We start from the raw sequence: 115,343 nt of genomic DNA, 5'->3' as shown, positions 1-115,343 counted from the left end.
GCCACCATGGCCGAGAAGATCCCCGCCACCCTGCGCACCGAGTTCGGCAAGGGTGCGGCGCGCCGCATCCGCCGCGACAACAAGATCCCCGCCGTTCTCTACGGCCACGGTGAGGCGCCCACGCACCTCACCCTGCCGGGTCACGAGACCTTCCTGATCATCAAGGACAACATCAACGCACTGCTCGAACTGTCCTTCGAGGGCAAGAGCGAGCTCGCCCTGGTCAAGGACGTGCAGCGTGACGTGCTCTCCCAGGAGATCGAGCACCTCGACCTGCTGCTGGTGCGCCGCGGCGAGAAGGTCTCCGTCGAGGTCTATGTGGTGGTCGAGGGCGAGTCCGCTCCCGGCACGATCCACACGCTGGACCTGCAGACCCTGACGGTCGAGGCCGACGCGATGGCCATCCCGGAGTCCATCCACGTCTCCGTGGAGGGCCTGGAGGACGGCACGATCGTGCGCGTGGGCGACCTGGACCTGCCCGAGGGCAGCTCGACCGACGTCGACCCCGAGACCATCGTGGTCTCCGTCTCCACGCCGCGCGGCGAGGAGGAGTCCGAGGACGAGGACGAGGCCGGCGAGGGCGAGGCCGGCGAGGCCGGTTCTCAGGACTGACCTCCCGATGAGTGCCGACGGCGCCCCGTGCTCGCGCGGGGCGCCGTCGGCGTCTGTGGACGCGCCCGAGCATGGGCGAGGAGAGAGCGGAGAAGAGTGGTGAGCGACACCTGGCTGATCGTCGGGCTCGGTAATCCGGGCGCGAAGTACGCGGGGAATCGGCACAACGTCGGCGCGATGGCGCTGCAGCACCTCGCGGATCGCATCGGTGGCTCCCTGACCAACCACAAGGCGGGTGCGGGTGTGCTCGACGGCAGGCTCGGCATGCTGCCGGGTGGCGCACCGGGGCCGCGCGTGCTCCTGGCCCGGCCCGCTACCTACATGAACACCTCCGGGAAGCCGGTCGCCGCGCTGTGCCGGTTCTACGGCATCCCCGCCGAGCGCGTCCTGGTGCTGCACGATGAGCTCGACCTGCCGGCCCACACCCTGCGCCTGAAGCGCGGCGGCGGGGAGGGCGGGCACAACGGATTGCGGTCGATCTCCCAGGCGCTCGGCACCAAGGAGTACGCCCGGCTACGCATCGGCGTCGGCCGCCCGCCCGGCCGGCAGGAGGCGGCCGACTTCGTCCTGTCGGACTTCCCCTCCCGGGAACGGGAGGAATGGGCCATCACGGTGGCCGAGGCGGGCGACGCGGTCCAGGACGTCGTGCGGGAGGGTCTCTTCGCGGCGCAGAACACCTGGAACAGCCGAACCCCTTCCTGACTGATCCTTACCCACCCCTGTAGGGTCGGCACCGCGGTGATCGCACGGGGGAGAGGTTGGGTATGGGGGAGAATCACGCAGTCGATCTGCGGGTGACGCTCGCGGTGCTGACGCATCGGCGCCACGAGCAGATCGCGGCGCTCGTGCCGCTGCTCGAGGCGCAGGCGAGGCAGGCCCTCGCCGCATTCCCCGCCGAGGTCGGGGACATCGGCGTCCTCGTGGTGGACAACGAACCCGACGCGGCAGCCCGCGACGCCGTCCTGCGGGCCGCGGACCCCGAGGTGACACGCTACGTGTGTGAGCCTCGTCCGGGCATCGCCACGGCCCGCAACCGTGCCCTGCGCGAGAGCGCGGGCGAGGACCTCCTGGTGTTCATCGACGACGACGAGACCCCCGGGGAGGGCTGGCTCGTGGCGCTCCTGGGCACCTTCCTCAGGGCGGGCGCGGACCCGGTGGCAGCCGTGGCGGGAGCCGTGCGCACCGTACTCGTTGGCGAGCTCGACCCGTGGATCCGGGACGGCGGCTTCCTTGCGCGCTCCCATCGGGAGTCGACGCGAACGGGCGAGGCGGTCGCCACGGCGGCCACGAACAACCTCCTCCTGGACCTGCGGGTGGTGCGCGGCCTGGACCTGTGGTTCGAGGAGTCGCTCGGCCTCGCCGGCGGTGAGGACACCCTGTTCACGACGGCGCTGACGCGGGCCGGGGAGCGGATCGTGTGGTGCCGCGAGGCGTGGGTCCACGATGTGCGCCCGGTTGCCCGGCTCACCCGCCGCGCGGTGGTGCGGCGCGCATTCGGCCATGCGAACGCGTCCAGCGGTGCCTGGATCGCCCTTGCGCACGGACCACGCGAGGTGCTCCGCGCGCGAGCGGGTGCGGTGGCGGGAGGCGTGGCGCGGCTGTGCGCAGGCCTCGGGTCGCTCCTTCTCGGAGTCGTGCTGCGTTCGCGGCAGCGTCGCGCCGGCGGCGTGCGTGTCGCAGCCCGCGGTGTGGGGATGCTCACCTCGGGCGTGGGGTACCGGTTCGAGGAGTATGCCGACTCGTAGCGGCTCGGCAGTGCCTACTCGCGACTGATCGCTTCAAGTGCATTGGCAATTTCGGTTCGATACCGCGTCACGCTGAAGCGTTCCTTGGCGTCGCGTCGGCCGGCATCGGCGAGGCGCGCGGCGAACGCCGGATCCTCCAGGGCGCGGGCGATGGCGTGAGCGAGGTCCCCGGGGTCTCCGGGAGTGACCTGGAGCCCGGTGACGCCGTCCCGGACGATCTCCGCGAGGCCCTGGACACGGGAGGCGATGACCGGTCGCCCGGCGAGCATGGCCTCGACCGCCACGTTCCCGAACGGCTCGGTCCGCGAGGGCACGATCACCAGGGCACTGGCGGAGAGCGCGCTCCATATCGGTCTCACGTAGCCGTGGAAGGACACGGCGCCGGCCAGGTCGGGCTGCGCTGCCCTACGCCGCAACTGCTCCTCGAACCACTCGTAGCCCTCGAAGACCTCTCCGTACAGGTCGAGGTGCACCCTGCGGCCCGAGGACCGCAGTGCCGCGACCGCCTCGAGCGCGACGTCTGTGCCCTTGCGTGGGCTGAGCCGACCCAGGAGGGCGATCCGCGCTGCGCCGGGGTCCCCGTGCGCGCTCCTGGCGCCGCCCCGGGTCAGGTCGCGACTCTCGCGGGTGTGGGACCCGGGCCCGGGGACTCCGTTGTAGATGCGTTGCAGGCGCGAGTCCAGGCCGGGGAGGACCTCCGTGAGGGCCCTCGCGGCAGCCTCGCTGTTCACCACGACCCGGTCGGCCAGGAGAAGCTGGGAGGCCAGCGCCGTGCGCGCGAGCCGCCCGGCGTCCTGCTCCGCCTCGTGCACGTGGACCAGGCAGGGCACGCCTGTCAGCGCCGCGGCGAGCGGCCAGATCGGTTCGGTGAGCGTGTTGACGAGCACCGCCTCAGGTCGTAGGTGACGCAGGCCCCGAGTGATCGGCCCGAGGGCGCCGGCGGATCGGTAGGCGAACGCCGTGGCCGCGCGCGGGGCGAGGAGCGCGCGGTTGACCGTGGGGAACGGGACGATCCTGGTCTCGGCGCCCCGCGCCCGCGCGAGTGGACCGAAGACCCCCGAGGCCGGGAGCGCGACGACCGTGCGCCATCCCCGGGCGACCAGAGCGCTGATGGTCTCCAGCGCCTGGAGATCCGATCCGTACCGGTCCGGCGACGGGTGCGCCAGGACTGCCGTGCGCTGGTGGTGCATGTCCATCCCCCACAATTGTCGTATTCGCGTCACGAGTTATCCGATGTATCGCGACGAAAACGCGCCAGAAGCGTTTCGCCTTGGCGCGTACCGTGCGCGGTTCCATCATTCCCAATCCTTCGTGCGTCGGATACTGTCACATGGACATACGTCGACCGCTCGTGCCGCGGGTGGATTCGACGGTGGGGATTAGGCGGGGCTGCGGGGGCAGCGAGTCGCACCGTATGGAGCGAATCACGAGGGGGCTTTGTCATGGATCGGACTCATGCGGTCGTCGGGTATGTGCCCGGTGGATTCGACATGTTGCACATCGGGCATCTGAACATCCTGCGAGCGGCGTCCCAGCGCTGCGACCGGCTGGTGGTGGGGGTGGCCACGGACGAGTCACTGCACGCCATGAAGGGCAGGGCACCGGTGGTGCCCCACGCCGAGCGCATGGAGCTCGTGGCACACCTGCGGTTCGTCCACGAGGTGGTGCCGGACGTCTCCCAGGACAAGCGAGAGGCCTGGCGGCGGACCGCGTTCGACGTGCTCTTCAAGGGGGATGACTGGCAGGGCACGGCCAAGGGCGACCGACTCGAGGCCGAACTCGCCGAGGTCGGCTCACGCGTGGTGTACCTGCCCTACACCCCGTCCACCTCCTCCACCCTGCTGCGCAGTCTCCTGACCAGTGAGCTCGAGGTGCGCGGCGTGCGGGACGAGGCGGTGGCGTCATGAGCGGCGTCCTCGGCACGGGAGGACTCTCCATCGCCATGGTCGGCACACGCGGCGCACCGGCTCACTACGGCGGCTTCGAGACCGCGGTCGAGGAGGTGGGCGCCCGCCTGGCGGCTCGTGGCCACCGCGTGCGGGTGTACTGCCGCACCGGGAACGCCGAGCGGATGAGCCGCTACCGGGGGATGGACCTCGTGACGCTCCCGGCCCTGCGGATGCGCACCCTGGAGACACTCAGCCACACCGCCCTGTCCGCTGTGCACCTCGCGCTGCGGCGGATGGACGCCGCGTTCGTGTTCAACGCAGCGAACGCACCGTTCCTGCCCGTGCTGCGGGCGGCGCGGATCCCGGTCGCCACCCACGTGGACGGGCTGGAGTGGAAGCGAGCCAAGTGGGGCAAGGGCGGGAAGGCGTACTACCGGGCGGCTGAGACGGCAGCCGTGCGCATGTCCGACGCCCTGATCGCCGACGCCGAGGGCATCAGTTCCTACTACGACGCGGAGTACGGCGTCCCCACCGAGCTGATCTCCTACGGCGCCCCGATCCTCACGGACGTGCCCAGCACGGGGCTAGCCCCCCTCGGCCTGCGACCCGGTGGATTCCACCTCGTGGTCGCCAGGTTCGAGCCGGAGAACCACGTCGACGTGATCGTCGAGGGGTACGTCCGCAGTGGGGCGCGACTGCCGTTGGTGGTCGTCGGGTCGGCGCCGTACGCCGATGAGTACGTGGCGCGGGTGCGGGACATCGCCGGGGACGATCCGCGAGTCCACCTGCTCGGTGGGGTCTGGGACCAGGGGCTGCTCGACCAGCTCTACGCCCACGCCCTGACCTACCTGCACGGCCACTCCGTGGGCGGAACGAATCCGTCGTTGTTGCGCGCGATCGGCGCGGGCACCGCGACCATCTCGTGGGACGTTCAGTTCAATCGCGAGGTGACGCGCGAGGAGGGCCGCTACTTCGGTTCGGCCGCGGACATCGCACCATTGCTGCTGGACGCGGAGGTGCGCCCGGATCGGGCGCTCCAGCGCGGCGAGCGGCTGCGTGAGCGTGCCCGCGCATACGACTGGGACCGGGTGGCCGACGGGTACGAGGATCTCGCGCGTCGCCTGGCCCGAGGCGCGGTGGGAGGACCGCACCCTCGAGCGCGTCGGCTGCAGGCGAGGCAGGCGGTGAGGGGCGCCGTATGACGGAGAGTTACCGCGAGGTGCTCACCCGGCTCGGCTCGGCGCAGAAGGGGGCCGCCCGTAGCGCCCCGGCGTACTCGCGCTTCGTCAACCGACGACTCGGGCGCGTGCTGGCCGCCGCGGCGCACCGGGCGGGGCTGAGCCCGAACCAGGTGACCGCCGTCTCCGCCGTGCACACCTTCACCGCGATCGCGCTGCTGGCGCTGCTTGCGCCGAGTGGGTGGCTGGGGGTCCTCGTCAGTGTGCTGCTCGTGCTCGGCTACGCCTGGGACTCCGCCGATGGCCAGGTGGCGCGCCTGACCGCCACCGGATCGCCCGCGGGAGAGTGGCTCGACCACGTCGTCGACTCGGTCAAGGTCGTCGCGCTGCCCGTGGCCGTGGCCGTCGGCCTGCTGCGGGCCGGGGCGGACCACGTGCTGCTACTCATCCCGGTGGTCAGCGCCGTGGTCACCTCGGTGCTGTTCTTCGCGATGATCCTCACCGAACAACTCAGACGAGCGCACGGCGTGGTCTCGCGGGCACCCACGTCCGGGCGTGCTCCGTGGTTGCGCTCCGTGCTGGTGCTTCCCACCGACTACGGCGTGCTGTGCCTGTTGTTCCTCCTCTACGGCGCCACCGGGGTGTTCCTCGCCGGCTACGCGGCGGTCACGGCGGCGTCCGCGGTCTTCCTCGTCCTCGCGCTGCCGCGGTGGTTCCGGGAGGTCCGGTCGCTCGGTATCCCCGGCGCCTCGACGCGGTGAGGGCCATGATGACCGCGCCGAGGAGCGCCTCGAGCGCCGCGCGCACCGGCATCCTGGTGGTCAGCTACGGGTCCGCGGCGCTCCTGCGCACCACGCTGGCGAACTCGGTGCCACCGGAACCCGGTGGGCCGTCGCGCGCTCCGACGGCGGTCGTGGTGGTGGAGAACCACCGGGACCCGGCGCAGCAGGCCAGCACTCGTGCGCTGTGCGTGGCGCACGGCTGGGAGTACCTCGAGCCGGGAGCGAACCTGGGATTCGGGGGTGGCTGCAACCTCGCCGCAGACCGCGCTCTCGCGCTCGGCTGCGATGCGCTCGTGCTGCTCAACCCCGACCTGACCATTCCCCCCGACGGCGTGGCGCGCCTGGCGGCGCGGGTGCGATCGGAGCGGGATGTCGCGGTCGCACCGCTGATCCACAGGCCGGACGGATCGAGTTACTCGCGTGGACGCATCCTGCTGCGACTGGACCGCGGGGAGATGCTCAGCGAGCGTCGCCGCGAGGAGGTGCCGAACGGGGTCGCGGTGATGACCTGGTTGACCGCAGCCGCCCTCGCGCTCTCATCCGATCTGTGGCGGCGTTCCGGCGGGTTCGACCCGCGCTACTTCCTGTACTGGGAGGATGTGGATCTCTCACGCCGGATCCACCGCGCCGGGGGTCGGCTGGAGGTGGAGGAGTCGGTTGTCGCGATCCACGACGAGGGTGCCACCCACCGCGGCGCCACCGTGAGCCGCGCCAAGTCGGACACGTACTACTACTACTCGATCCGCAATCGGATGCTGTTCGCCGATCGGTGGCTCGCGCCGTCCTGGCGCAGGCGCTGGGCGCTGCTGGCGCCCCTGACGGGATGGGCGGTGCTGCTCCAGGGCGGGCGGCGTCAGTTGCTGGGTTCGACGGCGCCGTGGCTGGCCTACGCCAGAGGTATCCGCGACGGCGCACGTTCGCGGGTGGGCGAGCGAGGCCGACCATGACCCGCGGCACCCGCGGGGCTCGGTACGCCCCGCGCACGGGATCACGCCGCGGTGCGACCCCGCCGCACCCGACGGTGCCGACTGCGCAGCGCACGCAGATAGGCCCGGCGGTGTGCACGGCCGGCGAGATCCCAGTTCCTCGCGCTCAGATCGGGCGCGCCACCGGGTGCGGCCCGTACGGTGCGCAACGCGGCGAGCAGGTCCGCGCCGTCGATCTCCCCGGTGAACGTGTGCACCCATCGATCGCCGACCTCACGCTGCAACGCCAGCGTGGTGGGGTTGCGCGGCACGAGTACGGGCCGGTTCAGGGAGAGCGCCGTGAGCGCCACACCGGAGTTGTGCATGTGCCGGTAGGGGAGTACCAGGAGCTCGCAGCCGGTGACGGCGATCGCCAGTTCCTCCTCCGTCAGGAACCGCAGGTCGAGGTCCACGTTCTCCATGTCGCCGACAGCTCGGCGCAGGTCGCGCTCGAGGTCGGTGTTGGAGGCCTTGCCGCAGACCTGAAGGCTCAGCTCCCCGTCATCGGCCACCCGGTTGCCGGTGGCCTCGCGGAAGGCAGCGACGAGTCCGGTCACGTTCTTGTAGCCACGCACCAGGCCGACGAACCCGATCCGGCCGGGCGTCGCCGTCGAGGTCGGCATGCCGGCGAACCAGTCCCGGTAGTGGCCGTGCGGGACCATCTCCACGTCCTCGCCCGCGGCGCCGGTCTGCTCGTTCAGGTGCACCCGCACGGCGGTCAGCCGCTCCAAGCCGCGCAGGTAGGCGATCTGCGCGGGCCAGAGCCCGGAGGGCAGGTCGAGATTGTGCACCGTGCGGACCACGGCCACCCGCCCCAGCCGCAGGCGCAGCAGGTACAGGTGCGCCAGCAGAAGGCGAGCCAGGCGTCGCGGGGTGGTTCGGCCCTCCAGGAGCGTCTCGGGCCAGTGCAGGTGCACGACGTCGTAGCCTCCCAGGAACGCACGGCGGTAGGAGAAGGTCGCCACCCGGATCCCGGGGGTCTCGCGCAGCGCACGATCGAGCATCACGATGTACGGGTTGGTCGTCGGCCGGATCATCCGGAACGGCTGCAGCACACGGATCTCGCGGTGTCCTGCGAGGCGCGGCTCGCGCCGGCGCGGTGCGGTCATGGTGAGGTCCCCCCTGGTGCGACGCCCCCTGCGTCGACCGGGTCGAGCCTATCGAGGCAGCGGTGGGAGTGGGGATGGTGACCGATCGCGCGGCGCACTCCCCGCACGCCCCCACAGCGACCTCCGAGGCCCACCCCACCAGGCGGCAGTTGCGGGAGGAGCGTCGGCGTGGCTCGGCGGCGCGGCAGGTCTCCTCCACGGCGGCGGTGAAGGTCATCGGCATGGCGATCGCGGGGGTCGCCGGCATGGTGACCAGTCGCCTGATCATCCAGCACTACGGGATCGATGCGTACGCCCAGTACGGGGTTCTTGCCACACTGCCGTCGCTGATCCCGTTCGCCGACCTCGGGGTCGCCGCCGTCCTGGTGAACGTGATCGCGGAGTCCAGGCATCCGCGCCGAGACCCCCGCGTCGTGCGCACGATCACCTCGGCCTTCCGGATCCTGTTCACCTCGGCGGCCGTGATCGCCCTCGGCGCCATCGCCTGCGGGGTGTTCGGGTGGTGGCCTGCGCTTCTCGGTGACGGACTGATGCCCCAGGGCGGGGCGCTCGCGGCCACGCTGTGCGCGCTGGTCTTCGCGCTCGCGTTGCCGCTGGGTGTGGGCCAGCGGCTCCTGGTCAGCGCCGGGCGCACCGCGCTGCAGACCGGGTTCTCCGCGCTGGGGTCGCCGCTGGTGCTGCTCATGGTGGCGGCGTCGGTGGCCCTGGCGCTGCCCATGGGTCCGTACGTCGCGGTGTTCTCCTACCTGGCCAGCGCGGTGGTGGCGGTGGTGTGCCTGATCGCGGCCGGGCGTCTCCTGCACCCGATCGTGGGGGACGGCCTGCGTGACGTGCCGCGGATCCGCACGGCGCCCGGCGTGCGTGTGGTCGACGTGGCGTGGCCGATGCTCCTGCAGATGATGGCGTTGCCGGTCGCGATGCAGACCGGGCGCCTGATGCTCTCCCACCTGGCCACGCCCGAGGACATCGCGCAGTACAACCTGGCCTCACAACTGTTCGGACTGGTGGTGCAGAGCGTCGCCGCTGGGGGAATGGCTCTGTGGCCGCTGTACGCGCGCGCCCGGGCCGACGGCCGGGTCCGGTCCCCGCTGCCCGCGAGCCTGGTGTTCCTGGCCCTCGCCGGTGCGGCGGCGTGCCTCCTGTGGCTCCTGCTGGACTGGATGACGATGCTGATCTCGGACGGTCAGATCCAGATCGGCACATCGCTCGCCGGGGCGTTCGTGGTGTTCGTGGCGCTCCAGGCGGTGAAGTACCCGCTCGGCATGTACATGACCGACGCCCGCGGTCTTCGCTTCCAGGTGCTCCCGATCATCGCCATGGTTCCCATCAGCCTCGGGCTCGCCGCCCTGTTCATCCCAGCGATCGGCGCAGCCGGCCCCGTGTGGGCCACCAGCATCGCGGTTCTCCTGTGCCAGGTGCTCCCCAATGCCTGGTACGTGCGGCGTGACCTCGTGCGACGCGCTCGCGAGGGCGAGCGCGAATCTTGAGGGGCGGGTCGGTGCGGCCGTACCATCGGGGGGCGAATGCGCTGCAGGGGGCACGCGCATCGCACGGGGGGAAGCATGAGTGAGACATCGGTGGACCGGGTCGTTGCGCGTCGGCGCCGGTGGATCATCGCGTTGGTGGCCCTGCTCGTGGCGGTGAGCGCGGTTGTCCTGTTCGCGACGCGCGGCGGATCCGGCGAGGACGGCGAGGCGATGCCGGTGCAGTCGGCGGGGCCGACAGCGAGCGGGAGCCAGGACGAGGCGAGCCCACAGGAGGGCGACTCGTCGTCGAGCCCTGCGAGCACTGCGAGCGAGAACGTGCCGCAGGAGACCTCCTCGTCGCCCGAGGGCGGCGGCGAGGCCGATGTGCCGGCGGATGAGGACCCCACGCTCGAGCCGACCGTGATACCCACGGCGGATCCGGTCGCTCTGGACGAGCCGGCCGAGCTCGCCAGTGAGGTGACGGCGCGGCTGACGCAGATCAGCACCGTCGAGGGAACGGCGGCCGGCCCCGGTGAGGTCGCGGGCCCGGCGATCCGGGTGGTGGTCGAGGTGACCAACGAGACCGGCGCGAGCATCACGATGACAGGCTCCGCGGTCAACGTGTACTACGGATCCGACCGGATCCCCGCGTTGCCGCTCAGTGGCCCGGACATCGAGGCCTTCCCCACCCGGATCCCGGCGGGGGAGTCGGGGCTCGCGGCCCTGGTCTTCGGGGTTCCGGAGGGTGAGCGCGATGAGGTGGTCGTGGAAGTGAATTCCGCCGACCTCTCTCGCGTGGTGCTCTTCGAGGGGTCTCTCGCCTGAATTCCGGATGGTGCATTCCCGCGGGAGATTCCATCGCGCCGTCGTGTATCCGATCGGGGAGTCCATAGGCGTGCCAGGGCGCGGAGCGCGTCTCGCATTGTGCACAGCGCGCCGGGAGGGCTAGGCAGGGGCGGGAGATCGCCCTATTCTGTGTGGTGTCGCGCCGGGAGTTCCGCGTGGCAGGTTTCGTACGGCGCTACGGGTGTGACCGCACCGGGCGCCGGATTCGGGCCGTGGGGGCGTGCCATGGGTGCCGTCGCGCGGTGTGGGGGCTAGGGGGAGCAATGCGCGTGCGCAAGACATGGGTGGCACTGGCCACCGCCGTGGGCCTGGCCGTGCCCGCCGGGCTGGGCTCGGTGGCCGTGGCGGCCCCGTTGCCCGGGGCGATGATCGGTCAGGCGGCGCTCGAGGGCGCTGAAGCAGGCGAGGCCGGCGCGGCCGAAGCCGACATCCAGGCCGACATCGAGGCCGGAGTGGCCATGGACGCCGCGGACGCGCTCCCGCAGGCCGTCTCGGCCGACCCGCTGCCGACGGTCCAGGTCAACGGCGTGGTCTGGAACCAGCTCGTGGTGGGCGACGTCGTGTACGTGGTGGGGAACTTCACCTCTGCGCGCCCCGCGGGTGCCGCGCCCGGCACGAACGAGACGGCGCGAGCGAACATGCTCGCCTACGACCTCGAGAGCGGTGAACTGATCGAGGGCTTCGCCCCCTCGTTCAACGCACAGACCCGCGACGTGGCCATCTCCCAGGACGGCTCCACCCTGTACGTGGTGGGGAACTTCACGCAGGTGGACGGCCACAACCGCTACCGGATCGTGGGCCTGGACCCGGCCACCGGGCAGGTCACCGGGTTCTCGGCCGGCACCAACACCTATGCGACCGCGGTCGCGGTCAACGGGCCCACCGTCTACGTCGGAGGCGCTTTCAACAACGTCAACGGGGTGAACCGCAACCGGATCGTGGCGCTGGATGCCGCCTCCGGTGCCGTTCGCGCCGACTTCCAGGTCAGCATCGACGACTACCAGGTGCAGGACATCGCCGTCTCGCCTGACTCCGCATCGCTGGTGGTGGCGGGGAACTTCACCAGTGTGAACGGCTCCAGCAGCCTGGGCTACGGGCTGACCCGACTCGACGCGGTGACGGGCGCACCCTCGGCGCTCCCGGTCAACTCCGAGGTCCGCAACGCGGGCGCGCGATCGGCGATCGCCTCCCTCGCCTCCGACTCGACGTCCTTCTACGGGACCGGGTGGCACTTCGGCCGTAGCGGCAACGTGGAGGGCTCCTTCGCCGCGGACTGGCAGACCGGTGAACTGACCTGGTTGGAGGACTGCCACGGTGACAGTTATGGCATCCACCCCCAGGGCGAGGTGGTCTACATCGCGAGCCACAAGCACTACTGCGGCAACAGCGGTGGCTTCCCGCAGACGTCGCCGTGGACCTTCTACCACGGCACGGCGGTGGCCAACGGGGTCTACGGCGTGAACACGCCCGACATCTACAACTACCCCGACCACCCCGGCACACCGCGCCCGGAGTTCCTGGAGTGGTACCCCACATTCCAGCCGGGTACCGCGACAGGTCAGGACCAGGCAACCTGGACGGTGACCGGCAGCGGTGACTACATCCTGTTCGCGGGGGAGTTCCCCACCGTCAACGGCACCGGTCAGCAGGGTCTGGTGCGCTTCGCGACCCGGGACGTCGCGCCCAACGAGGTGGGCCCGAGCCACCAGGGAGGCGCCTGGCCGCTGGATGTGCGCTCGACCCTCGCCGGCCGGGTGCAGGTGGTCTGGGACGGCAACATCGACCGTGACGACGCCACGCTGACCTATCACGTGTACCGCGACTCGCGCGATTCCACGCCGCTGTACGAGGAGACCGTGACGGCTCCGTTCTGGGACCAGCCGACGATGAGCTTCACCGATACCGGGCTGACCCCCGGGACCACCCACCGCTACCTCGTGACGGTGACCGACCCGTGGGGGAACGAGACCCGCACGGACTGGGAGTCCGTGACCGTCGAGGGTGTGGCCAGCAGCGCGTATGCCACGACGGTGCTGGACGACGCCCCGACGTCGTTCTGGCGCCTCTCGGAGGCCTCGGGCGCGACGGTCGTCGACTGGGCGGGACTGCTGGACATGACGGCGGCGAACGGCGTGTCCCGCGGAGCGGTCGGCGCCATTGCCGCAGACCCGGATACCGCCAGCCGCTTCAGTGGCTCCACCTCCGGGTTGGCCTCGACCCGCGAGCCGGTGTCCGCGCCGCAGCAGTTCACCCTGGAGGCGTGGTTCCGCACGTCATCGGGTCAGGGCGGCAAGATCCTCGGATTCGGGAACAGGGCCACGGGGACGTCCTCGCGCTACGACCGTCACCTGTACCTGGACTCGGCCGGTCGCCTGGTCTTCGGGGTGGACCCGGACAACCGGCACACCCTCACCACGGCCCAGAGTTATGAGGACGGCGCGTGGCACCATGCGGTCGCCACCCTGCGCGATGGGCAGATGGCCCTGTACGTCGACGGCGTGAAGGTGGCCTCGCAGGGCGGAATCAGTGCCCAGGCGGTCTATCTCGGGTACTGGCGCCTCGGGGGCGACAACCTCAATGGGTGGTCCAGTCCGCAGCAGCGGTACTTCTCGGGGGACATCGACGAGGTCGCTGTCTACGACCACGCGCTGGACGCAGGTGAGGTCCGCAACCACTTCCTTGCCTCCGGCCGCAGCACGTCCACGCCCACGGCACCGGCGGATGCCTACGGTGCCGCGGTGTTCGACGCCGAACCCACGCTGTACTGGCGCTTCGAGGAGGCCGGTGGCCAGGCGGTCCTCGACCACGGCGAGAGTGGGAACGTCGGCACGCTGTCTGGTGCCTTCTCCCGTCAGGCGTCCTCGCCCCTGCTGACCGGAGGAACCTCGGTGCGGGTGGGTCCGCTGGAGGGCCTCGCCTACTCCTCGTTCGGCTTCCAAGCACCCGAGGTCGCGACGATGGAGGCATGGTTCGCCACGACGTCGACCACCGGGGGTTCGATCCTGGGCTTCGCTGATCGGCCCACGGGCACACCCGTGCTCGCGGACCGGCAGATCACGATGGCGCCCGACGGCACTGTCGGCTTCGGGGTGCTTGCCGGTGGGGAGCAACTCGTCAGTTCCACCCAGTCCTACAACGACGGCGAGTGGCACCACGTCATGGCCACGACCGGCCCGGACGGGGTGCGGTTGATGGTCGACGGCGAGCAGGTCGCCTCCGGCGACACGGGCGCGAGCCAGTCCTACTCGGGGTACTGGCGCGCGGGGGGTGCCCACACCTGGGGTGGTGGCGGGCACCTCGTCGGGTCGATCGACGAGGTCGCCGTGTACCACCGACAGCTCACGCAAGCGGACGCCCTGCGGCACTACGCGCTCGGCGCCACCGGGAGCGAGCCCGCCGCCGTCCCCACGGCGGTGGCGGATCTCTCGCTCGAGGGCCGGACGCTCAGCGCTGACGGCAGCGCGTCCACGGTGGCCGACTCCACGATCGAGTCCTGGGAGTGGTCCTTCGGTGACGGCGAGACGGCCTCGGGAGAATCGGTGGAGCACACCTACGCGTCCGCCGGCACCTATCAGGTGAGCCTGACGGTCACCAGCGCCGAGGGAGCCACCGGAACGACCTCGAGCGAGGTCACGATCGCGAACGAGCTCCCCGTGGCAGCCTTCGAGGTGGACCTCGCAGAGCTGGCGGTCACGGTGGACGGGACCGGCTCGAGCGACCCGGATGGCGCGGTAGCGGCCTACTCATGGGACTTCGGGGATGGCACCGGCGCCACGGGCGCCACCGCGCAGCACGTCTATACCGCCCCGGGGGAGTACACGATCACCCTCACGGTGACCGATGCGGACGGCGCGACAGCCACCGCATCGCGCGCGGTGAACGTTCGCGAGGCGGTGCCTCCCGAGGCGGTGTTCGTGGCCGAGGCCACGGCACTCACCCTCGCGGTGGACGGATCCGACTCCCACGCACCGGGCGGCGAGATCGTCTCATTCGCCTGGGAGTTCGGTGACGGCGCCACAGGTACGGGTGAGACGGCAGAGCACACCTACGCCGCGGCGGGGACCTACACCGTCACCCTCACCGTGACCGACGACCTCGGTTCGACCGCTACGACCTCGCGCGACATCACGATCCAGGCCCCTGCCTTCCTCGCGCTCGACGAGTTCGAGCGTACGACCGCGACCGGATGGGGGGATGCGGACATCGGGGGTGCGTGGACGAACCACGGCTCGGGATCGCAGTACTCGGTGGGTGACGGCGCGGGCGCGCTCCGCGTGGGTGCCGCGGGCTGGAACCCGCGGGTGATGCTCCCGGGCGTGGACCTCGAGGACGCCTCCATGATGACGACCTTCTCCCTGGACAAGCTCGCGGACGGCTCGGGGGCGCAGTACATCCTGGCGCACCGGACGGACTCCTGGTCCTCCGCGTACCGCGCCAAGATCCAGGTCCGGGCGAACGGCAGCGTCTACCTCGCGCTGACCAGGCTCGAGTCCGGGGAGAGCACTCTGGCTCAGGTCAACCTCGCCGGCGTGACGGTCGGTGCCCAGGACCGCCTGCACGCACGGTTCGAGGTCGAGGGCACCGATCCGACGCAGCTTCGGCTTCGGGTCTGGCCGGACGGCCAGGAGGAGCCCACCACGTGGGCGTTGCAGGCGAGCGATGCGACGCCCGCACTGCAGGATCCCGGGGCCATCGGCCAAGCGGCCTATCTCTTCGGGAGCGTGACCAACGCCCCCGTCGCGGTCCAGGTGCACCGGATCCGGGTGACGCCCATCGGCGTAATCGTCCCGGACCCCGACCCCGACCCGGACCCCGACCCGGAGCCGGACCCGGACCCGGAGCCGGACCCCGACCCGGACCCCGAGCCGGACCCCGAGCCCGACAACGTCGCCCCGGTGGCGCAGGTGGCACACACCGTGGACGGGCTCACGGTGACGCTGGACGGCTCCGGCTCCAGCGACGAGGACGGGTCGATCGTCTCCCACGCCTGGGACCTCGGTGACGGCACGACCCTGGACGGCGCGGTGGTGGAGCACGGTTACGCGGCGGCTGGCACCTACGACGTCACGTTGACGGTGACGGACGACGCAGGGGAGAGCGGGATCGCGACGATCCCCGTGACCGTTGCGGCGCCCGAGCCCGAGCCGGGCCAGGGTCTCCTCGTGGCGGCCGACGACTTCGAGCGCACCGAGACCGGTGGCTGGGGCGCCGCAGCGACCGGCGGTCAGTGGACCCGCAACGGGTCCGCCGGGCAGTACCAGGTCGACTCAGGAGCCGGCATGCTCGCCGTCCTCCAGGCCGGATGGAACCCTCGACTCCGCCTCGGTGACGTCTCCAGCCTCGACACGCAGGTGCGGGCCGCGGTCTCACTGGACCGGTTGGGCGACGGTCTCGGTACGTACGTCTCGCTCGCGGCGCGCGACGGCGGCTGGTCGAGCCAGTACCGCGGCAAGGCCTGGGTGAAGGCGGACGGGAGCGTCAACGCGTCAGTGTCTCGCCTGCAGGGTTCTGAGACCACGTTGGCCCAGGTGAATGTGCCGGGGCTCACCCTGGCACCGGGCGAGGAGTGGATGATGCTCGTGGAGACCTCGGGCACGGCCCCGACCACCGTGCGGATGAAGGTCTGGCCGGCATCGGCGCAGGAGCCTGAGCAGTGGACGGTCAGCGCCACGGATGACACGGCCGAGCTCCAGGACGCGGGCGCGGTCGGTGTCCACGCCACGCTGTCCGGGAGCGCGACCAACGCCCCGGTCTCCGTGCTGGTGCACTCCTTCGAGGCACGATCGTTTGACTAGAGGCGCAGGGGAGGGCGGGGCGCGGATCGCGGCAGGCCTGGCCGCGGCAGCGCCGCCAGCTCCGAGCCGCCCGCGTCTGGCACGGCCCGAGGCCACGGTGTGGACGCGGGCCGAGGGTCTGCTCGCCCTCGTGCTGGTGTTCGCGGTCGGCAGCCAGGTGAGCCTGCTCTACCACGCCCCGCTCGGCGCCCTCGCCTCCCTGGCACTCTTCCCGCTGTGGCAGCGCACGCTCGCGACCTCCGGCTGGGTGCGGCTGCTCATGGGTCTGCTCGCGGTGAGCGCGGCGTGCGGATTGCTGCTGAGTCTGCTGGCGAGGAGTACCCACGCGATCTCCACGTACTCGATCGTGGAGCGGTCGCTGATGCTGGCATGCCTCGTCGGTGGGCTGGGTGCGCTGCTGTACGCGCTCGCGAGGTTCACGCCCGCGACCGTCGCCCTCGTGTACGGACTGGGCATGGCCGCGGCTGTCCCGCTTGCGGGGATCAATCCCGCCAACCCGTGGAAGTTCAGCCTCTCGATGCCGGTGACGGTCGTCGTGCTCGCGCTCCTCATGCGTCGCGATCGAGCGAGCCTGCAGGTGGTGGCGCTGGTCGGACTCGGAGCGGTGGGGATGGTGAGCGACTCCCGGTCGTATGCCTCGATGATGTTCCTTGCCGCTGCGATCCTCGCGTGGAACCGCGTGCTCCCGCGCCTGGTCGGCGCCCGTCGACGGTGGGGGAATCTGTTCGGTCTGGCCGCCCTGGGCATCGCCCTGTTCTACTTCATGCAGTTCGCGCTCCTCCAGGGTTACTTCGGCGAGGTGACGCAGCAGCGCACCGCGGATCAGATCGAACGCAGTGGTTCCCTGCTGTTGGGTGGGAGGCCGGAGCTGGCAGCGTCTCTCGCCCTCCTGCGGGCTCATCCCGCGGGACTGGGCTCGGGCACCATCGCGAACGCCGGCGACGTCTATCGCGCGCAGGAAGGCATGGCGGGCATCGGCTACGACCCGAACAACGGGTACGTCCTGAACTACATGTTCGGCAGCGGTGTCGAGGTCCACTCGGTCGCTGCGGACTTCTGGCTCTGGTTCGGGCTGCCGGGGCTTGCGGCGGTCATCGTTGCAGGTGCGCTCGTGGCCTCGGGCGTGAACCGAGCACTCCGGGCCGGAGCCATGTCGGGTCTGCTCGCCTACGTCGGGATCCGCTTCTTCTGGGACCTGGCCTTCAGCCCCGCCAGTACGAGCATGAGGCTGGCGGTCCTGGCGATCGCCCTGGCTGTCGTGGCGCTGCGGCCTGGCAGGGTCGTGGGCGCGCGCGACTACCGGTCCCGGGGCTCATCGTCCGCGATGAGCCAGTCCTCGGCGACCTGACGGCCGTCGCGCACGGGCAGCGTGCGCAGCACGCGGTGCGGATCGGGGGGATGTGCGAGGGCCGATTCCAGGGCACGCGCCAGCGGTGACGGTCCGACGTCGGCGGGGAGCACCAGGTGCCCGTGGGTGCGCAGCCAGGGCGTGAGCCCGGTCTCCGCGGTGGTCACCACCCGGTTGCCGTGCGCGAGTGCCTCCACGATCGGTAGCCCGACCTGCTCGCGCCAGCGGGCGGTGCGTTGGGAGGGGAGCACCAGGACGGCGGCGCTGCGCAGCACCTGGTGGATCCGCTTGCGCGGTGGATCCTCCAGTACTCGCACCCGGGGATCGTGCGCGGCGAGAGCCTGCGCGTCGCGGAGGCCCGGACCCGATCCGATGATCGTCAGGCGCACGGCGGGATCGGGGATCTCGGCCCAGGCCCGCAGGAGGAGATCGAAGCCCTTGCGCGGTGTCAGAGACCCGAGGAACACGAGGTGGCGAGCCCTCGGGGCGGGCTGACCGCACCGGCACGGGGCGGGGAGCGCAGGGATGACGACGCGACGCTGACCACGCGGTGCCCGGCGGAAGACTCGCCGGTACTGCGTGCTGGCGGCACCGGTCCCGAATGCGATGCGGTCGCAGGAGCGCCAGACCAACCCCGCCAGCGCGTGGTTCACCGCGTACCCCAGGCGTTCGCGTGCCGTCACCGGTCGGAAGTCCTCTCGCGGGTCGCTGTTGCCGATCGCGTAGGTGACCACGCGAGGACGCGGGCGGCGATGCAGCAGGGCGGTGGCGCGCGCGGCGAGGACCACCGCGGCGGCGAGCCGGACACCCGGATAATAGGTCGGCTCGGTGATCTCCACCGTCCGAGGCGCACCCTGCAGGATCAGGCGAAACGCCTGTACCGCGCTGACCTGACGAACGTCGGCGCCGGCCGCGGCCTCGGGATGGAAGTCGTAGCGCGCGTGTTGGAACAGCAAGGTCGTTCCAGCGGCTCCGTGCAGGCGCTCCAGGTGCGCCGTGCGGGCCTGGTGATACACGAGGACCCTTCGGCCCACAGGGTTCTCGACCGAGTCGACGGGGCGCCTCATCGGCCGGGACGCAGGTTCGTGAGGGCGCGCGGGATCGTTCGCCGCGCGGGGTCCCCGTACTGCACCGTCTCGGTGCGCTTCGAGCCGGGACGGCCCATCGCGACCCAACCGAGGGCTCGTGCGCCGAGAGCTTCGATGTCCGCGACCGCGGCGGCTGCCTGGGCACGCCGCAGACGGCCGAGCCGTGCCACCAGGATGATGCCGTCGGAGCGTCGCGCGAGCACCGGGGTGTCGGAGAAGAGCAGGATCGGCGGTGAGTCGATGATGACCATGTCGTAGCGGGAACGAGCCTCCTGCAGCAGCGTGTCCATCGCGTCGGAGACGAGAAGCGCACTGGGGTGCACCGGTGCCTCGCCCGCGCCGAGCAGCATCACGTTGCGTCGGTAGCGCTGGGACTCCTGCCCCAGCGTGGAGGCGCCCTGCAGCACGCCGGTCAGGCCGACACCCTCGGGGAGCCCGAGGCGCTCAGTCAGCGCGGGGACGCGGACGTCGGCATCGATCAGGAGCACACGCAGGCCCTTCTCCGCGGCCGCGAGCGCCAGATTGGTGCACAGCGTCGTCTTGCCCTCGCCCTGGGTGGCGGAGGAGACCACGATCACGCGCGCGGGCGCGTCCTCGTCGAGGTACTCCAGGTTCGCCTGCAGCCGACGGAACCCCTCCGCCCGGGTGGTGTCAGGACTGGTGATCATCGTGGTGGCGCTGCGTTCCGGGTCCCGATCGCGGTCGATCGTGGCCAGGACGGGCAGCCCGCCGAGCGGGATGAGGTGACCGGAGTCGCGCACCCGGGAGTCGAATAGCCGCCTCAGCAGGGCGGCCAGGACGCCGAGAGCCAGACCGGCCGCGGCACCGAGCGCCGCATAGGAGCGTGGACCGCGACTGATCGAGTAGGTCGGCACGGGCGCCTCGGCCACGGGGGTCAGTTCCACGAACGAGCGCCCCGACTCGTCGGTGGAGGGCGAGAGGTCCGCCACGGTCACGGCCAGCTGCTCCACGATCGCGTTCGCGGCATCAGCGGCGAACTGCGGATCGCTGTCGGTCACGCTGACATCGATGAAGAACGTGTTGAGCGGGTTCTCCGCCGTGACCTGAGCCCCGAGCGCGCGTGCTGTCACCGGCAGGTCGAGGGCCTCGATCACAGGGTCGAGGACGATCGGTTGACCCGTGAGCTGGACGAAGCTCTGGATGGAGTTCTCCACGAAGGTGGATCCCTGCACGAGCTCACCGACGCTGTTGCCCGCGTTCACGGTCACGAACGTGCGCGCCGATGCGCGATAGGACTCCTGCTGAGTCGCTGCGTACCCGATTCCGGCGACCCCGCCCAGTGCCGTCAGGACGGCGATCAGCCACCAGTACTTGCGCAGTGTCCCCACATAGTCCTGGAGATCCATCTCGGCCCCCTGCCGTCCCCTGCGGCGCTCCGTAGTCTCCGCGCCGGCCCCCGACTCGCTAGCCTACCGGGGAGGATGGGGGGTATCCGTGAAACCGATACAGGTCTGCTTTCCGATCGAGCGCGACCTCGAGGAGTGGACGGCGCGCTTCGACGCCGGTGAGGCGCCGTCGCGTTGGCCCTATGGGCTCGAGGGACTGGCCTCCGGCGCGCCCGGGTTCCTCCGGCCGCTGTCCAGGACAGCAGCGCTGGCGGGATGGGCACGTTCCGCGCTGCCCCGCTCCTCGCGGGGCGCCGCGGCCCTGGTGTGGGACGAGAACACCGCCATGCGCCTCACACCGGCGGGAGGACGCCGCCGCTACGCGGGGGTGATCTGGTTGACGGATCGGGACCCGCACACCGTGGCCTCCCGCAAGCAGCGCGCCTGGCTCAGCCGGTTCGATGGGCTCTGGGTCCTCAGCGACGCCCAGGTCGAGCCGTTGCGGCGACTCCTGGGGCCACGTGCACCGCGGATCTCCTACGTGCGGTTCGGGATCGACACGGACTTCTTCCGGCCCGCGCCCTACCCGAGTGTGCCTCGCATCCTGAGCGTGGGCGGGGACCGCGACCGGGACGCCGCCACCCTCTTCGCGGCGCTGGAACGCGTTCTCGCTCGCCACCCCGGGCTGGAGGTCACGGTGCAGACCACCTCGGCGCTCTCGCCTCCCCGTGGCGTGCGGGTGGTGCCTCGACTGACCCATGCGGAGCTGCGTCGGGAGTACGAGGCGGCCGGCCTCGTGATGCTCGCCACTCGTCCCAACCTGCACGTCTCGGGCATGACGGTCAGCCTCGAGGCGATGGCGACGGCGCGCCCGGTGGTCGTGACCTCCTCGCCCGGGATGGCCGACTACGTCCGCGCGGGCACGGACGGGATCCTGGTACCGCAGGGCGACGCGGCGGCGCTCGCGGCCGGAGCGGAGCGATTGTTGGCGGCTCCGGAGCAGGCGGCCGCGTGGGGCCGACAGGCGCGCGAGCGCGTCGAGAGCGAGTTCACCACGCACGCGCTGTGCGCCCGACTGGCCCGCGTGGTGGGTGCCGACCCGGAGGTCGGCACCCACCAGTAGGACAGCGCAGGGTGCTCAGTCGGCTGTGCCGGGGGCGCCGACGCCACGCCAGGTGGTCGACACCTCGAGCGCCGCGGCGAGCGACGCCGGGAGAGCGACGGCGACACCGTTCGCCTCGTTCTGCGCCGCGCTGGTGAGGTGGTACTGCCCGTCCAACGCCGCGCTGCCCTCCAGCAGGGCGCCGTGCGACTCCCATCCGATGTCCTGGAGCGCCGCGAAGGTGCGGGTCGACTTGAGCGCTGAGGACCCGTAGGGCAGGCACGTCAGTCGTTCCGGCGCGGTCGCCGAACTGCGGTGCAGCAGGTTGTGGTCGACGTCCAGCGCGCGCGAGGTGTGCGAGACGCTGTCGGTCTGGTCGTCGAACAGGATCGGGCAGGTGGCGCTCGCAGAGAGACCGAGCACGTTGTTGCGCAGTTCCAGGTCGCTCAGGTGCCACGGGCTGGAGGTGCCGTGCCGACCGTCCTCCACGAGAGAGACCGTCTCGCGGCCGTTCTCAGCGATCGTGTTGTTCCACACCCGCACATCGCTGGAGTCGATGATCTTCAGGCCGGCGCCGCCGTTGTCCACCACGTAGTTCCCGGCGAGGAGGGCGTCCGCCCCGAGCTCCACCTGCAGACCGGTACCGGTGTTGCCGCGGAACGTGCTCCCGGTGACCTCCATGTCGGTGGCGTGCTCGTCGAACCAGAGACCGGCGTGCACGTTCTCGGTCACGAGGCTGTCCGAGACGACGACGCCCTGCGAGGAGGTCACCTTGATGCCGCCGGAGACCGGAGCGGGCTTGAAGTGCTCGAGGTTGTTGGCCCGCACGAGACTGTCGCTGATGGACAGGTCGGGTGCATCGCTCACGCTGATCCCGAGCATCCCGTTCTCCGAGACCGTGAGTGATCGGAACGTCTGGTTCGGGTTCCACGTCCCCAAGCCGACGGTGGCGTTCTGGGTGATCACCATGTTCTCCAGCGTGATGCCCTCGACCTCCGCGGAGACCGCGCCGATCAGCGCGAGGTGGTTCGCGTAGCGACGCACCCCGATCCCGCGGACCGTGGTCCCCTCGCCCTGGATCTGCAGGGCCTTCGCGAGGGTGCTGGCGTGGACGGTCGCGCTCGTGGGCCGCGTGCCCACGTACAACCGGTCGGCGCTCGTGTCGACGAAGAACGTGCCGGCTTCGAGGGCGCTTCGGGAACCGACCTGCGTCAGTGGCTCACCGTTCACCCACACCTGTTCGGGGTGCCCGGCCATCGGGTACTCGGGATCGATCATCCGGGAGGACTGGTCGGCCCCGGCGGTGTAGGAGACCCGGGAATCGAACTCGTGGTCCCACGAGGTGTACCAGGAGGACCCGGACGCGGTCCACTGGGTCAGCCGTTCGGAACCGTCCAGCCAGACCTGGGCGCCGGGAGCGTTCTGGATCGTGAGCTTCTTGTAGTGCGGGACCACCACGCTCTCGTGGTAGTTGCCCTCCCGGAGCACGATCGTGGACCCGCTCGCAGCGCGATTGACCGCGTGCTGGAGAGAACCGAAGGGGGAGCTCGAGGTGCCGTTCCCGGTGGCCTCGCCGCGGTTCTCCACCCAGATGGCCGACGACGGTACGGCGTACTCGGCCTCACCGATCGGCAGGGAGCCGACCTCGTCGGCATCGGCGACCGGAGCGGGTGTGGGGGTGGGCGACGGTGTCGGCGTGGGGGTGGGCGACGGTGTCGGCGTGGGGGTGGGCGACGGCGTGGGGGTAGGTGTCGGAGAGGGCGCCGCGGTGGGTGTGGGTGTGGGAGTGGGGGACGGTGTGGGCGTCGGGGTGGCCGTCGTGGTCGATGCGCCGTAGACGCCGATGGCCTCGTAACGCAGCGTGGTCTCCGGCGAGCCGGCGTGGACGCGCGAGTACACATCGACGCCGCCGGCCGCCGTCACGCGCGCGTCGGAGACGTCCCGGGCGGAGAGCTGCCAGTCGGGGCGCGGCGTGCCCTGGACCCAGGCGCGGGCCGCGACACTCACCACATCCTGGCCGGTGACCGCCAGGTCGAGGCCCCAGTTCTGCCCTGGCTGCGCCTTCGTGGTCAGGAGTGTCTCCTGGACGACGACCGCTCCGCGCGGTCCCGTCCGATCGATGCGCAACGTGACCTTCCCCCCCGTGGCGAAGCGCAGCGTGGCGCGATACGAACCAGCCTCGCTGGACCGCGCCTGGACGGCCGAGATGCTCCCCAGTCCGGCGGCGGCGCGCTGGTCCGCGGCGACGATCGTCGAGACCGTCATGTCCGTCGCCTCCACGTCGCGCAGGCTGGTCCAGACGTCCTCGCCGGCGCTCAGGGTCGCGGTCGCGGCACCCCCGCTCACCTCGAGAGCCGAGGTCCGGGTGGTGTTCCACGTCACACCGCCAGGAGTGGTGCCCCATCCACTCGCGGCCGTGCGGTTGAAGGAGTCCTGCGCAAGTTGTGGTGCAGCGTGGGCCGCGGGGGCGAGTCCGGGTGCGAGGACGAGAGCCGAGCACGTCGCGAGGGTGGCCAAGGGGGCCATCAGGGCGGGCCGTAATCGGGTGCGGGTCATGGAGGTGCTCCAGGGTGTCAGGGGTGCTGGGCTGCGGCCCGGATCCACGGAGCAGTCAGCTCGGGGATGCGTGGGCGGTCCGCGTCTGCTGCTCGATGGCGCAGGGTGTCGTCCGCGGACCCGATCACCGCGGTGCCGCAGGGGAGCGGTGAAGCCGTGCGGTAGGGCATGAGCGGGAGCGACACGTTCCTCCTGTGTCTCGAGCAGGCAGGGATCATTTGTCACGAAAGAGTAACGGCGCCCGGCGTGCGGTGGTGGTTTGGGGTTCGGGCGTCCATCCGGGACGCCTAGACTGGGCGGCCGGGAGGCCGCCACGCTCGGACCGGCGGCGCAGAACACGCCTATGAAGCTCACCGGACTGCTGTCCGCACTTGCCCACGACCCCTCGATCGACCCGACCCTGCGGGCTCTCGCCCAGCGGCGTGCGTGCGAGGTGATCGCCCCGGTCGGAGCGCGACCCGCACTGATCGCGCAACTCGCGCTCGCGCCGCAGGCCCCCCAGATCGTGGTGCTGACCGCCACGGGTCGGGAGGCGGAGAGCCTGGTGGCCGCTCTCGGGGCCTACCTCCCGGCGGAGTCGCTCGCAGCCCTGCCCGCATGGGAGACGCTGCCCCACGAGCGGCTCAGCCCGCGGGCGGACACTGTTGCCACCCGGCTGGCGGTGATGCGGCGTCTGACCCACCCGGACCCCGAGGGCACCGGCGGCTCGCACACCGGCCGTATCCGGGTACTCGTCGTGCCCGTGCGCGCGGCGATGCAGCCGGTCGTCACCGGACTCGGTGATCTGGAGCCGGTCGCCGCGCACGCGGGGCAGACCCGGCCGATGGAGGAGATCGTCGAGGCGTTGGCGGCCGCCGCCTACACCCGGACCGACATGGTGACGGCGCGGGGTGAGTTCGCCGTGCGCGGCGGGATCCTCGACGTCTTCCCTCCGACCCAGGACCATCCCATGCGGCTGGACTTCTGGGGGGATGAGATCGAGGAGATCAGGTGGTTCTCGGCCGCCGATCAACGCAGCCTCGAGGTGGCGCCCGAGGGCCTGTGGGCACCGCCGTGCCGTGAACTCCTGCTGACGGATGAGGTGCGGGAACGAGCCCTGCGGCTGCGGGACGCGCTCCCGGGTGCGGCCGAGATGCTCGAGAAGATGGCGCAGGGCATTGCGGTGGAAGGGATGGAGTCCCTCACCCCGGCACTCGTGGACGAGATGTCCCAGGTCCTCGACCTGGTCGAGGACGACGCGCTCCTGATGGCATGGGACCCGGAACGGATCCGGTCCCGGGCCGCCGATCTACAGGCCACGACCGAGGAGTTCCTGGCTGCGGCCTGGACATCCGCGGCGGCCGGTGGCTCGGTCCCTCTGGACCTGTCCGCGGCGAGTTTCGTGGCACTCGCGCAGGTGTACGAACGCGCCCAGGCGCGTGGGCTGCTGCGCTGGAGCCTGACCGTGCTGCCCAGCGACGCCGACCTGGTGGGCGCCGATGACACGGCGGGGGACGAAGAGAACCTGCGGCTGGCCGCGCGCGATGTCGAGGGCTACCGCGGGGACCTCGAGCGCGCCGTGAGCGACCTACGCGACCTGGTCCGCCAGGAGTGGCGTCTCGTCCTGGCCACCGATGCCGCCGGGCAGGCCCGTCGCATGGTCGAGCAACTGCGTGCCGCGCAGGTGCCGGCGCGCCTGGAGTCCGATCTCGAGACCGCACCCGAGCCCGGTGTCGTGCACGTCACGACGGCCACGATCGGGCGGGGCTTCGTTGCCCCCGACCTGCGGCTGGCACTGTTCACGGAGGCCGATCTCACCGGGCGGGCCACCGCGGGCGCCCGTGACGCGAAGCGGTTGGCCTCCCGGCGCCGCAACGTGGTGGACCCTCTCGCGCTGCGTCCGGGCGACTACGTGGTGCATGAACAGCACGGTGTGGGCAGGTTCGTGGAACTCGTGCAGCGCACGGTCGGCGGTGCGGCCGGGGCTCGCGGGAAGCCGGCCACCCGTGAGTACCTGGTGATCGAGTACGCCTCGCCCAAGCAGGGGAAGAACGCGGGATCGCAGGACCTGCTGTACGTCCCCACCGATGCCCTGGACCAGGTGACCAAGTACACGGGCGGCGAGGCGCCCACCCTCAGCCGGATGGGCGGCAGCGACTGGAAGAACACCAAGGCGCGTGCGCGCAAGGCCGTACGGGAGATCGCCGGGGAACTCATCCGTCTCTACTCCGCCCGCATGGCCACCCAGGGCCACGCCTTCGCACCCGACACCCCCTGGCAGCGTGAGCTCGAGGACGCGTTCGCCTACGTGGAGACACCCGACCAACTCGTCACGATCGAGGAGGTGAAGGCCGACATGGAGAAGTCCGTGCCGATGGACCGCCTCATCTGTGGCGACGTCGGCTACGGGAAGACCGAGGTCGCGGTGCGGGCCGCGTTCAAGGCGGTCCAGGACGGCAAGCAGGTCGCCGTCCTGGTCCCCACCACGCTCCTTGTCCAGCAGCACCTGCAGACCTTCACCGATCGCTTCACCGGGTTCCCCGTCACGGTTGCGGCGCTGTCCCGATTCCAGACGGACGCCGAGGCCGCCCGCGTGCGCGAGGACGTGCGTGCCGGGAAGGTCGACGTCGTCATCGGCACCCACCGACTGCTCACCGGGGAGGTGCGATTCAAGGACCTCGGTCTCGTGATCGTGGACGAGGAACAGCGATTCGGCGTGGAGCACAAGGAGACTCTCAAGCAACTGCGAACGAACGTGGACGTGCTGGCGATGAGCGCCACGCCGATCCCCCGCACGTTGGAGATGGCGGTCACCGGCATCCGGGAGATGTCCACGCTGGCCACCCCGCCCGAGGAACGCCACCCCGTCCTGACGTTCGTGGGTCCCTACGAGGAGAAGCAGATCGCTGCTGCGATCCGGCGCGAGCTCCTCCGGGAGGGGCAGGTGTTCTATGTGCACAACCGCGTGGAATCGATCGAGCGCGCCGCCGCCCACCTGGCCGAACTCGTGCCCGAGGCGCGCATCGCTGTGGCGCACGGCAAGATGAACGAGCACCAGCTCGAGCGCGTGATCATGGACTTCTGGGAGAAGCGGTTCGACGTGCTGGTCTGCACCACGATCGTGGAGACGGGCCTGGACATCTCCAACGCCAACACCCTGATCCTCGAACGCGCCGATGTCATGGGCCTGTCCCAGCTGCACCAGCTGCGCGGTCGCGTGGGGCGCGGGCGCGAGCGGGCGTACTCCTACTTCCTGTACCCGCCGGAGAAGCCGCTGACCGAGACCGCCCACGACCGCCTGGCCACCATTGCCGCGAACACCGACCTCGGCGCGGGGATGCAGGTCGCGCTGAAGGACCTGGAGATTCGCGGCGCCGGCAACCTCCTCGGCGGTGAACAGTCCGGCCACATCGCCGGCGTCGGTTTCGATCTGTACGTGCGCATGGTGTCCGAGGCCGTGCAGCGTTTCCGCGGCGAGGAGGTCGAGGAGCTGCAGGACGTGACGATCGAACTGCCGATCGACGCGCACATCCCGCACGAGTACGTGCCGCACGAACGGTTGCGCCTGGAGGCCTACCAGAAGATCGCCTCCGCGCGTGGCAGCGAGGACGTCGCCGCCGTCCGCGAGGAACTCGTGGACCGCTACGGTGCTGTCCCGGCGAGCACCGAACTGCTCTTCGCCGTCGCCGAGATGCGCACCCTGGCCCGCTCGCTGGGAGTCACCGCCATCACCATTCAGGGCCAGTACATCCGATTCGCTCCCGTTGAGCTCAGCGACTCCGCCACCGTGAGGCTCAAGCGGCTCTACCCGCGTTCGGTGATCAAGGCGGCGGTGCGCACGATCCTGGTGCCGGCACCCACCACGGCGCGGGTGGGTGGGGAGGTGCTGCGCGATCTCGCCCTGGTGGAGTGGGTGATGGGCCTGCTGCGCAGTGTGGTGGGTAGCAGCGTCGCGGCTGCAGCCGCGGTGGCCGGGCCCGGCTCGTGACCCGGTGCGATCGATGGATAGGATCGAGGGCGTTGGCCCGCCCCACCGGAGGTTGCTGTGCGTTCTCAGGCGCGTTACGCCGTCGTCCCAGTCCTGACCGTTCTTGCGTTGACCGCCTGCACCCAGCAGCCGGGGACCGCCGCCACGGTCGAAGGTGAACGCATCACCCAGGCGGAGCTCGCCGCCACGGTGGAGGATCTCGACACCCTGAACGGAATGGCCTCCGACCCTGGGCAGGTGCTGACCTCGCTCATCTTCGCGCCCGTCGTGGTGACGGCCTCCGGCGATGCGGGGGTCGGTGTCAGTCAGGCGGAAGCGACAGCGCTGCTCGACGAGGTCGCGGCGACCGCGGGACTGGAACCGTGGGACTACGCGCCCGGCACGATCCAGATCGCCGAACTCCAGCTTGTCAGCCAGTACACCGCCTCGGTGGCCGGGCTGAACGAGGAGATCGCGGTACGCGCCGCTGAGGCCGACGTCGAGGTCAACCCGTTGTACGGCGAGTGGTCGGGTGCTTCCGGGGTCCAACCGACGCAATGGCCCTGGTTGCTCGAACCCGCGACCGCGGCGGTGGGCTGAGTCGTGGCAGCCACTGCGCCGGCGCCGGTGGACAAGGCCGACTGGGGAGAACTCGTGGTGGTGCGCCACGGCGAGACCGCCTGGAGCCGCACCGGCCGGCACACCGGGCGCAGTGACATCCCCCTCACCCCGGCGGGTGTCGAGCAGGCCAGGGCGCAGGGAGAGGCGCTCGCGGGGCGTACCTTCGCGCTCACCCTGGTCTCCCCCTTGCAACGCGCGCGTCACACGGCCGAGCTCCTCGGGCATGGCGACGGCGAGCCGGAGCCGGACCTGATGGAGTGGGACTACGGCCCGGTCGAGGGCCTCACGAGGGTCCAGGTCATCGAGGCGCTCGGGCACCCCTGGGCCGCGCTCGGGGACGGTGTGCGGCAACCGCTGACCATCTCCGGCACCGACGACCTGCCACCCGAGCAACGCAACGCCCACCCCGGGCCGGGCGAGCTCGTGGAGGAGGTAGCCGCGCGCGCGGCCCGCGTGATTGCGCGCGCCGAGCCTGTTCTGCGGTCGGGGGGCGATGTGCTCTTCGTGGCGCACGGGCACGTCCTGCGGATCCTCACCGCGACCTGGCTCGAACTGCATGCCGACGTCGCCGAACGACTGGAGATGGGCACCGCCGCGCGCAGCGTGCTCGGTTACGACCGCGGCGCGCGCTGCCTGCGGCACTGGAACGTGCCCCCGGGCGTGAAGGAGTGAGCACTCCGGGCGCCGCGGGGCTCGGCAGTCCGGAGCGGATCGCCCGCGCCATGAGCGATGTCGTGGCCGTGATGGACCGGCTGCGGTCGCCCGGGGGCTGCCCCTGGGATGCCGAGCAGACCCACGCCGGCCTCGCGCCGTACGCCATCGAGGAGGCGCACGAGGTCGCGGAGGCGGCCGAGAGCGGCGACGGCACGCTGCGGGAGGAACTCGGTGACCTGCTCCTCCAGGTGCTCTTCCAGGCACGGATCGCGCAGGAGGGACCCGACGGCGCCACCCCGTTCGACCTGGCCGATGTAGCACGCACCCTGGAGGCCAAGCTGCGGCGTCGTCATCCCCACGTGTTCGCGGATGCGACGGCGGTGGACGCCCAGCAGGTGGCGGCCACCTGGGAGGACATCAAGGCGGCGGAGCGCGCAGCGTCGCCCACCGGCGCCGTCGCCGGTGAGGCCAGCGTGCTCGCGGGCGTCCCGACCTCCCTGCCGGCGCTCGCCGCGGCGCAGAAGGTGCTCGCCCGCGCCCGGCGAGCCGGCATCGCGGTGGGTCCCTCCTACCCCGAGCACGGGGATGAGCAGGCAGACCTCGAGGCCGACATCGGCGCGGAACTGGTGGCCCTGGTCGCCCGAGCCCAGGCGGCGGGGGTGGATGCCGAGGCGGCGCTGCGCGCGCAGGTCCGAGGTCTTCGTGCGCAGGTGCGCGAGGCCGAGTCGTCCGCGTGACAAACGTCCCGCTCGCCCTTGCGCGAGGATCCTCTAGGGTTGTCCTGGGCAGTGAGCCCGACGTGTCGGGCGCACTGACGTGCCCCTGGGCCGTGCGGCCCCGGGGCGTACCGCTAGCAACCTGACAGGAGCTTCCATGGCCACCATCGAGGCCGTACTCGCACGTGAGATTCTCGACTCCCGCGGCAACCCCACCCTTGAGGTCGAGGTCGGCCTCGACGACGGCAGCGCCGGCCGCGCGGGTGTGCCCTCGGGCGCCAGCACCGGAGCCTTCGAGGCCGTCGAGCGCCGCGACGGCGACAAGGGCCGCTACCTCGGCAAGGGCGTGCAGGACGCCGTCGAGGCCGTTCTCGACGCCATCGCGCCCGAGGTCCTCGGCCTGGACGCCGGCAACCAGCGCGAGATCGACCAGATCATGATCGATCTCGACGGCACGCCCAACAAGGGCAAGCTCGGTGCGAACGCCATCCTCGGCGTCTCCCTCGCCGCTGCGCGCGCCGCGGCCGACAGCGCCGCGCTGCCGCTCTTCCAGTACATCGGTGGTCCCAACGCGCACGTGTTGCCCGTTCCGATGATGAACATCCTCAACGGTGGATCCCACGCGGACTCCAACGTGGACATCCAGGAGTTCATGATCGCCCCCGCCGGCGCCCCCACCTTCAAGGAGGCCCTGCGCTGGGGCGCCGAGGTCTACCACGCACTGAAGTCGGTGCTGAAGGCCCGCGGCCTGGCCACCGGGCTCGGCGACGAGGGCGGCTTCGCGCCGAACCTGGAGTCCAACCGCGCCGCGCTCGACCTCATCCTGGAGGCCATCGAGAAGGCCGGCTACACCCCGGGTGAGGACATCTTCCTCGCGCTGGACGTGGCCTCCACCGAGTTCTTCTCCGAGGGCGGCTACGCCTTCGAGGGCGGCACCAAGACGCCCGCCGAGATGGTGGACTACTACACCCAGCTCGTGGCGGACTACCCGCTGGTCTCCATCGAGGACCCGCTGAGCGAGGACGAGTGGGACTCCTGGAGCGACCTCGTGGCCAAGGTCGACGACAAGGTCCAGATCGTCGGTGACGACCTGTTCGTCACCAACCCCGAGCGACTCGCCAAGGGCATCGCGCAGAAGTCCGCGTCCTCGCTGCTGGTGAAGGTGAACCAGATCGGCTCCCTCACCGAGACCCTCGACGCCGTGACCATGGCGCAGCGCGCCGGGTTCACCGCGATGGTCTCCCACCGTTCCGGTGAGACCGAGGACACCACGATCGCCGACCTCGCGGTGGCCGTGAACGCCGGTCAGATCAAGACCGGTGCGCCCGCCCGCGGTGAGCGCATCAACAAGTACAACCAGTTGCTGCGCATCGAGGACCTGCTCGGCGAGGCGGCGACCTACGCCGGTCGCTCCGCCTTCCGTCGCCTGGGCTGAGCCCGTCGGGCGGATATGCCCGCCGGCCACGAACGTAGCGCCCCGGGGTGAGTCCTCTCACCCCGGGGCGTCCTCGTGTGCGCGGTGCTCCCGGCGTGCCGCGTCCGTCGGCGGCGGTTTGCCCTGGCACGATGAGGCGGTGAGTGCTCGAGGGCAGACCCAGCGACCCGCGGCAAGGACGAGCCGCCGGGCCGGGGTACGGCGCGCGCGCACGCGCAGCGCAGCGGCGAGCGGTTCGGCGGCGGAACTCGAGGAGACCCGCGCGCCGCGGCAGATCACCCTGCGAGGGATCGTGCTGCTCGTGATGATCCTGGTGGCCTTCGTGGTGCTGGCACCCACGTTCCGCGCCTATGTGACGCAGCAGGAGCAACTGCGTGAGGTGAACGCCGACCTCGCCTCCTCCCAGGCACAGGCGGAGGCACTCGCCGCCGAACTCGAGCAGTGGCAGGACGACGACTACGTCCGCGCCCAGGCCCGCGAGCGGTTCAACTACGTGGAGCCGGGCGAGACCTCCTACCGCGTGGTGGACCCGGAGACCGTGGTGGGGGAGGACCCCATCGCGGACCTCACCGCGCAGGCACAACAGGCGGCCTCCGGGCTGACGACGGGAGCGCGGGGGCCCTGGTACGTCACGGTCTGGGATTCCGTCCAGATCGCCGGCGCGGCCCAGGACCAGGCGGCCCAGGACGAGGCGGCCCAGGACGAGGCGGAGCAGGACGAGGCGGAGCAGGACGAGGCAACGGGCGAGTCTGCGGGCGGCGCCGACACCGAGCGGGCAGGCGGATGATGACGGCTGAGAACGAGGCACCCGAGCCCAGCACGACGCAGCTCCCGCCGGGCCCGCAGCAGCACCGCGACCGTCCCGGGCCTCGCGTGGAACACGACCCGGGTGCGGCGCCCCGGCCTCGCGTGCGCGAGGAGGACCTGGCGGTCCTGGCCGATCAGCTCGGCCGCGAGCCGCGCGGCGTGGTGGAGATCGCTGCGCGCTGCGTGTGTGGTCGCCCCACGGTCGTGCGCACCGCGCCACGACTGGCGGATGGCACGCCGTTCCCCACCTCCTACTACCTGACGCATCCTGGGGCGGTCTCCGCGGTCTCGACCCTCGAGGCAGGCGGGCTGATGGCGCAGATGACCGAGCGGCTCGCGCGGGAGCCCGGGCTCGCTGCGGCCCACCTGCGCGCTCACCAGGACTACCTGGAGCGGCGGGCCGAGCTCGGTGAGGTGCCGGAGATCGCCGGCATCTCCGCGGGCGGGATGCCCAGTCGCGTCAAGTGCCTGCACGTGCTCGTCGCGCACGCGCTGGCACGGGGGCCGGGAGTGAATCCCCTGGGCGACGAGGCGCTCGCGGCGATGGCCGCGAGTTGGAGGCCCGGGCGCTGCACCTGCTGAGGAGCCGGGACGGGTCAGGCCCGGGGCCGCGCGCCGAGACTGCTTGCTCGCACCACGGCGTGGTGCCCGTGGCGCGCAGTGACCGAGTCGCGCGCACTCTTCCACGCCCGAGCCCGCTCGTGCTCCCCGCTGAGGCCGAGATCGAGTTCCTCCTGGAGCGCATCGGCCGGAGCCAACTCGGCCAGAGCGATGCCGACCAGGGTGCACCCCCGTCGCTCCAGGAGTGGCCAGGCGCTATCCAGGAGCGCGACGGCGGTGCGGGCGATGGGCGCATCGGCCTGAACCGGATGGGTCAGGGTGCTCGAGCGCGAGGCCCGCGAGTAGTCCTCGAGGCGAAGCCGCAACTCGATACGTCGGGTGGTCAGGTGCGCGCCGCGCAGGCGGCCGGTGGTCCGGTCCACCAACGCCAGCAGGTGCGCTCGCAGGGCCGAGGGCGTGTGCGGTCCTCGCCCGAGGGCACGCTGTGCGCCGATCGATCCGCGTTGAGGGGCGCCGTCCTCCTCGTGCAGACGCTCCGGGCCCACGGAGTGCACGAGGGCGTGCAGCCGTGCTCCGGCGCCGGATCCGAGCAGCCCGAGGAGCACCTCACGGGGGAGTTGTGCGAGGTCCCCCGCGGTGTGCAGCCCACACCGGGCCAAGCGCGCTGTCGTGGCATCACCGATACCCCACAGCCGTGCCAGCGGCAGCGGATGGAGGAAGGCGTCCTCCCCCTCCGGTGGGATCAGGAGCAGACCGTTCGGTTTGCTCGCCGTGCTGGCCATCTTGGCCAGGAACGGGGTGCGGGCCACCCCGACGCTCACGGTCAGGCCGACCTGCGCCGATACCCGCGCCCGCAGCCGGCGGGCGACATGGAGCGGTGACTGCTCCAGGTGGCGTAACCCGCGCACGTCGAGGAACGCCTCGTCGATGGACATCACCCGGACCACGGGGGTCGTCTCGCGGAAGAGGGCCATGACCTGCCGGCTCGCGCGCGTGTAGGCGTCGAAGTCCGTGGGCACGAGGACGAGGTCCGGGCATCGTGCTCGGGCCTCACGCCCGGACATCGCGGAGCGCACCCCGGCCCGCCGCGCCTCATAGCTCGCAGCAAGGATCACACCTCCCCCCACGGCGACCGGGCGGCCGCGCAGGCGGGGATCGTCCCGCTGGGCCACGGAGGCGAAGAAGCAATCGAGGTCGGCGTGCAGCATGCCCGCCTCGCCCTCGTGCCCGCGCGGCGAGCCGGCCCATTGCGCCCCCGCGTTCATCGACGCATCCCCGGCTGCGTGCTCATGGCGGCATGATCCGCGCGGGGTCCGACATCCTCGGCGACCGCAGTAGGGTCGCAGGTGTGACGCGGGTAGCTGCCATTGACTGTGGAACCAACACGATCCGTCTCCTCGTGGCCGACCTCGAGGGTGGCCAGGCCCGGGAGGTCGTGCGCACCGGCCTCATCACACGGCTGGGTCAGGGCGTGGACCGCACCGGCGAGCTGGATGCGGACGCGCTCACCCGCACGCTCTCGGCCACCCGGGAGTTCGCGGGGATCATCGAGTCCGAGGGTGCACAGCAGGTGCGGTTCGTGGCCACCTCAGCCACCCGCGATGCGCGCAATCGCGACGAGTTCGTCCTCGGCGTGCGTGAGGCGCTGGGCGTGGAACCCGAGGTCGTCAGCGGTGTCGTCGAGGCAGGGCTCTCCTTCACCGGTGCCGTCAGCGCCGTCTCTCGCGCGCACCCCGGCCCCTACCTCGTGGTCGACCTCGGCGGTGGATCGACCGAAGTGGTCCTGGGAACCGATGCGCCCGAGTACGCCGTGTCCCTCGACATCGGGTCCGTGCGACTGCACGAGCGGCATCTGGTGAGTGATCCACCGACCCAGGCGGAGATCGATGCGGCCACGGTGGACGTGCGTGAGGCGCTGCGGCGGGCCGAGGCCGAGGTGCCGTTGCACGAGACAGCCACCCTGGTCGGTGTGGCGGGCACCATCACCACAACCACCGCGCACGCGCTGCGTCTGCCCGGCTACCAGCGTGAGCGCATCGACGGCGCCGAGCTCCCCGTGGGGATCGCGATGGCGGCAGCACAGGATCTGCTGGCGGCGACCCGGAGGGAGCGGGCGGCGCTGCCCTACCTGCATCCGGGCCGCGTCGACGTGATCGGGGCAGGCGCCCTGATCTGGTTCGAGGTGATCGCGCGCGTCCTGGCCGAGACGACGGCCGCCGGGAGCGGGATCCGGCACGTGGTCACGAGCGAGCACGACATCCTGGACGGCATAGCGCTGAGTCTCGGCGCATCCGCGTGAGCCAGGGCGCCGGGCGACTGCGTGATCTCCTGGCCCTGACTCGCGAGGTCCTCGGGGTGACCCTGGGCACCTTGGTACTGCCGGCCGCGCTCCACGCTCGGCGCGGCGATCCAGCCCTCCCGCACGAGCCGGCGTCGCGGGAGCGCGGTCGTTGCCCGCGGCACGGCCTCGACGGTCTGGACCTTTGTGTCAAGGGACACAGGTCCCCCCCTGTATGGCGTGGACGTGCGCTACTACGATGGGCCGCGTGACTTCCACGACAGCTCCCACCGCCCGCGCCGCGGCCCGCAAGGTGCCCCGCATCCTCATCCTGGGTGGGGGGTACGTCGGCCTGTTCACCGCAATCCGCCTGCGCAAACAGTTGGGTCGTCGTGAGGTGGCGATCGTGCTGGTGGATCCCCGCTCCTACATGACCTACCAGCCCTTCCTGCCCGAGGCGGCGGCCGGCTCCATCGAGCCGCGCCACGTGGTGGCCTCCCATCGCCGCGAGTTGCGCAACGCCACCGTGATCAACGGTCGGGTCTCCGCGATCCGTCACGCCGAGCGCGCCGTGCGGGTGACCCCGGCCGAGGGCGAGGACTACTGGGTGCGCTACGACCACCTCGTGGTCTCGCTGGGCGCGGTCGCGCGCACGCTCCCGATTCCGGGCCTGGCGGAGGTCGGCCTCGGCTTCAAGCAGGTCGAGGAGGCGTTCGCGCTGCGCAACCAGGTCCTCGGCCTGATGGACGAGGCGGCCTCCACCTGGGATCCCGAGCGTCGCAAGAAGATGCTCACCTTCACCTTCGTCGGTGGTGGGTTCGCGGGCATCGAGGCGCTCGGTGAGATCGAGGACATGGCTCGTTCCGCATGCCGGGACTTCGACTCCATCGAGCGTTCCGACCTGCGCTTCGTGCTGGTGGAGGCGACCCACCGCATCCTGCCGGAACTCGGCGAGGAACTCGGTGGTTACGCGCTGGAGCAGTTGCGCGCCCGTGGCATCGAGATGCACCTGTCCACGTTCCTGAACTCCTGCGAGGACGGACACGTGGTGCTCTCCGACGGCACCGAGTTCGACTCCGAGACCATCGTGTGGACCGCCGGTGTGAAGCCGAGCCCGGCGGTGCAGCGCTCCGATCTTCCGCTGACCGAGACCGGCCGAGTGCGGGCCGATGCCTCGCTGCGGATCGTGGAGGAGGACGGGACGGTCGTGGAGAACGCCTGGACGGCCGGCGACTGTGCCTCGGTGCCCGATCTCGCCGTGGGGGAGGGAGCCTTCTGTGCCCCCACCGCGCAGCACGCCGTGCGCCAGGCCAAGCACCTCGGCGACAACATCGCCCGCGTGCTGGCCGGTGAGGAGCCCGTGGACTACGTCCACGCGAACGTCGGTACGGTCGCCTCGCTCGGCCTCTTCAAGGGCGTCGCGCAGATCTTCGGGATCAAGTTGCGTGGCCCGCTGGCATGGTTCATGCACCGCTCCTACCACCTCTTCGCGATGCCGACCTGGAACCGCAAGGTGCGCATCATGCTGGACTGGACCACCTCGCTGCTCTTCCGCCGCGAACCGGTCGCACTGGGTGGCGTGAGCACCCCGCGGGCCGAGTTCATCGCGGCCTCGGCCCCGGCGCCCAGCCGCGAGAACCTCCCGGAGCCGCCGACGGTCGTCTGATCGCCGTACGCTGTGCGCACGCGGCACCACCGGTGCCGCGTGCGGCCCCCGTAGCCCAATCGGCAGAGGCAGCCGGCTTAAACCCGGCACAGTATGGGTTCGAGTCCCATCGGGGGCACCCAGAGCGTCGTTGTTCAAACTAGCGACGTTCCCGGTTTGATCCGTCCCGTTTCCGCTTGCTGTCTGGCGAGCAAGGGCGGTGGCCTGGACTTCGGGGTTTGTCGGCCGGCGCAGATGAAGTACGGGTAGTGAATCGCCCTGGGTTTGGTGGAGTCGCCTGAGCTTGGAAACGAGGATGGTCACATGCCGATGGAGCAGAGTGCGGGGAAGCCGACCACGAGGCGGTACTGCGATCAGGAGAAGGCGGTCGCGGTCGGGATGGTGCGGTCGCTGCGGGCGGAGCTTGGGACTGAGCAGGGCACGGTCCAGCGGGTCGCTACGCAGTTGGGCTACGGGGTCGAGTCGGTCCGAGTGTGGGTCAAGCAGGCCGACATCGACGAGGGTGTCACTGCGGGCGTGAGCACCGATGAGGCGGCCCGGGTGAAGGCCCTGGAGCAGGAGGTCCGTGAGCTGCGGCGGGCGAATGAGATCCTGCGGCGGGCAGCGCATTTCTTCGGGGCGGAGCTGGACCGCCAGACCAAGTAGCCGCATTCATCGACGCCAACCGCGAGGTCGTCGTTGAGGGCCGTCGGCTGGGGGTCGAGCGCATCTGCCGCGTGCTGCAGGTGGCCCCCAGCACCTACTACGCCCGCCGGAGCCGGCCACCGTCGGCCCGCCAGATCCGCGACGCGGTCCTCGGGCCGCAGCTGGTGGCGTTGTGGGAGGCGAACTACCGCGTCTACGGAGCCCGCAAGCTCTGGAAGGCAGCCGGACGGGCAGGGCTGGAGGTGGGACGCGACCAGGTCGCTCGCCTCATGCGCAGCGCGGGGATCAAAGGCGTGAGCCGGACCAAACGGGTGCGCACGACTCGGCCTGATCCGCTCGCTGCCCGCCACCCGGACCTGGTCGGCCGGGACTTCACCGCGACGGCCCCGAACCAGCTGTGGGTGACCGACCTGACCTACGTCCCGACGTGGGCGGGGGTGACCTACGTGTGCTTCATCATCGACGCCTACTCGCGGATGATCGTGGGCTGGCGCGCAGCGGCCACGATGAGGACCGAGACCGTGCTGGACGCAATCGAGATGGCTCGTTGGTCCCGGGGCGCGGACCTGGCGGGGCTGAGATGTCACAGCGACGCCGGTAGTCAATTCACGAGTCTGCGCTACGGCGAACGGCTCGCGGAGATCGGGGCAGCCCCCTCGATCGGGACCGTGGGCGATTCCTACGACAACGCGCTGGCTGAGACCGTGAACGGGTACTACAAGGCCGAGCTCATCCGCGGACCCGCCAGGCAGCGGCCCTGGAAGACGATCGAAGACGTCGAGCTCGCCACCCTGGGGTGGGTCCACTGGCACAACCACCAGCGCCTGCACGGCTACCTCGACGATGTCCCACCAGCGGAGTTCGAGCAGGCCTTCTATGCTGACCAGACCGAGGGCCACCAGGTCGCCGGAATCCAATAGCGCGACCCTCCACCAGACCCAGGGCGATTCAGTTGCAGTAGTCGGCGATGCACATGGTGAAGGGGGCCGTGGAGGTCTCTCGGCACCGGGTGAGCGGGCCGTCGTAGGGGTGCCTCGAACTGCATGCTGGTCTTGGAGTGCGGGGCGGCCTGCATTCTTCGTGCATCCGCGCGGACTCTCGCCATCCGAGCCCGTCCACGCCGCGGCGCCTGGCCCTTGTGCCCGCCTACGCGGCGATTGACAGGCAAGTGTTCGCTTGCCTAATGTCGAGGTGTGAGCGACGTGTACAAAGCGCTGGCCGATGGGACTCGGCGGACCATCCTCGACGAACTCCTTGAGCGGGATCGGCAGACCCTGTTCGAACTGTGCGGCCGATTGGCTACGAGGCACGGACTCACCTCCTCCCGCCAGGCCGTATCGCAGCACCTTGAGGTGTTGCAGGCGGCCGGACTGGTGATCGCGGTCAAGGACGGACGGTACAAGTTCCACTCCATCGACACTGCCCCGCTGCGCGCGATCATCGACCGTTGGCCGTATCCAGAGAAAGCAGGAACAACCATGAATGAACCCAAGGCGTATGGAACTTTGGAGACCATCGACGGTCGGTGGGCGCTGCGTTTCGAGCGCTCGCTCGGCTATCCGATTGAGCGCGTGTGGCAGGCGGTGAGCACGCCGTCCGAGTTGGAACGCTTCTTTCCGGGTGCCGCAGACTGGACACCCGTCGCAGGCGAGATCATCGACGCTGGCGGCATGTCCGTGGAGGTGACGCAGGTCGAGGCACCGACTCTGTTGACCTGGATCTTTGCCGGTCAGCCGCAGGGCTTCGAGCTGACGCAGGAGGGGGATGAGTGCCGATTGGTCTTCACGACCACCATCGACGACCTCCCCGCCGCCCAGACCGCGACCGGATGGGAAATCTACCTTTCCCGGCTCGGACCCCATCTCGCAGGCGGACACCTCTCTGAGGAGGAGGCGCACGGGCCCTGGGCGGAGATCCACGAACTCTACGCCGAGCGCCTTGGCGTCGACCCGGAGCCGGGGCGCCGGTGGGCGGCACGGAACCTTCCTGTCAGTGGAGCCTGACGAAATGAGGATCGCGATCACCAGCGTCTTCGTCGACGACCAGGCCGCCGCGCTGGCCTTCTACACCGAAACACTCGGCTTCGTGACCAAGGTCGACGAGCCTGTCGGTGAGCATCGATGGCTCACCGTCGTCGCGCCCGACGACCCAGATGGTGTCGAGCTTCTACTTGAGCCCGCAGCTCATCCTGCAGTACTGCCCTACCGGGCGGCGCTGATGGCCGACGGGATACCGGCGGCCCAGTTTCTCGTCGATGACGTGCAGGCCGAGTACGACCGGCTGCGTGACCTCGACGTGACGTTCACCCAGGGGCCGACCGAGATGGGCCCCGCGATGACTGCGGTGTTCGATGACACCTGCGGAAATCTCATCCAGATTGCCGCCGTCCAAGGTGACGCCTGCTGGGGCCAGTGATCTACAGGTCTCCTTCGACTGCGACCGCTTCCGCCGAGATCACTACCCGGATGTCCGCCGCCGCTGATCTCAATGACCTCTCCATCGACGAGAGTGTGTGCTCCGAGTGACTAGACATCTGACCGTCGACCGCTTCGGCGGATCGTTCCGCCACAGGCCACCCCCGCAGAACGCACCACCTCCTTTCCGCCCCCCCCAGTTCGGCCGCTATCTCTACGAGCGTCATGCCCTGCTCGTACAGCCGCACGGCCTCCCGGCGTCCGGGCTCATCCGGCCCACGGCGACGCACCGCGACACCTGCCTGTGCGGCGAGCCGATGCACAGTCGTGCGATGTATTCCGAACCGCCGCACTAGCTCACCGACCGGCACACCGTTGGCTTACTCCTCAGCCAGCGCAGCCCGATTCGGGACCCTCAATCGGGTTTGAGAACGGAGCGAACTCTCCGCGACCGGGCCGCGCACCTCCTCAATAGGGTGACATTCAGGACGCGACACAGGACGCCGCGATCCCGCAGAACCCGGCGAATCAGCGTCATGAGGGGCTTGCGCGGGTTTGAGAACCACCCAGCGAAGTGCACCGCCGCAATAGCGGCGTGGTGTGCGTGCTCGGTGACCGCCACGGACGGCACCGTCGTCACTGACGCCACCGTCATCGCTTGCCACCGACGCCGCCCGCCGGTGTCGTACCCCTGTGCCAGAGTGTGCGGGTGGAGACGCCCGTGACCCCGAGCGTCCTGGTGCGCCGCTCGCGCTCGGACGCGTCCCTGGTCGAACTGATGGGCGACGGCGAGACCCACACTCTCACTCGTGAGGACCTCCCCGAGGCGGTGCGCGAACGCGAGCGGGTGCACCCACGCTGGGTCTGGGACTCCACCGCGCACTGGTACCCGGAACTCGTTGAGGTGGGCGTGCGGGTCTCCCGCTGCCTGGACCTGCGGTTGTCCCGAGCGATCCTGCGCCTCTCGGCGCCACGGATCGCGGCCGAGTCGGTCGCGCCGCCCGACGTCGCCGGCGCGTCCCTGGGCGGCGAGGAGGTCGCTGCCGCCCCGCGCCGGCACGATGCCGCGTGGGAGGGCTGGGACGGCGGCTGGGGCGCCCGAGGGCACGACTCGGCCGAACCCGGCCTGTTCGAGATGGACCGGCCCGAGCACTCGGCGCCCGAGGCCGGTCGCGACGCCCAGGCGCAGTGGCTCGCGCAGGAGCAGGCGCTCAGGGAGATCGCCGCATACAGTCCGGACCGCGCCCGGGCGCTGCAGCTGCTCATCGCGGCGGAGTCCGCCGGGGCGCTCGCCGCAGTCGAGTTGCACCACGACGGGCTGCCCCTGCGTGAGGACCTGCATCGCGCGCGGCTGCAGGAGCTGCTCGGGGAGCGTGGCCGGTTCGGGGCCCGCCCGGCGCGGCTGGAGGAGCTGGCTGCCCGCATCCGCCTCGCATTGAACGACCCCCACCTCAACCCCGACTCCCAGCCGCACCTGCTGCGGGCGCTGCGTCGGATGGGGCTGGATGTCAACTCCACCGCGCGGTGGGAACTGCGGGGACTGGACCACCCCGTGCTGGAGGACCTGCTGGAGTACAAGAAGCTCGCGCGTCTGGCCTCGGCCAATGGGTGGGCGTGGCTCGACTCCTGGGTCAGTGGCGGCCGGTTCCGCGCGGACTACGTGCCGGCCGGCGTGGTGACGGGGCGGTGGTCCTCCCGGGGCGGTGGGGCGCTGAGCCTGCCCAAGGTGATCCGGTCGGCCGTGGTGGCCGATCCAGGCTGGACCTTCGTCGTCGCCGACGCCGCCCAGCTGGAACCGCGGGTGCTGGCCGCGATCTCCGGGGACGAGGCGATGCTTGCCGCCGGGGCTCGTGGCGACCTCTACCAGGCGCTGGTGGCGGACGGCGTGGTCGAGGACCGCGAGCACGCCAAGGTGGCGATGCTCGGGGCGCTGTACGGGTAGAGCTCCGGGATGGCCGGTGCGCTCGTCCCGCGCCTGGCCCGTGCCTACCCGCGTGCGCTCGCCCTCGTCGACGACGCGGCCGCCACCGGTGAGGCAGGCGGCGTGGTCACCACGTGGCTGGGGCGCTCCAGTCCGCCGCCCTCGGCGGAGTGGACCAGGGTCCAGCACACGGCGTGGGGAGCGGAGGGGACGACTGCGCAGCAGGCCGAGGCGCGCCGCCTGGCCCGGGACTGGGGCCGGTTCACGCGCAACTTCGTGGTGCAGGGCAGCGCAGCCGAGTGGGCGCTGTCCTGGATGGCCTACACGCGCTCCGCCCTGGCGAACTCGCGTGCCCACCTGGCCTTCTTCATGCACGACGAACTCGTGGTGCACGCCCCGCAGGAGGAGGCCGACCTGGTGCGGGCAGTGCTCGCGGAGGCGGCGGTGTCCGCCAGTCGGCTGCTGTTCCCGGGGCACGGGGACCTGGTCCCGCTGGACCTTGTGGTGACGGAGAGTTACGCCGACCTGGAGGAGGAGAGCAGTTCCAGCACGAGCGTGATCGAGTCCTCACTCGCGGAGGGGGCGTCCGGGTCCTCGGTGAATCCGGCCTCCTCGTAGAGCGGACGTGCCGGATTGTCCGGGGCCAGGGCCATGCTGATCGCGCGGACCCCGCTCTCCCGGGCCTTCGCGATCAGCGCCGCGAGCAATGCGCGGCCGATGCCCATGCGTCGGCGGCCGGGGACGATCGAGATGCTGAGTTCCGGCACCCGGGAATCCACGAAGCCCTTCCCGGGTTCGGTGCTGGCGTAGTGCCGGATCCACGCGGCACCCACGGGGATCTGCAGTCCGCGGGGGCCGTCGAGGTCCACGGCGACGAGACCGAGGTCCCCAGGTCGGCCCCATCCAGTGGCGTAGCGTGCGAGACGAGGCGCGGTCAGGACGCCCCGGCGCGTGACGTTCTCACCATTCGCGGTGGCGATCTCCAGCACCATGTCCACGAGGAAGTCCCCGTCCTGCGCCGTGATCTCGCGCACGGCAATGTGCGGCTCACGTCCCGTCATTCCCGGCACGTTACCGAAGATCGGCGCTCGAACACAGTCGACGCCCGGGAGAGCGTACTCTCCCGGGCGTCGAGTGTCGGTGACGGGCGTGCTCACACGTCGCGGCGCCTGACCAGGACCGCGCCGATCAGTCCGATGACCGCGACGTATCCCAGCATCACCAATCCGCCGACCCACGGGTCGAGCTGGGTCATCCCCGCGAAGCCGCCGGCGGCGGGGTCGGTGGCCATGGCGTCGCCGCCGCTGGTGGCCATGAGTCGCTCACCCGCGGCCGAGGGCAGGTAGGGGTAGAGGTCAATGGCCCAGTCCTGCCCCGTGCCCAGGAGCACCGTGAAGATGATCGGCAGGATGAGGACGATGCCGAGCACCGCGGCGATCGCGCCGGCACTGGAGCGCACGATGGTCCCGAGCCCGAATGCCATCAGGGCCACGAGCGTGAGGTACACCCCGGCCCCGAGGATGACCTCCCAGGTCTCACCGGCCGCGATGTCCACGCTCATGCCGTCGGGCAGCAGCGGCATGGTGATCACCCAGGACAGCAGCGTGGCCAGGATGCCGATCACGAAGACCACGATCGCGAGGACGAGCGCCTTGGCGGCCAGGACGGTGATGCGGTGCGGGGCCGCCGTCATCGTGGAGCGGATCATCCCCGTGGAGTACTCCCCGGTGATCACCAGGGCGCCGAGCACGGCCACGGTGACCTGGGCGAAGTAGTACCCGAAGGTGATGACCTGGGCACCGAGTTCGCTGATTCCCGTGGCCTCGTCCTCGGGGATGAAGCTGATCGAGGCGGCGAAGATCGCCGCGAGTCCCATCATCGCCAGCACCGTGATGCCGAGGGACCACCAGGTGGAGCGCAGGGTGATGAGCTTGAGCCACTCCGAGCGCAGCAGCCGCGGGAAGGTCACACCCCCTGTCCCGGCGCTCGAGGGTGCGGGGGATCGGTCGGAGACGGTCGTGGTCATGCGGAGACTCCGCTCTGGCTGGTGGTGGTCTGGAACTCCACGTCCCCTGCGGTCAGGGTCATGAAGGTGTCCTCGAGGGAGGCCTGGGTCGGGGTGAGCTCGTGCAGTACCACGCCGTTCGCGGCGGCGGTCTCACCGACGGCCGCGGCCTCCAGGCCGCGCACGGACAACAGGTCGCCGTCGGAGGAGACGATCTCGCCGCCCTTGGCCACCAGTGCCTGGGCGAGCGCCCCGGACTGCGGGCTGCGCACGGACACCGTGGTCCCGGACGTGCGGTCGATCACCTCGCGCACCGAGCCCGTGGTGATGATGCGGCCGCGGCCGATCACGATGAGGTGGTCGGCGGTGATGGCCATCTCGCTCATCAGATGGGAGGAGAGGAAGACGGTGCGGCCCTGGTCGGCGAGGTGGCGTACGAGGCCGCGCACCCACCGCACGCCCTCGGGATCGAGACCGTTCACGGGCTCGTCGAGGATCAGCGTGCGCGGGTCGCCGAGCATGGCAGCGGCGATACCCAGGCGCTGGCCCATGCCGAGGGAGAACCCGCCGACGCGCTTACCGGCCACGCTGCCCAGGCCGGTCATCTCGATCACCTCGGCCACCCGCTTGGCGGGGATCCCGTGGGTCGCGGCGAGCGCCCGCAGGTGATTGCGAGCCGAACGGCCGGTGTGCACGGCCTTTGCCTCCAGCAGCGCCCCGACCTCGTGCAGGGGTGCGCGGTGCTGGGCGTACGGCTTGCCGTTCACGGTGACCGAACCACCGGAGGGGCGGTCCAGGCCCATGATCATCCGCATCGTCGTGGACTTCCCGGCCCCGTTCGGGCCGAGGAACCCGGTCACGGTGCCGGGTTCCACCCGGAAACTGACGCCCGCGACGGCGGTCTTGCTCCCGTACCGCTTGGTGAGGTCGTGTGCCTCGATCATCGTGTGCCCTTCGTGACGGCGGAGTTCTCCATGTCCACGAGGCTAGGGGTCGGCCGCTCCGCCGGACATCATGCTTGCGGCGGATTCTGCCCTGAGACGACCCCGACCTACGGGGGAGGGAACGTCCAGGGAGAGCCCTGAGGTGCGCCGGGGCGTTTCCTGAGAGGATGGGGACACCGGGCGCACCCGACGCGTTGAACCGGACAGCACCACGACCGCAGCCCGCGCCAGATGCCTCAAGGAGAGAACGCGTGAGCAACCCGTACTTCAACAACGATCCCTACTTCGGGGACAGCCAGAAGGCGCAGCAGGAACGCCGAGCCATGGCCGGCTCGCCCTCCGCGCCGGGCACTTCGACACCCTCGCCCTGGGGGACCCCGGGCGCCACCCAGACCTACCAGCCACCCGCCGCGGTCCCCGCGGCGCAGGACTCGCTCGAAGCGAGTTATCGGATGCCGTCGGCGGCCCCCGCCGACACCGGGCGGATGACCTATGACGACGTCATCGTCAAGACCTCGCTCGTTCTCGGCACGATCGTGCTGTTCGGCGCGGCGTCCTGGCTGCTTCCGAGCGCGCTGGGGATGCCGGGCCTGACCTTCCCGTTGATGATCATCGGTGCGATCGGCGGATTCGTGCTGGGCCTGGTGAACGCCTTCAAGCGCGAACCCAAGCCGGGTCTGATCCTTGCCTACGCGGCACTCGAGGGACTCTTCCTCGGAGCCATCAGCATGGTGTTCGAGGCGCAGTACTCCGGCATCGTGATGCAGGCGGTGCTGGCCACGGTCTCCACGTTCGCCGCCGTGCTCCTGCTCTTCCGTAGCGGCAAGGTGCGCAACACCCCGAAGTTCCAGCGCATCGTCATGGTCGCCCTCGTCGGCTACATGGTGTTCTCCCTGGTCAACCTGCTCCTCATGGTGACGGGTGTGCTGGACGGCTGGGGTCTGCGCGAGGGGCCGTGGGGCATCCTCATCGGCGTCGCTGCGGTGATCCTGGCGGCCGCCACCTTGGTCATCGACTTCGACACCATCCAGAAGGGCGTGCAGCGGGGCGCTCCCGCGCGCTACGCCTGGGGCGCGGCCTTCGGCCTCGCCGTCACCCTGGTGTGGATGTACCTGGAGTTCCTGCGTCTGCTTGCGATCCTGCGCGGCGACTGACAACGAGCGTTCCGCGCCGTCTGCACGAGGGCCGGCCACCGCACCCGCGGTGGCCGGCCCTCGCCGTCTCGGCGAGGCGGTTGTGCAGGCACGGCGAGGCGGTTGTGCAGGCACGGCGAGGCGGTTGTGCAGGCACGGCGAGGCGGTTGTGCAGGCACGGCGAGGCGGTTGTGCAGACCTATGGTGTGGCTGAGGCACCCGCCGTCACCTGTCCGTCATCTGAGACCTGGACAATGGACCCGTGACCACACCCCCCGATGTCGAACCCGATCCCGAGCGCGTCGAGACGGCGCCCTACGGCCCCGGCACCCCGCCTGGGGGAACGCCCGTGCCGCACTCGTGGTTCGAGGACACCTTCGGGCTGGTGGTGGGCGCCGTCGTCGCCTCCCTCGGCCTGGCGATGCTCCGCTCGGTCGACGCCGTGACCGGCGGGACAGCCGGGCTGGGTCTGCTGATCTCCTACGCCACGCCGATCCCGTTCGGGGTGATCTTCTTCGGCGTCAACGTCCCCTTCTTCGTGCTCGCGCTGCGCGCCAAGGGGTGGCGGTTCACGCTGCGTTCCGCGATCGCCGTCGCCCTGGCCTCCGTGGCCGCCGATCTCCACCCGATCGCCCCCGGGGCGCTCCCGGAGGTCTATGCGATCGCGATGGGGAACCTCCTGGCCGGCATCGGCCTGCTGATCCTGTTCCGGCACCGCGCGAGCCTGGGCGGGTTCAACGTGCTCGCCCTGACCCTGCAGGAGCGATTCGGGTGGAGCGCCGGTTACGTGCAGATGGGGCTCGACGTCGCCGTGATCCTGCTGGCCCTCACGGTGGTCCCCCCGATGACCGTGCTCCTGTCGGCCCTGGGCGCTGTGCTGCTGTCCACCGTGCTGGTGCTGAACCATCGGCCGGGCCGTTACCTCGGGACCTAGTGCCCGCCGCTAGGGTGGCGGGGACATCCCAGCACCGCGTGATCGAGAGGAACCCCATGTCCACGCTCCCCACCGCATCCGGCACCTTCGGCGAGAAGCCGGAACTCACCTTCCCCGAGACCGCCGCTCCCGAGGAGCTGCAGGTGCTCATCCTCGAGCAGGGTGACGGCGAGGTGGTCGAGGCCGGCCAGACCATCGACGTGCACTACTACGGCCAGGTCTGGGACGGTGCGATGTTCGACAACTCCTACGACCGCGGCTCCTCCATCCAGTTCCCGATCGGCGTGGGCGCCGTGATCGCCGGCTGGGACGACGCGTTCGTGGGCCAGCAGCTCGGCTCCCGCGTGCTGGTCTCGATCCCCCCACACCTGGGCTACGGCGAGCGCGGCGTGCCGCAGGCCGGTATCCGCGGCGGCGACACCCTCGTCTTCGTCGTCGACCTCATCGGCGCTGGCTGAGTTCCTCATGCTGATCGACGGGGGCCCCTGGGGCTCGTCGGTGCTGCCCGAGGCGGCGCGCACCGGCGCCGATCCCGCCCCGGGGAACCCCGTCGCCGCCCTGCGCGAGATCGCGTTCTGGCGTGAACGCGCGGGCGCCGATACGCACCGCGTGAAGGCGTACCGCCGGGCCGCGGACACCGTGGCCGGGATGACCGAGGAGCACATCGCCGGCCTCGGGGTCACCAAGACTGCGTGGCAGCGGGTGCAGGGCATCGGGGCCTCGACAGCCGCGGCCATCTGTGAATCGCTCGCCGGCGGCGTCCCCCGGGGCCTCGCAGAGGCGAGGGCGGGGGCGGCGCCGACGCTCGCGGCCGAGGACGCCGCCGGGCGGGCGCTCTTCGCCCGGGCCCGGGGTGACCTGCACATGCACACCGAGGCCTCCGACGGCGGAGCGCCCCTGACCGAGATGGCGGCGGTGGCCGCCCGGCTGGGGCGGGAGTACATCGCGATCTCGGACCACTCGCCCCGGCTGCGGGTGGCGAACGGACTGAGCCCGCAACGGCTGCGGGAACAGATCGCGAGCATCGCGACACTCAACGCCGCGCTGCAGCGCGACGGCGTGGAGCTGCGCGTACTGACGGCCATCGAGGTCGACATCCTCGAGGACGGGTCGCTGGATCAGGAGGAGGACCTCCTCGCTGAGCTGGACATCGTGGTCGGCTCGGTGCACTCCGAGCTGCGGATGCCCTCGGCGGCCATGACGCGGCGGATGGTGACGGCGATCGCGAACCCCCACCTGGACGTGCTCGGGCACTGCACGGGTCGTCTGGTCACCGGATCGCGTGGCACGCGGCCGCCCTCGCAGTTCGAGGCCGAGATCGTCTTCGCCGCGGCGGAGTCGTTCGGGACGGCGATCGAGATCAATGCGCGCCCGGAGCGCTGTGACCCACCGGACGCCCTGATCGACCTGGCGCTGGAGAGCGGCTGCCTGTTCGCCGTCGACTCCGACTCCCACGCCCCCGGGCAGCAGGACTGGTTGGCGCTGGGGTACTCCCGGGCGGCGGCGCGGGAGGTCCCGGCCGGGCGCATCGTGACCACGTGGGACGTGGAGGAGTTGCTCGCGTGGACACGCGCGGTGTGATCTCCGTCACGCCAGCCTCGCAAGACTTGCTGAAACTTGCAGGTGGGCGGACTGCGGCGGGTGGGTGGCGCCGTCGCGTCACATGCTTGGCCTGGCGAAATGGGCCGGGACCGCTACCGTGGTCCCGTGGCTAACAGCGTCGAGACGACCGAGACACCCGCCCCCGAACCCGCCGACGGCGGCCCGAACCGGAGCCATCCGTTGGCGCTCGCCCCGGTGAGCAGCCCGCCGGTCAGCGTCGACGGCTTCGTCCGTGAGTTCCTGCGCGAGCTCAACTTCGGTCAGGGCGTCGCGCTCTCGGCCTCCACCGTCAACGACCAGTACCTGGCGCTGGCCCGCACCGTGCGGCACTACCTCATGGCGCGCTGGCTCGAGACCATGCGTCGCCAGAAGGAGACCCAGGCCAAGGGTGTGGCCTACCTGTCGGCGGAGTACCTCCTCGGACGCCAGCTGGGCAACGCCCTGCTGGCCACCGACCTCACGGACATCGTGGCGGACGGGCTCGCGCAGTGTGGCATCGACATCGCCGATCTGCGCGCCCAGGAGGTGGAGCCTGGCCTGGGCAACGGCGGCCTCGGGCGCCTCGCCGCCTGCTTCGTCGATTCCCTCGCGACCATGAGTGTGCCGTGCATCGGGTACGGCATCCGGTACGAGTTCGGGATCTTCCGCCAGACCTTCGTAGACGGGCGCCAGGTGGAGCAGCCCGACTCCTGGCTCGCGCTCGGCGCGCCGTGGGAGTTCCCGCACCCCGACTCCGCACAGGAGGTCTCCTTCGGGGGACACACCGAGACCTACACCGACTCCGACGGCGCCGAGCGCACCCGCTGGGTGCCCGCCTGGACCGTGCAGGCAGTCCCGTACAACTACATGGTGCCGGGCTACCAGAACGGCCGCGTGAACACCCTGCGGCTGTGGCGCTCGGTGGCCACCGAGCGGTTCGACCTACGCATCTTCAACTCCGGTGACTACGAGGAGGCCGTGCGCTCGCAGACCTTCGCGGAGAACATCTCCAAGGTGCTCTACCCGGAGGACTCCACCCCGCAGGGCAAGGAACTGCGCCTGCAGCAGCAGTACTTCTTCGTGGCGGCCTCGATCGCGGACTTCCTCGAGGACGTGCTGCCCGAGGACTTCGACCTCACGAAGCTCCCCGAGCGCATCATCTTCCAGCTCAACGACACCCACCCCGTGATCGCGGTGCCCGAGCTCATGCGCGTGCTCGTGGACGAGAAGGGGCTGGCGTGGGACACCGCGTGGGAGATCACCAAGGGCTGCTTCGCCTACACGTGTCACACCCTGCTGCCGGAGGCGCTGGAGGTGTGGTCGGTGGAGCTGCTCGGCCGCCTGCTGCCGCGCCACCTGGAGATCATCTACCGGATCAACGAGGAGTTCCTCGAGGAGGTCCGCGAGCGCTTCGGCGACGACGAGCTGCGCATCCGGCGGATGTCGATCATCGCCGAGCACCCCGAGCGCTCCGTGCGGATGGCCTACCTCGCCACCGTGGCCGGCTCGAAGGTCAACGGCGTGGCCGAACTGCACTCCCAGTTGCTGCGCGACAAGGTGCTGCCCGACTTCAACGAGTTCTACCCGGGCAAGTTCACCAACGTCACCAACGGCATCACGCCGCGCCGGTTCGTGCGCCTGGCCAACCCCGGCCTGTCCGAACTCATCACCGAGTCCATCGGGGTGGGCTGGTTGACCGACCTGGAGCGGCTGCGCGAGCTGGAGCCGTTCGCGGCGGACGAGGAGTTCCGCGCCCGCTTCCGGGAGGTGAAGGCCGCGAACAAGCGCCGCCTGCACGCGGTGCTCACCGAGCGCGACGGCGTGTCGGTCAGCGACGGCCACATGCTCGACGTCATGGTCAAGCGCCTGCACGAGTACAAGCGCCAGACGCTGAAGGTGCTGCACATCATCACCCAGTACAACCGGGTGGTCTCCGGTGAGGTGGCCGCGGCCGACCTCACCCCGCGCACCTTCATCTTCGGCGCCAAGGCCGCGCCGGGTTACAAGATGGCGAAGGACATCATCCACCTCATCAATGCGGTGGGGTCCACGGTGAACAATGACGAGCGGCTCGAGGGCCGGCTGAAGGTCATCTTCCCGCCGAACTACAACGTGACGCTCGCGGAGAAGGTCATCCCCGCCGCCGACCTGTCCGAGCAGATCTCGCTCGCCGGGAAGGAGGCCTCCGGCACCGGGAACATGAAGTTCGCGCTCAACGGGGCCCTGACAATCGGCACCGACGACGGCGCGAACGTCGAGATCCGCCAACTCGTGGGCGATGAGAACTTCTTCCTCTTCGGCATGCTGGAGCCCGAGGTGGAGGCCCTGCAGGCCGCGGGCTACGTGCCGAGTTCCTACTACGAGAGCAACCCGGAACTGCGCCGCGCCATCGACGCGATCGCCTCGGGCGTCTTCTCCGGCGGGGACCGCCACATGTTCGACTCCGTGGTGGGCAACCTGCTGCAGGAGGACCGCTTCCTCGCGTTGGCCGACTACGCCGCCTACATCGAGGCGCAGGACAAGGTGGACGCCGCCTACGCGGACCAGGAGGAGTGGACCCGCGCGGCCATCCTCAACGTGGCGCGCAGCGGCTTCTTCTCCTCCGACCGCTCGATGCGCGACTACATCGACCGGATCTGGCACACGCCGCCGGCCTTCTGAGCCGACGCTCCTGAGCCGACAACGACGGCGCGCAACCCCCTCGGGTGGCGCGCCGTCGTCGTCCCGCCCGCCCGCCCGGACCCTCGCCGAGCACGCGGTTGCGCCGTCCACGGGTCGCCGAGCGTGTGGTTGCGCAGGGTTTGCCTGCGCTGGGCGTGCGCAACTCATCGCTCGGCGCTGCAGGGAAGCGCAGGGGTGCGCTCCGCCGGTGCGCGGGGCGCGCGGGGTCGGGCCGGAACCGACCGGCGCGCTAGAACGTGACGCCGGTGGCGTGCACCGGGCAGTACCCGTTCGGGTTCGCCACCAGGTACTGCTGGTGGTAACCCTCGGCGTACCAGAAGGGTCCGGCCTCGCGCGCGTCGCGGATCTCCGTGGCGATCTCGCCGTATCCGGCGGCCGTCAGTCGCGGCTGGTACGCGGCGGCCGAGGCCTCGATGGCCTTCGCCTGCTCGGGCGTGGTCCAGTAGATCGCCGAGCGGTATTGGGTGCCGCGGTCGTTGCCCTGGCGGAAGACCTGCGTGGGGTCGTGCTGCGTCCAGAACACCTCGAGCAGCTGCTCGATGCTGATCGCGGCCGGGTCGTAGGCGATCATCACGGTCTCGGTGTGCCCGGTGCGCCCGGTGCAGGTCTCCTCGTAGGTCGGGTTCGGCGTGAAGCCGCCCATGTAGCCGACGGCGGTGGTCACCACCCCGGGCAGCTGCCAGAAGTGCTTCTCCTCACCCCAGAAACACCCCATGGCCACGTAGAGCTGCTCGGTGCCCTCGGGCCACGGGCCACGCAGCGGCGTGCCGAGCACGCGGTGCACGCCCGGGACGGTGAAGGCGGGCTCCTCGCGGCCGGGCAGGGCCTCGTCGGCGGTGACCATGGTGGGGGCCTGGCGGAAGAACATGGTGTCCTCTCGGTTCTGCGCTGGATCGGGCGGGCGGTCTCACGCCGCGAGCGGCATCGCCTCATGGAGTGGAACGCGCCGACGCTCATGGCTGTTCCCCGGGCGCGGTGGCACGCTGGGGGAGTGGCACACCTCGACCCCGACCACCCCGCTCGCCCCGTGCTGGAAGCGGACGTCCGCGCCGCCCGCGAGATCGTCGATCCGGTGGTGCACCGCACCCCGATGCAGTCCAGCGAGGCGTTCTCCGACCTCGCCGGCGCCCGCGTGATGCTCAAGTGCGAGCACCTGCAGCGCACCGGCTCCTTCAAGGTGCGGGGGGCGCTGGTGCGTCTCGCGCGGCTTGCGCCCGAGCAGCGCGAGCGGGGCGTGGTCGCGGCCTCCGCGGGCAATCACGCCCAGGGCGTGGCCTACGCCGCCCGCCGGCTGGGGATCGACGCCGTGGTCCACATGCCCGCGGATGCCGCCCTGCCGAAGGTGGAGGCCACCGAGTCCTACGGCGCCCGCGTGGTGCTGGGAGGCGACCGGGTGGAGGACGCCATGGCACGCGCCCGGGCGCAGGCCGAGGCGGAGGGTCGCACCTACATCCACCCGTTCGACCACCCGGACGTGGTGGCAGGCCAGGGAACGGTGGGGCTGGAGATCCTCGAGCAGGTGCCCGACGTGGGAACCGTGCTGGTACCCGCCGGCGGCGGCGGGTTGGTCGCGGGGATCCGCGCCGCGCTCCCTGACTCGGTGCGGGTGGTGGCGGTGCAGGCCGAGCGGGCCTCGGCGTGGGCGCCGAGCCTCGCCGCCGGGCATCCCGTGCGGGTGCACACCGGCCGCACCATGGCGGACGGTATCGCGGTGGCCGAGCCAGGTGCGGTGCCGCTGGCGGTGATGGCGGGGCGGGACGTGCGCGTGGTGACGGTCTCGGAGGAGGACATCTCCCGCACCGTGCTCGCCCTGGCCGAACGTGCCAAGCAGGTGGTGGAGCCCGCCGGAGCGGCGGGCCTGGCGGCGCTCGTGACCCGGCGTGGCGAACTCGCGGACGTGATCGACCACGGCCGCCCGGTGGTCGCGGTGCTCTCGGGCGGCAACGTCGACCCGATCGTGCTGCGCAAGGTCTTCCGATACGGCATGGCCGCCGCCGGGCGCTACCTGCACCTGCGCTGCACCCTGACCGACCGGCCAGGTCTTCTGGCCGGGCTGCTGGCGGTGGTCGCCGAGGCCGGCGCCGATGTGGTGACGGTCTCCCACGTGCGCACCGGACCGGGGCTGGGGGTCGATGAGACCGCCGTGGACCTCGAGGTGGTCACCAAGGGACGCAGCCACGCCCAGGAGACCCTGGAGCGGGTGCGGGATGCGGGGTACGGCGCCGTCGAGCGATGAGGCCCGACGGCGCCGCCCACCTCGCGTGCGTCCCTCACCGGTGAGGGTGGGCGCTCAGGCGCTGAACGGCTTCGCGGCCTTGATCTCGACCGGGATCTCCGCGCCACGCGGCGTGGTGTAGGCGGTGCTGTCGCCGGCCTTCTTGCCGTTGATCGCGGCACCGAGCGCCGAGGAGGGGGAGAACACGTCGATGTCCACACCCTGGGCGGACTCGCGGGAACCGAAGAGGAACTCCATCTCCTCCCCGCCCACCACGGCGGTGACGACCATGCCCGGCTCCACCACGCCGTCGTCCGGCGGGGCGTCGCCGACCTCGGCGTTGCGCAGGATCTCCTGGAGTTGGCGGATGCGGGCCTCGGCCTTGCCCTGCTCCTCGCGAGCGGCGTGGTAGCCGCCGTTCTCCTTCAGGTCGCCCTCGGAGCGGGCCTGCTCGATGCGGGCCGTGATCTCGCTGCGTCCGGGGCCGGACAGGTAGTCCAGCTCGTTCTTCAGACGGTCGTAGGCATCCTTGGTGAGCCAGGTTGTCTCAGGCACGTGCCCTCCTCATGACGTCGTGCGGGTGCGACGGCGCTGTCCTTCGGCGCGCTCACGTCGCTCCGGTATACGGAACGCCGCCCGCAGATGCGAGCGGCGAAACGGCCATGATACCCGGCATCCTCAGGCGGGGTAGCACCCGTTGTCCACGGCGCGCCCGATCTCGCCGCGTGCCAGGGTGGGGACCTCCACCGTGAGGACCTCGCTGGCCTGCTCGCTCGGGGGGATGTCCACCAGGACCACCCCGACCTGCGCGCGGGAGGCGTCCAGCGCCTCGAATGCGCACGTCCAGGCCTGGGAGGGGTCCTCCCGGTAGGCGGTCACGGTGATCTCCATGAGGGAGTCCGACGGCGTGGAGTAGGAGGCCTGGGAGAGCGTGATGCCGGGCTCGGAGGACCCGAGCGCGAGATACACCGCCACCGCGCCGACCACCACGGCCACCACGCTGCTGAGCGCCCATGCGGTGCGGGACCGGCCATCGGTGGTGTCCCGGGCGTTGTTCGCGCGCCCGTAGCGCCGCTCGAGGTAGCGCTCGCGGGCTGCGGCGGCGTCGTCGGGCTGGTCCGGGCGGGGTCGGCTCACCTCACCAGTCTGCCTCAGGTGGCACGATGGGAGTCGTGCGCCCGGTGTTCGCGGGCGCCGGTTGGCCCAGGATTCCCAAGGAGCGATGTGACCGCACCACGCCTCATGGCTGTGCACGCCCACCCCGATGACGAGTCGAGCAAGGGGGCGGGCACGATGGCGCGCTACGCGGCGCAGGGCGCCGAGGTGCTGGTGGTGACCTGCACCGGGGGGGAGCGCGGCGACGTGCTCAACCCGCGGTTGCAGCACGACCCGCGCGCGCAGGAGGACCTCCCCGCGCTGCGGCGCGAGGAGATGGCGGCGGCCAAGGCCGCGCTCGGGGTGGAGCAGGTATGGCTCGGCTTCGTCGACTCCGGCCTTCCCGAGGGCGACCCGCTGCCACCGCTGCCGCCGGGGTGCTTCGCCCTTGCGCCGCTGGAGGAGACCTCGCGGGCGCTCGTGGCGCACCTGCGCTCCTTCCGACCGCACGTGGTGCTCACCTACGACGAGAACGGCGGCTACCCGCATCCCGACCACATCATGACCCACGTGGTCACGATGGCCGCGATCGAGGCGGCTGCCGACCCCGCGGCCTTCCCCGAACTCGGCGAGCCGTGGGAGGTGCCCAAGGTGTACTACCACGTGTCCTTCTCCCGCGACCGGCTCCTGGCGCTGCACGAGGCGATGGGGGCCGAGGGCATCGAGTCCCCGTTCGGGGACTGGGTGGCGCGCTGGGACGGGCGCGGATCGCGCACCGTGACCGCGCGCATCGACGTCCACGAGTTCTTCCCCCAGCGTGATGCCGCGCTGCTGGCGCACGCCACCCAGATCGACCCGGACGGCTTCTTCTTCGCCGTCCCGCGCGAGATCGAGGCCCGGGTGTGGCCCTGGGAGGAGTTCGAACTGGTGCGCACCACCTTGGCAGGGCAGGCCACCGCCGCGGCCGGCGCCCCCGCGGTGGAGGACCTCGAGGACGATCTGTTCGCGGGGGTGACCCTGTGATCGCCGGGGCGACGGCGCACCTGGCCGTGAGCGTGGTGCCGCTCGCAGCGGAAGTGCTGGCGCAGGCACCGGCCGACGAGGACGTCTCACCGGGACTGCTGGGTTTCCTCGTCACCTTCGGGGTGGCGATGGCCGTGGTGCTGTTGATCCTCTCCTTCAACCGTCAGATGCGGCGGCTCAACGCCAACGAGCGGCACGCGAGGTACGAGGCGGCCGAACGGGCCGAGGCCGCGGAGGCCGCGCAGGCGGAGGCCGCTCAGGAGACGGCTGCGGACGGGGAGGTGCCCACTCCCGACGCCGCGACCGAGGGGGATCCGCGGGCCGGGGCGAGCCCGGTGGACGGCGAGCCGAGGGACCGGCCGTGAGGGTCGCCGTCGGGCAGCTCGACGCGCGCCACGGCTCCACGCCGCAGGGCCGCGCCGCAGCCCTGCGCGCCGCTCTCGATGCCGTCGACCAGGCGCGAGCGGCCGGAGCGGACCTGCTCGTGCTGCCGGAGTACGCCCCCGGGTGGGAGTCGCGGCCGGTCGCGGCGCTCGCCGAGGACGAGGACGGCCCCTACCTGACGGCGCTGCGAGAGGCCGCGCACGGGATGACCCTCGTGGTGGGCCTCGTGCTCCCGGCCGAGAACGGCCGCGCCCGCAATGTCTCCGTGGTGCTGCAGGGTGCGGCCGAGGGGACGCGTGCCCGGGTGGTGGGCCGGTACGCCAAGGTGCACCTGTATGACGCCTACGGCGCCCGTGAGTCGGACCTGTTCGACGCCGGTGACCCCGCCGCGGACGGCGCACCGCTCGTGATCGAGGTGGCCGGGCCGGAGGGTGACCCGGTGCGGGTGGGCGTCCTGACCTGCTACGACCTGCGCTTCCCCGAGGCCGCGCGGGCGCTCACGGACGGCGCGGGCGGCTGCGACGTGATCGTGCTGGGTGCCGCGTGGGCCGCGGGCGAGGGCAAGGCCGACCAGTTGCGCACCCTGGTGCGGGCGCGGGCGATCGAGAACACCGCCTACGTGGCGCTCGCCAGCCAGGCCGGCCGCGGCCGGGTGGGCGGTTCCGCGGTGATCGATCCGCGGGGCGTGGTGCTGGCCGAGGTCGGACCCGGCAGCGACGCCGGGTGCGTCGGGGCGCCGGGGGACGACGTGGCGCCGGGTGCCGCGCGGATCGCGGTGGCCGACGTCGACCTCGCCGACCTCGCGCGGGTGCGGGAGGTCAGCCCGGTGCTCGCACACCGGCGCTACCGCGTGGTGGCGCGCGAGGCCTGAGGCGGGCCGGGAGGCCTGAGGCAGACCTGAGGCGTACGGCGGGATCGGCCGGTGGGATCAGCTGTAGTTCAACACCGTGATGAAGATCGCCACCGTGTGGCAGGTGTACCCGAGCAGGGTCCCGACGTGGAAGATCTCGTGGAAGCCGAACCAGCGCGGTGAGGGATTGGGTCGCTTCAGCGCGTACACCACGGCGCCGCCCGTGTAGGCCAGCCCGCCCGCGATCACCAGCCACATCACCGCCGCCCCGCCGGCGGCGTAGAACTGCGGCAGGAACCACACCGCCGCCCAGCCCAGGGCCACGTAGATGGGCACGTACAGCCAACGGGGCGCGCTGAGCCAGAACACCCGCATGAGGATCCCGACGATCGCGCCCGACCAGACGATCGTGAGCAGCGTCACCGCGGTGCGCTGCGGGAGCAGGAGCACCGCGAGCGGCGTGTAGGTGCCGGCGATCACGATGAAGATGTTCGAGTGATCGATGCGGCGCAGCACCGCCAGCGTGCGAGCCGACCAGTGCCCCCGGTGGTACAGCGCGCTCATGCCGAACAGCAGCGTGGTGGCCACGGCGAACACCACCGAGCTCCACCTCGCGGCCGGGGTGGGGGCGAGCGCGATCAGGGTGATACCGGCGGCCAGGACCAGCGGCGTCATGCCGAGGTGGATCCAGCCGCGCAGGTGCGGCTTCACCGCCGAGACCAGGTGCTCGACGGCCGACTCGACCGTCGGCTTCCCGCCTGGTGCGGCGCCCTCGTCGGGGCGGTTGGTGGTGCTGGATGCCATCGTCGTCCTCAAGTTACGTCACCGTAGGTTTCTCTTCCCAGCCTACGTCCGTGCGGGGCGTCGCGGCGACGACGGGATGAGGAATTGTGGTGAAGATGCCCACTCGGCCGTGGACTCCCCACGCGGGCCGGGGTCGCGGGGGAGTAGGTTGACCGGCGGATGCCGAGCGCCGAGGGAGAGGGAGTGGCTGGTGGAGTGGTCGATGCCGAGTCCGCTGTACGGGCTGTACGAGCGGCGCCTGCTGCGTCAGCTCGACTCCGGCAACCTGCCCCACCACATCGGGATCATCCTGGACGGCAACCGGCGCTGGGCGAAGGCTGTTGCGGCCCCGGCCGCGCACGGACACCGTGCGGGGGCGGAGAAGATCCTCGAGGTGCTCGGGTGGTCGGACGCGATCGGCGTGAAGTACGTGACGCTGTGGATGCTCTCCACCGACAACCTGCGCCGCGACCCGGAGGAGTTGCAGGCGCTGGTCGCGATCATCGAGGAGGCCGTCAGTGACCTGGCCGCCACCAGGCGCTGGCGCATCCAGGCGCTCGGGGCCTCGGGGCTGCTGCCGCCCAGCACCGCCAAGCGCTTGGAGGCCGCGCAGGAACTGACTCGCGACGTCGAGGGAATGACCGTGAACGTGGCGGTGGGCTACGGCGGCCGGCAGGAGATCGCCGATGCCGTGCGCGGGCTGCTGCGCGAGCGGGCCGAGGCGGGCGCGAGCCTGCAGGAGGTGGCCCGGGAGCTGACCGCCGAGCAGATCGCCGAGCACCTGTACACCAAGGGGCAACCCGATCCCGACCTGGTCATCCGCACCTCCGGGGAGCAGCGGCTCGGCGGGTTCCTGCTGTGGCAGAGCGTGCACAGCGAGTTCTACTTCTGCGAGGCCTACTGGCCGGACTTCCGCCGGGTGGACTTCCTGCGCGCGGTGCGCGAGTACTCCCACCGCGAGCGCCGCCTCGGGCGGTGATGTCACCTGCGACGCTTGGCGGGTGTTCGGGGCGGCTGGACGTGACGGCCGTGAAAACTCTGCGTGAAGTCTGGTCACGAAACGGCCAAACCCCGGCGCGGGGGCGCGTCGCACGCCCCGCGAGGCCCTAGCGTCACACCTGTAGGCGACGCCCGTCGCCTGCCGGGAGGCCACTGTGAGGCATTGCGCCACAGGCGGGGGCCGCCGGCCCTCCGGGCCGACCGTCCCCGACACACGCTGTTCCTCGCGGCGCGTGAGCGCCGTGAGCAGCTGACTCAGGCGCCCAGGCGCCGGAGGGAGCCACACGTGAGCGACGGCACCGAGCTTGACCCGACGACGGGACTCGAGGAGGTGTCCGGCACCACGTACGTGCTCGATACCTCCGTCCTCCTCTCGGACCCGCGAGCCCTCACCCGCTTCGCCGAGCACGACATCGTGCTCCCGGTGGTGGTGGTGACCGAGTTGGAGGGCAAACGCCACCACCCCGAACTGGGCTTCTTCGCCCGCTCGGCGTTGCGCACCCTGGACGACCTGCGGGTGGCCCACGGCCGCCTGGACCGCCCGGTGCCGGTGGGTCAGGGCACCCTGCGGGTGGAGCTGAACCATTCCGACCCCACGGTGCTGCCCTCCGGGATGCGGCTGGGTGACAACGACACCCGGATCCTCTCGGTCGCCGCGAACCTGCGCTCGGAGGGGCACCACGTGGTGGTGGTGTCCAAGGACCTGCCGATGCGCGTCAAGGCGTCAGCGGTGGGACTGGAGGCGCAGGAGTACCGGGCGCAGCAGGCGGTGGAGACCGGCTGGACCGGGATGGTGGAGACGGACCTTGCCGATGAGGAGATCGACCGCTTGTGGTCCTCCGACCGCCTGGAGGTCTCCGGCCTGGTGGACGCCTCACCGGTGCGGGACCTGCCGGTCCACACCGGATTGGTGCTGCACTCCACCCGCGGCAGCGCCCTGGGGCGCATCACGCCCGACAAGCAGATCCAGCTCGTGCGTGGGGACCGGGAGGTCTTCGGGGTGCACGGCCGCAGCGCGGAGCAGCGCATCGCGATCGACCTGCTGCTGGACCCGAGCATCGGGATCATGTCGCTGGGGGGTCGCGCCGGTACGGGGAAGTCCGCGCTGGCCCTGTGCGCCGGTCTCGAGGCCGTACTGGAGCGCCGGGAGCACCGGCGGATCATGGTCTTCCGCCCGCTGCACGCGGTGGGCGGGCAGGACCTGGGCTACCTGCCCGGCAGCGAGAGCGAGAAGATGAACCCCTGGGCGCAGGCGGTCTTCGACACCCTCGGCGCGATGGTCTCCCCCGAGGTGGTGGAGGAGGTGCTGGACCGCGGCATCCTCGAGGTCCTGCCCCTCACACACATCCGGGGCCGCTCGCTGCACGACGCGTTCGTGATCGTGGACGAGGCGCAGTCCCTGGAACGCAACGTGCTGCTGACCATGCTCTCGCGGATCGGGCAGAACTCCCGGGTGGTGCTCACCCACGACGTCGCGCAGCGCGACAACCTGCGGGTGGGGCGGCACGACGGCGTGGCGGCCGTGATCGAGGCGCTGAAGGGGCACCCGCTGTTCGCGCACGTCACCCTCACCCGCTCCGAGCGCTCCCCAGTGGCCGCGCTGGTCACCGAGCTGCTGGAGGGTGTGGACCTCAGCTAGCGGTCAGGCCGCACGAACCCCGTCCGGCAGCAGACCCAGCAGGGAGGTGCGCGCCGCGGCCGCCGCGGTGCGCACCTCCTCGGGGTCGGTGAGGGCGCCGAGCGCCCGGAGGTGCTCGACGGCGTCGGCCGGCAGGTCAGGGACCTCGCCACCGGCCAGGCGCACCCCGGCATAGCGGGCGACGGCGTCGCTCACCTGCTCGATCGCGGCCACGGCGGGGATCCAGGACAGGGCCTGGGTGCGGGTCCCGGCGGGTTCCCCGAGGCCGCGCTGCAGTTGCATCCGCAGGTCCGACAGGCCCCGGGTGGCCGCCTGCCGGGAGGAGACCAGGGCCTCGTGACGCGCTCGGCGGGCGGCGTCGTCCTGCGGGATCGGGGTGCCGGCGGCGCCCGCGTAGTCCGCGAGCGCGGCGGCCGCGGCCGCCAGTCGTGGCTGCAGCTGGACGCGGCGCGCGCTGCGCCAGGGCAGGTAGCCGAACAGGATCACCACGGCGCCACCGATCGCGGTGGCCGCGATGCGCTGCCAGGAGTAGTTCGCCGTGGCATCGGTGCTGATGATGTCCACCAGCAGGATGACCGCGGGGGCGATCGCCACCGCCTGCAGCGAGTAGGCGCGGGTCATGAACCACGGCACGAAGAACGCGAACACCCCGATGGCGATCGCAATGGCCAGGTGCGCGGGCAGGACCAGGATCACCAGGGTGGCCAGGGCGACGCCCACGATCGTGCCGATCACGCGCTGCACGGCACGGCCGAAGACGGACCCGAAGTCGGGCTTCATGACCAGGGCAACGGTCAGGGCGACCCAGAACCAGTGGCTGTAGGGGAAGTAGGCCTTCGCGGCCACCGCGATCCCGTAGCACAGCGCGAGTCGCGCGGCCGCCCCGAGCACGTCGTGACCGACCGCCAGGCGCGCCCACCCGGTCGGCGCGCCCGCGGTGGCAGGTGCCGCGGTGGCGGGGGTCGATCCGGACGTGGCCGATGCGGAGGTACCCGATGCGGAGGTGCCGTGGGGCCGGCCCGAGGTGCCGGGGGTGACGCCGAGGGCATCCAGGTCCGAGGCCAGGGTGCGCAGGCGTTCGGCCAGGGGCGCGGCCGCGTCACCGCTCGCCTGCCCGGCCGGGAGGGCGCCGGTGGCCAGTCCGCGTAGTTGCTCGGCCGCGTGCCGCGCCGTGGCCGCATCGGCGGCGGGGATCAGGGCGATGACGGATTCCGCGTCCGCCAGGACCCGGGCGAAGGCGTCCCAGTGGGCGGCGTGCCCGGCGGCGTCGCCACGCCCGGTGAGGTAGACGGTGCGGGCTTGGCCGAGGGCCGCGACGGCGCCGGCTCGCGCCCCGGGGAGTTGCGCCTGCTCGGGGGCAGCGGGCACCGGGGAGGGGTGGTCGGCGGTTGCCTTGTCAGCCGCGTCCTGGTCGGCGGCCCGGGCCTGGGCGAGGGTCGCCGTCGCCCGCAGCAGGGCCAGCACCGCGGTGCGCTCGGGACGGCGGCGGTCCAGCGCGAACTCCAGGAGCATGAAGGCGGCATAGAGGACGGCGCCCAGGAGGTACCACAGCATCGGCTGCCACCAGGTCTGGTAGCCGTCCACGCCGATCGCGATCGCCGCGACCAGCAGGAACTGCATCCCGCCCACCGAGTAGGCCGCGCCCCAACCGGCGATCACGCCGGCACCCATCGCGAGCAGCGCCATGACCGGCACGAGCGCCCACAGCGGCAGGCCCTGCAGGTACCCGGTCGCGTAGCCGGCGATCGCGATCGGGGTGGAGACGAGCAGGATCTGCAGGTTCAGTCGGTGGGAACCCTCGCGTTCACCCGCGGCGAGCAGCAGCGTGGCCAGCCCCACCCACATGCCCGCCATGACGTCCCCGGCGAGGACCCCGACGACGAACGGTCCCCCCACCGTCAGGGCGGAACGGATGCTGTGCCCCAGCGGGAACACCCCCCGGTTGGGGCGCAGCATGGGGCCTACCCATGCCAGCGGATGCGAGGGCTGCGGTGTGGTGGGGGACGTCATGGCTCCTCCGTGCCGAGGGTGGGCGGGTCCTCGTCACGTTACCGGCGGGCGCGCATCGGCGCGCGGCTCAGCGCAGCGGGTCCAGCGGTCGCAGCAGGTCCGGGGTCCGGCCCGTGACGATGTTCTCTGCCACGAGTTCGCCGGTGAGCGGCCCGAGGGTCACCCCCCACATGCCGTGGCCGCCGGCGATGTGCACGCGCGGGGAGCGCGAGGGCCCCACGAGCGGGAGCCCGTCGGTGGTGCAGGGTCGGGAACCGACCCACTCCTCGCGCTTGTCGGTGAAGTCGGCCCCGCGCAGCATCGGCGCGGCAGCGGCCTCGATGGCCGCGATGCGGCGCGGGTCGAGCGGTTCACCGGGGCGACGGAACTCCATCATCCCCGCCACCCGCAGTCGATCGCCCAGCGGGGTGCAGGCCACGCGCTGCGCCGGCAGGTAGTACGGCCCGTGCGGGAGGTCCTGCACCGGCACGGTGAAGGAGTAGCCACGGCCGGCCTGCACCACCCGCCGCACCCCGACGCCCCGGGCGAGGTCGCCCAGGCGCGCCCCGGTGGCGAGCACCACGACGTCGGCGCTGACCTGCTCGCCGCCAGCCAGGGTGAGGGTCGCGGCGCGGGCGGGGGCGCCGCCGTCGAGTGCGGTCACGGCCACCCCCTCGCGGATCGTGACGCCCTCGGCGCGCACGAGGTCGGCGAGGGAGGCGAGGAAGGCGGGCGGGTCGATGTAGCGGGTGTGGTGTAGGCGGATACCGGCCTCGACGGCGTCGGAGGCGGCGGGTACCTCGGCGCGCACCTGATCGCCGGTGAGGAGGTCATAGGGGGCGTCCTGGCCGCACTCGTCGATGATCGCGAGCTCGTGCTGCAGCGTGGCGCGGTCGGCCTCGCGGGAGTAGGCCGCGATGAACGGGGCCTCGGCGTGGGTCGGCTCGCTCATCCCGGCCTCGCGCAGGGCATCGAAGGAGTCGAACACGCGCGCGTTCAGCGGCACGAAGGAGGTCATCGTGCGGCGCCAGGTCCGCCAGCTGCAGTGGCGCAGGAACCCGAGCAGGAAGCGCAGCAGCGTGGGGTCGGCGCGCAGCGGGATGTACAGGGGTGAACTGGGGGAGGTGAGCGCGGACAGGCCGGTGCGCAGCACGGTGGGGTCCGGCAGCGGGATGGTCAGGCTCGGCGTGAGCCACCCCGCGTTGCCCCAGGAGGAGCCGGCGGCCACGTGTTCACGCTCCAGGACGGTGACGTCCAGGCCGCGGCGGCGCAACTGGTGGGCGGTGGCGAGGCCCACGATCCCGGCGCCGACGACGATCGCGGAGGTGGGCGTGGGAATGGTGCGTGTGGCCATGGTCCAGTCTTGCACCGGGAGCATGCGTGGTGGGCGAGGTGAGGGGCTGTGACGTGAGTCACGACGCGCCGTCTCCTGCCGTTGTGCGGCCGGACACCTCCCGCTGCGGTAGCGGGAAGGATCGGTTATTTCACGGCGTCGGCGCCCACGTCCCCCTGTACCGCCACCAGTTTCGCGTGACCCTCGGCGAGGGTGTACTCGACCCCGACGACGGCGAGCCGCCCCTCGGCCACCGCGGTCGCCAGCGCCTGGGAGTAGGCCGTCAGGGTGCGGGTGGTGTTGGTGACGTGCTCGCGCAGCAGCAGGTCGGCGGAGGACGCCAGGCCGGGGGCGTCGGTGCTGGTGGAGTCCAGCGAGCTGCGGGTGATGATGCTGGGGATCACGCGGTCCACGATGGCGCGAACGAACCCCGGAGGCATCTCGCCGGTGCTCAGGGCATCCACGGCGGCCTGCACGGCGCCGCAGCTGTCGTGACCGAGGACGACCACGAGCGGAGCGCCGAGGATCTCCACGCCGTACTCGATAGACCCGATGACCGTGGTGTCGATGACGTGGCCGGCGGTGCGGACCACGAAGGCGTCACCGAGGCCCTGGTCGAAGATGATCTCCGCGGCCAGTCGCGAGTCGGAGCATCCGAACACCACGGCGAACGGGTGCTGGGAGGTCGACAGGGAGCGGCGGTGGGCCACGTCCTGGTCCGGGTGCGCGGGAGTGCCGGCGACGAAACGCTCGTTCCCGGCCACCAGCGCCTGCCATGCCTCGGTGGGGGTGGTGGGACGGGGCGGGAGCGTCTGGGTCACGGTGAACCGTCCAGTTCGAGTCGGGTGGGTGGGTTGGCGCCGGGGCGCGAGACGGTGATGGCGGCGATCCGGGCGGCCGTGGTCAGCAGCGCCGCGAGCTCGTCGGCGCTCAGCGCCGCGATGGCCGCGTGGGTGCCGGAGCCCAGGAGGTTCGCGCTCCACAGCCAGTCGATGAGGCCGCCCATGAAGGAGTCGCCGGCGCCGACGGTGTCGGCCACCACCACGGCGGGTGCGGGGATGTGCACCTGCGCCCCCTGTGCGGAGACGGCGAGTGAACCCTGCGAACCGAGCGTGACGACGACGAGCGCCGGGCCCGTCGTCGCCCACTCCTGGGCGACCTCGAGCGGGTCCCGCCCGGGCTCGAGCCACGCGAGGTCCTCATCGGACACCTTCACGACGTCCGACAGCGCGGTGATCCGGGAGACCGTGGCGCGCACGTCGTCCGGCTCTCCCATGATGCTGGGGCGCAGGTTCGGGTCGTAGGTGAGGGTGCAGCGGTCCTTGGCGGCGGCGGCCAGGGCGACGGCCTTGGAGCCACCGGGTTCGAGCACCGCGCCGATGGAGCCGAGGTGGATCACGGCGGCTTCCTCGGCCAGGACGTGGCTGGGGTAGTCGATCTCGAGGTCGAACTCGTAGGTCGCGGACCCGTCCGGGGCAATGGTGGCGACGGCGGAGGAGGTCCTCGGGGCGCGCTGGGCGCCGTGCGCGAGCTGGACACGGCTGGCCTCGAGGTGCTCGCGCACCAGGTCGCCGTGCTCGTCCTCACCGAGCCAGGTCAGCAGTTGCACGGTGCGTCCGAGGCGGGCGAGGCCGATGGCGACGTTCGCGGGTGAGCCGCCCGGGTACACGGCGGTTTCCTGGCCGGGGCGCTGGACGATGTCGACGAGGGCCTCGCCGATGACGAGGGCCTGCATCAGCGCTCTCCCTGCGGGGTCGTGTCGCTCGCACCCGGGCCCGCGGACTCGCCCGCCGTGTCATTCGCGGAGCGTGCCTGCGCGGCGGCGAGCCGCTCCCGGGCGCCGTCCAGCCAGGTCTGACAACGGGCCGCGAGGGCCTCGCCCCGTTCCCACAGGGCGAGGGAGTCCTCAAGGGTGGCGGCGCCCTGTTCCAGGCGCTGCACCACCTCGACGAGCTCGGCGCGGGCCTGCTCGTAGGTGAGGGTGGAGACGTCGGTGTTCGACGGTGTGGTCACGGTGCTCACAGCCTTCAGTCAACCAGATCGGTGGGTGGGGTGTCCGCGGTGTCCACGGAGGCGCTCGCGTCGCTCGCGCGCGGTGTCGTGGCCGGTGTGGTGACGGGGGAGTCCGGTGCTCGGGTGAGCGTGAGGCGACTGTCGGCGAGGACGGCCTCCACGCTCGCGCCGGGCGGGACGTCGCTCGCCTCGCGCACGATCCCCCGGTCCGTGCGCAGCACGGCATAGCCGCGCTCCAGGGTGGCGGCGGGGGATAGGGCGCGGACCTGGGCGCCGAGGGAACGGATGTCGGCGGAGGCGGCGTCGATCCGGGTGCCGAAGCGCAGGCGGATGGTGCGTAGGTCGCGGGCGAGGTCGCTCTCGCGTGCGGTGACGATGACGCCCGGGTCCGCCAGCACGGGCCGGCTGCGTACGGCGTCGAGGGCACTCTGTTCGCTGCGCAGCCGATGGGTGATGGCGTGGCGCAGCCGGGAGCGGGCGTTGTCCACGCCGGCGCGTTCGGCGGCCATGTCCGGGACGATGCGCTTGGCGGCGGCGGTGGGGGTGGAGGCGCGGTGGTCCGCGACCAGGTCCAGCAGGGGCGCGTCCGTCTCGTGGCCGATGGCGGAGACGATCGGGGTGGTGGCCTTGGCGGCCTCGCGCACCAGGGTCTCGTTGGAGAAGGGCAGCAGGTCCTCCACGCTGCCGCCGCCGCGGGTGATGACGATGACGTCGATGCCCGGGTCGGCGTCGAGTTCCCGCAGCGCGGCGCTGACCTCCCGCACGGCGTTGACGCCCTGCACGGCGACCTGGCGCACCTCGAAGGCCACCTCGGGGAAGCGCTCGCGGGCGTTGACGAGTACGTCGTGCATCGCCTTGGCCTCGCGGCCGCAGATGAGGCCGATGCGGCGGGGGAGGAAGGGCAGGTCGCGCTTGCGGTCGGCGTCGAAGAGGCCTTCGGCGGCCAGGGTGCGACGGAGCTGGTCGATGCGGGCGAGGAGCTCCCCGATCCCGACCGCGCGGATGGTGCGGGCCTGCAGCGACAGGTCGCCCCGTTTGGCGTAGAAGGTGGGCTTGGCGTGCACCACCACGTGGGCGCCCGGGTCGAGCGGGGCGGTGACGCGGTCCAGCACCTGGGAGAAGGCGGTCATCCGCAGGGAGACGTCCGCCTCGGTGTCGCGCAGCGTGAAGAAGCTCATGCCGCGGCGGCGGTTGCCTTCCACGATCTGGCCCTCCACCCACACGGGTGCCATCCGGCCGATGTAGTCGGCCATCTTGGAGGAGAGCAGGCGCAGGGGCCAGGGGCGCTGCTCGGTGGTGTCGAGGGCCTTCTCGGGCAGGGGGAGGGGAGCGCCGGCGTCCTGCTGGTCGGCGGGGGCGCCGGCGTTCGCCTCATCGGGCTGTGGAGCACTCACGGGGTACAGCCTGCCTGGTGTGGAGCGCTGGTTCGACCCGCGTCCACAGCCGCGCCGTCCATCAGCCGTCGGTGCCGTTGCGCTTGCGGGTGGGGTGTGTTCCTTCGATCCCCGGGACCTCGAGAGCGTCCTCGAACAACGAGTCCTCGCCGCGCGGGCCCAGCACCCGGGTGCGCTCCTCGGCCGCGGCGGCCTCGCCCGGGTAGAGGTCGGCCTTGGCGGCGGGGGTGGCATGCACCTCCAGCGGCGGCGGCACCTGGACGTCGTCGTCCAGGCCCTGCAGGGCGCTGAACCGGCGGATCTGCGGCACCACCCGGGAGTCCAGGGACGCGGTCATCTTGTTGAAGGTCTCCACGGTGCCGTTCAGCCGCTTGGCGAGGTCCTCCAGGTGCTTACCGAAGGTCTGCAGGCGCTTGTGGAGTTCGCGGCCCACGGTGAAGACCTGCTTGGCCTCGGTCGCGAGCTGCTCCTGACGCCAGGTGTAGGCCACCGTGCGCAGCAGCGCCACCAGGGTGGCGGGTGTGGCGACGACGACGTTGTTGCTGAAGGCGTGCTCCTGCAGCGTGGGGTCCTGCTCCATGGCGGCGTTGAGGAACACCTCCGAGGGCACGAACATCACCGTGAACTCCGGTGTGGAGTCCAGGTGCGCCCAGTACTCCTTGCTGCTGAGCTGGTCCACGTGCTTGCGCATGTGGCGGGCGTGCGCGGCCAGGCGCTGGCGGCGGGTCTCGTCGTCGCGGGCCTCCATGGCCTCCAGGTACCCGTTGAAGGCGACCTTGGCGTCCACCACGATCTGCTTGCCGTCCGGCAGCGTGACCACGAGGTCGGGGCGCAGGGCGCCGCCCTCCACCTGGACCTGCTCCTCGAAGTCGACGTGCTCCACCATCCCGGCGATCTCCACGGTGCGACGCAACTGCATCTCGCCCCACGCGCCGCGCACCTGCGGCGCGCGCAGCGCGGTGACCAGCTGGTTGGTCTCGGCGCGCAACTGCTCGGAGGAGACCTGCATGCCCTTGACCTGCTCGGCGAGCGCCGTGTGCGCCGCCAGGCGCGCCTTCTCCGCCTCGGTCATCTCCGCCTTCACATCGCCCAGGGTGCGGGTCAGCGGCTCCACCAGCTGCTTGACCGCCTCCTCCCGCTTGGCCAGTTCCGCGGCGCTGGCCTGCTCGGTGCGCTTGAGGCGCTCCTCGGCCTGCTCGAGGAAGGACTTCGCGTTCGCCGCCAGGGCCTTGGCGGACAGCGCCTCGAACTCGTCCGACATCCGCTTGGTATCGGCTCGCAGGGACTCCAGGGCCTGGGCGTGGTCTGCCCGCATCCGCTCCTGTTCGGCCTGGTGACGACGCTCGGTCGCGGCTAGCTGATCGGCAGCGCGCTGCTGCTCGGCGCTCAACGCCTCCGCTGCCCGCGCCTGCTCCTCGGCGCGCGCCTGCTCGGCACGCTGCACCTCGGCGGCGATCTGACGCGCCCCGCGCTCCTGCTCGGCCTGCACGTCCGCCACGCGGCGACGCTCCGCTTCCTCGGCCTCCTGCCGGCGCCGTCGCTCGGCCTGGGCCGCGGCGTCCGCAGCCTCCTCCCGCACCTGGCCCAGCCGCTGCTCGGCGTCGGCAACGGCGCGCTCGTGCGCGGCCTCGGCGGCCTCCAGGCGGGTGCGCAGGGCCGCTGCCTCGCTCTCCCCGGCTCCTCGACGCGCGGCGGCGCGGTTGCCCGCCAGCAGGTAGCCCAGTCCGGCCCCGAGCGCCAGGGCGAGGATCGCGACGATCAGTGCGGTGCTGTCCATGGCCTAAGTCGACCACGGGGGACTGACATCCTCGGGCAGGACTGGCCGCACGCCGTCGTTCCTCCCTCGTGGCGGGCGGGCGCACAGGGGCCCGAACGCCGTAGTATCGACGCCCGTGGCACTCACTATCGGAATCGTCGGCCTGCCCAACGTCGGCAAGTCCACCCTCTTCAACGCCCTCACCCGCGCCGGCGCCCTCGCGGCGAACTACCCGTTCGCCACGATCGAGCCCAACGTCGGGGTCGTGCCGCTGCCGGACGAGCGCCTGAACACCCTCGCCGGGATCTTCGGTTCGGAGAAGATCGTGCCCGCCACGGTCTCCTTCGTGGACATCGCCGGCATCGTCAAGGGCGCCAGCGAGGGCGAGGGCCTCGGCAACCAGTTCCTCGCCAACATCCGCGAGGCCGACGCGATCTGCCTGGTCACGCGCGCCTTCGCCGACCCGGACGTGGTGCACGTGGACGGCCGCGTGGACGCCCTGGCGGACGTGGACGTGATCATCACCGAGCTGATCCTCGCCGACGTGCAGACCCTGGAGAAGGCCATCCCGCGGCTGGAGAAGGAGGTGCGTGGCAAGAAGACCGAGGCCGCCGTCCTCGCCACCGCCCAGCAGGCGCACGAGCTGCTCCTCACCGGCGAGACGATCGCGGCGCACCGCGGCGACTTCGACGCCGAGATCCTCAAGCAGTTCGGCCTGATGACCGCCAAGCCGTTCATCTACGCCGTCAACACCGATGATGCCGGACTGGCCGACACCGAGTTCCAGGCGACGGTGCGCGAGCAGTTCGCGCCGGCGGACGTGATCTTCCTGGACGCCAAGTTCGAGTCCGAGCTCGCGGAGTTGGACGAGGAGGACGCCGCGGAGATGCTCGCGGAGTCCGGCCAGGAGGAGTCCGGTCTGGACCAACTCGCCCGCGTGGGCTTCCACACCCTCGGCCTGCAGACCTACCTCACGGCCGGCCCGAAGGAGTCGCGCGCCTGGACGATCCGCCAGGGCTGGACGGCGCCGCAGGCCGCGGGGGTCATCCACACCGACTTCGAGAAGGGCTTCATCAAGGCCGAGGTCATCTCCTTCGCCGACCTGGTGGAGGCCGGGTCCGTCGCGAACGCCCGTGCCGCGGGCAAGGCGCGCGTGGAGGGCAAGGACTACGTGATGGTCGACGGCGACGTGGTGGAGTTCCGCTTCAACGTGTGAGCAGTGCCTTCGTGCCCTGAATGATGCCCCGCCCGAGCGCGTCGTGACGAGGTTGCCGGGGCGTCGTGCTGAGTCCACAGGTCTAGCATCGGTGCGCGCGCAAGCGCTAGCATCAGCGATAGCACTGGGAGGTGGTCGCCGATGTCATCCATCATCGTCCGCGGTCTTGACGACGCCGTGAAGCAGCAACTCGCCTCACAGGCGAAGGAGCACGGGCGCTCCATGGAGGCCGAGGTCCGTGACATCCTCACCAAGGCAGCTAGACGGCCGCACATCGGGATGGCGCTCCTCTCTGCTGCGCAGGACGTCGGCGGGGTGGAAGGCCTGCCCGTGCCGGCCCGCGACGACGTCGCCCGGGCGGTCGACTTCGAGTGATCATCCTCGACACGAACGTCATCTCGGAGATCTTCCGTCCGTCGCCGGAGCCGCTCGTGGTCGGTTGGCTTACGTCGCTGACGGGTGACGTCGCGATCACGTCCGTCACGCTCGCGGAACTGTTGGCGGGGGTGAGACGGCTGCCGGATGGTCGGCGCAGGGACGAACTGGCCCGGCGCATTGACGCAGCGCTCGCGCCGTACAGAGGCACCCGCGCGGTGTTGCCGTTCGATGAGGTGGCGGCCGACCGCTACGCCGACGTGCTCGTGACCCGTGAGAACAGGGGAGCGCCAATCAGTACAGCTGACGCGCAGATCGCCGCGATCTGCCTGGTGCACGGAGCGACCTGCGCGACGCGAAACGTGAAGGACTTCGTGCACACCGGTGTCGAACTGGTCGACCCGTGGAGCGCGGCCGGATGAGCCAGGTGCTCGACGCCGTCTCTGCCTCGTGAGGCCAGCACCCGGTTCCCGCGAGCGCGTCGTCCAAGCGCCGAGACCGCATCGAGGTCATGGTGCCGGTCCGGGGAGGCTGCCGCGGGCGGCCGGCCGCCGTCAGTACCCGGAGCGCTCGCCAGACTCCTCGCCCGGGATGAAGCGAGCGGCCAGCGCCTCCGAGCCGCGCGCCAGCAGCGCGACGTCCGCACCGACGATCACGAACTGCGCGCCCGCCGCGAGGTAGTCCTGGGCCACCTGGGGGTCGAACGCGTTGACGCCGACCGGCTTACCCGCCGAGCGCACCGCCTCGAACGTGGCGTGCACGGCGCGCAGCACCTCCGGGTGGGTCTGTGACCCCAGCAGTCCCATCGAGGCGGCCAGGTCACTAGGACCCACGAACACGCCGTCCACGCCGTCCACCGCCGCGATCTCCGCGGCCGCAGTCACGGCGTCGGCGGACTCGATCTGGACCATGAGCGAGACGTGATCCTCGGCCTGCGGAAGGTAGTGGGCCACGCGGTTCCAGCGCGCGGAGCGCCCGAGCGCCGAGCCGACGCCGCGGATGCCCCGGGGTGGGTAGCGCACCGCCCGCACGGCGGCCTCCGCCTCGGCGGCCGAGTTCACCATCGGCACCAGGATGGTCTGCGCCCCGAGATCGAGCACCTGCTTGAGCACCACGGGGTCGGCCGAGGGCACCCGCACCACCGGAGTGATCGGGTACGCGGCCACAGCCTGCAGCTGGGCGAGGACGGACTCCAGGCCGTTGGGTGCATGTTCCATGTCCAGCAGCAGCCAGTCCAGCCCCGATCCGGCGGCGATCTCGGCGACCAGTGGCGAGCCGGAACACACCCACATCCCGGCGAGCGCCCGTTTGCTCTCGGCCAGCGCCGCGCGGAACGTCGGCCTCAGACGAAGCGACATGTCACCACTCCCATCTCCGCGAAGTCGCAGCGCACCTCATCGCCGCGCGAGACCCACATTGGTCTGGTGAACGAGCCTGCCAGGATCACCTCGCCGGCTTCCAGGCGGGCGCCGTGCTGGTGGAACGTGTTCGCGAGCCACGCGACCCCGCGCGCCGGGTGCCCGAGGACCCCCGCGGCCACGCCGGTCTCCTCGATCTCGCCGTTGCGACTGAGGACACCGGGCACCCACGGCAGGTCCACCTCGTCCACCCGTCGGTGCACGTCACCGAGCACCATCGCCCCGTAGGCCGCGTTGTCGGCGATGGTGTCCACGATCGTGCGCCCCTCCAACTCGATGTGGGAGTTCAGGATCTCCAGCGCCGGCACGGCGTAGTCGATGGCCGCCAAGGCGTCCGCCAGCGTGCAGTCCGGGCCGGAGAGCGGCGTCGCCAGCACGAAGGCCAGTTCGACCTCGACGCGGACGTTGGAGAACTGCTCGAACGGGATCTCGGCGCCGCTAACGTGCACGGTGTCGTCGAACATCACGCCGTAGTCGGGTTCGGTGATCCCGGTGGCCTGCTGCATCGCCTTGGACGTCAGGCCGATCTTGCGGCCCACGAGGCGCCGACCGGCGGCGATGTTCGCATCGCGCCACACCCCCTGGATCGCGTAGGAGTCCTCGATCGTGGCCTGCGGGTAGCGGGCCGTGATCCGCGGGATCACGCCGTGGGTGCGCTCGGCCTCGGCCAGCTCCGCCGCGATCTGGGCGACCTGCTCGGGCGTGAGCATCACAGCTGGTGCCCGAGTTTGTACTCGCCCTGCTTCCAGGCGGGCATCTCGTCCTCGTCGGCCGGGCGGGTGTAACTGAACCCGTCCGCGCCGATCGTCACGGCCATCTCGTTGTCGTCGCTGCGGGCGACCAACGGTTGGGGATTGCCGTCCAGGTCGAGCACGAGGGAGGCGTCGGTGTACCAACTGGGGACCACGGGGTTGCCCCACCAGTCGCGCCGCTGGTTGTCGTGCACGTCCCAGGTGACCACCGGGTTGTCCGGGTCACCGGTGTAGTAGTCCTGGGTGTAGATCTCCACGCGGTGCCCGTCCGGGTCGCGCAGGTAGAGGTAGAAGGCGTTGGAGACGCCGTGGCGCCCGGGGCCGCGCTCGATGGCATCGGAGCGACGCAGCGCGCCGAGCTTGTCGCAGATCGCCAGGATGTTGTGCTTCTCGTGGGTGGCGAAGGCCACGTGGTGCATCCGCGGCCCGTCCCCTCCGGTCATGGCGGTGTCGTGCACGGTGGGCTTGCGGCGCATCCACGCCGCGTACAGGGTGCCCGCCTCGTCCTGGATGTCCTCGGTGACGCGGAACCCGAGGTCCTGCATGAACCGGGTGGCGCGGGCGACGTCCGGGGTGACCTGGTTGAAGTGGTCCAGGCGCACCAGCGCCCCGGGGGAGTACAGGTCGTAGCGCCACGCCAGGCGCTCCACATGCTCCACCTCGTAGAAGAACTCCAGCGGGAACCCCAGGGGGTCGGTGACGCGCACCGAGTCGCCGATCCCGTCGGTGAACCCGTCCGCTCGGCGCTCCACCCGGCACCCCAGCTCGGTGTAGAAGGCCACGGCCTTGTCCAGGTCCTCGGGGGTGCGCACCCGGTAGGAGAAGGCGGCCACCGCGGCCACCGGCCCCTTGCGCAGCACGAGGTTGTGGTGGATGAACTCCTCCATGGTGCGCAGGTAGACGGTGGTCTCGTCCTCCTGAGTGACCTGGAGGTCGAGCACGTCGACGTAGAACTGCCGGGAGGCGGCGAGGTCGGTGACCACGAGCTCCATGGAGGCGCAGCGCAGGATGTCCGGCGCGGGCGCGGAGGGGGTCGGGATCGGGTTGTCGGTGTGGATCGGCGCCTCGGCGGAGACGAAGAAGCCTGAGGAGGTGCGGGTCTTGTCAGTCATGTCGCGTCCTTGCGTCGTGCTGGATGGGTGGGCTGGGGCCCGGCGCTCGCCGGCCCGCCCTCAGCCCTTGCCGAAGGTAGGGTTGTGCACCGTGCCGAGGGTGATGTGGACGGCCTGCTGGTCGGTGTAGAAGTCGATCGAGCGGTAGCCGCCCTCGTGTCCGAGCCCGGAGGCCTTCACCCCGCCGAACGGGGTGCGCAGGTCACGGACGTTGTTGGAGTTCAGCCACACCATCCCCGCCTCCACGGCCTGGGAGAAGGTGTGCGCCCGCTTCAGGTCGTTCGTCCAGATGTAGGCGGCGAGGCCGTACTCGATCCCGTTCGCCAGGGCCAGGGCCTCCTCCTCGGTGTCGAAGGGCGTGATGGCCACGACGGGTCCGAAGATCTCCTCCTGGAAGATGCGGGCATCGGCCGGCACGTCGGCGAACACCGTCGGCGCCACGAAGTTGCCCGTCTCGAAGCCGGCTGGGCGACCACCGCCGGCGACCAGGCGCCCCTCGGTCTTGCCGATCTCCACGTAGCTCATCACCTTGGCGAAGTGCTCGGGGTGCACCAGCGCCCCGACCTCGGTGGCCGGGTCGTGGGGGTATCCGACCACCACACGCTCGGCCTGTGCGGCGTACCGCTGCACGAACTCGTCGTAGATCTCCCGCTGCACCAGGATGCGGCTCCCGGCGGTGCAGCGTTCCCCGTTGAGGGAGAACACCCCGAAGATCGTCGCGTCCACGGCGGCCTCGAGGTCCGCGTCGGCGAAGATCACGGCCGGGCTCTTGCCGCCGAGTTCCATCGACAGGCCCTTGAGGTGGGGTGCGGCGTTGGCGAAGATGAGCTGGCCGGTGCTGCTCTCCCCGGTGAAGGAGATCAGCGGCACCTCGGGGTGCTTGACTAGCGCATCGCCGGCGTCCTCGCCGAGCCCGTTGACCAGGTTGAACACGCCTCGCGGGAGACCGGCCTCCTCGAAGATGCCGGCCCACAGGGAGGCTGACAGCGGGGTGAACTCGGCGGGCTTGAGCACCACCGTGTTCCCGGTCGCCAGCGCCGGGGCGAGTTTCCAGGACTCCAGCATGAACGGCGTGTTCCACGGTGTGATGAGCCCCGCGACGCCGATGGGCTTGCGGTTGACGTAGTTGATCTGGCGCCCTGGCACCTTGTAGGTGTCATCGGTCTGCGCCACGATCAGGTCGGCGAAGAAGCGGAAGTTCTCCGCGGCGCGCCGCGCCTGACCGAGGGCCTGGGTGATCGGCAGCCCCGAGTCGAAGGACTCCAACTCCGCCAGGCGCGCATCGCGCGATTCCACGAGGTCCGCGATCCGGGTGAGCACCCGGGCGCGTTCCCGCGGCAGCATCCGCGGCCACGGGCCCTCGGTGAAGGCCCGTCGGGCGGCGGCGACGGCGCGGTCCACATCGGCCCTCTTGCCCGCCGCGGCCTGCACGTAGGTCTCGTTCGAGACGGGGTCGAGCACCTCGAAGGTGTCGCCGTCGAGGGAATCGACGAAGGCCCCGTCGATGTAGTGCTGGATGCGGGAGGGTAGGTCGCCCGGCACGTGTCGCTGCGGTGCGAGGGTCGCGTCGTGGGACATCGGTTCTCCTTGTATGCGTGCGGGTGCGGGCGGGTGGCGACCTAGAAGGCGGGGAGGCCGAGGGTCTCGTCCGGGTGTTCGTGGATCATGTAGGCGTCCAAGGTCGCCGACCGGTGGCGGCGGGCGGCCTTCTCGATCTCCCCCAGGGGGGCACCGTTCTCGATGAGGGTGAGGATGCTCTCGTGTTCGCGCACGGACTCCTGGGCGCGGCCGGGCACGAAACTGAACGTGGAATCGCGCAGGTGCCCCAGGCGGGCCCACTCGGCCTCCACGAGTTCCAGCAGGCGAGGGTTCGCGCACCGCGCGAACAGCAGGCCGTGGAACTCCTGGTTCAGCGCGGTGAAGGCGCGCGGGTCGAAATGGTCGAGGGTCTCGATCATCAGGTCGTTGACCTGCCGGGCCTTGCGCAGGTCGTCGGCGTTGAGCCGCCGCGCCGCCAGCGCCGTCGCGGAGCCCTCGAGGATGGACAGGGTCTGCATGCTGTAGCGGTACTGGGTGTCGTCCACCATGGACACCCGGGCGCCGACGTTGCGCTCGAAGGTGACCAGGCCCTCGGCCTCGAGCTGGCGGATGGCCTCTCGCACCGGCACCACGCTCATGTCCAGTTCGGTGGCGATGGCGCTGAGCACGAGGCGGTAGCCGGGCGTGAACGCCTGCTGGGCGATGCGCTCCTTGATCCAGTGGTAGGCCTGCTGGGACTTGCTGCCGCGATCGGTGAGGGTCATGCGCCCGATCCTTCCCCGGTCGTCTCGGCCTCGTTCGTCTCGGACTCAGTCGTCTCGGCCTCGTTCGTCTCGGACTCAGTCGTCTCGGCCTCGTAGCGGGTCCGCCAGGTGGCATCCATCGGGAACAGGCCGTCCAGCGGGTGCCCTTCCCGCACTCGCTCGGCGATCCAGGCGTCCTCCGTCTCCTGGGCGAGGGCGGCCTCGGCCACCTCCCGGGCCAGGTGCGGGGGGATGACGATCACGCCGTCGTTGTCCCCGACGACGATGTCGCCCGGCGCCACGGCCGTGCCCCCGCAGGCGATCGTCAGGTCGGTGTCCCAGGGCACGTGCCTGCGGCCCAGGACGGCGGGGTGGGCACCTCGTGTGTAGACGGGGATCCCGACCTCGGCCACCGCGTCGTAGTCCCGCACGCCCCCGTCGGTGACGATCCCGGCCGCGCCGTTGGTGTGGGCGCGCAGCGCGAGGATGTCACCCAGAGTGCCGGACCCGGCCTCGCCGCGGGCCTCGATGACGATGACCTCACCGGGTCCGACGGCGTCGAAGGTCCGCTTCTGGGCGTTGTACCCGCCGCCGTGGGTGGCGAACAGGTCCTCGCGGTGGGGCAGGAATCGCAGGGTGCGGGCCCGGCCGACGAGCTTGCGGCCGGGGTGCAGGGGACGGACGCCGTCGATCGTGACGTTCTGCAGCCCGCGCTTGCGCAGTTGCTGGGACAGGCCCGCCACGGGTGCGGCGGTGAGCGCGGCCAACAGATCCGCCTCCAGGCCCGGGGGAGTGGCGGGGGCCCGGCTCGGCTCCGGCAGACCCGCGGCCTCGCGGGAGCCCCACGCGTCGGCGCGCTGGGCGTCGTCGACGGCGGGGAGGGAACCCAGATCCGGGTCGAAGGCGCCTGGGCCCTCGACGACGGGGGTCACCAGTCGGCCCGTCGTGGGCGAGCCGGGCGCCTCGGGTGCGTCGACCTCGACCTCCACCACGTCACCGGGCGCCGCCACCGAGGCGCCGGCGGGGGTGCCGGTGAGGATGACGTCGCCCACCTCCAGGGTGGCGTGCTGGGCGAGGTCGGCCACGATCTGGGTGAGCCCGAAGAGCAGGGTCGCGGTGGTGTCCTCCTGCACGAGGCGACCGTTGAGCCAGGTGCGCACGCGCAGCGCGTGCGGGTCCACCGCGCGGGCGTCGATGAGCGCGGGGCCCAGCGGGGTGTAGCCGTCGCGACCCTTGGAGCGCACGTTGGAGCCCTTGTCCGCGGCACGCAGGTCGTAGAGGCCGACGTCGTTGGCGGCCGTCACCCAGGCCACGTGATCCCAGGCCTGGGCGGCGGAGATGCGGTGCGCCGTCGAGCCGATCACCAGGGCGATCTCCCCCTCGAAGGCCAGGAGCTCGGTGCCCACCGGGCGCTGGACTGGGGCGCCGGAGCCGGCCAGGGAACTGCTCGGCTTGTAGAAGTAGGAGGGGGCCGCGGGGCGACGGCCCCGCTGGTCGGCGCGTGAGGCGTAGCTCAGGTGCACGGCGATGATCTTTCCGGGGCGCTGCGGCAGCGGGCCGTACCGGCCGCTGGAGTGGCTGTCGGTCATCCGGAGCTCCTTCGCTCTTGCGTCGTATCGCGGATCGTATATGATCTGGTCCCATCGCGGCAACGGCTCGCACCGCGCCACCCGCACCCCGGTGTGGCTGATCGAGGAGCGAGCCACGCGTGCCACGCCCTGGACGAGGATGTCCTGAAGGGAGAGACCATGCAGTTCCATCACCACGGGTACGTCTCGGGGGACCCGCGGGTCCGCGACGCCGAGGGGACCGGCGTGGACCGACCCCTGGATCTGCCGGAGGAGATGGACCTCCTCATCGTGGGATCCGGGCCGGCGGGTATGTTGCTCGCCGCCCAGATGTCGCAGTTCCCCGCGGTCACCACCCGCATCATCGAGCGCCGCGAGGGGCGCCTCCGGCTCGGGCAGGCGGACGGGATCCAGCCGCGCAGCGTGGAGACCTTCCAGGCCTTCGGGTTCGCGGAACGGATCGTGGCGGAGGCCTACAACATCGCCTACATGAACTTCTGGGGCCCCGATCCGCAGGACCCGGCGCGGATCGTGCGCACGGCCCGCACCGAGGACTACGCGCTGAAGATCAGCGAGTTCCCCCACCTGATCGTCAACCAGGCGCGGGTCCTGGACTACTTCGCGGAGTCCGCGCGTCACGGCCCGGGTCGGATCGTGCCCGACTACGGCGTGGAGTTCCTCGGCCTGCAGGTGCACGAGGAGGGCGAGTATCCGGTCGAGGTCCGGGTGCGCCACCTGGTGGGGGAGCGCGCCGGCGAGGAGCGCACGGTGCGGGCCAAGTACGTGGCCGGCGGCGACGGCGCTCGCAGCGGGGTGCGCGACGCCATCGGGCGGGTGCACGTGGGTGGGGCCTCGCAGCACGCCTGGGGCGTGATGGACGTGCTGGTCAACACCGACTTCCCGGACTGGCGCACCAAGTGCGCCATCAACGCGCGGGCCGGGAACATCCTGCACATCCCCCGCGAGGGCGGGTACCTGAGCCGGATGTACATCGACCTCGGTGAGGTCGCCGAGGACGACAACCACCGGGTCCGTGCCACCTCGATCGAGGACATCATCGAGCGGGCGAACGCGATCCTGCACCCCTACACGATCGAGGTGAAGCAGGTCGCCTGGCACAGCGTCTACGAGGTCGGTCACCGGGTCACCGACAAGTTCGACGACGTGGCCGAGGGGGAGAGCAGGTCCCCGCGGGTGTTCCTCATGGGGGACGCCTGCCACACCCACAGCGCCAAGGCCGGCCAGGGGATGAACGTCTCCATGCAGGATGCCTTCAACCTCGGCTGGAAGCTGGGCTACGTGCTGGCCGGCCTGAGCCCCGAGTCCCTGCTGGCCACGTACTCGGCGGAGCGGCTACCGGTCGCCCAGCAACTGATCGACTTCGACCGCGAGTGGTCCAGCCTCATGGCCCGCAAACCCGAGGAGATCACCGACCCGAGCGACCTCGCCACGTTCTACCTCGGGACCGCCGAGTTCCCCTCGGGGTTCATGACCCAGTACGGCCCCTCGATGATCGAGGCGGATGGGAGGCACCAGGCCCTGGCCGACGGGTTCCCGATCGGCAAGCGGTTCAAGAGCGTGCAGGTGGTGCGGGTCTGCGACGGCAACGCGATCCACCTCGGTCACCACGCGCGCGCGGACGGCCGGTGGCGCCTGTACGCCTTCGCGGACGCCGCCCCGGCCGGTGCGGAGTCGGCACTGGCCGCCTGGGCGCGGGCGATGTCCCGTCCCGAGAGCGCGCTGCGCCGATTTACGCCGCAGGGCGCCGACGTCGATGCCATCCTCGACGTCAAGGTGATCTACCAGCAGGGCTACGAGGAGGTTGACCTGGGCGCCGTGCCGGAGCTCTTCCTGCCCCGCACCGGCCCGCTCGCGCTGACGGACTGGGAGAAGGTGTACGCCGCGGCACCGAATGCGTGGAGCCACGCGGACATCTTCGCCGAGCGCGGCATCGACCGTTCCGGGGTGGTCGTCGTGGTGCGCCCCGACCAGTACGTGGCCGCGATCCTGCCGCTGACCGCGACCGAGGAGCTCGAGGCGTTCCTCGGGCAGTTCCTCCGGGCCGGCGCCGCGGGCTAGCGTCGCCACGGCACCGGCCGAGACCATGGAGACCGTCGGGCTGCACCACGCCCGACCCACGACGAAGGGCTTGTGATGACCGAGAACCGGAGTGCCGTGCTGGAGTCCGTGCCGGAGGGCCTGTTCATCGGCGGTGCGTGGCGCCGGGCGCAGGAGGGCCGCACCCTGTCGGTGAACGACCCGGCCACCGGGCAGGAGATCAAACGCATCGCGGATGCCACCCCCGCCGACGGGATGGCCGCCCTGGACGCCGCGGTGGCCGCCGGGCCCGAATGGGCCGCCACGCCCGCGCGGCAACGGGGCGAACTGCTGCGGCGGGCCTTCGACCTGCTCACCGAGCGCTCGGAGGAGTTCGCCCTCCTCATGACCCTGGAGATGGGCAAACCCCTGGCCGAGGCGCGCGGCGAGGTGACCTACGGGGCCGAGTTCCTGCGCTGGTTCAGCGAGGAGGCGCCCCGGATCCAGGGTCGCTATGGTCCGAACCCCGAGGGCAGCGGACGGATCGTGGTCTCCCAGCACCCGGTGGGGCCGTGCTTCCTCATCACCCCGTGGAACTTCCCGCTCGCGATGGCCACCCGCAAGATCGCCCCCGCCCTCGCCGCGGGATGCACCGCCGTCATCAAGCCAGCCGCGCTCACCCCGCTGACCACGCTCGCGTTCGTGGCGCTGCTGGAGGAGGTGGGCCTGCCGGCCGGCGTGGTCAACGTGGTCACCACCTCGACCTCGGGGGAGGTCTCGGAACCGATCATCCGCGACCCCCGGTTGCGCAAGCTCTCCTTCACCGGCTCCACCCCGGTCGGGCGGAGCCTCCTGGAACAGGCGGCGCAGGGTGTGTTGCGCACCTCGATGGAGCTGGGCGGGAACGCGCCGTTCGTGGTGTTCGAGGACGCCGACCTCGACACGGCAGTCGAGGCCGCGATGCTGGCCAAGTTCCGCAACATCGGGCAGGCGTGCACGGCCGCCAACCGATTCATCGTGCACACGGCGGTGGCCGAGGAGTTCACGCGCCGGGTCACCGAGCGCGTGCAGGCGATGCGGATCGGTCCCGGCACCCAGGAGGGGGTGGCGATCGGGCCGCTCATCGATGACCGCGCCGTGGCCAAGGCCGAGGCCCTGGTGCAGGACGCCGTCGCGCGCGGTGCACACCTGACCACGGGCGGGCACCCGGTGCCCGGCCCCGGGACCTTCTATGAGCCGACCGTGCTCAGCGGGGTCGCCCACGGGAGCGACATCCTGCGGGAGGAGGTCTTCGGACCGGTGCTCGCCGTCGTCCCCTTCGAGGGGGAGGAGGAGGCGGTGCGCCTGGCGAACGACACCGAGTACGGCCTGGTGTCCTACGTGTTCACGCAGGACCTGGCACGCGGGCAGCGGATGATCGAGCGGCTGGAGACCGGGATGTTGGGCCTCAACGTCGGTGTCGTCTCGAACGCGGCCGCCCCGTTCGGCGGGTGGAAGTCCTCCGGGCTCGGGCGTGAGGGCGGCGCCGAGGGGATCGCGGAGTACCTGCAGACGAAGTACACCCTGACGCCGGATCCCTTCGCGGGCTGAGGAACAGGAAGGAGTCCTGCCATGGTCACGGTGTCAGCCCATGTCGCCACCACGCTCGCCCGCCACGTCGACCACATGTTCGGCGTGATGGGCAACGGGAACGCCTACGTGCTGGACGCGCTGGAGCGCACCACCGACGTGCTCTTCATCGCGGTCAGGCATGAGGCCGGGGGAGTGGTGGCGGCCGACGCCTACTACCGCGCCTCCGGCCGCCTGGCGGCCGCGACCGCCACGTACGGCGCCGGCTTCACCAACACCCTGACCGCGCTGGCCGAAGCCGTCCAGGCGCACGTGCCGCTCGTGCTGGTGGTGGGCGATGAACCCACCTCCGGTCCGCGCCCCTGGGACGTCGACCAGATCGGCATGGCCGCTGCCGTCGGGGCGCGCACCTACACCGTGGGCAGGACCGACGCCGCGGCCACGGTGGTGATCGCCGTCGAACATGCCCTGACCTACCGGGTGCCGACGGTGCTCGCGGTGCCCTACGACGTCGCCCGGCTCGACGCCGGAGTTGTCCCCACCGTGCCCGAACCGCGACTCCCGGCGCCCGTGGCCCCAGCCGGTGTGTTCGCCGAACGCATGCTGGAGGAGATCGCCGAGGCTCTCGCGGGCGCGGAGCGGCCGCTGCTGCTCGCCGGCCGTGGCGCCTGGCTCGCCGATGCCGGCCGCACGCTGGGCGAGATCGCCGACGCCGTCGGCGCGGTCACGGCCACGACCGCCCTGGGGCGCGGGGTCTTCCCCCGCCCCGAGTTCGACCTCGGGGTCACCGGCGGGTTCGGCGCACCCGGGGCGATGGACCTGGTCCGCGAGGCCGACGTCGCCGTCGTCTTCGGCGCCTCGCTGAACCAGTTCACGATGCGGTTCGGTGACCTGGTCGCCCCGGGCACCCGGATCTACCAGATCGACACGGCGCAGGCCGCCACGCACCCGCACGTGGGCGGGTTCGTCCGCGCCGACGCGGGCGTGGCCGCCCGCCGCATCCTCGCCGCACTGGGGGAGCCCGCGCCTCGGGCCGCGCCGTGGCGGGAGTCCGTGGCGATCGCGCCGCTGCGCGCGCAGGAACGCGGCGACGACCACGCCCCCGAGGGCGCCCTGGACCCCCGCGAGGTGGCGGCCCGCATCGGCGAGATGCTCCCCGCCGACCGCGTGGTCGTCTCCGACGGCGGCCACTTCATCGGCTGGGCCAACATGTACTGGCCGGTGGCCGCACCCGATCGCATGCTCATGGTCGGCACCGCCTTCCAGGCCATCGGGCTGGGCTGGCCGTCCGTCCCCGGTGCCGTGCTCGCGAAGCCCACCGCCACCGTGGTGCTGACCACCGGTGATGGTGGCGGGCTGATGGCGCTCGCCGACCTGGAGCCCGCGGTGCGGGTGGCCGGCGGCCGGGGCCTCGCGGTGGTCTGGAACGACGCCGCCTACAGCGCCGAGGTGCACGTGTACGGCCGCGCCGGGCTCGCGCGCGAGCCGATGCTCATCCCGCAGGTCGACTTCGCGGCGCTCGCCGCCGGGGTCGGCGCCGAGGGCGTGGTGGTCCGCAACCTCGGTGACCTCGAGCGGCTGCGCGCCTGGGCGCTGCAGGATCCGGAGCAGCGGCCGTTCCTCGTGCTGGACTGCCGGGTGTCCGGCGACGTGGTCGCGCCGTACCAGCACGAGATCATCCGGGCGAACACCCCGGCGGTCGCCGACCGCGAGTAGCGCACACGGCGGCGGGCGCCTGGTCTTCCACCAGGGCACCCCGCTGCCGGGGTAGGCGCTACTCGGGGCCGGGTCGGCGTCGGGTCTGCTTGAGCTGGGAGCGCTGGGTCTTCGCCGCGAGTCGACGGCGCTGGGAACCTCGGGTGGGCTTGGTGGCGCGGCGTTGTGGCTGCGGGATGAGCGATTCGCGCAGGAGTTCGGCCAGGCGCTGCCGCGCCGCGGCCCGATTGCGCCACTGTGAGCGGTGCTCGGAGGCCTCGATGACCAGTTCGGTGCCCACGAGTCGGGGCGCAAGGCGCTCCAGCGCTCGGCTGCGCTGCGCCTCGGTGAGCGACGCCGTCGTGCCCAGATCGAAACGTAGTTGCACCCGGGAGTCGGTGGTATTGACGGACTGACCACCGGGGCCGGGGGAGCGGGAGAACTGCTCGGTGAGCTCGGCGGCGGGGATGCGCAGGCCGTCCGGGATCCCCGGACCCGCCGCCACGATCACCTCGTCCACCCATCCAGTGTGCGCGCCGACGTCGACCCGGGTGTCGTGGCCAGGCCTCGCTACGGGCGGTGCACCCCTCGCTACGGGCGGTGGACCGGGTCGCGGCGCCCGATTCCTCCAGCCGGGTGTACGCACTTGACCTGCGGCGATGCGGGGAACCGCTTGCCTCCCGGTGGAATGCACCGCCCTCTGCGTGGGCGGCACCGCCAGGAGCGAGGGTGACGGCGGCGCCGATGCGTAAGGGCACGCTCGGCGGGGAGGTGGCATGCACAACCGCACGCTCGGCGGTGCTGCGGGGCGCAGGGTGCGCCGAGCGATGTGTTGCGCAGGGTTTGAGCGCCGCAGGTCAGCGTAATGGCACGCTCGGCGGGGGTGGGGGTGCACAACCGCACGGTCGGCGGGCGCGCAGCCTCAGGCCTGGCGGGCGCGGAACGCGGCCTGCGCCGCGCGGTTGGTGCAGGTGGTGGTGCAGTACTTGCGGGACCGGTTGCGGGAGAAGTCCAGGACCACACCCTCGCAGTCCTCCATGGCGCAGCGGCTGAAGCGGCTCATCTCGTCGCCGCGGATCACGTCGATCATGCCCATCGCGGTCTCCACCAGGATGCGCTCGTGCAACGGGCGGTCATCCGTGGTGGCGTGGACGTGCCAGTCCACCTCGCCGTGGCGCACCACCTGGGGCATGGCGTGGAACTCGGCGAGGACGTCGTTGATCAGGGGGACGGCGCCGTCCCGGGTGGCCGTGAACATCTGCCGCAGTCGCGTGCGGATCGCGCGCACCGGCTCCAGGTCGCTGGGGCCGGGCCGATCGCCGGTGTAGCCGAAGTCGTCGAAGAACGCCTCGAGCTCCGCCATCGAGGTGAGGGTGTCCGGCTCCAACTCGGAGTTCGCCAGGAAGACGCCGGACTCCAGCGCCTCCTGCGTGTCATGAGCGAAAACCATTTTGACACCTTACCAGGCGGGGGCGTAGCGTCAGGTGTCATGACGCAGTTGACTCATGACGCACCCGCCCGAGGGGGCGTGAACCCCAGCCGTACCCTGGCCGCCGGACTCGGTCTCGCCCTGCTCTCCGCGGCGGCGTTCGGCGCCTCCGGCTCGATCGGCCGAGGCCTGATGGACCTCGGGTGGACCGCCGGTAGCGCCACCCTGGTGCGCGTCACGATCGCTGCGCTCGTCCTGCTGATCCCTGGCCTGCGCGCGCTGCACGGGCGGTGGCACCTGCTGCGGCAGAATGCCGGCGCCCTGGTCGCCTTCTCCGTGCTGGCGATCGTCGGCGCGCAGCTGTGCTACTTCATGGCGGTGCAGTACATCGATGTGTCCGCGGCGATGCTCATCGAGTACCTCGCGCCGCTCATCGTGGTCCTGTGGCTATGGGTGCACGGCCGCAAGCCCACCCCGCTCACGTTCGCGGGCGCGCTCGTGGCCATGGCGGGCCTGGCGATGCTCGTGGGGCTGACCAGCGGTGTCTCGGTGAACCTCACCGGCGTCGCGTGGGCGCTGGGTGCGGCTACGGGCGCGGCCGGGTACTTCATCATCTCCGGTGACGATCGCATGACGCTGCCACCCATCACCCTGGCCGCGGGCGGGCTCGGCCTGGCGGCGGTGCTGCTGGGCCTGGCGGCCCTCGTCGGCATCCTGCCGATGGGGTTCGCCACCGGTGAGGTGCAGTTCGTGCCGTTCGCCATGCCGTGGTGGCTCGCGCTCGCGATCCTCGGCGTGGTCACCGCGGCGCTGTCCTACGTGGCCGGGATCGCCGCGGCCCGCAGGCTCGGTTCCCGGCTTGCCTCCTTCGTGGGGCTGCTCGAGGTCGTCGCCGCCGGGGGCATCGCCTGGGTGCTCCTCGGCCAGGCGATGGGGCCGGTCCAGCTCATGGGCGCCGCACTGGTGCTCGTGGGTGTCGTGTTGGTCAAGCTCGCCGAGCCGCGCGTCCCGGCCGGCGGTGACCCCACGCTGGAGGGGGTGCTCGACGGCGCCGCCGAGGAGGCCGTGATCGCCGAGCTGGTCGACTCCCGCCTCGCGGACGAGCGCCAGGACGAGCGCCAGGACGAGCGCGCCTGAGGTCGTGTAACGGCCGTGTTTCGCCGCGGTCACGCTCTCGCGGGAACGGCATCAATTCCGTAACGATGCCCCGGATTCGCGGCTGTGTGACCTGCGCCTCACCTGAGGCTGCCTATTCTGACTCCACCTACGTGTTCGTGGTGCCGTCCCGGGGGCCGACCAGGCAGCCGGTCCGGAGCCAGTCCGCCACCACCCATTGGGGCTGGTCCTGGTGCCACGGATGCCGATCCACATGGAGGAACATTGAAGATCCGCAAGATGACGGGGGGCGTCGCCGTGATGGCGGCCACCGCACTCGTCCTCAGCGCCTGCACGAGCGGCTCGTCGGACGACGAGGCGACGGACGCTGCGACGGACGAGACCTCGGAGGAGACCGACGAGACCGGCTCCGGCGAGGAGGTGATGTACGAGGGCACCGACAAGGAGGACCTCGGCGACATCACGACGAAGGACGACACGGTCTCCTTCTCCCTCGGTGAGGACGAGTGGCTCGGGTACAACGGCAACACGCCGGAGACCTACTCCACCTACAACTCCGTGGTGAACGACCGCTTCCAGAGCAGCTTCTACTACTACGGGACCGACGGCACGATCTACGTGAACGAGGAGTTCGGCAACATCGAGCTCGTCTCCGAGGACCCGATGACGGTCGAGTACACCATCGCGGACGACGCGGTGTGGTCCGACGGCACGCCGATCACCTACGAGGACGCGCTGTTCTCCTGGGCCACCCAGGCGTTCACGGTCGAGGGTGACGAGGGTGAGGTGCCCCTGTTCAACTACGTCGGTGGCACCGACCTGGGGGACCGCACCCCGGACGGTCCGCAGGGCGAGGCCGGCGGCAAGTCCTTCACGCTGGTCTACTCCGACCCGTACCCGGACTACATGCTCGCCACGATGATGCAGTTCCCGGCCCACGTGGCCGCGGAGCAGGCCGGCGTCTCCCTCGAGGACATGACGGCTGCCATCCAGGACGGCGACGTCGAGGCGCTGCAGCCGATCGCGGACTTCTACAACGAGGGCTGGCTCTCGCCGACCCCGGGTGAGCTGCCGTCCTCCGACATCGCGCTCTCCTCTGGTCCGTACCAGCTCGCCTCCTGGGAGGCCGGTCAGTCCATCACGCTGGAGCCGAACCCCGAGTGGTGGGGCACCCCGCCCGCGAGCAGCACGCTCGTCTACCGCTTCGCGGCGGCCGAGACGCAGGCGCAGGCGCTGCAGAACGGTGACCTCAACGTCATCGAGCCGCAGGCCACCGTCGACACCCTGACGCAGATCGAGGCCATGGGCGACTCCGTGGCGCTGCAGACCAACGACACCCTGACCTGGGAGCACCTCGACTTCAACTTCGGCGACACCTCCGCGTTCGCCGACAGCCTGGAGCTGCGTGAGGCGTTCGCGATGTGCGTGCCGCGTCAGCTGATCGTGGACAACCTGATCGCCCCGATCAACCCCGAGGCGCAGGTCATGAACGCCCGCGAGGTCTTCCCGTTCCAGCCGAACTACGAGTCGATCGTCTCGCAGTCCTACGACGGCCGGTACGACCAGGTCGACATCGAGGGCGCGATGGCCAAGATCGAGGAGGCCGGCGTCGAGACCCCGGTCACCATCCGCGTGGGCTACAACGCCCCGAACCAGCGCCGTACCGAAGAGGTCGCCCTGATCAAGGACTCCTGCGACCAGGCCGGCTTCGACGTGCAGGACAGCGGCTCCGGTGAGTTCTTCTCGGACGACCTGCCCAACGGTGACTACGAGGTCGCGCTGTTCGCGTGGGCCGGTTCCGGCCAGATCACCTCGGGTCAGAACATCTACGGCACCGACCGTGGCCAGAACTACGGTGGCTACTCCAACGAGACCGTGGACGCCGCCTGGGACACGCTGACCACCACGCTGGACACCGGTGAGCAGGAGGAGCAGCTCGTCATCATCGAGAAGACGCTCTGGGACACCCTGTTCGGCATCCCGCTGTTCGCTCACCCGGGCGTCGTCGCGTACGACTCCTCGCTGAGCAACGTCCGCGCCACCTCGACCCAGTCGACGGTCGCGTGGAACGCCGAGCAGTGGGTCCGCGCCGACTGAGGTAGTTCCTCCCTCAGTCCGCCAGCCAGATAGGCACGGATCACGCGATGGGGCAAGGGCCTCCGGGCTCTTGCCCCATCGCCGCGTCTCGCGACGCCTCGCTCCCGTCGCCAGCACCTCGAATGTCGCCCCACCATGCGGCGGTCGGTGCCCGCTAGAGTGAGCGAACGCCGTGGCGGCGTCCCGAGCCTCCACCGAAGGGCCCACACACCGTGACCAAGTTCATTCTCAAGCGCATGGGGATCTCCTTCCTCGTGCTGCTGGTCGGATCGCTGTTGATGTTCGTCCTGACCATCAACTCGGGCGATCCGCTGGCCGATCTCCGCGAATCGAACGCGGACAACCGCGACGAACTCATCGAGCGTCGCATCTCCTACATGGGGCTGGACCAGCCCTGGTACCAGCGCTACTGGGAGTGGCTGCGAGGCGTCTCCGGCTGCGTGGTCGGTGCCTGCGACTTCGGGACGAGCCGCAATGGTGTGGACGTTTCCAGCCTCGTGGCGAACGCCGCCAGCAGCACCCTGCGGTTGGTGACCCTCGCGACGCTGCTCGCGATCGTCATCGGCATCATCGTGGGTATCATCACCGCGATCCGGCAGTACTCGGGATTCGACTACGTCGTCACCTTCCTGACCTTCCTGTTCTTCTCCCTCCCGGTCTTCTGGGCGGCCGTGCTGCTGAAGGAGTTCGGCGCCATCCGGTTCAACGACTGGATAGCCGATCCACAGATCACGCTGCTGCAATCCGTCATCGCGGGTGTGGTGCTGGCGGTCATCCTCTCCTCGGTGCTCGGGGGTGGCTGGCGCCGCCGGGCACTCACCGCCGGGATCACGCTGGTGTTCGTGGTGTCCGCGCTGATGTACTTCACGGCCGTGGGGTGGTGGCGTCAGCCCGCGATGGGCATCGGGGTCGTCTTGCTCACCTCCCTGGGTGGCGCGGTCGGTCTGACCGCGATCTTCACCGGGCTGCGCAACCGCCGGGTGCTGTACTCGGTGCTCACCACCGTGGGCGCCGGCGTGATCGCCTACTATGCGGTGGGTGGCCTGCTGGCCGACCCGAGCTGGCCGATCCTGTTCGTGCTGCTGCTCGTGGCGATCGCCGTCGGCCTCGTATCCGGGTACTTCTGGGGCGGGGACTCCCGTCGCGCCGCGATGGGGCTGTCCGCTGTCATGGCCGTGATCATGTCGATGCTGGTGGCGCTGGACCGCATGGTCTACGCCTGGGCCGACTTCCTGCAGCTCAAGCCGCGACCGATCTCCACCATCGGCTCCAGCACCCCGAACTTCACCGGGGACTTCTGGGAGAACCTGCTCGACGTCAGCACGCAGCTGCTGCTGCCCACGATCCTGCTGACGCTGATCTCGGTGGCGAGCTACTCGCGTTACACCCGTGGCTCCATGTTGGAGACGATGAGCCAGGACTACGTGCGCACCGCCCGCAGCAAGGGGCTCTCCGAGCGCGTCGTCATCGTCAAGCACGCCTTCCGCAACGCCCTCATCCCCATCACCACGATCGTGGCGTTCGACTTCGCCGGGCTCATCGGCGGCGCGGTCATCACCGAGACGGTGTTCGGCTGGAAGGGCATGGGCGAGTTGTTCATCTCGGGAGTGCGGGACGTGGATCCGGCACCCGTGATGGCGTTCTTCCTGGTGGTCGGTATCGCTGCCATCGTCATGAACATGGTGGCCGACATCGCCTACGCGTTCCTCGACCCGCGGATCCGGAGGTGAGCGCCGTGCAGTTCATCGACGCCACCCCGACCCGGAACGGAGTTACCCATGTCTGACCGCAACCCAGGGGACAACGAGGGCCGTGAGGACCGGGAGGAGTCCCTCCACGCCGAGGAGATCATGCCCGGCAAGTCCCGGCACGCCCCCACCCCGCAGCCCGGCGGCATGGTCGGCCTGGAGATGGAGCCGGAGTCCCAGCAGAAGTCCTACAGCCAGGGCGCGCTCATCCGGCGCCGGTTCTTCCGGCACCGTGGCGCGATCGTGGCGATGGTGGTACTCGCCTTCATCACGGTGCTCGCCTTCACCTCCATCGGCTTCGGACCGATCCCCGGCTGGTGGGGCAAGGAGTTCACCACCACCGGTGCCACGGTCGACGGCGGTCGCCCCACGATCGGATGGTTCACCCTCGGGGAACACCCCTTCGGCCAGGACACGGTGGGCCGTGACTACTTCGCCCTCGTGATGCGCGGCACCCAGATCTCCCTGGTCATCGCGTTCGTGGTGGGGATCCTCTCCACTCTGATCGGTGCCATCATCGGTGGCCTGGCCGGGTACTACCGCGGCTGGGTGGAGTCGCTGCTGATGCGCATGACGGACCTGCTCATCATCATCCCGCTGCTCGTGCTCGCCGCCGTGCTGGCCCGCAGCTTCGGGGACTCCGGGATCATGGTGTTGGCGCTCGTGCTGGCCGCCGTCACCTGGACCTCCCTGGCCCGACTGGTGCGCGGTGAGGTCCTCTCGCTGCGCGAACGGGAGTTCGTCTCCGCAGCCCAGGCCATCGGCACGAGTTCCGGCCGGATCATCCGCAAGCACATCCTGCCCAACACGATCGGCGTGATCATCGTGAACACCACGTTCTCGATCTCCGCGGCGATCCTGCTGGAGACCTCGCTGAGCTTCCTCGGGTTCGGGGTGCAGCCGCCGGACGTCTCGCTCGGCTCGCTGATCAGCACCTATCAGAACGCCTTCACGGTTCGCCCCTGGCTGTTCTGGTTCCCCGGTCTGTTCATCGTGGCCATCGCCCTGTGCGTGAACTTCATCGGTGACGGTCTGCGCGATGCGTTCGACCCCCGCCAGAACAGGAACAAGGACTGATGCGTGCATTCAAGCGGCGCGGCGGCGCCGAGGAGACCGCGACCACGAGCGAGCACGCGGTCGTGAGCGACGACGACGTGGTGCTCGCCTTCAGTGGACTGGATGTGAAGTTCTCCACCGAGTTCGGTTCCGTGCACGCGGTGAAGGGCATCGACCTGGAACTGCGCGCCGGTGAGGTGCTCGCCCTGGTGGGGGAGTCCGGGTCCGGCAAGTCCGTCACGTCGATGACGGCGCTCGGCCTGCTGCCGAAGAACGCCACCATCACGGGCACCACCACGGTGGCCGGCCGCCAGATCGCCTCGCTGAGCGATGCCGCCCTGCGCCGGATGCGCGGCCGGGACGTGGCGATGGTGTTCCAGGAGCCGATGACGGCCCTGAACCCGGTGCTCACGGTGGGCGATCAGCTCACCGAGGCCCTGGAGCTGCACGGCATCGCCTACGGCAAGGCGGCGGATGCCCGCGCCGTGGAGTTGCTGCGCATGGTCGGCATCCCCGAGCCGGAGCGGCGCCTGAAGCAGTACCCGCACGAGTTCTCCGGCGGTCAGCGCCAACGCGTGGTCATCGCCATGGCGATCTCCTGCAACCCACGGGTGATCGTCGCGGACGAGCCCACCACCGCCCTGGACGTGACGGTGCAGGCCGAGATCCTCGACCTGCTGCGATCCCTGAAGGACGAGCTCAACACCGGCATCCTGCTCATCACGCACAACATGGGTGTGGTGGCGGACATGGCCGATCGGGTGGCCGTGATGTACAAGGGCGACCTGGTGGAGACCGGCAGTGTGGAGGAGGTGCTCACCCAGCCGCAGCACGATTACACCAAGCGGCTGCTGAACGCCGTGCCCCACCTCGGTGCCCGGGGCGAGGCCGTGACGCACGAGGTGGAGAAGGTCACCGCTCTCGATCTGCGCAACCTGGTCATCGAGTACCAGCGGACCGGTAAGCCTGTCTTCCGCGCCGTGGACGACGTCACCCTGCACGTGGACAAGGGCGAGATCGTCGGGCTCGTGGGGGAGTCGGGATCCGGGAAGTCGACGATCGCGCGCTGTGCGCTGGGGCTCATCCCCGCGGCCTCCGGGACGATCGAGATCCTCGGGCACGACATCGGCGCCACCAAGGGTGCCGCCCTCAAGGCGCTGCGCAAGCGGATCGGGGTGGTCTTCCAGGACCCGGCCAGCTCCCTGGACCCGCGCTTCCCGATCGGGGAGTGCATCAGCGAGCCGCTCGTGGTGCACAAGGTGGGGGACCGCAAGGCCCAGGAGCAGAAGGTCTACGAGCTCCTGGACGCGGTCGAGCTCCCGCGCAACGTCTACAACCGGTATCCGCACGAGCTCTCCGGTGGTCAGCGCCAGCGCGTGTCGATCGCGCGGGCGCTCGCCCTGGACCCGGAGCTGCTGGTGGCCGATGAGCCCACCTCCGCGCTGGACGTGTCCGTGCAGGCCAGCGTGCTGGAGATGTTCACCACGCTGCAGCGCGAGTTCGAGTTCGCCTGCCTGTTCGTCAGCCACGACCTCGCGGTGATCGACATGCTCGCCGACCGGGTGGTGGTGCTGGAGAACGGCCTCATCGTGGAGCAGGGTGAGCGCCAGGCGGTGCTGGCCCGGCCGCAGGAGGAGTACACACGCCGACTGCTGGCGGCGGCGCCGGTGCCCGACCCCGCCGAGCAGAAGGCCCGCCGCGAGGCGCGCTACGCGCTCATGGAGGAGTTGGGCGAGGAGTCCCACGCGCTGCGCGTCGGGAACACGCTCTAACGCCCGACCGTGAGGTTCCTCGCGCGGCGAGCGCGGGCCCAGGCCGCCCTGCTGGCGGTGTTGGCCGCGCTCGTCGCCCTGGTCACGGCCACGGCCGCGGCCGGCTCCGGCCTCGTGGTGCAGCGCTCCGACGCGATCACGACGACGGAGCTCGCCTCCCGGCAGGGCGCACCCGGGGCACTGGTGCTGCAGACCCGGGCCGGGCAGGATCCGCAGGCACAGGACGACGCGCTGGTCACCCTCCTGGGCGACCTCATCGCGGCGTCCGGCGGCACGCCGCAGGACGGCGCGGCCCTCGACGTCACCCGGGCGTGGGTGGGGGAGTCGCTCACCCTGCAGCGCGAGGACGCGGCGGCCGGGGCGGCGTTCCTGGCCACCGCAGCGGACCTGGCGGGGCGCGCGGACCTGATCGACGGTCGCTGGCTGAGCGAGCCGGGGGCGAGCGCCGACGAGCCGGGCGTCGTCCCGGCGCTCCTGCCGGTGAGCGCGGCCGACCGCGCGGGCCTGGGAGTGGGCGACGTGGTCGCCCTCGGGCGGGAGGGGGCCCTGCGCCTCCAGGTCGTCGGCACCTTCGCCGCGCGGGAACCCTCCGCCCCGCTCTGGACCGCCGCGGACTCGGCCCAGCTCACGGGTGAGCAGCAGGTGACCGGGCCGTTCGTCGTGGCCGAGGCGACCACCATCCCGGGCGATCCCTACCTGCGGTGGACGATCACGCCGTCGGGCGCCCCGCTGGTGTCCGACGGCGCAGCACCCCTGGCCGCGGCGCTCGCCGCGCTCCCCGCCGCGCTGGAGGCGACCGACGACTTCGCCCCCCGGGGGCTGACCGAGACCGGGACGCTCGCGGACACCCTGGCCGAGCTGGCGGCCGCCGCGGCCGACGCCCGCGCCGTCACCGGCGTGGCCCTGGTGATGCTCGCGATCCTCGGCCTGTTGTGCCTGTCCCAGGTGGCCCGGCTCCTGGCGCGGGCCCGCGCAGCCCACAGCAGGATCATGCTCGCGCGGGGCGCCGCACCCGGCCGCCTGGTCGCGATGGAGGTGGCCGAGACCGGCGTCCTCGCGGCACTCGCGGTGGCACTCGGAGCGGCGCTGGGGCTGGCGGTGGCCCCCGGCGGCGGCCTGGTCGCCCTGGTCGCGCTGCCGCTGGCGTGGGCGGCGATCGCGTTGCCGGCCGTGACGGGGATCCTGCGGCCGGAACAGGCCGGCCGCGGCACCACCCTGGTGCGGGGCGTGAGCGCCGGGCTGATCGTGCTGCTCGCGGCCCTCAGCACCTGGCGGCTGCTCTCACTGGTCGGCAGCAGCTCCTGGACGGCGCTGGAGGCCGCTCTCGCCCTCCCCGCTCCCGGGCTGGCCGTCCTCGCCTGCGCCCTCGTCCTGCTCGTGGCCCTCGCCCCGGTGTGGGCCGCGATGGACCGGATCGCGGTCCGGGCGCCGGTGACGCCCGCCCTCGGGTTGTTCTCGGTCGCCAGGACCAGCCGCTCCCAGGCAGTGCCCGTGCTGCTGCTCGCCGCCGCGGTCGGCACCACGGGTGTGGCGGCGACCTACGCGGCCTCCGCGGGCGCCGCCCGCGCCGATCTCCTCGCCGCCCAGTCCGGAGCGGACGCGCGGATCCAGCTCCCGCCGCGCGGCGCCGTCTCCGCGGCCTACCCGCCGCGGGACGTCGCGCCCCTGGCGGACGTTCCCGGTGTGACCGCGACGGCGCGCGTCAACCGGGTCACCGGCGACGTCGGGGGTGTGGAGGCCGAGCTGCTGGCCGTGCCGGCATCCCTGCTCCCCGACGTCATGGCGCTCCCCGACGGGACCGGGGCTGACCCGGACGCGCTCGCCGCGGCGATCACCCCCGCACCCCCGGCCGCGGGGGGCCTCGACGGCGCCCGCGAGGTCACGCTGTCGCTGCAGCAGTCCGGCGGTACGACCCTGCCCGCCCAGACCACCGCGCAGCTGAGCGTCCTGGCCTGGTTCGTGGACGCCGCGGGCGCCGTGCGCTGGCAGGAGTCCGCGCAGGAGGTCTCCTTCGGCGATAACCGGGTGAGCATCCCGCAGCCGGCGGCGGGCGAGTCCCTGCTCGCCCTGGACCTCACGGCGCGCGTGCCCGCGCCGGTGCAGGAGCTGAGCCTCGCGCTCGCCGCCGTTGGGAGCGGGGCCGAGCAAGGCGGCTCCCCCACGGGGTGGCGAGGCACCACCTGGTCGGCCCCGCCCGGCGACCCGGTCCTCACCGCCAGCTGGAGCACCACCGTGCACGGTCGTCTCCTCCCGCCGGCCCCCGAGGCGCTGCCGGCGGTGCTCTCACCGACCCTCGCCCAGGCGCTGGACGCCTCGGTGGGGGACGCCCTGGAGTTCAGCGGCGCGGGCTACCCGCTCGCCATCGAGGTCGCCGCCGTCGCCGAGGTCCCCGGCGTGCCGGGATTCGCCGTGCTGGTGGACCGGGACGGCTGGGTCGCGCAGACCGTGGCGTTCTCGCGTGGCGTCCCCGACGCCGACGAGATCTGGATCGCGCTCGCGGACCCGGTCACGGCGGCGGTCGGTGAGGACCCGGAGGGGGGCGGGCGCCCCGCGCTCGAACGCCAGGCGCGAGCGCTCGGCGGCACCGCGTTGTGGCCGGACCTCGCGGCGGCCGGCACCGCCGTGGGCACGCCAGCCTTCGCGCTGGTGGCCGGCGCCGCACTCGTCCTGGCGGTCGTCGGCCTGCTCGCCGCCGCGGCGGTCTCGGTGCGAGACCGGCGTGCGGAGGTCCTCACGTTGCGCGCCATCGGCATGTCCGCACGGGGTCAGGCCCGTGCCCGCGCGCTCGAACCGGCGGTCGTGACGCTGGCCGGGATCCTGTGCGGACTCGTGGTCGCGGCCGCCGTCAGCGCGCTGGTCACCCCCGCGCTGGTCCGGTTGTCCGTACCCGCGGTGGTCTCGGTCACGGTGCACGTCCACCCCTGGTGGCTCGCCACCGCCGTGGCGGTGCTGGGCGCCGGGGGAGTGGTCACGGCGCTGGTCGTCGCGCGGACCGTGACCCGTCAGGCGCGCGACACCGCGCACCGGGAGGAGACGCGATGAGGCGCCTGCTGCTGCGCTCGCTCCTGGCGCAACGCGCCCTCGTGGCGTGTGTGCTCCTGGTGCTCCTGGCCACGGCCACCGGCCTGGCCGCCTGGCCGCGCCTGGCGGAGGCGGCCAGGGGCACCGTGGTGAGCGACGCCGTCGCCCGGTCCTCACCCCTGGTCCGCGACGTCCAGGGCGTCACGACGCTCGCGGCGCCGACGACGGATCCCGCGACGGATCCCGCGGCGGGGGCCGCCGCGGGGACCGCCCCGGACAATGCGCCCTGGGACGGGGTGCTGAGCGCGCTGGAGGAGGGACGGGAGGCCGCCGACGAACCGCTGCGCGGGGTGCTGGCCCCAGCCCGCGTGGTGCTCTCCACCGAACCCGTGCCCATCCAGGCGCCCCCCGGGACGGACATCGCACAGGCCGCCCTCGGCCTGGGTGCCGGACCCGAGCTCACCGCCGAGGCGGACCTGGTGGAGGGGCAGTGGCCCACACCGGGTGCGCTCCCGACCCCCGAGGAGCTCGCGGCGCAGTCGCAGGCGCACCTGGAGGAGACCGGTGAGGACGCAACCCGGGCGGACCTCGGCATCCCGTGGTCGCTGCCGGTGGCGCTACCCGCCGCCAGCGCACAGGCGCTGGGATGGGAGGTCGGGCAGGAGCGCGAGGGGCCCTATGCCGAGTGGTTCACCCTGCACCTGGTCGGCACCTACGAGCTGACGGGGCCGATCAGCGAGCACGTGGCGCTGCTCGCCGGGCCGCGCGAGATCGACGACCTGAACACCGGGTTGTCCGTCACGGCGCTCGCGGCCCTCGACCCCGCCGACTGGCGGGCGGTCCAGCCCTGGACCGGGGAGGCCGACCTCACCGCCTGGTACGGCGTGGACGCCGACGCGGTGGCGGACACGGATCCCGACCTCCTTGCCGCGCAGCTGCGGCGCTTCACCGCGGCACCGATCACGATCACGGATGCCGGGAACCAGGCGCGGCTACCGCTGAACAGCGAACTGGCCGCGGTGCTGGACGATGCCGCCCGGCGCACCGCGGGCGCGAACGCGGCGGCCACCGCCACCGCGACGGGGCCGGTGGGCGTGGCCGGGGCGGTCGTCCTGCTGGCGCTCGGCCTCCTGCACCGGCGCCGCGCGCCGGTGTGGGCCCTCGTGCGCGCCCGCGGCGCTCACCCGGCGCGGATCCGCGCGGCGCTGGCGCGGGAGGGCCTCGCGCTCGGCGTGCCGGCGGCCGCGCTCGGCTGGGGCCTGGCGCTCGCCCTCACCGGATCCGGCGCGAGCGCCGGCGGCGTGGCCGGATGGGCCGGGCCCGCGGCCCTCGCGCTGCTCCCGGCCCTCGCGGCGCTCGTGGCGCCGGTCCCGGTGTCCCTGCGACCCCCGCGCCGGGACCTGCGCGCCGCGGGCTGGGTGCGCGACGGGGTCATCCTCGCGGTGGCGGCGCTCGCGGCCTCCCGGCTGCTGACCGAGGGTGCCGACAGTGCCGAGAGCGCCGGCGGGGCGGCCGGTGCGATGGTGGAGGGCGCGGACGTCCTGGTGGTCCTCGCGCCGCTGCTGCTCGCGCTCGCCGCCGTGGTCCTCCTCCTGCGTGTGGCCCCCTGGCTGCTGCGGCTGCCGGCCGCGCTCATCTCGCGGCGCGGATCGGTCGGTGACGTGGTGGGATCCGCCCGCGCCGCACGGGACCCCGCGCTCGGCCTCGCCTCCCTGCTGGCGGTCGTGGTGGCCGCCTCCACCGCCGTGCTGGCCACCAGCACGCTCGCGGCGCTGCGCGAGCAGGTCACCTCCGCGGCCTGGCAGGAGATCGGCGCCGAGGTGAGGATCTCCGGGCCGGAGCTGACGCCTGTGCTCACGGAGATGCGCGAGGTGGAGGGCGTGCGTGCGCTCACCCCGGTCGCCACGGTGCGGCCGGCCATCCTGGCGGGCGCGCAGTCCATGCGCACCACGCTGTACCTCGTGGACAGCGCCGCTCTCGCCGAGGGCTCGGCCGCGCAGCGCTCGGACGCGTGGCGCGGCGCCCTGGCGGACCTCACCCCGGCCGAGGCGGGGACCCCGCCCGTGCTGGTGGGCCCGGCCATGTCGCTGGGCAGCGCGATGGAGCTCACCTGGGCCACCGCAGGGACGACCGCGGTGCGGCCGGTGACCGGGCCGACGGCGCTGCCCGGGATCGACGCCACGGGCACCTGGGTGCTCGCGGACCTCGCCGCCGCGCCGCCGGGGATCGTCGAGGACGCCCGCACCACGCTCGCCCTGGTGGACCTCGAGGACGGCGCCGACGCCGCCGTGGTCGCCGAGCAACTGGCCGAGGTCAGCGGCGGCCTCGCGCAGGTGGCCGAGTCCGAGGTCGCCGCGGTCCTGGGGGCCGGGGAGGTGCGCCTGCTCGAGTCGGCGCTGGCAGTGGCGGTGGCGGCGGGCGGCCTGCTCGGCCTCGGGGCGCTGGTCCTCGTCGTACTCGCCGGGGCGCCGGCCCGTGCGCTGGTGGGGCGCCGCCTGCGGGTGCTGGGAGCCACGCGCGCGCAGGTGCGTCGCCTGGCGGCGTGGGACATCCTGCCGGTGAGCGTGCCCGCGGTCGTGGTGGGCGCGGGTCTGGGTGCCGTGCTGGCACCGGCGGTGTGGCGAGCGCTCGACCTCGGCGCGCTGGCCGGGGCGGCCCCGACCTGGCCGGGCGGGGTCGGCGGGTCGCTGCTGGTCGTCCTGGGGTGCGCGCTCGCGGTGCTCCTGGTGGTGGCGACCTTCGTCGGGCGGATCGGGACGGCGCCCTCATCGGCCGCGCCGAGGAACGAGGAGGAATGATGGGACACGTGAGCTCATCGGCGCCGTTCGTGTTGTGCCAGGACCTGGTGCGCATCTTCGCCGTCGACGGCATCGAGGTGCAGGCGCTGCAGGGCCTGAACCTGCGGGTCGAGGCCGGGGAACTGGTGGCGATCGTGGGTGCGTCCGGTTCCGGGAAGTCCACCCTGCTGCAGATCCTGTCCGGGCTGGACCGGCCCACCGGCGGGTCCGCGCGGGTGGGGGAGACGGACCTCATCGCGATGCGCGGGGCGGAGCGGGTGCGCTATCAGCGCCACGTCGTCGGGTTCATCTGGCAGCAGACCTCCCGCAACCTGTTGCCCTACCTGACGATCGCGCAGAACATCGAGCTCCCGCTGCAGTTGGCGGGCGTGCGCGCCGCGGCTCGCCGGCGCCGCGTCGGCGAGCTCGTGGACCTCTTCGACCTGGGCGACCTCACCGACCGGCTGCCGCTGGCACTGTCCGGCGGGCAGCAGCAGCGGGCGGCGATCGCCGTCGCGGGCGCCAACCAGCCGCGTCTGCTCCTCGCCGATGAACCCACCGGGGAGCTCGACGAGGAGGCCTCCGAGGGGGTGCTCGCGGCCATGGAGCGGGCCAACGCCGAGCTCGGTGTCACCGTGATCATCGTGACGCACGACCCCGCGGTGGCCACCCACGTGAACCGCACCATCCGGATCCGGGACGGGCGCACGGCCACCGAGGTGCTGCGCCGCACCGAGATCGGGGACGACGGGACCTCCTCCCGGGTGCACGAGGAGTACGCGGTGCTCGACCGCAGCGGGCGCCTGCAACTCCCGCAGGAGTACGTCGAGACGCTCGGCCTGGCAGACCGGGTGCGCCTCGACCTCGCGGCCGACCACGTGGAGGTCTACCCGGGGACGGAGGAACGATGAGGCTGGCCTGCGACGACGTCACGCGCGTGTTCGCGACACCGGCGGGTGAGGTCGCCGCCCTCCGGGGGGTGAGTCTCGCCGTCGAGCCCGGTGAGCTCCTGGTGGTGCGTGGCCCCTCCGGTGCGGGCAAGACCACCCTGCTGAACATCCTCGCGGGGATCGACCTGCCGACCTCCGGGAGCGTGACGATGGGCCAGGGGGAGGACCGGACGGTGATCTCCGCGCTGGGGGACGATGCGCGGGCCGCGCTGCGCGCGCAGCGGATCGGGTACGTGTTCCAGGCGTTCGGCCTGATCCCGGTGCTCTCCGCGCAGGAGAACGTGGAGATCCCGCTGCGGCTGGCCGGTATGTCGCCGACCCAGCGGCGCGAGCGAGCCCGCCAGGCGCTGGAGCAGGTGGGGCTCGCCGACCACGTGCGGCAACGGCCGGGGGAACTCTCCGGTGGCCAGCAGCAGCGCGTCGGGATCGCGCGGGCGCTCGCGGGACGCCCCGACGTGCTGATCGCCGATGAGCCCACCGGCCAGCTGGACTCCGAGACCGCGGCCCGGGTGATGGACCTCATCCACGACCTGGTGGCCTCCGCCAGCGTGGCGGCGGTGGTGGCCACACACGATCCGGAGGCCGCCGAGCGGGCCGATCGGGTGCTCACGCTGCGGGCCGGTACGGCACAGCCCGGTACAGCACAGCCCGGCGGCGAGGCTGTGCGCCGCGAGTAGGTCAAGAAATCCTCCCCAAAGCACAGGCGGAAGCAAAGGATCTGTCTCACTTCGGTCACATATTTGCCATCGATGCGCCGTCTGTGGTGACAGTGGAGGCATGACTAGTGACCAGAGATCGTCGGGGGCGACGAAACCGCCTGGCCGACTCCATACCCACCGCGCCCAGGTGTTCTACCCCTCGGTGCTGCTGATCGTGGCCTTCGTGGTCCTCGCGATGGCGTTCACGGACCAGTTCGAGAGCGTCGTGAACACCCTGCAGGCCGAGGTCATCGGCGTCTTCGGCTGGTACTACGTGCTCATCGTCGCGGCCTTCGTGGTCTTCGCACTGTGGATGGGCCTGAGCCGGTTCGGGAACATCGTGCTCGGCAAGGACGAGGAGGAGGCCACCTTCCGCCTCCCGGTCTGGTTCGCGATGCTGTTCGCCGCCGGCATGGGGATCGGCCTGGTGTACTTCGGGGTCGCCGAGCCGCTCTCGCACTTCATCTCCCCGAAACCGGGGGTGACCGGATCGCCGGAGTACCTCGCGCAGGCCGCGATGGGGCAGACCTACCTCCACTGGGGGCTGCACGCCTGGGCGATCTACGTCGTCGTCGGCCTCGCGCTGGCCTACGCCATCCACCGTAAGGGGCGCCCGGTGTCCATCAGGTGGGCACTGGAGCCCCTGCTCGGGGACCGCGTGAAGGGCTGGATCGGTGACGTGATCGACGTCATCGCCCTGCTCGGGACCGTCTTCGGTGTGGCCACCTCGCTCGGCTTCGGCGTGATGCAGGTCTCCGCCGGCCTCGGCTTCCTCGAGATCGCCGATGCGAGCGTCTCGCTCCAGATCGGGCTGATCGTCGGTATCACCGCCGTGGCCGCAGCCTCCGTGGTCTCGGGTGTGGGCAAGGGGATGAAGTGGCTCTCCAACGGCAACATGGTGCTCGCGGGCATCTTCGTGGCGGCCGTCCTGGCGCTCGGGCCCACGCTGTTCCTGCTGCGGGACTGGGTGCAGTCCATGGGGTTCTACCTGCAGAACGTGCTGCGAATGACCTTCGACACCACCGCGTTCCAGGGTGACGCCGGCCTGGCGTGGCAGAGCGGCTGGACGATCTTCTACTGGGGCTGGTGGATCTCGTGGGCACCCTTCGTGGGAGTGTTCATCGCCCGCATCTCCCGCGGGCGCACCGTGCGCGAGTTCGTGCTCGGGGTGCTGCTGGTCCCGACCATCGTGTCCTTCTTCTGGTTCTCCGTGCTCGGCGGCACCGCCCTGCAGCGCGAGCTCGCGGACCCGGGCTCGCTGACCCCGGACGGCGCGGTGGACTCCAACACGGCGCTGTTCCAGATGTTGCAGACCCTGCCGGGTGCGCAGATCCTCGCCGGGATCGCGATCGTGCTGGTCGTGGTGTTCTTCGTGACGTCCTCCGACTCCGGGTCCTTCGTGGTGGACATGCTCGCCACCGGCGGTAATGCCAACCCGCCCGCGTGGTCCCGCCTGATGTGGGCGGTCCTGGAGGGGCTCGTGGCGATCGCGCTGCTGGTGGCCGGTGGACTGCAGGCGCTGCAGACCACCGCGATCCTCATCGGGCTGCCGTTCTCGGTGATCATGATCGCGATGGCTGTTGCCACCGTGAAGGCACTGAGCGAGGAGCACCGGGCGATCCTGCGCGCCGAGCGAGCTGCGGCTCGTGCCGCCCTGACCGACCACATCGAGACCCGGGTGAAGTCCTCCCTGACCGAGGAGTACTCGGAGATCTTCGGGGAGGACGCCGAGAACGCAGGGACCTCCAACGGGAACGCCACGGGCGCCGGGGGCCGGATCTCGGCCTGGTGGCGCCGGGTGCGCTCCGCCCCGGGCGCCGACGTGGGCGGCGGCACCATCGAGCACACGCGGCCCGCGGCCCCAGGGGCGGGCGCGGCATCGACGGCGGCCTCGACGGCGGCGGCCGGCACCGCGACCGCGGTGCTGGAGGCCGAGGCCCCGTCAGCGGCGCCGGACTCAGCGGCGTCGGGGACCGAGCGCGCCACTGCCGAGGGGGAGTCCGCCTCGAGCGAGCTCACGCCCCCGGCGGGGACGCCGGAGGACCTCGCCCTCGGGGCGGCGAGCGACGACGCCGACGGGTCCGGGCAGTCCGACGCGGCCGGATCCGTGGAGCAGGAGCCCAGGGGCGACTAGGGCGAATCGGTCTCCTCGGCTGATGTGAGCAGTACCCGTGTGCCCCGTCCACGTGACGGGGCACACGTGTATCCGCGCCGCGTGGCCGGGAACGGGACGGTACGATGGCCCGGGTCCTGGCCGTCGGTGGCGCGCATCCGCGTGCCCGGCATCCTGGCCGGACCGTCCCCACCGCGCGAGAGATGAGACCCTCATGGCAGTGCGCCCTGACCTGCGCAACGTCGCAATCGTGGCCCACGTCGACCACGGCAAGACGACCCTTGTGGACGCCATGCTGTGGCAGTCCGGAGCCTTCGGCGAACACTCCCACGTGGACGAACGCGCCATGGACTCCGGCGACCTGGAGCGCGAGAAGGGGATCACGATCCTCGCGAAGAACACCGCGGTGCGCTATGGCGGCCCCGCGGCGGCAGCCGCCGGTGTCCCCGACGGCGTGACCATCAACGTGATCGACACCCCCGGCCACGCCGACTTCGGCGGCGAGGTCGAGCGCGGCCTGTCGATGGTGGACGGCGTGGTGCTGCTCGTGGACGCCTCCGAGGGCCCGTTGCCGCAGACCCGGTTCGTGCTGCGCAAGGCGCTCGCCGCACACCTGCCGGTGATCCTCGTGGTCAACAAGGTCGACCGCCCGGATGCGCGCATCGGCGAGGTGGTCCAGGAGACCACCGACCTGCTGCTCGCCCTGGCCGGTGACCTGGAGGACGAGACCGAGATCGACCTGGACGCGATCCTGGACCTGCCGGTGCTGTACGCCTCGGCGAAGGCCGGCCGCGCCAGCACGCAGCAGCCGGGCGACGGCGAGCTGCCGGACTCTCCCGACCTCGAGCCGCTCTTCGCCACGATCCTGGAGCGCATCCCCGCGCCCACCTACGACGACGGCGCCCCGCTGCAGGCGCACGTCACCAACCTGGACGCCTCCCCGTTCCTGGGCCGTCTCGCCCTGCTGCGCGTGTTCAACGGCACCCTGCGCAAGGGCCAGACGGTGGGCTGGGCCCGCAAGGACGGCACCCTGACCACCGTGCGCATCTCCGAACTGCTGCGCACCGAGGCCCTGGAGCGGGTGCCCGCCGAGAGCGCCGGACCGGGCGACATCGTGGCCGTGGCCGGGATCGAGGAGATCACCATCGGGGAGTCCCTGGTGGACGCCGAGGACCCCCGCCCGCTCCCGCTGATCACAGTGGACGACCCCGCGATCTCCATGACCATCGGGATCAATACCTCCCCGCTGGCCGGCAAGGGCGGCAAAGGCCACAAGGTCACCGCACGCCAGGTCAAGGCGCGCCTGGACGTCGAGCTCATCGGCAACGTCTCCCTGCGCGTGCTGCCCACCGAACGGCCCGACGCCTGGGAGGTGCAGGGCCGTGGCGAACTGGCCCTGGCGATCCTCGTGGAGCAGATGCGCCGCGAGGGCTTCGAGCTGACCGTCGGCAAGCCGCAGGTGGTCACCCGCGAGATCGACGGCAAACTGCACGAGCCGATGGAGCGGATGACCATCGACGTGCCCGAGGAGTTCCTCGGCTCGGTCACCCAGCTCCTCGCCGCCCGCAAGGGCCGCATGGAGACCATGAGCAACCACGGCACCGGGTGGGTGCGGATGGAGTTCGTGGTGCCCGCCCGCGGCCTGATCGGGTTCCGCACCCAGTTCCTCACCGACACCCGCGGCACGGGGATCGCCTCCTCCATCGCGGAGGGCTACGCCCCGTGGGCCGGCGCGATCGAGTTCCGCACCGCCGGCTCCCTGGTGGCCGACCGCGCCGGTGTGGTCACCAGCCACGCCCTGATGAACCTGTCCGACCGCGGCACGTTCTTCGTGCTCCCGGGCGCCGACGTCTACGAGGGCATGGTGGTGGGGGAGAACGCCCGCGCCGACGACATGGACGTCAACATCACGCGTGAGAAGAAGCTGAACAACATCCGCTCCTCCACGGGCGAGGAGCTGGAGCGGTTGACGCCGCCGCGCCTGCTCACGCTCGAGGAGTCCCTGGAGTGGGCCAACGACGACGAGTGCGTCGAGGTGACCCCCGAGATCGTGCGGATCCGCAAGGTCGAGCTGGACCAGACCGCGCGCGGCCGCGCCGCCTCCCGCGCCAAGCGGGCGGGGGCCTGAGCACCAGCATGAGCATGACGACGCAGCACCCCGACCACGGCCGCACCGCCGAGGGCGGGGTGCTCGCCGTCTATGCCCATCCCGACGACGAGACCCTCACGGCCGGGGGCCTGCTCGCGCTGGCGGCCGCGCAGGGTCGCCGGGTCGCGGTGGTGACCGCCACCCGGGGCGAACGGGGCGAGATGATCGGCACCCCCGACCTCGAGGGGACGGACGGCGTGGCGCCGGCACGGGAGGCCGAACTCGTCCAGGCCCTGGAGATGCTGGGCGTCACCGAGCGGTACTGGCTCGACGACCTCCCCGGGGCGGCCGCGGTCACCGACTCCGGGATGTCTTGGGTCCGCCCGGGTCTGGCCGGCCCCGCGCCGGACGCCGGCCCCGACGCCCTGACCGCGGTGGACCCCGAGGTCCAGGCCGCGGCATTGGCGCGGCTCATCCGCCAGATGCGACCGGCACTGGTGGTCTGCGACGAACCCGGCGGCAGTTACGGCCACCCCGACCACGTGCGCACCCACCTCATCACCGTGCGGGCGGTGGCCCTCGCGCGCACGGCCGGTCCCGGCACGGCGGGCGAGGAACTCGAGGGTGTGGACGCGGTGCTGGCCTGGGTGGTGGTGGCCGAGAGTCGGATGCGGGCCGCCCGCGCCGAGGTGACGCTCGCCGCCGCTGACCTGCACGCGACCGACTGGCGCGGGGAGTCGCTCCAGCCGCCACCGGCTGAGCTGCCGGCCCTGGTGGTGGCCGACGATGCGGTGAGCGTGGAGTGGGATACCTCCGGCGTGGTGCCGTTCCAGGCCGCCGCGCTGCGCTGCTACACCTCGCAGGTGCAGTCGGTGGCGGTGCCGGTGGTGGACGGCGGCGGCCGACCGAGTGCGCTCAGCCCGCACCAGTCGGCCGTGGGCTGGTACGCCCTGAGCAACGGCGTGGTGGCGCCCCTGCTCCCCACGGTCGCCCTCGTCGCCCACCGGGATGCCGCGGCGCTGCGTGACCTCGCGCTCGGTGTCCCCGTCACGGCGACGCCGGCAGCCGGGACGCGCTCGACCGCTCAGGCTGACGCCGCGGGCACCGCGCACCCGGCGACTCCCGGTCTCCTGGCGCGCGTGGCCCAGCCGCTGCTGGGCCTGGGCTGGTTCCTGCTCGGGACCGGGCTGGGCACCATCGGCACCCTCGTGCACCGCGCCCGCGTCGAGGGCATCCCCTACGGCATCGTGTTGGCCTTCGCACTCGTGTTGTCCGGGGCCCTCCTGGCGCGGGCGGTGAGCCGCTGGACCGGGCTGGTGGGGTTCGCGCTCGGGCTGGTGGTGATCGTGCAGGTGCTGGCGCTGGCCACCACCAGCAGCGCGGGCGTCCTCATCGGGGACACTTACGGCAACGCATGGCTGGTCGTCTCGGTCCTGGCGGTCGGTGTGGCCGCGTTCGTACCCGAGCGGGTCCTGCGCGAGTCCCCTGCGGCGGGCGGTGAGCGGTGACGCCCGCCGATGCACCCGACGCGGCCGCGGTCCCACAGGAGGACTACCGAGCGGCGCTCGCGCACCTGCCCGGTGGAGTCGTGGTGCTCGCCACGCGCGCACACGGCCGGGACCACGCGATGGTCGTGACCTCCCTGGTCTCCTTCTCCCTCGAGCCACCCACCGTGCTGGTGAGCCTGCACCTGGACTCCCGGCTCGCGCCGCTGATCGGCGAGGGCCGCACGTGGGCCGCCTCGATCGTCGCACCGGGCGCCGAGGGCGCCGTGGCCTGGCTGACCGAGCCCGGACGGCCCGACCTCGGGCAACTGCAGGGGGTGGCGCACGTGCGCGGGGAACGCACCGGTGCGGCGATCGTGACGCCGAGCGCCGCCTGGGTGGAGTGCGAGACGGAACGCGTGATCGAGCATCACGATCACGCGGTGGTCCTGGGGCGCGTCCTGGCGGCCGGGCGCGGACAGGGCACGGGGGCGCTCCTGCATCGGCTGGGGCGGGTGCGCGCCATCGGCGAGGCCACCCGGGGGACGGCAACCTAGAATGGGCAGGATCGGCGCACAAGCGCTTCAGGAGGGCATCAGGTGAGGGATTCGGACGAGACACGCAGCGACCTGACGACGGCGGACTCCGCCGGGGTCGGCCCCGAGTCGACCAGCGACGGCGGCTCGCAGGGCCCGGCGCCGGACACGCTGGAGGACCTCGAGTCTCGACCTCGCTCGCGCCGGGGGCTCATCACGGGTGTCGTGGCCGGCGTGCTCGTCCTCGCGGTCGGCGGTGCCTACCTGGGCTCGGTGTTCTACACACAGGACCGGATCGCGCCGGAGGCGTCCGTGGGTGCCGTGGATGTGGGCGGCATGACGCGTGAAGACGCCGTGGCGGCCGTTGAGGCGGGCTACGCGGAGCGCACCGGCGAACCGATCCCCATCGAGGTCGGGACCGTCGAGGCCACCCTGGACCCCGCGCGCTCCGGACTCGCCCTGGACGCCGACGCGAGTGTGGACCCGCTGGTGGGCCGCACCTGGAACCCGGTGGAACTCTGGCAGCGACTCTTCGGTGAGCAGAGCACGCAGCCCGTCTCCACGGTGGATGTGGACCAGCTCACGCAGGCGCTCGCGGATGCGGAGTCCATCGTCCGCGTGGATCCGGTGGATGCCACCATCGCCCTCACCGGCACCGAGGCGATCGTCACCGACGCGGAACCCGGCTCCGGACTGGACCTGGAGAACGCCGTCGGGACCGTGCAGCGCGAGTGGCTCACGGCGCAGGACACGATCTCGCTGCCCGTGGTCGAACTGGAGCCTGCGATCGGGCAGTCCCAGGTGGAGGCTGCGATGGCCGACCTGGTGGATCCGCTGCTGTCCGGCCCCGTGACTATCGTCGCGGGGGAGGACTCCGCACAGCTCAGCGTCGAGACGCTGTCCGCTGCCTCGCGGATCGTCGTCCAGGACGGCGCCTTCGCTCTCGAGATGGACGGCGAGGCCGTGGCCGAGGCGATCTCCCAGGCCCTGCCCGAGGTGGGTGACGCGGCCGCGGACGCCCGCATCGAGTTGCAGGGCGGCTCCCCGACGGTGGTGCCCTCGCGCGAGGGCACGGGCCTGGACGCCGATCAGGCCCTGGCCGCGGTCGAGGGTGCGGCGCTGAACCCGACCGAGCGCGAGGCGGTGCTCGAACTGTCCACCACCGAGGCGGAGTTCACCACCGCGGACGCCGAGGCGCTCGGGGTCACGGAGGTCATCGCCGAGTTCTCCACCCCGCTGCCCTCCTATCCGGACCCCGAGCGCACGGAGAACCTCCGTGTCGGCTCCGCCGCCGTCACCGGCACCCTCGTGCTCCCGGGGGAGGAGTTCAGCCTGCTCGATGCGCTCGGCCCGATCAACGCCTCCTCCGGCTACAACCAGTCCGGGGTGGTCATCAACGGTATGGAGGCCCGCGCCTACGGCGGAGGGCTCTCCCAGTTGAGCACCACTCTGTTCAACGTCGGCTTCGAGGCCGGACTCGAGGACGTGGAGCACAAGCCGCACTCCCGATGGTTCGAGCGTTACCCCGCCGGGCGTGAGGCCACCCTGTACGAGGGCTCGATCGACATGCGGTGGCGCAACACCACCGATCACGGGGTGCTCGTGCAGGCGTGGGTCGGGGACGACGACCGCCAGTGGGCACGGTTGTGGGGCACCGAGACGTATCAGACGACGATCACCAGCGGTCAGCACTACGACTTCACCGACCCGACCACCCTGTACAACCCCGCGCCGGAGTGCATCCCCGAGAGCGGTGGCGCCCAGGGCTTCACCATCGACGTGAACCGCGTGGTTCGCACGCTGGAGGGTGAGCTCGTGTCGGATGACACCTACAGCTGGAAGTACGCGCCTTGGAACCGGGTCGTGTGCGGGGAGAACCCCGACGCGTGAGCGCGGTGCCCGGATCGCTCAGCCTCGCGGTGCCGGTGGCACCCGCTTGGCGGCGACCACGGCAGCTAGGGGGATCGCCCGGATCCCCGTGCGGGTCTCGAGGCGGACGTTCTCCGCGTCGATGGCGACGATCTCCCCGACCGCATCGCTGAGCGGCGGCTCACCGGGACGAACGTCCGCGCGGCGGTATCGCACCACCACCCGGTCGCCGATCGTTAGCCTGGGGTGGGTCGGCGGTTGGTGCGACTGGCTCATCCGGCGATACTAGGAGTGTGGGCCGTAGCCGGGCCCCCGAGCGGCCTTCCCACGAGGTGTGGGACTGGTCCGACCGAGCGGAGGAGAGGTTCCCGTGACCTATGTGATCGCGCAGCCGTGCGTCGACGTGAAGGACAAGGCGTGCATCGACGAGTGCCCGGTGGACTGCATCTATGAGGGTGAACGCTCGCTGTACATCCACCCGGACGAGTGCGTGGACTGCGGGGCGTGCGAGCCGGTGTGCCCGGTCGAGGCCATCTACTACGAGGACGACGTCCCTGCGCAGTGGTCGGCCTTCTACAACGCCAACGTGGAGTTCTTCGACACGATCGGATCGCCGGGCGGTGCCGCCAAACTCGGCATGATCCCGACCGATCACCCGCTGGTGGCTGCCCTCCCGCCGCAGGTCGAGGACTGATGGGCTTCGCCCCTCTGGGCGTCGCCTACCCCTGGGATGCGGTGGAGCCGCTGCGGGATCGTGCACGGCGCCACCCCGACGGCCTGATCGACCTGTCCATCGGCACGCCGGTGGACCCCACGCCGGCGCTCGTGCAGGCAGCGCTCGCCGAGGCCTCCGACGCCCACGGCTACCCCACGGTCGCGGGCCCGGCGGCGCTGCGCGAGGCCATCGCCGATTTCTACGCGCGACGGCGGGGTGTGCCCGGTCTGACCACCTCCCAGGTGCTGCCCACGGTGGGGTCGAAGGAACTGGTGGCGCACCTGCCCAGCGAGCTCGGGTTGGGGCCGGGTGACGTCGTCGTGATCCCCTCGGTGGCCTACCCCACCTACGAGGTCGGGGCGCGGCTCGCGGGGGCCGAGGTGCTCGTGAGCGATGACGTCCAGGCGTGGCGCGGCAACCGCGCGGTGCGCCTGGTGTGGGTGAACTCACCGGCGAACCCGAGCGGCCGGGTGCTCGGTGTCGATCACCTGCGAGAGGTGGTGGTCGCCGCCCGCGAGATCGGCGCCGTCGTGGCCGGGGACGAGTGCTACGCGCTGCTGCCGTGGACCCAGCCGTGGGCAGGCGCGGGGGTGCCGAGCATCCTGGATCCCCGGGTCTGCGACGGCGACCTCACGGGCCTGCTCGCGGTGTACTCCCTGTCCAAGCAGTCCAACCTTGCGGGCTACCGGGCGGCGTTCGTGGCGGGTGATGAGGGGATCATCGACCCGCTCCTGCAGCTGCGCCGGCACCGCGGCATGATGCTGCCGGCACCCGTGCAGCACGCGATGGCCCGGGCGCTGGCAGACGATGCGCACGTGACCGAGCAGGTCGCGCGGTACGCCGAGCGGCGCAGCATGCTCACCGAGGCCCTACCCGCCGCGGGATTCGAGATCGAGGCCTCCGAGGCGGGCCTGTACCTCTGGATCCGCGCCGGTGACGGGATGCCGCTGCCGGAGCCCGCCCCGGGCCTCGGGCCCGAGGCATGCTGGTCGATCATGACGCTGTTGGCGGACGAGGGGATCCTTGCGGGTCCCGGCATCTTCTACGGCCCCGCGGGGGCCGAGCATGTGCGGGTGTCCCTGACCGCGCCCACGCAGGATGTGGCGCGGGCCGCGGCACGGCTGCGCGCCCGCCGCTCGTGACCTACCCAGCGGCTGCGGTCGCCGCCTCACGAGAACATGAGACAATCGCGACAGGTTTTTGGGCTCGGCATGAGAAACTCATAAGGACTCTCATGTCCGGCCCTACCCGCTATCAGGCATACCTCTGACTGTCCGCGACGACCGAAACGGAGACCCAATGTCGGGAACGAGCGACGCCACCCTGAGCGTCGGCGAGACCACGCTCACCCTGGAGCGCGTCAGCGCGGTGGAGGGCAATGACGGCCTGTCGATCCAGCGGTTGCTGGGTACGACTGGTGACGTGACCTACGACCCGGGTTTCGGGAACACGGCCAACTGCCAGTCGGGCATCACCTTCATCGACGGCGCCGAAGGCATCCTGCGCTATCGCGGCTACCCGATCGAGGAACTCGCCCAGCATTCCGGTTACCTGGAGACCTCCTACCTGCTCGGCAAGGGCGAACTGCCCAGCACGGAGCAGTTCGAGGCCTTCGAGACCCGGGTGCTGCGGCACACGCACGTGCACGAGGACTTCCGCCGCCTCATCGCCTCCTTCCCCCGCAGTGCCCACCCGATGGCGATCATCTCCTCCGCGGTCTCCGCGCTCCCGGGGTTCTACCCCGAGGTGTTCGAGGTGGCCGGTGAGGACGTCGAGGAGCTCGCGACCGTCCTGCTGCTCGCCAAACTGCCGACCATCGTGGCCTACGTGCTGCGGCACACGCGTGGGCAGCGCATGCCAGACGCGGAGCCGGAGAACGGGTTCGTGCGCGACTTCCTGCGGATGGCGCTGCACGAGGTGCGCGACCCGGAGGTCCCCGACGAGGTCGTCTCCGCGATGGACAAGCTGCTGCTGCTGCACGCCGACCACGAGCAGAACTGCTCCACCGCCACGGTGCGCAACGTGGGCTCGGCTCACGCGAACCTCTTCCTCTCGGTGGCTGCCGGCATCAACGCCCTGTCCGGCCCGCTGCACGGCGGCGCGAACGAGGCCGTGCTGACCATGCTGGAGGAGATCCGGGACACGCACGGCGACGTGAACACCTTCGTGAACAAGGTGAAGGACAAGAGCAGCGACGTGCGGCTGATGGGCTTCGGCCACCGCGTGTACAAGAACTACGACCCGCGCGCGGCGATCGTGAAGTCGGCCGCGGACGAGGTGCTCGGATCGCTCGGGATGAGCGATGACCTCCTGGACCTGGCGCGTGAACTCGAGGACGTGGCGCTCAACGACGACTACTTCGTGCAGCGCAAGCTCTACCCGAACGTCGACTTCTACACGGGTCTGATCTACCGCGCCATCGGGTTCCCGACCTCGATGTTCACACCACTGTTCGCGCTGGGGCGGATGCCGGGATGGATCGCGCAGTGGCGCGAGATGATGCACGACCCCTCCACCCGGATCGCCCGTCCGCGCCAGGTGTACACCGGGCCTGCCATGCGCGGCTACGTGCCCATGGCCGAGCGGTAGGCCCACCCCGCCACCGCGAGATCGTGGCTCCCGCGCCGAGCACGTGGCCGTAGGCCACGGGTTGGGCGCGGGGGCCACGGGTCGGGCGCGGGCCCCTCAGGCCCCGATCCTGACCGTGCCCGCCGGCACCGGCTCACCGGGCACCTCCTGCCAGCCTTCCTCACCGCGGTGCCAGGCCCGATCGGCGACCTGGACGGTCCCCACGGCGGTGACCGGAGCCGTGGCCACCGCCCACGCGGCCACCGCCCATGCGGCGCGCCCGGCGTCCCCATCGGCGCCCGGCAGACTCGTGGCGTCCACCCGTAGGAGGTCCGCCGTCACCTGACCCTCCAGGCCGAGGTCTCGCGCCAGGAGCGTGGCGGCCTCCTGCGCCACCGACTCGGTGGCCTCCTCGTCCTGGTGCGACACGGGGTCCAGGTCGCAGGTGAGAGCGGCGGGGGACCATCCGGTCAGCGCCGAGGCGAACGCGCGGGCCAGGTCCTCGTGCTGGGCGTAGGCGTCGGGGAAGGCGCTGCGTTGCACCGCCTGCGCGGCGACCGTGACCTCGAGCTCGGTGTAGTCGGGCACCCGCACCAGGTGGTCGAAGAACGTCTCCGTGGCGTACACCGGGTCCTGCACCTGCTCCGGGGTCCCCCAGCCCTGCGAGGGCCGCTGCTGGAACATCCCCAGGGAGTCCCGATCGCCGTAGTCGATCGGCCGCATCCTGGACTCCTGCATCGCTGTGGCGATGCCGATCGTGCCCGCGCGTGCGGGCAGGTCACGCCTGAGGGTGGTCCCCACGATCAGCGCGGCATTCGCGGTCTGGTCCGCCTCCAGCCAGTGGCCGCCGGCGCTGCACCGGCCGCTCGCGATGTGGGCGTCCCCCCACCGCAGCGCCGCCACGATGCCGGTGATCACGACGGCGCCGATCACGAGCAGGACCACGACCACGCTCACGGTGGCGCCGAGGCGAGCGCCCCGTCGCCCGCGGGCCTGGTTCATCCGGCGTGTGCCTTCAAGGATCGAGCGAGCGGGTCAGTGCGCGTGCAGCGCGGCGTTCAGCTCCACGGTCCGCTCGCCCCGCGGGAGGGCCTCGACCGCGCCCGTGACGGAGTGGCGGCGGAAGAGCAGGAAGGTGGCACCGGACAGGGCGCGCGCCGAGAGCAGGGGGGTACCGTCGTCGTCCCGCTTCGCGTGGGAGACGTCCACGCCCAGGTCGCCCAGCACCCGCACCTTGGTACCCGCGGTGAGGTACAGGCCGGCCTCGACGACGCAGCCGTCGCCGAGGCTGATGCCCAGGCCCGCGTTCGCGCCGAGCAGGCAGTTGCGACCGATGACGACGCGCTCCTTGCCGCCGCCCGAGAGCGTGCCCATGATCGAGGCGCCGCCGCCGATGTCCGAGCCGTCGCCCACGACCACGCCCTGGGAGACCCGGCCCTCGATCATCGACGTGCCCAGCGATCCGGCGTTGAAGTTGACGAAGCCCTCGTGCATCACGGTGGTGCCGGGCGCCAGGTGAGCGCCCAGGCGCACGCGGGAGGCATCCCCGATGCGCACCCCGGTGGGGGTGACGTAGTCGACCATCCGCGGGAACTTGTCGATGCTCTCGACGGTCAGGCCGGGGTGACGCGCCAGCAGGCGCATCCGGGTGGCCTCGAAGTCGGTCACATCGCAGGGACCGGCGGAGGTCCACACCACGTTGGTGAGCACCCCGAACAACCCGTCGAGGTTGATCGAGTTCGGCTCCACGAGGCGGTGGGAGAGCAGGTGCAGCCGCAGGTAGGCGTCGCTCGCGTCCGCGGGCGGCGCGTCCAGGTCGATGACCACCCGCCGGATGCGGCGGCGCACCCGGCGGTCGGGGTCGGAGGTCTCCAGCGCCTGCAGGTCCGCCGGGGTGTCCCACGGGCCGCCGCCCGGGTCCTGCCCGAGCTGCGGGGAGGGGAACCAGGTGTCCAGGATGGTGTCGGAGATCTCCGAGATGGTCGCAAGGCCGATGCCCCAGGCGTGTCGAGTCATCCCTCTAGGGTACGCAGCGCGGAGCGGAATGTGCCCGGCCCGAGGTGTCTCGTTCCTGCGGTGCGCGCGCGCAGTCCCCGGTCCGCGGTGACCAGCGCCGCGTGCTCCCGCTCGAGGGGCGGTAGGCCGCCGAGCAGATCGGCCACCGCCGTGTCGCCGTCCCGCTCGGCTCGTAGTACCTGCGGCGTGCGGAAGGCTGGCCGGTGCGTCGGGGCCGTGTCATCGGTGGCGGGTTCGCAGGCACCGCGCGCCGCCCCTTCCAGGACCACCACGATGCGCGGCCAGGCGAGCACGGCACCCTCGAGGGCGAACCACGCGGCGGGGAACCCGCCCCGGGAGGCCGAGCGGATCGAGGCCAGGAGGCGCGTGGCGGCTCCCGCGCGATCGCGCCACCAGCCGTCGGGCACGGACCCGACCACGTTGGCGGCATCCACCACCAGGAGCGGGCGTGCCTGGAGCAACCGCCGGATCGTGGGCCACGCATCCGCGAACGCAGGCAGGAGCTCGCGCTCGGCGATCTCCTCCTGTGCGACCCACGCCACGTCGTCGGACTCCCAGTCCACCGGGCGCACCCGGGGCCGCGGCACGCTCGCATGGGCGAGCACGGTCGTGTACCGCCAAGTGCCGTGATCCAGCACGATCGTGGCATGGGGACGGGCGGCGCTCGGTGGGAGGGAGGTCTCCTCCTGCGCCTCCCGCAGGGCGGCAGCGAGTGAGGACTCGCCGTGCTGGACGGCGCCACCCGGTAGGCCCCAGGTGCCGCCGTGGTGGCTTCGCGCGCTGCGATGCTGCAGGACGAGCGCGCCCTCGTCCGCCAGCGCCAGACCGGCCGCGCCCTGGCGGCCCCAGTGCCGGGCGCCGCAGGCGCACTCCACCCAGGCGTCGTTCACATCGCGGGTCACGTCCCCATCGTGCCAGGCGCGCGGCTCGGGGCCGAGGCCGGGCGCGGAGAGTCCGCGGGCGGGGTGCTCAGGCGGTGATCTCGCAGATCACGGCCCCGGCGGAGACCCCGCCGCCGACGGTGGCGCTCAGGGAGGTGACGGTCCCGGCTCGGTGGGCCAGGAGGGGCTGCTCCATCTTCATGGCCTCGAGGACCACCACGAGGTCGCCCTGCGCCACCGTGTCCCCCTCGGCCACGGCCACCTTCACGATCGTGCCCTGCATGGGCGCCGTCATGGCCGCTGCGTTGCTGGCACCGCCGCCCGAGCGACCCATGGCGCGGGGACGACCCGGCCTGGTGCGGGCGCGCGCGGCACCGGAGGCGCCGAAGCCGCCCAACGAGGCGGGCAGCACCACCTCCAGGCGCTTGCCACCCACCTCCACGACCACACGCTCGACGGCATCCTCCTCCGGCTCCTCGGCGGCGGCGGGCGCCGAGGGCGCCAAGTGCGCCAGGCGCGGTGCCATCTCGGACTCGATCCACGTGGTCCACACCCCGAGGGTGTCGTAACCGGAATCGGGATCGGCCACGAACGCCTCCTCCCGCAGCACGGCGCGGTGGAACGGCAGCACGGTGGGGATGCCGATGATCTCGGTCTCGGCCAGCGCGCGCCGAGCACGTTCGATGACCTGACGCCGGGTGGCGCCGGTGACGATGATCTTGGCGATCATCGAGTCGTAGTTGCCGGTGACCGGCTGGCCGGGCGCGATGCCGGCATCCACCCGGACGCCGGGGCCTCCCGGCCAGGTGATCGTGGTGGGCGTGCCGGGCCGCGGCAGGAACCCTGCCGCGGGGTCCTCACCGTTAATCCGGAACTCCATGCTGTGCCCGCGGGAGGTCACGGTGTCGTAGCCCAGCGGTTCACCGGCGGCGATCCGCAACTGCTCGCGCACCAGGTCGATCCCGGTGATCTCCTCGGAGACGCAGTGCTCCACCTGCAGGCGGGTGTTGACCTCCAGGAAGGACAGCGTGCCGTCCGCGCCGATGAGGAACTCGCACGTGCCCGCGCCGGAGTACCCGGCCTCGCGCAGGATGGCGCGTGAGGCACGGTCGAGTTCGACCTGCTGCGCTGGGGTGAGGAACGGCGCGGGGGCTTCCTCGACGAGCTTCTGGTGACGCCGCTGCAGCGAGCAGTCGCGGGTGGAGACCACGACCACCTGGCCGTAGTCATCGGCCAGGCACTGGGTCTCCACGTGACGGGGGCGGTCGAGGAAGCGCTCCACGAAGCACTCACCGCGCCCGAACGCGGCGACCGCCTCGCGCGTGGCGGAGGCGAAGAGCTCGGGGATCTCCTCCAGCGTACGTGCGACCTTCAGCCCGCGACCGCCGCCGCCGAAGGCGGCCTTGATGGCGACCGGCAGGCCGTACTCGCGGGCGAACGCCACGACCTCCTGGGCGTCGGCCACGGGGTCGGGTGTGCCGGCCACCAGCGGCGCGCCGGCGCGTTCGGCGATGTGACGGGCCGAGACCTTGTCCCCGAGGGCCGTGATCGCCTCGGGGGAGGGGCCGATCCACGTCAGGCCCGCGTCCAGGACCGCCGCGGCGAACTCGGCGTTCTCCGAGAGGAAGCCGTACCCGGGGTGGATGGCCTCCGCGCCGGATCGGCGTGCGGCATCGAGCACCTTGGCGACGTCGAGGTAGGTCTCCGCGGCGCGCACCCCGCCGAGGGCGTAGGCCTCGTCGGCGAGCCGGACGAACGGCGCGTCACGGTCAGGGTCGGAGTAGACCGCGATGGAGACGCCACCGGCGTCGCGCACCGCGCGCACCACCCGCAGGGCGATCTCCCCGCGGTTGGCGATCAACACCCGGTTGACCGGCCGACGTGCCGCCTGCTCGGTGATGGCCGACTCGGTATCCGTGGCCCGGGCCGGGGGGCTCACCTGCTGCGACATGCACTCTCCTGAACTCGCGGATCGGCTCACGGTATCGGAGTCCGACGGCGCGCTGCCCACCGCATCGGGGTGCGTCGCCAAGTCTGTGGTGCGCCGCAAGCCACGGGCAGCACCATTGTGTGATTCCTACAACGGACCGGGGCTCAACCGTCGTTCGTTGCCCCGTGGATTGTCCCGGTCCACAGGGCAG

Annotated in this window: 92 protein-coding genes, 1 tRNA gene and 1 pseudogene (1 of these 94 cut by a window edge); 60 read left to right on the top strand and 34 right to left on the bottom strand. The window is 71.6% G+C overall.

Going from position 1 to position 115,343, the window contains the following annotated elements; all coding sequences use genetic code 11:
* Positions 1 to 6: 6 nt before the first annotated feature.
* The 3 genes from ATL40_RS10235 (at position 7) to ATL40_RS10225 (ending at position 2,357) form a co-directional block, all read left to right on the top strand.
* On the top strand, positions 7 to 612 hold the full coding sequence (locus tag ATL40_RS10235; RefSeq protein WP_098469445.1) for a 50S ribosomal protein L25/general stress protein Ctc: 606 nt from the start codon (positions 7 to 9) through the stop codon (positions 610 to 612).
* A 96-nt stretch (positions 613 to 708) separates the two neighbouring features.
* Positions 709 to 1,314 (top strand): aminoacyl-tRNA hydrolase, encoded by a 606-nt coding sequence (gene pth, locus ATL40_RS10230; RefSeq protein ID WP_425443372.1) that lies wholly within the window; start codon positions 709 to 711, stop codon positions 1,312 to 1,314.
* 62 nt (positions 1,315 to 1,376) lie between these two features.
* On the top strand, positions 1,377 to 2,357 hold the full coding sequence (locus tag ATL40_RS10225; RefSeq protein WP_098469444.1) for a glycosyltransferase family 2 protein: 981 nt from the start codon (positions 1,377 to 1,379) through the stop codon (positions 2,355 to 2,357).
* A gap of 14 nt (positions 2,358 to 2,371) precedes the next feature.
* Here the strand turns inward: ATL40_RS10225 and ATL40_RS10220 are convergent, their stop codons facing one another.
* Positions 2,372 to 3,553, bottom strand: coding sequence for a glycosyltransferase family 4 protein (locus ATL40_RS10220; protein ID WP_211283100.1), 1,182 nt, complete (start codon positions 3,551 to 3,553; stop codon positions 2,372 to 2,374).
* 246 nt (positions 3,554 to 3,799) lie between these two features.
* On the opposite strand from ATL40_RS10220, the gene ATL40_RS10215 reads away from it, so the two are divergent.
* Genes ATL40_RS10215 through ATL40_RS10200 form a run of 4 tightly spaced genes read left to right on the top strand, consistent with a single transcriptional unit; the run spans position 3,800 to position 7,153 of the window.
* A complete protein-coding gene (locus tag ATL40_RS10215) occupies positions 3,800 to 4,264 on the top strand; it encodes an FAD synthase family protein (RefSeq protein ID WP_098469443.1) in 465 nt (154 codons plus the stop codon).
* Entirely contained in the window at positions 4,261 to 5,448 is a 1,188-nt protein-coding gene (locus ATL40_RS10210) for a DUF1972 domain-containing protein (protein WP_245866990.1), read from the top strand. Before ATL40_RS10215 ends, ATL40_RS10210 begins: the two co-directional genes overlap by 4 nt.
* On the top strand, positions 5,445 to 6,185 hold the full coding sequence (locus ATL40_RS10205) for a CDP-alcohol phosphatidyltransferase family protein (protein ID WP_098469442.1): 741 nt from the start codon (positions 5,445 to 5,447) through the stop codon (positions 6,183 to 6,185). The genes ATL40_RS10210 and ATL40_RS10205 overlap by 4 nt, the downstream gene beginning before the upstream one ends.
* A gap of 8 nt (positions 6,186 to 6,193) precedes the next feature.
* Positions 6,194 to 7,153, top strand: coding sequence for a glycosyltransferase family 2 protein (locus ATL40_RS10200; protein ID WP_143556939.1), 960 nt, complete (start codon positions 6,194 to 6,196; stop codon positions 7,151 to 7,153).
* A gap of 41 nt (positions 7,154 to 7,194) precedes the next feature.
* On the opposite strand, the gene ATL40_RS10195 is transcribed toward ATL40_RS10200, so the two are convergent.
* Positions 7,195 to 8,280, bottom strand: coding sequence for a glycosyltransferase family protein (locus tag ATL40_RS10195; protein ID WP_098469440.1), 1,086 nt, complete (start codon positions 8,278 to 8,280; stop codon positions 7,195 to 7,197).
* Positions 8,281 to 8,354: 74 nt separating this feature from the next.
* Here ATL40_RS10195 and ATL40_RS10190 point away from each other — a divergent pair, with 74 nt between their 5' ends.
* The 4 genes from ATL40_RS10190 to ATL40_RS10175 all read left to right on the top strand — a co-directional run bounded on the left by ATL40_RS10190 (position 8,355) and on the right by ATL40_RS10175 (position 17,735).
* A complete protein-coding gene (locus ATL40_RS10190) occupies positions 8,355 to 9,767 on the top strand; it encodes a lipopolysaccharide biosynthesis protein (protein ID WP_143556938.1) in 1,413 nt (470 codons plus the stop codon).
* A 75-nt stretch (positions 9,768 to 9,842) separates the two neighbouring features.
* Positions 9,843 to 10,571 (top strand): hypothetical protein, encoded by a 729-nt coding sequence (locus tag ATL40_RS10185; RefSeq protein ID WP_143556937.1) that lies wholly within the window; start codon positions 9,843 to 9,845, stop codon positions 10,569 to 10,571.
* Positions 10,572 to 10,861: 290 nt separating this feature from the next.
* Positions 10,862 to 16,387 carry a PKD domain-containing protein gene (locus ATL40_RS10180; protein ID WP_143556936.1) on the top strand — a complete coding sequence of 1,842 codons (5,526 nt, stop codon included), beginning with the start codon at positions 10,862 to 10,864 and terminating at the stop codon, positions 16,385 to 16,387.
* Positions 16,380 to 17,735 carry a hypothetical protein gene (locus ATL40_RS10175; protein ID WP_143556935.1) on the top strand — a complete coding sequence of 452 codons (1,356 nt, stop codon included), beginning with the start codon at positions 16,380 to 16,382 and terminating at the stop codon, positions 17,733 to 17,735. Before ATL40_RS10180 ends, ATL40_RS10175 begins: the two co-directional genes overlap by 8 nt.
* Here ATL40_RS10175 and ATL40_RS10170 read toward each other — a convergent pair.
* Both ATL40_RS10170 and ATL40_RS10165 read right to left on the bottom strand, forming a co-directional pair.
* Positions 17,684 to 18,751 (bottom strand): glycosyltransferase family 4 protein, encoded by a 1,068-nt coding sequence (locus ATL40_RS10170; RefSeq protein ID WP_169925939.1) that lies wholly within the window; start codon positions 18,749 to 18,751, stop codon positions 17,684 to 17,686. The two genes, ATL40_RS10175 and ATL40_RS10170, sit on opposite strands and share 52 nt — an antisense overlap.
* Before the next feature lie 47 nt (positions 18,752 to 18,798).
* Positions 18,799 to 20,190, bottom strand: coding sequence for a tyrosine-protein kinase domain-containing protein (locus ATL40_RS10165; protein WP_098469435.1), 1,392 nt, complete (start codon positions 20,188 to 20,190; stop codon positions 18,799 to 18,801).
* A gap of 88 nt (positions 20,191 to 20,278) precedes the next feature.
* Here ATL40_RS10165 and ATL40_RS10160 point away from each other — a divergent pair, with 88 nt between their 5' ends.
* A complete protein-coding gene (locus ATL40_RS10160) occupies positions 20,279 to 21,292 on the top strand; it encodes a glycosyltransferase family 4 protein (RefSeq protein WP_245866987.1) in 1,014 nt (337 codons plus the stop codon).
* A gap of 15 nt (positions 21,293 to 21,307) precedes the next feature.
* On the opposite strand, the gene ATL40_RS15025 is transcribed toward ATL40_RS10160, so the two are convergent.
* Entirely contained in the window at positions 21,308 to 23,827 is a 2,520-nt protein-coding gene (locus ATL40_RS15025) for a right-handed parallel beta-helix repeat-containing protein (protein WP_169925938.1), read from the bottom strand.
* A gap of 343 nt (positions 23,828 to 24,170) precedes the next feature.
* On the opposite strand from ATL40_RS15025, the gene mfd reads away from it, so the two are divergent.
* The 7 genes from mfd (at position 24,171) to ATL40_RS10115 (ending at position 32,588) form a co-directional block, all read left to right on the top strand.
* The gene (gene mfd, locus ATL40_RS10145) at positions 24,171 to 27,794 is read left to right on the top strand and encodes a transcription-repair coupling factor (RefSeq protein ID WP_098469433.1); all 3,624 of its coding nucleotides are present in this window, start codon (positions 24,171 to 24,173) and stop codon (positions 27,792 to 27,794) included.
* A gap of 108 nt (positions 27,795 to 27,902) precedes the next feature.
* On the top strand, positions 27,903 to 28,373 hold the full coding sequence (locus ATL40_RS10140; protein ID WP_098469432.1) for a SurA N-terminal domain-containing protein: 471 nt from the start codon (positions 27,903 to 27,905) through the stop codon (positions 28,371 to 28,373).
* A gap of 3 nt (positions 28,374 to 28,376) precedes the next feature.
* Entirely contained in the window at positions 28,377 to 29,066 is a 690-nt protein-coding gene (locus tag ATL40_RS10135) for a histidine phosphatase family protein (protein ID WP_245866986.1), read from the top strand.
* Positions 29,063 to 29,785, top strand: a complete 723-nt coding sequence (locus ATL40_RS10130) for a nucleoside triphosphate pyrophosphohydrolase (protein ID WP_245866983.1) — start codon at positions 29,063 to 29,065, stop codon at positions 29,783 to 29,785. The genes ATL40_RS10135 and ATL40_RS10130 overlap by 4 nt, the downstream gene beginning before the upstream one ends.
* Positions 29,786 to 29,921: 136 nt before the next feature.
* Positions 29,922 to 31,199, top strand: a complete 1,278-nt coding sequence (gene eno / locus ATL40_RS10125) for a phosphopyruvate hydratase (RefSeq protein ID WP_098469431.1) — start codon at positions 29,922 to 29,924, stop codon at positions 31,197 to 31,199.
* Between the two features lie 139 nt (positions 31,200 to 31,338).
* Positions 31,339 to 31,986, top strand: a complete 648-nt coding sequence (locus tag ATL40_RS10120) for an FtsB family cell division protein (protein ID WP_098469430.1) — start codon at positions 31,339 to 31,341, stop codon at positions 31,984 to 31,986.
* Entirely contained in the window at positions 31,986 to 32,588 is a 603-nt protein-coding gene (locus ATL40_RS10115; RefSeq protein ID WP_098469429.1) for a DUF501 domain-containing protein, read from the top strand. The genes ATL40_RS10120 and ATL40_RS10115 overlap by 1 nt, the downstream gene beginning before the upstream one ends.
* Before the next feature lie 14 nt (positions 32,589 to 32,602).
* Here the strand turns inward: ATL40_RS10115 and dinB are convergent, their stop codons facing one another.
* Positions 32,603 to 33,832 (bottom strand): DNA polymerase IV, encoded by a 1,230-nt coding sequence (gene dinB / locus ATL40_RS10110; protein WP_098469428.1) that lies wholly within the window; start codon positions 33,830 to 33,832, stop codon positions 32,603 to 32,605.
* Positions 33,833 to 33,915: 83 nt separating this feature from the next.
* Here dinB and ATL40_RS10105 point away from each other — a divergent pair, with 83 nt between their 5' ends.
* The 7 genes and pseudogenes from ATL40_RS10105 to ATL40_RS10065 all read left to right on the top strand — a co-directional run bounded on the left by ATL40_RS10105 (position 33,916) and on the right by ATL40_RS10065 (position 42,109).
* The gene (locus ATL40_RS10105; protein WP_483880242.1) at positions 33,916 to 34,866 is read left to right on the top strand and encodes a Ppx/GppA phosphatase family protein; all 951 of its coding nucleotides are present in this window, start codon (positions 33,916 to 33,918) and stop codon (positions 34,864 to 34,866) included.
* A 247-nt stretch (positions 34,867 to 35,113) separates the two neighbouring features.
* Positions 35,114 to 36,511 (top strand): NAD(P)/FAD-dependent oxidoreductase, encoded by a 1,398-nt coding sequence (locus tag ATL40_RS10100; protein ID WP_245866981.1) that lies wholly within the window; start codon positions 35,114 to 35,116, stop codon positions 36,509 to 36,511.
* A 44-nt stretch (positions 36,512 to 36,555) separates the two neighbouring features.
* A tRNA-Leu gene (locus ATL40_RS10095) sits at positions 36,556 to 36,629 on the top strand.
* A gap of 185 nt (positions 36,630 to 36,814) precedes the next feature.
* Positions 36,815 to 38,076, top strand: a protein-coding gene (locus tag ATL40_RS10090) for an IS3 family transposase (protein ID WP_245866977.1) whose coding sequence is annotated in 2 segments (ribosomal slippage) — positions 36,815 to 37,118 and positions 37,118 to 38,076 — 1,263 coding nt in all. Because the reading frame shifts where the segments join, the coding sequence is not laid out codon by codon here.
* A 273-nt stretch (positions 38,077 to 38,349) separates the two neighbouring features.
* Complete coding sequence (locus tag ATL40_RS15210) at positions 38,350 to 39,159, top strand: ArsR/SmtB family transcription factor (protein WP_211283099.1); 810 nt, start codon at positions 38,350 to 38,352, stop codon at positions 39,157 to 39,159.
* Positions 39,160 to 39,163: 4 nt separating this feature from the next.
* A complete protein-coding gene (locus ATL40_RS10075; protein ID WP_098470421.1) occupies positions 39,164 to 39,571 on the top strand; it encodes a VOC family protein in 408 nt (135 codons plus the stop codon).
* Positions 39,572 to 40,273: 702 nt separating this feature from the next.
* Positions 40,274 to 42,109 (top strand): annotated as a pseudogene (locus ATL40_RS10065) (bifunctional 3'-5' exonuclease/DNA polymerase).
* Here the strand turns inward: ATL40_RS10065 and ATL40_RS10060 are convergent.
* The 3 genes from ATL40_RS10060 to ATL40_RS10050 all read right to left on the bottom strand — a co-directional run bounded on the left by ATL40_RS10060 (position 42,007) and on the right by ATL40_RS10050 (position 44,440).
* On the bottom strand, positions 42,007 to 42,552 hold the full coding sequence (locus tag ATL40_RS10060) for a GNAT family N-acetyltransferase (protein WP_098469424.1): 546 nt from the start codon (positions 42,550 to 42,552) through the stop codon (positions 42,007 to 42,009). The pseudogene ATL40_RS10065 and the gene ATL40_RS10060 sit on opposite strands and share 103 nt — an antisense overlap.
* A 92-nt stretch (positions 42,553 to 42,644) precedes the next feature.
* Positions 42,645 to 43,517, bottom strand: a complete 873-nt coding sequence (locus ATL40_RS10055) for an ABC-2 transporter permease (protein WP_098469423.1) — start codon at positions 43,515 to 43,517, stop codon at positions 42,645 to 42,647.
* The gene (locus tag ATL40_RS10050) at positions 43,514 to 44,440 is read right to left on the bottom strand and encodes an ABC transporter ATP-binding protein (RefSeq protein ID WP_098469422.1); all 927 of its coding nucleotides are present in this window, start codon (positions 44,438 to 44,440) and stop codon (positions 43,514 to 43,516) included. The genes ATL40_RS10055 and ATL40_RS10050 overlap by 4 nt, the downstream gene beginning before the upstream one ends.
* 251 nt (positions 44,441 to 44,691) lie before the next feature.
* Here ATL40_RS10050 and ATL40_RS10045 point away from each other — a divergent pair, with 251 nt between their 5' ends.
* The 5 genes from ATL40_RS10045 to ATL40_RS10025 all read left to right on the top strand — a co-directional run bounded on the left by ATL40_RS10045 (position 44,692) and on the right by ATL40_RS10025 (position 50,749).
* Entirely contained in the window at positions 44,692 to 45,594 is a 903-nt protein-coding gene (locus tag ATL40_RS10045; RefSeq protein WP_245866974.1) for a Bax inhibitor-1/YccA family protein, read from the top strand.
* 241 nt (positions 45,595 to 45,835) lie between these two features.
* The gene (locus tag ATL40_RS10040; protein WP_211283098.1) at positions 45,836 to 46,507 is read left to right on the top strand and encodes a YitT family protein; all 672 of its coding nucleotides are present in this window, start codon (positions 45,836 to 45,838) and stop codon (positions 46,505 to 46,507) included.
* Positions 46,508 to 46,563: 56 nt separating this feature from the next.
* A complete protein-coding gene (locus tag ATL40_RS10035; RefSeq protein WP_098469420.1) occupies positions 46,564 to 46,965 on the top strand; it encodes an FKBP-type peptidyl-prolyl cis-trans isomerase in 402 nt (133 codons plus the stop codon).
* 7 nt (positions 46,966 to 46,972) lie between these two features.
* On the top strand, positions 46,973 to 48,088 hold the full coding sequence (locus ATL40_RS10030; RefSeq protein ID WP_098469419.1) for a PHP domain-containing protein: 1,116 nt from the start codon (positions 46,973 to 46,975) through the stop codon (positions 48,086 to 48,088).
* A gap of 99 nt (positions 48,089 to 48,187) precedes the next feature.
* Complete coding sequence (locus ATL40_RS10025) at positions 48,188 to 50,749, top strand: glycogen/starch/alpha-glucan phosphorylase (protein ID WP_098469418.1); 2,562 nt, start codon at positions 48,188 to 48,190, stop codon at positions 50,747 to 50,749.
* Positions 50,750 to 50,999: 250 nt separating this feature from the next.
* Here ATL40_RS10025 and msrA read toward each other — a convergent pair whose 3' ends face one another.
* Positions 51,000 to 51,638, bottom strand: coding sequence for a peptide-methionine (S)-S-oxide reductase MsrA (gene msrA, locus ATL40_RS10020; RefSeq protein WP_098469417.1), 639 nt, complete (start codon positions 51,636 to 51,638; stop codon positions 51,000 to 51,002).
* 123 nt (positions 51,639 to 51,761) lie between these two features.
* On the opposite strand from msrA, the gene ilvA reads away from it, so the two are divergent.
* Positions 51,762 to 53,006 carry a threonine ammonia-lyase gene (gene ilvA, locus ATL40_RS10015; RefSeq protein ID WP_245866972.1) on the top strand — a complete coding sequence of 415 codons (1,245 nt, stop codon included), beginning with the start codon at positions 51,762 to 51,764 and terminating at the stop codon, positions 53,004 to 53,006.
* A gap of 54 nt (positions 53,007 to 53,060) precedes the next feature.
* On the opposite strand, the gene greA is transcribed toward ilvA, so the two are convergent.
* Both greA and ATL40_RS15020 read right to left on the bottom strand, forming a co-directional pair.
* Entirely contained in the window at positions 53,061 to 53,540 is a 480-nt protein-coding gene (greA, locus tag ATL40_RS10010; protein ID WP_098469416.1) for a transcription elongation factor GreA, read from the bottom strand.
* A gap of 123 nt (positions 53,541 to 53,663) precedes the next feature.
* Positions 53,664 to 54,122: a DUF4307 domain-containing protein gene (locus tag ATL40_RS15020; protein ID WP_169925937.1), complete on the bottom strand. Its 459-nt coding sequence runs from the start codon at positions 54,120 to 54,122 to the stop codon at positions 53,664 to 53,666.
* Positions 54,123 to 54,227: 105 nt separating this feature from the next.
* On the opposite strand from ATL40_RS15020, the gene mca reads away from it, so the two are divergent.
* From mca to ATL40_RS09990, 3 genes are read left to right on the top strand one after another with little or no spacing between them, the layout of a single operon-like run.
* Positions 54,228 to 55,103, top strand: coding sequence for a mycothiol conjugate amidase Mca (gene mca, locus ATL40_RS10000; RefSeq protein ID WP_098470417.1), 876 nt, complete (start codon positions 54,228 to 54,230; stop codon positions 55,101 to 55,103).
* Entirely contained in the window at positions 55,100 to 55,468 is a 369-nt protein-coding gene (locus tag ATL40_RS15015; protein WP_169925936.1) for a hypothetical protein, read from the top strand. The genes mca and ATL40_RS15015 overlap by 4 nt, the downstream gene beginning before the upstream one ends.
* On the top strand, positions 55,465 to 56,358 hold the full coding sequence (locus ATL40_RS09990) for a nitrilase-related carbon-nitrogen hydrolase (protein WP_098469414.1): 894 nt from the start codon (positions 55,465 to 55,467) through the stop codon (positions 56,356 to 56,358). Before ATL40_RS15015 ends, ATL40_RS09990 begins: the two co-directional genes overlap by 4 nt.
* Before the next feature lie 57 nt (positions 56,359 to 56,415).
* Here the strand turns inward: ATL40_RS09990 and trhA are convergent, their stop codons facing one another.
* Entirely contained in the window at positions 56,416 to 57,141 is a 726-nt protein-coding gene (gene trhA / locus ATL40_RS09985; protein WP_098469413.1) for a PAQR family membrane homeostasis protein TrhA, read from the bottom strand.
* A gap of 202 nt (positions 57,142 to 57,343) precedes the next feature.
* On the opposite strand from trhA, the gene ATL40_RS09980 reads away from it, so the two are divergent.
* Both ATL40_RS09980 and phoH2 read left to right on the top strand, forming a co-directional pair.
* Positions 57,344 to 58,099 (top strand): isoprenyl transferase, encoded by a 756-nt coding sequence (locus ATL40_RS09980; RefSeq protein WP_098470416.1) that lies wholly within the window; start codon positions 57,344 to 57,346, stop codon positions 58,097 to 58,099.
* A 306-nt stretch (positions 58,100 to 58,405) separates the two neighbouring features.
* Positions 58,406 to 59,758, top strand: coding sequence for an RNA 5'-3' helicase PhoH2 (phoH2, locus tag ATL40_RS09975; protein ID WP_098469412.1), 1,353 nt, complete (start codon positions 58,406 to 58,408; stop codon positions 59,756 to 59,758).
* Positions 59,759 to 59,761: 3 nt separating this feature from the next.
* On the opposite strand, the gene ATL40_RS09970 is transcribed toward phoH2, so the two are convergent.
* The 7 genes from ATL40_RS09970 to ATL40_RS15450 all read right to left on the bottom strand — a co-directional run bounded on the left by ATL40_RS09970 (position 59,762) and on the right by ATL40_RS15450 (position 68,264).
* Entirely contained in the window at positions 59,762 to 61,714 is a 1,953-nt protein-coding gene (locus ATL40_RS09970) for an FUSC family protein (protein WP_169925935.1), read from the bottom strand.
* 121 nt (positions 61,715 to 61,835) lie between these two features.
* Positions 61,836 to 63,101: an NAD(P)/FAD-dependent oxidoreductase gene (locus ATL40_RS09965; protein ID WP_098470415.1), complete on the bottom strand. Its 1,266-nt coding sequence runs from the start codon at positions 63,099 to 63,101 to the stop codon at positions 61,836 to 61,838.
* Between the two features lie 125 nt (positions 63,102 to 63,226).
* Positions 63,227 to 63,901 (bottom strand): carbonic anhydrase, encoded by a 675-nt coding sequence (locus ATL40_RS09960; RefSeq protein ID WP_098469410.1) that lies wholly within the window; start codon positions 63,899 to 63,901, stop codon positions 63,227 to 63,229.
* The gene (locus tag ATL40_RS09955) at positions 63,898 to 64,815 is read right to left on the bottom strand and encodes a carbohydrate kinase family protein (protein WP_098469409.1); all 918 of its coding nucleotides are present in this window, start codon (positions 64,813 to 64,815) and stop codon (positions 63,898 to 63,900) included. The genes ATL40_RS09960 and ATL40_RS09955 overlap by 4 nt, the downstream gene beginning before the upstream one ends.
* Positions 64,815 to 65,111 carry an exodeoxyribonuclease VII small subunit gene (locus ATL40_RS09950; protein WP_425443392.1) on the bottom strand — a complete coding sequence of 99 codons (297 nt, stop codon included), beginning with the start codon at positions 65,109 to 65,111 and terminating at the stop codon, positions 64,815 to 64,817. Before ATL40_RS09950 ends, ATL40_RS09955 begins: the two co-directional genes overlap by 1 nt.
* Positions 65,108 to 66,487 (bottom strand): exodeoxyribonuclease VII large subunit, encoded by a 1,380-nt coding sequence (gene xseA, locus ATL40_RS09945; RefSeq protein ID WP_245866968.1) that lies wholly within the window; start codon positions 66,485 to 66,487, stop codon positions 65,108 to 65,110. Before xseA ends, ATL40_RS09950 begins: the two co-directional genes overlap by 4 nt.
* A gap of 61 nt (positions 66,488 to 66,548) precedes the next feature.
* Positions 66,549 to 68,264: a DNA recombination protein RmuC gene (locus ATL40_RS15450; protein WP_098469407.1), complete on the bottom strand. Its 1,716-nt coding sequence runs from the start codon at positions 68,262 to 68,264 to the stop codon at positions 66,549 to 66,551.
* A gap of 115 nt (positions 68,265 to 68,379) precedes the next feature.
* Here ATL40_RS15450 and ychF point away from each other — a divergent pair, with 115 nt between their 5' ends.
* From ychF to ATL40_RS09925, 3 genes are all read left to right on the top strand, one after another.
* Positions 68,380 to 69,459: a redox-regulated ATPase YchF gene (gene ychF / locus ATL40_RS09935; RefSeq protein ID WP_098469406.1), complete on the top strand. Its 1,080-nt coding sequence runs from the start codon at positions 68,380 to 68,382 to the stop codon at positions 69,457 to 69,459.
* 141 nt (positions 69,460 to 69,600) lie between these two features.
* Positions 69,601 to 69,834 (top strand): FitA-like ribbon-helix-helix domain-containing protein, encoded by a 234-nt coding sequence (locus ATL40_RS09930; RefSeq protein ID WP_098469405.1) that lies wholly within the window; start codon positions 69,601 to 69,603, stop codon positions 69,832 to 69,834.
* Positions 69,831 to 70,256, top strand: a complete 426-nt coding sequence (locus ATL40_RS09925) for a type II toxin-antitoxin system VapC family toxin (RefSeq protein ID WP_098469404.1) — start codon at positions 69,831 to 69,833, stop codon at positions 70,254 to 70,256. The genes ATL40_RS09930 and ATL40_RS09925 overlap by 4 nt, the downstream gene beginning before the upstream one ends.
* 132 nt (positions 70,257 to 70,388) lie before the next feature.
* Here ATL40_RS09925 and ATL40_RS09920 read toward each other — a convergent pair whose 3' ends face one another.
* The 6 genes from ATL40_RS09920 to ATL40_RS09895 are packed head-to-tail and all read right to left on the bottom strand — an operon-like array spanning position 70,389 to position 76,987.
* Entirely contained in the window at positions 70,389 to 71,192 is an 804-nt protein-coding gene (locus ATL40_RS09920) for an aldolase/citrate lyase family protein (protein ID WP_098469403.1), read from the bottom strand.
* Positions 71,177 to 71,962: a 2-keto-4-pentenoate hydratase gene (locus ATL40_RS09915; RefSeq protein ID WP_098469402.1), complete on the bottom strand. Its 786-nt coding sequence runs from the start codon at positions 71,960 to 71,962 to the stop codon at positions 71,177 to 71,179. The genes ATL40_RS09920 and ATL40_RS09915 overlap by 16 nt, the downstream gene beginning before the upstream one ends.
* Positions 71,962 to 73,116 carry a 3,4-dihydroxyphenylacetate 2,3-dioxygenase gene (gene hpaD, locus ATL40_RS09910; RefSeq protein WP_098469401.1) on the bottom strand — a complete coding sequence of 385 codons (1,155 nt, stop codon included), beginning with the start codon at positions 73,114 to 73,116 and terminating at the stop codon, positions 71,962 to 71,964. The genes ATL40_RS09915 and hpaD overlap by 1 nt, the downstream gene beginning before the upstream one ends.
* Before the next feature lie 60 nt (positions 73,117 to 73,176).
* A complete protein-coding gene (gene hpaE / locus ATL40_RS09905) occupies positions 73,177 to 74,694 on the bottom strand; it encodes a 5-carboxymethyl-2-hydroxymuconate semialdehyde dehydrogenase (RefSeq protein ID WP_098469400.1) in 1,518 nt (505 codons plus the stop codon).
* Positions 74,695 to 74,735: 41 nt separating this feature from the next.
* Complete coding sequence (locus ATL40_RS09900) at positions 74,736 to 75,419, bottom strand: GntR family transcriptional regulator (protein ID WP_098469399.1); 684 nt, start codon at positions 75,417 to 75,419, stop codon at positions 74,736 to 74,738.
* Positions 75,416 to 76,987 carry a fumarylacetoacetate hydrolase family protein gene (locus ATL40_RS09895; RefSeq protein ID WP_098469398.1) on the bottom strand — a complete coding sequence of 524 codons (1,572 nt, stop codon included), beginning with the start codon at positions 76,985 to 76,987 and terminating at the stop codon, positions 75,416 to 75,418. Before ATL40_RS09895 ends, ATL40_RS09900 begins: the two co-directional genes overlap by 4 nt.
* Before the next feature lie 159 nt (positions 76,988 to 77,146).
* On the opposite strand from ATL40_RS09895, the gene ATL40_RS09890 reads away from it, so the two are divergent.
* The 3 genes from ATL40_RS09890 to ATL40_RS09880 all read left to right on the top strand — a co-directional run bounded on the left by ATL40_RS09890 (position 77,147) and on the right by ATL40_RS09880 (position 82,288).
* Positions 77,147 to 79,045: an FAD-dependent monooxygenase gene (locus tag ATL40_RS09890; RefSeq protein ID WP_098469397.1), complete on the top strand. Its 1,899-nt coding sequence runs from the start codon at positions 77,147 to 77,149 to the stop codon at positions 79,043 to 79,045.
* 75 nt (positions 79,046 to 79,120) lie between these two features.
* Entirely contained in the window at positions 79,121 to 80,593 is a 1,473-nt protein-coding gene (locus ATL40_RS09885; RefSeq protein ID WP_098470413.1) for an NAD-dependent succinate-semialdehyde dehydrogenase, read from the top strand.
* A gap of 21 nt (positions 80,594 to 80,614) precedes the next feature.
* Complete coding sequence (locus ATL40_RS09880; RefSeq protein ID WP_098469396.1) at positions 80,615 to 82,288, top strand: thiamine pyrophosphate-binding protein; 1,674 nt, start codon at positions 80,615 to 80,617, stop codon at positions 82,286 to 82,288.
* 58 nt (positions 82,289 to 82,346) lie between these two features.
* On the opposite strand, the gene arfB is transcribed toward ATL40_RS09880, so the two are convergent.
* Positions 82,347 to 82,787: an alternative ribosome rescue aminoacyl-tRNA hydrolase ArfB gene (arfB, locus tag ATL40_RS09875; protein WP_098469395.1), complete on the bottom strand. Its 441-nt coding sequence runs from the start codon at positions 82,785 to 82,787 to the stop codon at positions 82,347 to 82,349.
* A 402-nt stretch (positions 82,788 to 83,189) separates the two neighbouring features.
* Positions 83,190 to 83,717 carry a CGNR zinc finger domain-containing protein gene (locus ATL40_RS09870; protein ID WP_098469394.1) on the bottom strand — a complete coding sequence of 176 codons (528 nt, stop codon included), beginning with the start codon at positions 83,715 to 83,717 and terminating at the stop codon, positions 83,190 to 83,192.
* A gap of 39 nt (positions 83,718 to 83,756) precedes the next feature.
* Between ATL40_RS09870 and ATL40_RS09865 the strand changes: the two genes are divergently transcribed.
* The 14 genes from ATL40_RS09865 to ATL40_RS09800 all read left to right on the top strand — a co-directional run bounded on the left by ATL40_RS09865 (position 83,757) and on the right by ATL40_RS09800 (position 107,043).
* Entirely contained in the window at positions 83,757 to 84,833 is a 1,077-nt protein-coding gene (locus ATL40_RS09865; RefSeq protein ID WP_098469393.1) for an EamA family transporter, read from the top strand.
* A gap of 258 nt (positions 84,834 to 85,091) precedes the next feature.
* Positions 85,092 to 86,909: an ABC transporter family substrate-binding protein gene (locus ATL40_RS09860; protein ID WP_245866965.1), complete on the top strand. Its 1,818-nt coding sequence runs from the start codon at positions 85,092 to 85,094 to the stop codon at positions 86,907 to 86,909.
* A gap of 212 nt (positions 86,910 to 87,121) precedes the next feature.
* Positions 87,122 to 88,639 (top strand): ABC transporter permease, encoded by a 1,518-nt coding sequence (locus ATL40_RS09855; RefSeq protein ID WP_098469391.1) that lies wholly within the window; start codon positions 87,122 to 87,124, stop codon positions 88,637 to 88,639.
* A gap of 165 nt (positions 88,640 to 88,804) precedes the next feature.
* Positions 88,805 to 89,734, top strand: coding sequence for an ABC transporter permease (locus ATL40_RS09850; protein WP_245867224.1), 930 nt, complete (start codon positions 88,805 to 88,807; stop codon positions 89,732 to 89,734).
* Positions 89,734 to 91,485 (top strand): ABC transporter ATP-binding protein, encoded by a 1,752-nt coding sequence (locus tag ATL40_RS09845; protein ID WP_098469390.1) that lies wholly within the window; start codon positions 89,734 to 89,736, stop codon positions 91,483 to 91,485. Before ATL40_RS09850 ends, ATL40_RS09845 begins: the two co-directional genes overlap by 1 nt.
* Before the next feature lie 9 nt (positions 91,486 to 91,494).
* Positions 91,495 to 94,527, top strand: coding sequence for an FtsX-like permease family protein (locus ATL40_RS09840; protein ID WP_098469389.1), 3,033 nt, complete (start codon positions 91,495 to 91,497; stop codon positions 94,525 to 94,527).
* A complete protein-coding gene (locus tag ATL40_RS09835; protein WP_098469388.1) occupies positions 94,524 to 97,304 on the top strand; it encodes an ABC transporter permease in 2,781 nt (926 codons plus the stop codon). The genes ATL40_RS09840 and ATL40_RS09835 overlap by 4 nt, the downstream gene beginning before the upstream one ends.
* A complete protein-coding gene (locus ATL40_RS09830) occupies positions 97,304 to 98,194 on the top strand; it encodes an ABC transporter ATP-binding protein (protein ID WP_425443371.1) in 891 nt (296 codons plus the stop codon). The genes ATL40_RS09835 and ATL40_RS09830 overlap by 1 nt, the downstream gene beginning before the upstream one ends.
* Positions 98,191 to 98,910: an ABC transporter ATP-binding protein gene (locus ATL40_RS09825; RefSeq protein WP_098469386.1), complete on the top strand. Its 720-nt coding sequence runs from the start codon at positions 98,191 to 98,193 to the stop codon at positions 98,908 to 98,910. Before ATL40_RS09830 ends, ATL40_RS09825 begins: the two co-directional genes overlap by 4 nt.
* Before the next feature lie 169 nt (positions 98,911 to 99,079).
* Positions 99,080 to 101,065 (top strand): BCCT family transporter, encoded by a 1,986-nt coding sequence (locus ATL40_RS09820; protein ID WP_245866962.1) that lies wholly within the window; start codon positions 99,080 to 99,082, stop codon positions 101,063 to 101,065.
* A gap of 193 nt (positions 101,066 to 101,258) precedes the next feature.
* On the top strand, positions 101,259 to 103,172 hold the full coding sequence (gene typA, locus ATL40_RS09815; RefSeq protein ID WP_098469385.1) for a translational GTPase TypA: 1,914 nt from the start codon (positions 101,259 to 101,261) through the stop codon (positions 103,170 to 103,172).
* A gap of 14 nt (positions 103,173 to 103,186) precedes the next feature.
* On the top strand, positions 103,187 to 104,641 hold the full coding sequence (locus ATL40_RS09810; protein ID WP_169925934.1) for a PIG-L family deacetylase: 1,455 nt from the start codon (positions 103,187 to 103,189) through the stop codon (positions 104,639 to 104,641).
* Positions 104,638 to 105,174 carry a flavin reductase family protein gene (locus ATL40_RS09805; protein ID WP_098469383.1) on the top strand — a complete coding sequence of 179 codons (537 nt, stop codon included), beginning with the start codon at positions 104,638 to 104,640 and terminating at the stop codon, positions 105,172 to 105,174. The genes ATL40_RS09810 and ATL40_RS09805 overlap by 4 nt, the downstream gene beginning before the upstream one ends.
* Positions 105,175 to 105,216: 42 nt before the next feature.
* A complete protein-coding gene (locus ATL40_RS09800; protein WP_098469382.1) occupies positions 105,217 to 107,043 on the top strand; it encodes a VanW family protein in 1,827 nt (608 codons plus the stop codon).
* An 18-nt stretch (positions 107,044 to 107,061) separates the two neighbouring features.
* Here the strand turns inward: ATL40_RS09800 and ATL40_RS09795 are convergent, their stop codons facing one another.
* Positions 107,062 to 107,298: a putative acetyltransferase gene (locus tag ATL40_RS09795; RefSeq protein WP_098469381.1), complete on the bottom strand. Its 237-nt coding sequence runs from the start codon at positions 107,296 to 107,298 to the stop codon at positions 107,062 to 107,064.
* 94 nt (positions 107,299 to 107,392) lie between these two features.
* Here ATL40_RS09795 and fdxA point away from each other — a divergent pair, with 94 nt between their 5' ends.
* The 3 genes from fdxA (at position 107,393) to ATL40_RS09780 (ending at position 110,326) form a co-directional block, all read left to right on the top strand.
* Positions 107,393 to 107,716, top strand: coding sequence for a ferredoxin (gene fdxA / locus ATL40_RS09790; RefSeq protein WP_098469380.1), 324 nt, complete (start codon positions 107,393 to 107,395; stop codon positions 107,714 to 107,716).
* Positions 107,716 to 108,879 (top strand): succinyldiaminopimelate transaminase, encoded by a 1,164-nt coding sequence (dapC, locus tag ATL40_RS09785; protein WP_098469379.1) that lies wholly within the window; start codon positions 107,716 to 107,718, stop codon positions 108,877 to 108,879. The genes fdxA and dapC overlap by 1 nt, the downstream gene beginning before the upstream one ends.
* A gap of 157 nt (positions 108,880 to 109,036) precedes the next feature.
* The gene (locus tag ATL40_RS09780; protein ID WP_098469378.1) at positions 109,037 to 110,326 is read left to right on the top strand and encodes a citrate synthase; all 1,290 of its coding nucleotides are present in this window, start codon (positions 109,037 to 109,039) and stop codon (positions 110,324 to 110,326) included.
* Positions 110,327 to 110,422: 96 nt separating this feature from the next.
* Here the strand turns inward: ATL40_RS09780 and ATL40_RS09775 are convergent, their stop codons facing one another.
* The 5 genes from ATL40_RS09775 to ATL40_RS09755 form a co-directional block, all read right to left on the bottom strand.
* Positions 110,423 to 111,307 carry a hypothetical protein gene (locus ATL40_RS09775; RefSeq protein ID WP_098469377.1) on the bottom strand — a complete coding sequence of 295 codons (885 nt, stop codon included), beginning with the start codon at positions 111,305 to 111,307 and terminating at the stop codon, positions 110,423 to 110,425.
* A 33-nt stretch (positions 111,308 to 111,340) separates the two neighbouring features.
* Positions 111,341 to 112,321 (bottom strand): 2,3,4,5-tetrahydropyridine-2,6-dicarboxylate N-succinyltransferase, encoded by a 981-nt coding sequence (dapD, locus tag ATL40_RS09770; RefSeq protein WP_098469376.1) that lies wholly within the window; start codon positions 112,319 to 112,321, stop codon positions 111,341 to 111,343.
* Positions 112,318 to 113,223, bottom strand: a complete 906-nt coding sequence (locus ATL40_RS09765; protein ID WP_098469375.1) for an NUDIX domain-containing protein — start codon at positions 113,221 to 113,223, stop codon at positions 112,318 to 112,320. Before ATL40_RS09765 ends, dapD begins: the two co-directional genes overlap by 4 nt.
* A 67-nt stretch (positions 113,224 to 113,290) precedes the next feature.
* Positions 113,291 to 115,153: an acetyl/propionyl/methylcrotonyl-CoA carboxylase subunit alpha gene (locus ATL40_RS09760; RefSeq protein ID WP_098469374.1), complete on the bottom strand. Its 1,863-nt coding sequence runs from the start codon at positions 115,151 to 115,153 to the stop codon at positions 113,291 to 113,293.
* 143 nt (positions 115,154 to 115,296) lie between these two features.
* Positions 115,297 to 115,343 carry the 3' end of a Maf family protein gene (locus ATL40_RS09755; RefSeq protein ID WP_098469373.1) on the bottom strand. It continues 613 nt past the right edge of the window, so only the last 47 of its 660 coding nucleotides appear in the window; its start codon lies beyond the right edge, outside the window; its stop codon occupies positions 115,297 to 115,299.

This window comes from Serinibacter salmoneus, from assembly GCF_002563925.1.
Taxonomy (GTDB): Bacteria; Actinomycetota; Actinomycetes; order Actinomycetales; family Beutenbergiaceae; genus Serinibacter; species Serinibacter salmoneus.
Note: the sequence above shows the minus strand (reverse complement) of the source record. Positions and strands in the feature narration are given on the sequence as shown.

Bases quoted from the DNA above. Each gene is read 5' to 3' on its own strand.
- ATL40_RS09760 (WP_098469374.1), bottom strand. From the start codon at position 115,153: ATGTCGCAGCAGGTGAGCCCCCCGGCCCGGGCCACGGATACCGAGTCG.
- trhA (WP_098469413.1), bottom strand. From the start codon at position 57,141: ATGGCATCCAGCACCACCAACCGCCCCGACGAGGGCGCCGCACCAGGC.
- ATL40_RS10075 (WP_098470421.1), top strand. From the start codon at position 39,164: ATGAGGATCGCGATCACCAGCGTCTTCGTCGACGACCAGGCCGCCGCG.
- ATL40_RS10205 (WP_098469442.1), top strand. From the start codon at position 5,445: ATGACGGAGAGTTACCGCGAGGTGCTCACCCGGCTCGGCTCGGCGCAG.
- ATL40_RS10030 (WP_098469419.1), top strand. From the start codon at position 46,973: ATGCTGATCGACGGGGGCCCCTGGGGCTCGTCGGTGCTGCCCGAGGCG.
- dinB (WP_098469428.1), bottom strand. From the start codon at position 33,832: ATGAACGCGGGGGCGCAATGGGCCGGCTCGCCGCGCGGGCACGAGGGC.
- ATL40_RS10025 (WP_098469418.1), top strand. From the start codon at position 48,188: ATGGGCCGGGACCGCTACCGTGGTCCCGTGGCTAACAGCGTCGAGACG.
- ATL40_RS09775 (WP_098469377.1), bottom strand. From the start codon at position 111,307: ATGAACCAGGCCCGCGGGCGACGGGGCGCTCGCCTCGGCGCCACCGTG.
- ATL40_RS09845 (WP_098469390.1), top strand. From the start codon at position 89,734: ATGCGTGCATTCAAGCGGCGCGGCGGCGCCGAGGAGACCGCGACCACG.
- ATL40_RS10195 (WP_098469440.1), bottom strand. From the start codon at position 8,280: ATGACCGCACCGCGCCGGCGCGAGCCGCGCCTCGCAGGACACCGCGAG.
- ATL40_RS10055 (WP_098469423.1), bottom strand. From the start codon at position 43,517: ATGACCACGACCGTCTCCGACCGATCCCCCGCACCCTCGAGCGCCGGG.
- ATL40_RS09920 (WP_098469403.1), bottom strand. From the start codon at position 71,192: ATGTCGCTTCGTCTGAGGCCGACGTTCCGCGCGGCGCTGGCCGAGAGC.
- ATL40_RS09930 (WP_098469405.1), top strand. From the start codon at position 69,601: ATGTCATCCATCATCGTCCGCGGTCTTGACGACGCCGTGAAGCAGCAA.
- ATL40_RS10225 (WP_098469444.1), top strand. From the start codon at position 1,377: ATGGGGGAGAATCACGCAGTCGATCTGCGGGTGACGCTCGCGGTGCTG.
- ATL40_RS09795 (WP_098469381.1), bottom strand. From the start codon at position 107,298: ATGAGCCAGTCGCACCAACCGCCGACCCACCCCAGGCTAACGATCGGC.
- ATL40_RS09810 (WP_169925934.1), top strand. From the start codon at position 103,187: ATGACGACGCAGCACCCCGACCACGGCCGCACCGCCGAGGGCGGGGTG.
- ATL40_RS09880 (WP_098469396.1), top strand. From the start codon at position 80,615: ATGGTCACGGTGTCAGCCCATGTCGCCACCACGCTCGCCCGCCACGTC.
- ATL40_RS09850 (WP_245867224.1), top strand. From the start codon at position 88,805: ATGGTCGGCCTGGAGATGGAGCCGGAGTCCCAGCAGAAGTCCTACAGC.
- ATL40_RS10035 (WP_098469420.1), top strand. From the start codon at position 46,564: ATGTCCACGCTCCCCACCGCATCCGGCACCTTCGGCGAGAAGCCGGAA.
- ATL40_RS09980 (WP_098470416.1), top strand. From the start codon at position 57,344: ATGCCGAGTCCGCTGTACGGGCTGTACGAGCGGCGCCTGCTGCGTCAG.
- ATL40_RS10060 (WP_098469424.1), bottom strand. From the start codon at position 42,552: ATGACGGGACGTGAGCCGCACATTGCCGTGCGCGAGATCACGGCGCAG.
- mfd (WP_098469433.1), top strand. From the start codon at position 24,171: ATGAAGCTCACCGGACTGCTGTCCGCACTTGCCCACGACCCCTCGATC.
- ATL40_RS10050 (WP_098469422.1), bottom strand. From the start codon at position 44,440: ATGATCGAGGCACACGACCTCACCAAGCGGTACGGGAGCAAGACCGCC.
- ATL40_RS10115 (WP_098469429.1), top strand. From the start codon at position 31,986: ATGACGGCTGAGAACGAGGCACCCGAGCCCAGCACGACGCAGCTCCCG.
- ATL40_RS09955 (WP_098469409.1), bottom strand. From the start codon at position 64,815: ATGCAGGCCCTCGTCATCGGCGAGGCCCTCGTCGACATCGTCCAGCGC.
- ATL40_RS09900 (WP_098469399.1), bottom strand. From the start codon at position 75,419: ATGACCCTCACCGATCGCGGCAGCAAGTCCCAGCAGGCCTACCACTGG.
- ATL40_RS09915 (WP_098469402.1), bottom strand. From the start codon at position 71,962: ATGCTCACGCCCGAGCAGGTCGCCCAGATCGCGGCGGAGCTGGCCGAG.
- ATL40_RS09965 (WP_098470415.1), bottom strand. From the start codon at position 63,101: ATGGCCACACGCACCATTCCCACGCCCACCTCCGCGATCGTCGTCGGC.
- ATL40_RS09860 (WP_245866965.1), top strand. From the start codon at position 85,092: ATGACGGGGGGCGTCGCCGTGATGGCGGCCACCGCACTCGTCCTCAGC.
- ATL40_RS09835 (WP_098469388.1), top strand. From the start codon at position 94,524: ATGAGGCGCCTGCTGCTGCGCTCGCTCCTGGCGCAACGCGCCCTCGTG.
- msrA (WP_098469417.1), bottom strand. From the start codon at position 51,638: ATGTTCTTCCGCCAGGCCCCCACCATGGTCACCGCCGACGAGGCCCTG.
- ATL40_RS10185 (WP_143556937.1), top strand. From the start codon at position 9,843: ATGAGTGAGACATCGGTGGACCGGGTCGTTGCGCGTCGGCGCCGGTGG.
- eno (WP_098469431.1), top strand. From the start codon at position 29,922: ATGGCCACCATCGAGGCCGTACTCGCACGTGAGATTCTCGACTCCCGC.
- ATL40_RS09830 (WP_425443371.1), top strand. From the start codon at position 97,304: ATGGGACACGTGAGCTCATCGGCGCCGTTCGTGTTGTGCCAGGACCTG.
- mca (WP_098470417.1), top strand. From the start codon at position 54,228: ATGGCTGTGCACGCCCACCCCGATGACGAGTCGAGCAAGGGGGCGGGC.
- ATL40_RS15025 (WP_169925938.1), bottom strand. From the start codon at position 23,827: ATGACCCGCACCCGATTACGGCCCGCCCTGATGGCCCCCTTGGCCACC.
- hpaE (WP_098469400.1), bottom strand. From the start codon at position 74,694: ATGTCCCACGACGCGACCCTCGCACCGCAGCGACACGTGCCGGGCGAC.
- ATL40_RS09895 (WP_098469398.1), bottom strand. From the start codon at position 76,987: ATGACCGACAGCCACTCCAGCGGCCGGTACGGCCCGCTGCCGCAGCGC.
- ATL40_RS09885 (WP_098470413.1), top strand. From the start codon at position 79,121: ATGACCGAGAACCGGAGTGCCGTGCTGGAGTCCGTGCCGGAGGGCCTG.
- ATL40_RS10215 (WP_098469443.1), top strand. From the start codon at position 3,800: ATGGATCGGACTCATGCGGTCGTCGGGTATGTGCCCGGTGGATTCGAC.
- dapC (WP_098469379.1), top strand. From the start codon at position 107,716: ATGGGCTTCGCCCCTCTGGGCGTCGCCTACCCCTGGGATGCGGTGGAG.
- ATL40_RS09970 (WP_169925935.1), bottom strand. From the start codon at position 61,714: ATGCTGCGCCCCAACCGGGGGGTGTTCCCGCTGGGGCACAGCATCCGT.
- ATL40_RS10190 (WP_143556938.1), top strand. From the start codon at position 8,355: ATGGTGACCGATCGCGCGGCGCACTCCCCGCACGCCCCCACAGCGACC.
- dapD (WP_098469376.1), bottom strand. From the start codon at position 112,321: ATGACTCGACACGCCTGGGGCATCGGCCTTGCGACCATCTCGGAGATC.
- ATL40_RS10165 (WP_098469435.1), bottom strand. From the start codon at position 20,190: ATGGATCTCCAGGACTATGTGGGGACACTGCGCAAGTACTGGTGGCTG.
- ATL40_RS09825 (WP_098469386.1), top strand. From the start codon at position 98,191: ATGAGGCTGGCCTGCGACGACGTCACGCGCGTGTTCGCGACACCGGCG.
- ATL40_RS10210 (WP_245866990.1), top strand. From the start codon at position 4,261: ATGAGCGGCGTCCTCGGCACGGGAGGACTCTCCATCGCCATGGTCGGC.
- ATL40_RS10220 (WP_211283100.1), bottom strand. From the start codon at position 3,553: ATGGACATGCACCACCAGCGCACGGCAGTCCTGGCGCACCCGTCGCCG.
- ATL40_RS15450 (WP_098469407.1), bottom strand. From the start codon at position 68,264: ATGGACAGCACCGCACTGATCGTCGCGATCCTCGCCCTGGCGCTCGGG.
- ATL40_RS09780 (WP_098469378.1), top strand. From the start codon at position 109,037: ATGTCGGGAACGAGCGACGCCACCCTGAGCGTCGGCGAGACCACGCTC.
- ATL40_RS09870 (WP_098469394.1), bottom strand. From the start codon at position 83,717: ATGGTTTTCGCTCATGACACGCAGGAGGCGCTGGAGTCCGGCGTCTTC.
- hpaD (WP_098469401.1), bottom strand. From the start codon at position 73,116: ATGACTGACAAGACCCGCACCTCCTCAGGCTTCTTCGTCTCCGCCGAG.
- ATL40_RS10200 (WP_143556939.1), top strand. From the start codon at position 6,194: ATGACCGCGCCGAGGAGCGCCTCGAGCGCCGCGCGCACCGGCATCCTG.
- typA (WP_098469385.1), top strand. From the start codon at position 101,259: ATGGCAGTGCGCCCTGACCTGCGCAACGTCGCAATCGTGGCCCACGTC.
- ATL40_RS10235 (WP_098469445.1), top strand. From the start codon at position 7: ATGGCCGAGAAGATCCCCGCCACCCTGCGCACCGAGTTCGGCAAGGGT.
- ATL40_RS09890 (WP_098469397.1), top strand. From the start codon at position 77,147: ATGCAGTTCCATCACCACGGGTACGTCTCGGGGGACCCGCGGGTCCGC.
- ATL40_RS09865 (WP_098469393.1), top strand. From the start codon at position 83,757: ATGACGCAGTTGACTCATGACGCACCCGCCCGAGGGGGCGTGAACCCC.